This is a genomic window from Oribacterium sinus, assembly GCF_014202695.1.
GTDB lineage: Bacteria > Bacillota > Clostridia > Lachnospirales > Lachnospiraceae > Oribacterium > Oribacterium sinus.
Window position 1 is genome coordinate 57,672 of record NZ_JACHHH010000009.1, and the last position, 84,381, is coordinate 142,052.

68 protein-coding genes, 1 tRNA gene and 2 pseudogenes (1 of these 71 cut by a window edge) are annotated in these 84,381 nt (G+C 42.4%); 56 read left to right on the forward strand and 15 right to left on the reverse strand.

Annotated elements, in window-relative coordinates:
- From HNQ46_RS08855 to HNQ46_RS08875, 5 genes are all read left to right on the forward strand, one after another.
- A protein-coding gene (locus HNQ46_RS08855; RefSeq protein ID WP_183684373.1) for a hypothetical protein crosses the window boundary here: on the forward strand, positions 1 to 142 show its end. It extends 1,490 nt beyond the left edge of the window; only the last 142 of its 1,632 coding nucleotides appear in the window; the start codon falls outside the window, past its left edge; its stop codon occupies positions 140 to 142.
- 335 nt (positions 143 to 477) lie between these two features.
- Positions 478 to 3,216, forward strand: a complete 2,739-nt coding sequence (locus HNQ46_RS12180; protein WP_183684374.1) for an RICIN domain-containing protein — start codon at positions 478 to 480, stop codon at positions 3,214 to 3,216.
- Between the two features lie 123 nt (positions 3,217 to 3,339).
- The gene (locus HNQ46_RS08865) at positions 3,340 to 5,499 is read left to right on the forward strand and encodes a hypothetical protein (RefSeq protein WP_183684375.1); all 2,160 of its coding nucleotides are present in this window, start codon (positions 3,340 to 3,342) and stop codon (positions 5,497 to 5,499) included.
- A 30-nt stretch (positions 5,500 to 5,529) separates the two neighbouring features.
- A complete protein-coding gene (locus HNQ46_RS08870; RefSeq protein ID WP_183684376.1) occupies positions 5,530 to 6,585 on the forward strand; it encodes a YARHG domain-containing protein in 1,056 nt (351 codons plus the stop codon).
- 21 nt (positions 6,586 to 6,606) lie between these two features.
- A complete protein-coding gene (locus tag HNQ46_RS08875; protein WP_183684377.1) occupies positions 6,607 to 7,398 on the forward strand; it encodes a hypothetical protein in 792 nt (263 codons plus the stop codon).
- A 124-nt stretch (positions 7,399 to 7,522) separates the two neighbouring features.
- Here the strand turns inward: HNQ46_RS08875 and HNQ46_RS08880 are convergent, their stop codons facing one another.
- From HNQ46_RS08880 to HNQ46_RS08890, 3 genes are all read right to left on the reverse strand, one after another.
- Positions 7,523 to 8,362 (reverse strand): PD-(D/E)XK nuclease family transposase, encoded by an 840-nt coding sequence (locus HNQ46_RS08880; protein ID WP_183684378.1) that lies wholly within the window; start codon positions 8,360 to 8,362, stop codon positions 7,523 to 7,525.
- Positions 8,363 to 8,776: 414 nt separating this feature from the next.
- The gene (locus HNQ46_RS08885; protein ID WP_183684379.1) at positions 8,777 to 10,378 is read right to left on the reverse strand and encodes a xylulokinase; all 1,602 of its coding nucleotides are present in this window, start codon (positions 10,376 to 10,378) and stop codon (positions 8,777 to 8,779) included.
- 21 nt (positions 10,379 to 10,399) lie between these two features.
- Positions 10,400 to 10,882 carry an RpiB/LacA/LacB family sugar-phosphate isomerase gene (locus HNQ46_RS08890; RefSeq protein WP_314327732.1) on the reverse strand — a complete coding sequence of 161 codons (483 nt, stop codon included), beginning with the start codon at positions 10,880 to 10,882 and terminating at the stop codon, positions 10,400 to 10,402.
- Between the two features lie 301 nt (positions 10,883 to 11,183).
- Between HNQ46_RS08890 and HNQ46_RS08895 the strand changes: the two genes are divergently transcribed.
- The 7 genes from HNQ46_RS08895 to hxlB all read left to right on the forward strand — a co-directional run bounded on the left by HNQ46_RS08895 (position 11,184) and on the right by hxlB (position 18,610).
- The gene (locus HNQ46_RS08895) at positions 11,184 to 12,197 is read left to right on the forward strand and encodes a LacI family DNA-binding transcriptional regulator (RefSeq protein WP_183684380.1); all 1,014 of its coding nucleotides are present in this window, start codon (positions 11,184 to 11,186) and stop codon (positions 12,195 to 12,197) included.
- Positions 12,198 to 12,263: 66 nt separating this feature from the next.
- Positions 12,264 to 13,397 (forward strand): autoinducer 2 ABC transporter substrate-binding protein, encoded by a 1,134-nt coding sequence (locus tag HNQ46_RS08900; protein WP_183684381.1) that lies wholly within the window; start codon positions 12,264 to 12,266, stop codon positions 13,395 to 13,397.
- A 94-nt stretch (positions 13,398 to 13,491) separates the two neighbouring features.
- A complete protein-coding gene (locus HNQ46_RS08905; RefSeq protein ID WP_330604573.1) occupies positions 13,492 to 14,970 on the forward strand; it encodes a sugar ABC transporter ATP-binding protein in 1,479 nt (492 codons plus the stop codon).
- Positions 14,971 to 14,987: 17 nt separating this feature from the next.
- A complete protein-coding gene (locus HNQ46_RS08910) occupies positions 14,988 to 16,007 on the forward strand; it encodes an ABC transporter permease (RefSeq protein ID WP_183684383.1) in 1,020 nt (339 codons plus the stop codon).
- Positions 16,007 to 16,966: an ABC transporter permease gene (locus HNQ46_RS08915; RefSeq protein WP_183684384.1), complete on the forward strand. Its 960-nt coding sequence runs from the start codon at positions 16,007 to 16,009 to the stop codon at positions 16,964 to 16,966. The genes HNQ46_RS08910 and HNQ46_RS08915 overlap by 1 nt, the downstream gene beginning before the upstream one ends.
- 146 nt (positions 16,967 to 17,112) lie before the next feature.
- Positions 17,113 to 17,988, forward strand: coding sequence for a D-psicose 3-epimerase (locus HNQ46_RS08920; RefSeq protein WP_183684385.1), 876 nt, complete (start codon positions 17,113 to 17,115; stop codon positions 17,986 to 17,988).
- A 61-nt stretch (positions 17,989 to 18,049) separates the two neighbouring features.
- Positions 18,050 to 18,610, forward strand: coding sequence for a 6-phospho-3-hexuloisomerase (gene hxlB, locus HNQ46_RS08925; protein WP_183684386.1), 561 nt, complete (start codon positions 18,050 to 18,052; stop codon positions 18,608 to 18,610).
- A gap of 266 nt (positions 18,611 to 18,876) precedes the next feature.
- Here the strand turns inward: hxlB and hydA are convergent, their stop codons facing one another.
- Entirely contained in the window at positions 18,877 to 20,292 is a 1,416-nt protein-coding gene (gene hydA / locus HNQ46_RS08930) for a dihydropyrimidinase (protein WP_183684387.1), read from the reverse strand.
- Positions 20,293 to 20,584: 292 nt separating this feature from the next.
- Here hydA and HNQ46_RS08935 point away from each other — a divergent pair, with 292 nt between their 5' ends.
- From HNQ46_RS08935 to HNQ46_RS08950, 4 genes are all read left to right on the forward strand, one after another.
- Positions 20,585 to 21,199 carry a DUF3793 family protein gene (locus tag HNQ46_RS08935; RefSeq protein ID WP_007158066.1) on the forward strand — a complete coding sequence of 205 codons (615 nt, stop codon included), beginning with the start codon at positions 20,585 to 20,587 and terminating at the stop codon, positions 21,197 to 21,199.
- Positions 21,200 to 21,458: 259 nt separating this feature from the next.
- Entirely contained in the window at positions 21,459 to 21,881 is a 423-nt protein-coding gene (locus HNQ46_RS08940) for a flavodoxin (protein ID WP_007158065.1), read from the forward strand.
- Between the two features lie 455 nt (positions 21,882 to 22,336).
- On the forward strand, positions 22,337 to 23,443 hold the full coding sequence (locus HNQ46_RS08945) for an NAD(P)H-dependent flavin oxidoreductase (RefSeq protein ID WP_183684388.1): 1,107 nt from the start codon (positions 22,337 to 22,339) through the stop codon (positions 23,441 to 23,443).
- 119 nt (positions 23,444 to 23,562) lie between these two features.
- Complete coding sequence (locus HNQ46_RS08950; RefSeq protein WP_183684389.1) at positions 23,563 to 24,237, forward strand: hypothetical protein; 675 nt, start codon at positions 23,563 to 23,565, stop codon at positions 24,235 to 24,237.
- A gap of 675 nt (positions 24,238 to 24,912) precedes the next feature.
- Here the strand turns inward: HNQ46_RS08950 and HNQ46_RS08955 are convergent.
- Positions 24,913 to 25,302, reverse strand: coding sequence for a DUF488 domain-containing protein (locus HNQ46_RS08955; protein WP_183684390.1), 390 nt, complete (start codon positions 25,300 to 25,302; stop codon positions 24,913 to 24,915).
- 305 nt (positions 25,303 to 25,607) lie between these two features.
- Entirely contained in the window at positions 25,608 to 27,251 is a 1,644-nt protein-coding gene (gene hcp / locus HNQ46_RS08960) for a hydroxylamine reductase (RefSeq protein WP_040649579.1), read from the reverse strand.
- A 329-nt stretch (positions 27,252 to 27,580) separates the two neighbouring features.
- Here hcp and HNQ46_RS08965 point away from each other — a divergent pair, with 329 nt between their 5' ends.
- Together HNQ46_RS08965 and HNQ46_RS12300 are read left to right on the forward strand one after the other, a co-directional pair.
- Entirely contained in the window at positions 27,581 to 28,576 is a 996-nt protein-coding gene (locus HNQ46_RS08965; RefSeq protein ID WP_243155895.1) for a Crp/Fnr family transcriptional regulator, read from the forward strand.
- Positions 28,577 to 28,923: 347 nt separating this feature from the next.
- A pseudogene (locus tag HNQ46_RS12300) lies at positions 28,924 to 29,079 on the forward strand (recombinase family protein); the annotation flags it as partial.
- A gap of 177 nt (positions 29,080 to 29,256) precedes the next feature.
- Here HNQ46_RS12300 and HNQ46_RS08975 read toward each other — a convergent pair.
- From HNQ46_RS08975 to HNQ46_RS09000, 6 genes are all read right to left on the reverse strand, one after another.
- Positions 29,257 to 32,958 (reverse strand): ATP-dependent DNA helicase, encoded by a 3,702-nt coding sequence (locus HNQ46_RS08975; RefSeq protein ID WP_183684391.1) that lies wholly within the window; start codon positions 32,956 to 32,958, stop codon positions 29,257 to 29,259.
- A 19-nt stretch (positions 32,959 to 32,977) separates the two neighbouring features.
- On the reverse strand, positions 32,978 to 33,139 hold the full coding sequence (locus HNQ46_RS08980; protein ID WP_207720016.1) for a PIN domain-containing protein: 162 nt from the start codon (positions 33,137 to 33,139) through the stop codon (positions 32,978 to 32,980).
- Positions 33,136 to 33,435: a type II toxin-antitoxin system RelB/DinJ family antitoxin gene (locus HNQ46_RS08985; protein WP_183684392.1), complete on the reverse strand. Its 300-nt coding sequence runs from the start codon at positions 33,433 to 33,435 to the stop codon at positions 33,136 to 33,138. The genes HNQ46_RS08980 and HNQ46_RS08985 overlap by 4 nt, the downstream gene beginning before the upstream one ends.
- 121 nt (positions 33,436 to 33,556) lie before the next feature.
- Positions 33,557 to 34,126: a hemerythrin domain-containing protein gene (locus HNQ46_RS08990; RefSeq protein WP_183684393.1), complete on the reverse strand. Its 570-nt coding sequence runs from the start codon at positions 34,124 to 34,126 to the stop codon at positions 33,557 to 33,559.
- A gap of 160 nt (positions 34,127 to 34,286) precedes the next feature.
- The gene (locus HNQ46_RS08995; protein ID WP_183684394.1) at positions 34,287 to 34,892 is read right to left on the reverse strand and encodes a hypothetical protein; all 606 of its coding nucleotides are present in this window, start codon (positions 34,890 to 34,892) and stop codon (positions 34,287 to 34,289) included.
- The gene (locus HNQ46_RS09000; protein WP_183684395.1) at positions 34,892 to 35,101 is read right to left on the reverse strand and encodes a DUF1858 domain-containing protein; all 210 of its coding nucleotides are present in this window, start codon (positions 35,099 to 35,101) and stop codon (positions 34,892 to 34,894) included. The genes HNQ46_RS08995 and HNQ46_RS09000 overlap by 1 nt, the downstream gene beginning before the upstream one ends.
- A gap of 284 nt (positions 35,102 to 35,385) precedes the next feature.
- On the opposite strand from HNQ46_RS09000, the gene HNQ46_RS09005 reads away from it, so the two are divergent.
- The 6 genes from HNQ46_RS09005 to HNQ46_RS09030 all read left to right on the forward strand — a co-directional run bounded on the left by HNQ46_RS09005 (position 35,386) and on the right by HNQ46_RS09030 (position 44,540).
- Entirely contained in the window at positions 35,386 to 35,928 is a 543-nt protein-coding gene (locus HNQ46_RS09005) for a glutathione peroxidase (protein WP_183684396.1), read from the forward strand.
- Positions 35,929 to 36,141: 213 nt separating this feature from the next.
- A complete protein-coding gene (locus tag HNQ46_RS09010; RefSeq protein WP_183684397.1) occupies positions 36,142 to 37,473 on the forward strand; it encodes a M18 family aminopeptidase in 1,332 nt (443 codons plus the stop codon).
- A 117-nt stretch (positions 37,474 to 37,590) separates the two neighbouring features.
- Positions 37,591 to 39,009, forward strand: a complete 1,419-nt coding sequence (locus tag HNQ46_RS09015) for an APC family permease (protein ID WP_183684398.1) — start codon at positions 37,591 to 37,593, stop codon at positions 39,007 to 39,009.
- A 240-nt stretch (positions 39,010 to 39,249) separates the two neighbouring features.
- Positions 39,250 to 41,316: a polyphosphate kinase 1 gene (ppk1, locus tag HNQ46_RS09020; RefSeq protein ID WP_183684428.1), complete on the forward strand. Its 2,067-nt coding sequence runs from the start codon at positions 39,250 to 39,252 to the stop codon at positions 41,314 to 41,316.
- Between the two features lie 112 nt (positions 41,317 to 41,428).
- The gene (locus HNQ46_RS09025) at positions 41,429 to 43,726 is read left to right on the forward strand and encodes a spore photoproduct lyase family protein (protein WP_183684399.1); all 2,298 of its coding nucleotides are present in this window, start codon (positions 41,429 to 41,431) and stop codon (positions 43,724 to 43,726) included.
- A 79-nt stretch (positions 43,727 to 43,805) separates the two neighbouring features.
- On the forward strand, positions 43,806 to 44,540 hold the full coding sequence (locus tag HNQ46_RS09030; RefSeq protein WP_183684400.1) for an SDR family oxidoreductase: 735 nt from the start codon (positions 43,806 to 43,808) through the stop codon (positions 44,538 to 44,540).
- A 194-nt stretch (positions 44,541 to 44,734) separates the two neighbouring features.
- Here HNQ46_RS09030 and HNQ46_RS09035 read toward each other — a convergent pair whose 3' ends face one another.
- On the reverse strand, positions 44,735 to 46,192 hold the full coding sequence (locus HNQ46_RS09035; protein ID WP_040649575.1) for a sodium:solute symporter family protein: 1,458 nt from the start codon (positions 46,190 to 46,192) through the stop codon (positions 44,735 to 44,737).
- Positions 46,193 to 46,529: 337 nt separating this feature from the next.
- On the opposite strand from HNQ46_RS09035, the gene HNQ46_RS09040 reads away from it, so the two are divergent.
- From HNQ46_RS09040 to HNQ46_RS09100, 14 genes are all read left to right on the forward strand, one after another.
- Positions 46,530 to 49,106, forward strand: coding sequence for a hypothetical protein (locus tag HNQ46_RS09040; protein ID WP_183684401.1), 2,577 nt, complete (start codon positions 46,530 to 46,532; stop codon positions 49,104 to 49,106).
- A 186-nt stretch (positions 49,107 to 49,292) separates the two neighbouring features.
- Positions 49,293 to 51,137 (forward strand): hypothetical protein, encoded by a 1,845-nt coding sequence (locus tag HNQ46_RS09045; protein WP_183684402.1) that lies wholly within the window; start codon positions 49,293 to 49,295, stop codon positions 51,135 to 51,137.
- A gap of 211 nt (positions 51,138 to 51,348) precedes the next feature.
- Positions 51,349 to 53,175, forward strand: a complete 1,827-nt coding sequence (locus tag HNQ46_RS09050) for a hypothetical protein (protein ID WP_243155897.1) — start codon at positions 51,349 to 51,351, stop codon at positions 53,173 to 53,175.
- Between the two features lie 376 nt (positions 53,176 to 53,551).
- A complete protein-coding gene (locus HNQ46_RS12240) occupies positions 53,552 to 53,881 on the forward strand; it encodes a DUF1016 N-terminal domain-containing protein (RefSeq protein ID WP_330604576.1) in 330 nt (109 codons plus the stop codon).
- Between the two features lie 51 nt (positions 53,882 to 53,932).
- On the forward strand, positions 53,933 to 54,457 hold the full coding sequence (locus tag HNQ46_RS12245; protein WP_330604577.1) for a DUF1016 domain-containing protein: 525 nt from the start codon (positions 53,933 to 53,935) through the stop codon (positions 54,455 to 54,457).
- Between the two features lie 333 nt (positions 54,458 to 54,790).
- A complete protein-coding gene (locus HNQ46_RS09060) occupies positions 54,791 to 55,186 on the forward strand; it encodes a Fic family protein (RefSeq protein ID WP_243155898.1) in 396 nt (131 codons plus the stop codon).
- Positions 55,187 to 55,282: 96 nt separating this feature from the next.
- Positions 55,283 to 55,354 (forward strand) — tRNA-Arg (locus tag HNQ46_RS09065).
- Positions 55,355 to 55,781: 427 nt separating this feature from the next.
- Complete coding sequence (locus tag HNQ46_RS09070; protein WP_183684403.1) at positions 55,782 to 57,014, forward strand: ATP-binding protein; 1,233 nt, start codon at positions 55,782 to 55,784, stop codon at positions 57,012 to 57,014.
- 148 nt (positions 57,015 to 57,162) lie between these two features.
- A complete protein-coding gene (locus HNQ46_RS09075; RefSeq protein ID WP_183684404.1) occupies positions 57,163 to 57,777 on the forward strand; it encodes a DUF6088 family protein in 615 nt (204 codons plus the stop codon).
- 285 nt (positions 57,778 to 58,062) lie between these two features.
- Positions 58,063 to 58,467, forward strand: coding sequence for a YbgA family protein (locus tag HNQ46_RS09080; protein WP_183684405.1), 405 nt, complete (start codon positions 58,063 to 58,065; stop codon positions 58,465 to 58,467).
- Positions 58,451 to 58,819: a TIGR02328 family protein gene (locus HNQ46_RS09085; protein WP_183684406.1), complete on the forward strand. Its 369-nt coding sequence runs from the start codon at positions 58,451 to 58,453 to the stop codon at positions 58,817 to 58,819. The genes HNQ46_RS09080 and HNQ46_RS09085 overlap by 17 nt, the downstream gene beginning before the upstream one ends.
- Before the next feature lie 114 nt (positions 58,820 to 58,933).
- Complete coding sequence (gene bcp / locus HNQ46_RS09090) at positions 58,934 to 59,389, forward strand: thioredoxin-dependent thiol peroxidase (protein ID WP_183684407.1); 456 nt, start codon at positions 58,934 to 58,936, stop codon at positions 59,387 to 59,389.
- A gap of 475 nt (positions 59,390 to 59,864) precedes the next feature.
- Positions 59,865 to 60,728 (forward strand): FRG domain-containing protein, encoded by an 864-nt coding sequence (locus HNQ46_RS09095; RefSeq protein ID WP_183684408.1) that lies wholly within the window; start codon positions 59,865 to 59,867, stop codon positions 60,726 to 60,728.
- Positions 60,729 to 61,368: 640 nt separating this feature from the next.
- Positions 61,369 to 61,689: a helix-turn-helix domain-containing protein gene (locus HNQ46_RS09100; protein WP_183684409.1), complete on the forward strand. Its 321-nt coding sequence runs from the start codon at positions 61,369 to 61,371 to the stop codon at positions 61,687 to 61,689.
- Between the two features lie 77 nt (positions 61,690 to 61,766).
- On the opposite strand, the gene HNQ46_RS09105 is transcribed toward HNQ46_RS09100, so the two are convergent.
- Positions 61,767 to 62,468, reverse strand: a complete 702-nt coding sequence (locus tag HNQ46_RS09105; RefSeq protein WP_183684410.1) for a hypothetical protein — start codon at positions 62,466 to 62,468, stop codon at positions 61,767 to 61,769.
- A gap of 60 nt (positions 62,469 to 62,528) precedes the next feature.
- Positions 62,529 to 63,872, reverse strand: coding sequence for an RNA-binding domain-containing protein (locus HNQ46_RS09110; RefSeq protein ID WP_183684411.1), 1,344 nt, complete (start codon positions 63,870 to 63,872; stop codon positions 62,529 to 62,531).
- Between the two features lie 397 nt (positions 63,873 to 64,269).
- Between HNQ46_RS09110 and HNQ46_RS09115 the strand changes: the two genes are divergently transcribed.
- The 18 genes and pseudogenes from HNQ46_RS09115 to HNQ46_RS09200 form a co-directional block, all read left to right on the forward strand.
- A complete protein-coding gene (locus HNQ46_RS09115) occupies positions 64,270 to 64,713 on the forward strand; it encodes an Rrf2 family transcriptional regulator (RefSeq protein WP_183684412.1) in 444 nt (147 codons plus the stop codon).
- Between the two features lie 10 nt (positions 64,714 to 64,723).
- Positions 64,724 to 65,734, forward strand: a complete 1,011-nt coding sequence (locus HNQ46_RS09120; protein WP_183684413.1) for an NADP-dependent oxidoreductase — start codon at positions 64,724 to 64,726, stop codon at positions 65,732 to 65,734.
- Positions 65,735 to 65,952: 218 nt separating this feature from the next.
- Positions 65,953 to 67,350 (forward strand): ABC transporter substrate-binding protein, encoded by a 1,398-nt coding sequence (locus tag HNQ46_RS09125; protein WP_183684414.1) that lies wholly within the window; start codon positions 65,953 to 65,955, stop codon positions 67,348 to 67,350.
- A 42-nt stretch (positions 67,351 to 67,392) separates the two neighbouring features.
- Positions 67,393 to 68,277 (forward strand): carbohydrate ABC transporter permease, encoded by an 885-nt coding sequence (locus HNQ46_RS09130; protein ID WP_183684415.1) that lies wholly within the window; start codon positions 67,393 to 67,395, stop codon positions 68,275 to 68,277.
- Between the two features lie 191 nt (positions 68,278 to 68,468).
- Positions 68,469 to 69,338, forward strand: coding sequence for a carbohydrate ABC transporter permease (locus HNQ46_RS09135; protein WP_183684416.1), 870 nt, complete (start codon positions 68,469 to 68,471; stop codon positions 69,336 to 69,338).
- A 100-nt stretch (positions 69,339 to 69,438) separates the two neighbouring features.
- Entirely contained in the window at positions 69,439 to 69,648 is a 210-nt protein-coding gene (locus HNQ46_RS09140) for a hypothetical protein (RefSeq protein ID WP_183684430.1), read from the forward strand.
- 86 nt (positions 69,649 to 69,734) lie between these two features.
- Entirely contained in the window at positions 69,735 to 70,613 is an 879-nt protein-coding gene (locus HNQ46_RS09145) for a BRO family protein (protein WP_007157797.1), read from the forward strand.
- A 270-nt stretch (positions 70,614 to 70,883) separates the two neighbouring features.
- A complete protein-coding gene (locus HNQ46_RS09150) occupies positions 70,884 to 71,606 on the forward strand; it encodes a TIGR00266 family protein (protein WP_007157796.1) in 723 nt (240 codons plus the stop codon).
- 207 nt (positions 71,607 to 71,813) lie between these two features.
- Positions 71,814 to 73,175, forward strand: a complete 1,362-nt coding sequence (gene brnQ / locus HNQ46_RS09155; RefSeq protein WP_183684417.1) for a branched-chain amino acid transport system II carrier protein — start codon at positions 71,814 to 71,816, stop codon at positions 73,173 to 73,175.
- 212 nt (positions 73,176 to 73,387) lie between these two features.
- Positions 73,388 to 74,158 (forward strand): glucose-1-phosphate cytidylyltransferase, encoded by a 771-nt coding sequence (gene rfbF, locus HNQ46_RS09160; RefSeq protein WP_183684418.1) that lies wholly within the window; start codon positions 73,388 to 73,390, stop codon positions 74,156 to 74,158.
- 118 nt (positions 74,159 to 74,276) lie between these two features.
- The gene (rfbG, locus tag HNQ46_RS09165; protein ID WP_183684419.1) at positions 74,277 to 75,383 is read left to right on the forward strand and encodes a CDP-glucose 4,6-dehydratase; all 1,107 of its coding nucleotides are present in this window, start codon (positions 74,277 to 74,279) and stop codon (positions 75,381 to 75,383) included.
- Between the two features lie 117 nt (positions 75,384 to 75,500).
- A complete protein-coding gene (locus tag HNQ46_RS09170) occupies positions 75,501 to 76,334 on the forward strand; it encodes a LicD family protein (RefSeq protein WP_183684420.1) in 834 nt (277 codons plus the stop codon).
- A gap of 123 nt (positions 76,335 to 76,457) precedes the next feature.
- Positions 76,458 to 77,411, forward strand: coding sequence for a glycosyltransferase family 2 protein (locus HNQ46_RS09175; RefSeq protein ID WP_408637142.1), 954 nt, complete (start codon positions 76,458 to 76,460; stop codon positions 77,409 to 77,411).
- Between the two features lie 191 nt (positions 77,412 to 77,602).
- Complete coding sequence (locus HNQ46_RS09180) at positions 77,603 to 78,712, forward strand: galactose ABC transporter substrate-binding protein (RefSeq protein WP_040649321.1); 1,110 nt, start codon at positions 77,603 to 77,605, stop codon at positions 78,710 to 78,712.
- A gap of 182 nt (positions 78,713 to 78,894) precedes the next feature.
- On the forward strand, positions 78,895 to 80,403 hold the full coding sequence (locus tag HNQ46_RS09185; protein WP_183684422.1) for a sugar ABC transporter ATP-binding protein: 1,509 nt from the start codon (positions 78,895 to 78,897) through the stop codon (positions 80,401 to 80,403).
- 11 nt (positions 80,404 to 80,414) lie between these two features.
- Entirely contained in the window at positions 80,415 to 81,443 is a 1,029-nt protein-coding gene (locus HNQ46_RS09190) for a galactose/methyl galactoside ABC transporter permease MglC (RefSeq protein WP_183684423.1), read from the forward strand.
- Between the two features lie 326 nt (positions 81,444 to 81,769).
- Positions 81,770 to 83,524: an N-acetylmuramoyl-L-alanine amidase family protein gene (locus HNQ46_RS09195; protein ID WP_183684424.1), complete on the forward strand. Its 1,755-nt coding sequence runs from the start codon at positions 81,770 to 81,772 to the stop codon at positions 83,522 to 83,524.
- 75 nt (positions 83,525 to 83,599) lie between these two features.
- Positions 83,600 to 84,381, forward strand: a pseudogene (locus HNQ46_RS09200) (hypothetical protein); the annotation flags it as partial.

An 84,381-nucleotide genomic window follows, 5' to 3' on the forward strand; every position in this document is an offset into this window, starting at 1 on the left:
TGTTGTGCTGGTGGTATGGTTGCTTTCTTTCCTGAAAGATCGGGTTAGAAGCATTTTCCCCCTTATGCGAATGCATAGAGCCTACTTTCTTCTTTACGCTTTACTGATTTTTTTCTTTTTCTTACTGGCGGCACATCTCTAAAAGATACTTTAAAAATAGTTTTGAAAATGCCTATGGCGCAGATTTTGGAAAATGAATTTTCCGGAATTTGCGCCTATTTTTGTGCCTTTTTTCCACTTACACCAAACTTACACCCCCTGTAAGTGTAAGAAAAGGGAAGTGTATTCCTGCGAATTTTTTGCTAGAACCAAAGCAACACTAGTGAGTAGATTCTCCGAGGCATACCGATAGGCTGGCCTTGTGACCAAAGTTCATCCGTCAGGATGTAGTTTATCTGCGGATATGCTGATGGCTTGAACACTACTACGTGAATAGGGAAAACGTTTGTTTTCAAATGCAGGATAAGGAGGTTATGCATGAGAAGAAGACAGAAACAAATCCTTGCCTTTTTTGTTTCTTTGGCGATGGTAGGAAGTGCTACGATTCCGGCGTATGCGGAGCAGGAAAATATAGCATCTGAAGCCACTATGAAGGAAACAACCGAGACAAAGTCGGAGGAAGCAATTTCGGAAGACTCAGTCGGCTCTTTGGAAAAGAAAGAGGGAGAAGCAGAAGGCAAAGAAGTACAAGTACCGGAAGAAAAAAAGCAAGCATCAGAAGGGAAAGTACAAGAAGAAGCAAAAGAAAAGGAAGAAACAGAAAACAAAGAAAATTCGAGAAAAGAAGCAAAGAACGAATCAAAGGAAAAAGAGGTAGCAGAAGGATCTGTAGAGAAAGAAGAAAATACCTATTCCATCGTAGATTTAAGCAAGCTGAAAAGTGGCTTCAAGGAGACAGAGGAGGAAGGCATTGAAGAAGCTCCCGTTGCAGAGACCGCGTCTTTGTTCGGATATTCCGGGTTTAGGTCGGTAGGGTATGTGCCAAGAACGACAAATCCAGGAACAGGGGGCAGATTTTATGGTTATGATAATCCATTTCCAGCGAAAGGAATAAATTGCACTTGGTATGCTTGGGGAAGGGCATATGAGTTATTAGGATATAGTCCTAATTTAAGCCGGGGTGATGCAAGAACTTGGTGGCAATATAATATCAATACCAATGCTTTTCCACGTGGCTATGAGCCAAGAGTAGGAGCAATTGCTTGTTGGAGTTATGGAACCTTGGGTCATGTAGCTGTGGTTGAGAAAATTGAAAATGGAATAGTCTATACCTCCAGCTCAAGTATTGGATATGATCCAGAACATCCAATTCCTTGGAAAAAAGGTGCGTATCCCTTCCGCTATGATGTAATGGAAAACATTAAAGGTTTCCAAGGCTATATTTATGTTTATAGCCCACCCGCTCCACCCAAGCCGGATCGTTTACCCCTCCCGGCCGGAGGCAGTGACGATGATATTGAAGATGGAGAGTATCTTATTACCTCTACACTTGCTGAAGGGCGATGTCTAGCCTATGGCGGTAATGGACAAAGTGGTCAAAATGTTTTCATTAGAGATTACCGCACTTGGGGAGAGGCTCCATATTACTGGCGTTTGGAAAGACAGCCGGATGATAGCTTTATTATTCGGTCTAAGGCAGGAACAGTTTTAGATGTGAACGGAGGTCCCGGAGCAGCGGGTAATGGACCGAATATTCAGGTATGGAATCAAATAGGAACGAATGCAAATCAGCGGTTTTATATCGTAAAACAAGGCGGTGCCTATGAGTTTATTCCTCAGTGTTCCGGACTCAGAATGGATGTGGATAATGCCGGTACAGCTGATGGCACAAATGTAAGACAATATGAACCAAATGGATCTTATGCTCAGCGTTTTAAACTCTTTAAATATTATAAACCTAAGGTTAATGAAAAGAGTGCTCCGGAAGTGAAGAGTAAGAGCTATATACTTCGATCCAAGCTGGCACCGAATAAGGCTGTTGCAGTAGCTACAGGTAATGCTACTCAACTGGGTAGCAATGTACACCTTTGGGAGTATAATAAAGACAATATCTATTCAGCAATTATCTGGAACTTGGAAAAGCAGGGTGATGGTAGTTTTTTGGTAAAGAATCAGTACAATAATCAGTACTTGGACGTGGTGGCAGATAGTCTTTATGATCAAGTAAACATTTTAACCTGGGAGAAGCATGGTAAGCCCAGTGAACAATGGTACGTGGTGGCAAATGGAGACGGAACCTATCGATTTGTGAATAAGGGCTCCGGAAAAGTGGTGGACATTACCGGCGGTTTGACGGCGAATGGCACCAATGTTCAGCAGTATCTTTGGCACGGACATGATGCGCAAAGATTCTACTTGGACAGATACCCTGCGGCAGTGTATTATAATGTTATATTTAAGGGAATGATCGGAGAAACCCTATCTACGCAAAATGTAGAAAAAGGAGAAAATGCAAGCTATCCTTCAGCACCTCTTGTGCAGGGCTATGAATTTACCGGCTGGGATAAGGATGCAAGAAATGTACAGGGAAATATAACTATTACGGCACAGTATAGAAAGAAGGCACAGACCGGTGGCAATAGTGGCAGTTCTTCAAGCGGCTCCTCCGGTAGCTCTTCCGGTGGAGGTAGCAGTTCTTCCGGTGGTGGCGGAGGCAGCAGTTCCGGCAGTAGTAAGCCTTCAGGCGGAGGAAGTGGATTTTCCGGTGGCGGAAGCAGTTTCTCAGGCAGTTCCTCCGGTAGCGGTTCTTCCGGCGGCGGTGGAGGTGGCGGAAGCTCCTCCGGTGGCTTCGGAAAGCCCAGCGTTAGCGGTGGAAATGTAGGACAGGTTCTGGGTGTTGAGCGTTCTTTAGCAGGCGGACAATGGATGCAGGACGGAACCGGCTGGTGGTATAAAAAAGCAGACGGAAGCTATCCTAAGAACAACTGGGGAAATGAAGATTACAATGGTAAGACCTATTGGTATTACTTCCTGGATTCCGGCTATATGGCAACAGGATGGATAGAGCTAAATGGCAGCAAATACTATCTCTTCCCAACTTCCGACGGTTGGAAAGGAAGAATGGTAACAGGATGGCAGTGGATTGACGGCTATTGTTACTACTTGGAAGAAGGAGGAGCAAACCAGGGAAGACTTTATCGTAATGAACAAAAAGACGGTTATCAATTAGATAGTGAAGGTCGATGGACTGTAAATGGAAAGCCGGTAAAGAGATAAGATTTACCGGGGAACTGATACCGGCGGTGGCTTTTTTGCTACCGCTGGTATTGTGGTAAAAAGATAGGGTAAAACTTAAAGCTTCAAAGAAGTCGATTTACTCGGAATTAGAGGGGGAAAATGATGAACTCTTCCAATTTTTCACAGGAGCAACAGGAAAACGGCGGGGCTTCCGGAAGTGCAGGTCAAGCTGAAAACACCGGAAAAGCAGGAAACACCGGTAATACCGAAAATACCGGAAACGGCCGTTACAAACTCATGCAATACTTGCCATTTCTTGTGTTACTCGTGGCAATATTGCTTCTCTTCCTGCTGTTTTTACACAGGAAGTCCGGGGAGATAGGAGAAGAAGAGGCATTTTCTTCGGATTATAGTAGAGCCTATGGGTCCTATCTTGCCCACTTGGAAGAAAAGGGAGAGGCCATTTCTTCGTATGTTTGGCAATATGGCGGGCAGGATGTGGAGGATGCAGGGGAAGACGCAGAGCAGAAAGAGGGAAAAACGGTCCTGCTTTGGGATATTTTCGGTGACGATACCCCGGAGCTACTTTACATAGAGGGAAACAGCGGTAAGGAAGACGGCAGGGTAAGTCAGGCAGATTTACAGGTGTACAGCTTTACAGGGGGAAGGCTTGAGCCCCTTTGCACCATGGACAGTCTGGATGTCTTCGCCGGTGGCGGTGTGAATTATACCCTATTCCAAATTCAAGGAGAAAAGACCCTCTATCTCTATCGGGAAGAGTATGACGGGCAAATGTTGGAGCGCCTTTATCGTTTGAATAACGGCAGCCTTCCTCTAAGCTTTGAAGAAATCGCCAGCCACTCCTATGAACCCTTTGGCGGAGAAGATGCAGGAGAAGAAGCCGGGGAAAATGTTGAAGATTCAGCCGGAGAAACGGCTGGAGAAGGTAGTTCCGGACAATATATGCTACACGGAAAAGAAGTCAAGGAACAGGATTATTTGACCCTTTGGGAAGGATTGAAGAAGAAACAATCCCGTATACTACTTAGCAACGGAAAAAACAGCAAGTTTAAGGATTCTCAGGACACTGTAGATGTAATGCAAAAAACTGAAGATAAAGCTTCGAATACTTTGGATGAGTCTCAGAAGCCTGAAAATCAGCCTGAGAAATCTACTGATACCTCAGAAAATAATGAAAAAGAACAGAAGAACAGCATAAATCAAGCTGTGACCGCTTCTGTAAAAAATATAGCCTTATCCTATAATGAGGCCCTGTTCTTCCTGCAAGGACAGATTTTAAAGGAAGGGGATGATTCCGATATTCTCCTGGAAAGTCTTCCGGATTCTCTATTGCTTAGCATTTTAGAAAATCTGGAGCAGGGAAGTCCCTCCACCGGAGAAGTAAAAAATATGGAAATCCTTTCCGTGAAAAAGGAGGCAATGGCTTATCGCATTCTACTCAACTTTATCAGCGAAAGCTTTCCGGAAGAGCAATATCGCTACTGCCTTGTAGCGGAAGATGCAGGAGAGCAGGGATTGACTTTCGCTGTCCAAAATATGGCGGAAGCAAGTGCGGAAGAAAAGAGCAAGATAGAAAGTCTGGCCCAGGCACTGCAAGAGGAAACAGCCGGACAGGCGGGGGAAGGAACTGAAGCAAATGGAGGTGGACAGGCCATAGAGAGCGCTCCACAGACAGAAGCTGTACCCGCAGAAACGGAAGCCCCGGCAACACAGGCAGCAACAGAAGCAGTGAATAACGCAAGTGCCAATAAAGGGACATGGAAAGAGAAGTTCTATGAGTTTGTAAAGAACGAACGTTACCGTAATGATGTGGATATATTTGATTGGGCTAGTGCGATTATTGCTTTATATGACATTACCAATGACGGAGTTCCGGAATTACTGGTTGGTAACCAAAATGGATCCAGCTATAGCTATACTTGCTTCTACAGAGCGACGGAAAATGGTGTACGAAAAATAGAAGGGAATATGAGTGTTTATTCCGGTACAGCTTATGCCGGATATAGTAAGAATAGAAACTATCCCGGTTTATTTGGAGGATTGTGGTTCCGTGGAAATGCTGACGATTATGAAACAGGACTGAATCGTATGTATTATTACTACTATGATGGCTCAAAAATTGATTCAACAGAAATAGCTACTTATACGTATACTGACGATGATGTAAGGCATGATGAACCGGTTACCACGGATGCCGCTTTGTATGCGGCTTATTTGGATAAAGGATATATTGATTATATTCCTGCCCCGGATGCGTTAAAGATGGGCTGGGATAATTTCGTGAAAAAATATCCCTATTAAAGTGCTTTTCATGGAAAGAAGGAGTGTCCTATGACGGAACAATTCAATGAAAATAAAAATATGGAAAACGCTTCTCCTGAAGAAGAGCAGATTTTCCCCGGAGCTTCATCTCCAAAAGTTGAACCGAGTAATACCGAAACTAAACCGGGACAGTATATACCAGGGCTGGTAATTTTTGCTTTAGCAGTGATAGCAGGAGGTGGATTTCTACTGCTTCGTCCGAAAAATAATGGGATAGATTTAAACGCTTACCTAAAAATTCAATCCGTAGGAGCTGATGGGCAGGGAGCTTTAGAGGCTGAAATTGATTGGGATGCTCTCTTGGAAAAAGAGAAGGAGAAAATTCATTATTCTAAAGAAGCGGAGGAAGGCTTTCTTCCCCTTCTTTATCCGGATGCCGTTGACTATGCCAAGAATATTATTATGCTACCGGACTTTAGCAAAACTACGGATTTGAAAAATGGAGATACGGTCCAATATCATTGGGATTTTTCTGAAGAAAGTGTAAAGAATTTAGCTATTCCCCTTTCTCTTAAAGGCGGAAGCTATAAAGTATCCGGTTTAACAAAAGAGGATGAAAAGAAAGATTCTGATGCTACAGATCCAAATAAAGAAAAAGGTTCAGAGCAAGCTTCTTTGGCAGAAAATGAGAAGGAAAGCGCTATGGAGCAGTCAACTGTTTCTATGGAAATGCAGGCTGATGCAAACACTCAGGCCGATGCCAATGCTCAGCCCGGTGCCAACGTACAGTCCGGTGCAGAGGGAGGCAATGCAGCTGTGCAAAATCCTGCTACAGGAGAATACCTTTATGCAGAAAGTGCAAGTCGTTTGCTAAGTACTGCGGATGTCTCGAACTTCCAGGCGCAGTATCCAAACAGTATATTTCCCGGAGAGAGAAGTATTACCCAAATGATTATCAATGAAATGTATGCCCGCCACGGCTACATTTTCAAAGATCAGGCTCTAACGGATTATTTTGCGCAGAAGAGCTGGTACACCCCAAGAACTGCCGATATGGAAGAAATCTATCCGGTAATGAATGCTGTGGAACAGGCAAATGTTACGCTTCTTAGAACATACTCTTAAATAGAGAAAATGGAGGGGAATGTGAAAAAAAGATTTTTAAGTATAGTGTGGCTCAGTATTTTATTAGCCACTTTATTTTCCGGAATCAGCTTTGCCGGCACTTGGGTGAAAACCGGAAGCATATGGCGCTATCGGGTGGGAAAGCATTTTTATAGAAACCAATGGGCAGAAATTGACGGAGAATGGTACTACTTTAAACCCACCGGCTCCATGGCAAAACAGGAGTGGGTGGAGCAACAGGGAAGCTGGTACTATCTTTTGCCTAATGGTACCATGGCAAAAAATCAATGGATTGAGGACTACTATCTCTTGGGAGATGGATCCATGGCGAAAAATCAAGAGATTGATGGAAAGTATCTTGGAGAAGATGGAAAGAGAGACCAGGCTCAAGAGCAAGCCATGGCAGAGGCGGCAAGGCAGGCCAAGATTCAGGAGGCGAAGAATAAGGGGTATGTGCCTATTCAAGGAAAGATTGGTATTTGGACATATTATGACTGGAGAAAAGCTGGTCATGATGTTAATTTGCTTGCTAATTATTCCATGGATTCACTAAGACATTATTTTGGAATAATTGATTTTACGAAACCGGAAAGGCTATGGATGAATCGAGCAGATGGTGATCCAAGTGAATATGTTTATCTGAAAGGTCTTGATTTTTATCCGGATTCTTCTATGCGATCTTATCTAATGCCATATAATGGCAAGACAGTGTATTTAGTATTTGAAAATAACTTTTGGAGACAATCTGATGCATCTGCTCCGGCAGAAGAAAATTATCTTGTTACAGGAGAGCCTTTATATGTCATTGAGTAAACTCTAATATGTAGCTTTTTGACAGAAATAGTAGATTAATTTTATATATAAAAATGACCCCGAATGAACAGAATCATTTTCTAAACATTCGGGGGGCTTACTTATATACAGTATATGAATTGTTTTATAAATCAAATTCCAAAAGCAAGTTCTGCAAATATTCCTGGTCCACAGAAGCTTTTTTGATATCTTCAATTCTACCTTCTTCCGCCAGCAATCCCATTAGCTTCATCGCTTTTTTATTAGCTAAACTTCCTTTTTCCATTCCTTTTTCCATTCCTTCTCTAAGGGCTTTTTGCCGGTATTGCTCTAAAAGAACATTCATTTCTTGATCTCCTTTCTGATTAGCGTTGAAGCTTTTTAATACTTCTACTCTTTTGGATAAAATCGGGGAGTGCATCTTGCTTGTTTCTAAAGCATGAAAGTCTTCAGCCAATTTCCCTAAAGGGCTATTATCTATGTAAGAAGTATTGAAATAGATAATGTGAGATTCATCTGAAAATGGCTTTCCGGATTCTCTTATTATTCTTTCTACATGATAAATCTGCTGTTGACCGTGAAGTACATCTTTTGCTGTAATAAATATAACATAAGACTGAGGTAATTGTGTAAAATCATTTCCTCTTTTTAGAGAGTGCGTGTCTAATAAAGCGGCATGATAGCGGGCTCTTTTGGGTTGGGCTCCGGAGGTATTATTTTGAATTTCGATATTATAAATATTATTTGTCTCATCTTCGCATAGACAATCTAAAATTAGGGAATGTCCATGGAGATTAGGAAGATTTTTTTGAAGAATCTGTTTTTTGAGCTTTAATTTTGCATTATCCAGGATTGTTTGAAGGATATATTCCGTACATTTGCTATCCTGCAAAACGACCTTCATAAACAGATCATCCATTAATGTGAGAGAGGAAATGATTTTTTGCTTTTCGGTAGAGTCATAATTGACTTTAAATGTGGACATAAGAATCTCCTTGTAAGAATGAGAATTTTCAGAATGAAGAAATTAGATTTTCTAATAGTATAATTCGAATATTCCAAATCTCCTATACTCCACATTCGGATAATATCCGTAAACGGAGTAGAATTTTCTATTTGTAAGAGCTCGCATGCATTTGCAAGAAAGAGGCTCATAAGACATAATCAGGAGCATAAAAAAGAAAGACCGATAATCCGGCGAACACCGGTTTATCGGTCTCTAAATACATCTTGGAAGTCCTTTTCCAATTACGTTTACTGGACTCTTTTTTAACTTGAAATTCCATAGTTTTATTGATGCTTCTCATAATTTATATTTAAGAAGTGTTTTTATCGATGGAATTAAGTCTTTCCATATCAAAGCGGATAAATAAATATAAACGTATATTCTTAGCTTTACTTAACTCATATATTTTGCTAGAGCATCCTCAATAGGTAAGCCACGAATATATCTTTGATAAAATGTGTTAAAACCCGCTACCATTTCAGGATCTGGATCTACTGTAACAATGTCTTGTTGTTTAAATACATCTTGATCAACCCAGTTATCTAAAGATTTGTTTGTATTATGTTCTTTTATGGCATATGTATATGCAGCAAGAACCGCTATACCCCAGGCACCTCCAAATGATGCTGTTGGTGTTACAGAAATAGGGGTATTCATAGCTGCAGCTAGAATATCTTGTGCTACATGGGGGGTTTTAAAAATTCCACCGTGAGCCATAATGCGGTTAAAAGTTAGTTTTTCATTTATTTGTAGTATTTCCATTCCAAATTTCAAACCGGCAAATGCTGTAAATAAATGTGAACGCATAAGGTTCCCTAGAGTGAAATTACTATTAAAAGAACGTGTTAGCAATGGCCTTCCATCATCAACTCCAATAATTGGTTCGCCTGAATAGAAGTTATATGCTAATAGGCCGCCACAATCTGCGTCTCCTTTTATAGCTTTATGAAACAGTAAAGAATAGAGTTCTGTAGATGAAATTGTGTGGCCTATTGCTTCAGCAAATTCTTCAAAAATATGAACCCATGCATTGAGGTCGGCAGTACAGTGATTACAATGTATGTTGGCGGCAAGATGACCTGCTGGCGTTGCATTTATATCGATTTGAGGATATACCGCTGAAAGTGACTTTTCTAAAATTAACATTGCAAAGTCAGAGGTTCCAGCCGAAATGTTTCCGGTTTTAGGGCTTAGTGAATTCGTAGCAACCATCCCAGTCGATGTATCGCCTTCCGGAGGGCAGAATAGAATATTAGACTTGAGATCTCCCGTAGGGTCTAATATTAGAGCACCATTTGCGGTGAGCTTCCCTGCTTCTGAGCCGGCAAGAAGAACTTTGGGTAAAATATCTTGGAGGCGCCAAGTTACAGAATGTTCACTAATAAGCGTATTAAATGCTTGAATCATGTCGGCATCATAAGTCTTATGAGAAAAATTAATTGGAAACATTCCTGAGGCATCACCAATTCCCAAAACTTTTTCTCCGGTCAAAATCCAGTGGATATATCCGGACAATGTTGTCATGAAAGTAATATCTGGAATATGATTTTCTTTTCGCAGAATTGACTGATAAAGATGCGCAATGCTCCAACGCTGAGGAATATTGTAATGAAACAATCCTGTTAAAAATACGGAGGCTTCCTTGGTCATGGTATTCCGCCATGTTCTATACGGTGTAAGAAGATTTCCGTCTTTCCCAAAAATGAGATAGCCATGCATCATGCCACTTATTCCAATTGCTTTGAATCCGCGAATAATAACACCATACTTATTTTTAACTTTTTCTTTTAAGTTGGCATATGCTTTTTGAAGTCCAAAAACAGATTCCTCTAATTTATATGTCCAAATATCATTTTCATAATTACTTGCCCATGAAAAAGTGCCCTCCTCAATGGGGTGGTTGTTAAGATCATTAAGAACAGCCTTTATTGTTGTTGATCCTAATTCAATACCAAGAAATATATCCTCATTCTCTATTTGTCTCTTAATATCCATTTGCTAAGCGACCTCACTTATCTATTCAAAAACCGTTTTCTCGAATTCGACCAGTTGATCAAATTCATGCTCTACAATTTTTGCAACATTGGGGGATAAACCAGACATATGTTCTTGTTCTAGCCAAGCATCAGCCATGATTCGGCCCATTTCCTCCCCGACGATAAATCCACCTAGACAGAGTACGTTTGTATTGTTTACTTGGCGAGCTCGTCTAGCTTGGTAAACGCTCTCGCAAAGTGCTGCATAGATTCCTTTATGCTTGTTGCAAATAATACTAACCCCCATTCCGGTTCCACAGATTGCAATTCCTCTATCGAATTTTTGTGATTGTACTCCTTGGGCAACTTTTTTTGCTACATCTTGAAAAAAAATAGGAGCATCATAATCAACATCTGTTATGTCATATCCCTCTTCAATTAGGTGATCTCGAATTGCATTTTTTAATGAAAAGCCACCAGGATCTCCTCCTATAATTATGTGTTTTACGTTAGGATTTTTCACATTCAACCTCCTTAGATATAATAAATTATTTCAAGCGTTCAGAAGCAATAGACTAAAAAATATGAAACCAGTTACATATATATTATTTAATTCATATCAAGATTTTAGTCAATAAAAAGTTACACACTATGCTTATAAAATAAAAAATATACATTATATGAAGGACATTATGAACAATACATGCCAAAGAATATAGGCAAATAGTACAAAATAATCAATGACAAAAGGTTTTTGTTGACAAAAAAGTAAAAAAGCAATAATCTCTAGTTGATGTAACCGATTTCATAAAAAAGGAAATGAGATGGCAATTAAAAAATTTACGATTAATGATATAGCACAGGAGGCAAAGGTTTCGAAAACAACGGTTTCTCGTGTAATGAATTGCCCTGAGAAGGTAAATGATATTACTAGAAAAAAAATTGAAAAAATAATGAAAAAACGGAAGTATGTACCATCTCAGAACGCTAGAAATCTATCCATGCAATTAAGTACCACTATCGGAGTTATAATTCCTGAAATTGATAATCCATTCTGGGGGGCTGTATTGCGTTGTATTGCGAAGAAACTGGATGAACGAAAGATGACATTTATCTGTTTTAGCGCATATGATGATGCAAAAAAAGATACGCTAGCTTTGGAAAGATTTAAAGAAATTGGAGTTGCTGGTTTGCTATACACGCCTGCGATAGACTATTCTTCTCAAAGCGAGATTATATCTCTTTTGCAACAGCTTGATGTACCTATAGTTGTAATGGATCGAGATGTAGAAGCACTTAAGATGTTTGACGGAGTTTTCTTTCGAGATCGTGAGGCGATATTCCAAGCCGCAGAAATCTTGATGGAGGCCGGGTGCAAAACCATTGGGATGATGAATGCCGATGTTTGTACTACATTGGGGCGTACAAGAAGACAGGGGTATGTCGATGCTTTAGATAAGCATAACATCAAATGTATTGATCAATATTATTATAATACAGTGGATTATTTTACAGAAAGTGCATATCGAGTGGCAATGGAGATGCTGGATTCAGGTGAGATGCCAGATGGAATGATAACTGGCAATAATAGTATTAGTCTTGGATTATTGAAGGCATTGAAAAAACATGGAATGCACTGGAATAGGGAAATTCGGTGTATCAGTCTTGATAAGATTGAACCCATGGATATTATTTTGGATAATTTTGATTATATTGATAGACCACCGGAAGAAATAGGTAATTCAGCCATTAATCTTCTTATTGAAAAGATTGCATTTCCGAAATCCGAAACTCGGCATGTTTATCTTACGCCCAAGATATGTATTCAAAATCTATGATTGTTCTTGTTAACTAGTTTTTGCTAAGAATAGCAAAAATTCATTTATAACTTTAAGGAGGAAACTATGAAAAGAATGAGGTTGATGGCTATGGTTATAGCTGGAGCAACTATCATCAGTGCACTGGTGGGATGTGGAAGCAGTTCATCAAATACGACTACTTCTACTACGGCCAAGACGGAGGCATCTGCCGAGGAAAAAACGAGTGGGAAAACGGAAGTAGCTTCAGGGGATCTCTTTGACGTGGCTAAGTATAAGTCCAACAAGGATAAGTCAGAGTGGACTATTGCTGTTGTTACTAAGGACAATACTTCAGCGTGGTTTAAACGCATGGAAGTTGGTGTTAATCGATTTGGCAAGGATACCTCTATTAATGTGATTCAAAAAGGACCTGCAACAGCAGATGCTGCCTCTCAGGTTGAGGTTGTGGATCAGATGATTGATCAAGGTGTAGATGCAATCTGCGTTGTGCCCATTGATCCAGGGGCACTTGAGGCATCACTACAAAGAGCAATGGAAGCAGGAATTGTGGTTGTTTCTCATGAAGCATCTAATCTTGAAAATACCTTATTTGATATAGAAGCGTTCACTGCAAAGGACTTTGGCGCTGCAATTATGGATGAGCTAGCCAAGGCAATGGATAAAGAAGGAAAATATGCCGAGATGGTTGCATATACAACTTCTACTACACATATGGAATATGCTAATGCTCAATATGAACGTCAAAAGGAAGCATATCCAGATATGGAACTCATAGACGGAAAAGTTCCAACTTGTGAGTCAGAGGAGTCTATGGATACTTCTTATCAGCGTGCAAAAGAAGTTCTTAAGGCTAATCCGGATCTTAAAGGATTCACTGGTGTTGCATCAACAGACTGCCCGGGAATTGCTAAAGCTGTTGAGGAACTTGGTTTGGACGTTCATGTAGTCGGCGTTGGTACACCGAAAGAATTTGCACCATATATGAAGTCGGGCACTATTGACACTTTACTTTTATGGGATCCTGATCTTTCAGGCTATGTTATGTGTAAGCTGGCAGCAGATATTCTTGCAGGTGAAAACATTGGTGATGGAGAAGGCTATAATGCTGGTGTTGATGGATATAAATCAATGACTCTAAATAAGGATACTAACCGTACATTGATTGGGCAGGCGGAACTGGTTGTTACTCCTGATACAGTAGATAATTACGAGTTCTAAGGAATGTATTTAGTGTTGCATATCCCATCCTAATGACAGTTATGTGGTGGGATATGCATTTTTTAAATAATATATTCCTGCTGAAGGAGGTATGATGGAAAACATATTATCCGTTAAGGGAATCAAAAAATCATTTGGTGGTGTTCATGCGTTAAAAGGCGTGGATTTGACGATTAAAAAGGGCGAAACTCATTGTCTTGCCGGAGAAAATGGGTGTGGGAAGTCTACGATTATTAAAGTGATTTCCGGTTTCTATAAGCCTGATGCGGGTACAATTGAGGTGAATGGCATTGTACACCCACATATGACACCGTCTGATGCTATTAAAGCCGGTATACAGGTTATTTACCAGGATTTTTCCCTATTCCCGAATTTGTCAGTTATGGAGAATCTGGCATTTAACCAGGTTCTTGCAAATAATGAAAAATTTGTAAATAAAAAAAAATTTAGAACTATCGCAGAAGAAGCAATTCAAAAGATTAACTTCGATGTAGACTTAGATGCTAGAGTAGAACAACTGCCTGTAGCAGACAAACAGCTGATAGCAATATCAAGAGCTTTGGTTCATGATGCAAAATTTATTATTATGGACGAACCGACTACTGCGTTAACAAGTAAGGAGGTCAATCGTCTTTTTGATATTATTGCGGAACTTAAAAGCAAAGGAATTACCATCCTTTTTGTATCACACAAGTTGGACGAGGTGTTTGAGATATCCGATAGCATTACAGTTCTTAGAAGTGGTGAGAATGTGATTAGCTGTCCGGCCAGTGAGATGACAGAAGATAAATTCACTTATTATATGACCGGCCGGCATTTTGAGAATGAATCGTCTACTTTGCCTAAAGAGATAAGTAAAGAGGTTATTCTTGAAGCACAGAATCTTTCTGCAAAGGGATTTGAAGACGTCAGCTTTCAACTTCACAAGGGGGAAATTCTCGGTGTTACGGGGCAGTTGGGCTCCGGACGTACAGAGCTTTCATTATCCTTGTTTGGGTTAAATCGCCCTGTTTCAGGAAAAATCATTATGGAGGGACAAGAGGTTAACCTCAATAGTGTACAGGAAGCTCAAAAACTGAAAATTGCATTGGTTCCCGAGGATAGGTTAACAGAAGGACTTTTTATCCCTCAATCTATTACAGATAACATCACAGTAACTCGTTTGAATTCTTTGTCTAACATGGGAGTTTTAAATAAGGGAAGATTAATGAATGAGGCTAGCACTTGGGTGGAAAAGTTGGAAATTGCAACACAAAATCCGACAAATGCTGCCGGAACACTTTCAGGTGGAAACCAGCAGAAAGTAGTGTTGGCAAAATGGCTTTCTGATAATCCTAAAATTTTAATTTTAAATGGACCTACAGTTGGAGTAGATATTGGTGCAAAATACGATATTCACAAGCTATTGAAGCAATTAGCAATGCAAGGGATGTCTATTATTGTTGTTTCTGATGACACTGCTGAAGTGGTGTCGCTTTGTGACAGAGCAATTGTGATGCAAGGGGGAAAGATGACAGGTGCACTGGAGAAAGAAGACCTGAATACAGTTAATTTGAATAAGGCTACAGTGTAATAGAGGAGGTTGCAACAATGAAGAAGTTCAAAAAAATCACTCAAGACACTGAATTTTGGGTGTTTATAATCATCGTTATACTCTCGCTTATTATACAGGTGCGCTCAGGTCAATTCTTTACCAATAATAATATAGTGGATATTATACGATCAATGATTTATCCGGCATTGGGTGCTATTTGTGCGCTGCTTGCCTTTGTTAGTACAGGACCTGATGTTTCATTTCCGATGATTGGCGCTTGTAGTAGTTTCTTGGCAATTGCCATTACAAAGAGCACCGGATTTAACGGACCTTGGATTTTTGTATATTTAATTGCCATCATTTTTGGCGCTATCATGGGTGCTGTTAATGGATTCATTATAGTTAAATATAAGTTTCCTTCATTAATTGTGACTCTTGGTACATCTTCAATTATTAGCGGTCTATTATTTGGAGCATTTGAAGCGGAACGTACGGAATTACCGGCTAACCTACAAGCGTTTGGAAGTGCAGCACTCTTCAGTGTCAAGAATGTAAAAACGGGACTTGGATCTTCCATGCCATATACATTTATAATTTTAATTGTAGTGTATTTAGTGGCATATATAGTTCTAAATTATACTATGATAGGAAGAGGAGTCTATGCAATCGGCGGAGATGAGATTTCTGCAGATAGAGCCGGCTTTAATGTAAATGCAATTCGTTTTGGCGTTTTTGTAATTAATGGATGTGTAGCGGCAATTGCGGGATTAAGCTATGCCACAATGACATTACATTATCTTCCTGCGGAATATTCAGGCGGTGAAATGGTGGTGATTGCAGCCATCGTGCTTGGTGGTGCTAAATTGACTGGCGGTGTTGGAACATTACGTGGATGCCTTTTGGGAACTTTGCTTTTATCTATGGTTACAAATAGTTTAATTCTTGTTGGAATTAGTATAAATTGGCAGAAAGTATTTATCGGTGGAATTATTATTGTTGGAACAGTGATACCGATGGTACAGAAGCATTTCGCATCTAAAAATTCCGGAATTCATCAGAACGGAGGAAATGCATAATGACCAAAGTAAGAAAGCTTCACATTGATGATAAAGTGGAAAAATTGATTTTCATTTTTGTTGTTCTATTTGCTGTCATGGCGTTAACAAAGGGAAACCAAATTCTTAAGCCAACAGTATTTCAAACAATTGCGCGCCAGGTATCAGAAATTGGGCTCATGGCCCTAGGATGTAGTATTTGTATGATTTCCGGTGGTATTGATCTTTCCGGCGCATATATAGCAAACTTGGCAGGAATCTCAGCGGCATTGGTTATGCAAAAAACAAGTGGAAATATATTTGCAGGAATGCTTTGCGGTATTCTTATCGGAGCTATTTGTGGTGCATTTAATGGGGTTTTAGTTGCCCATCTTCGGATTCCTGCAATGCTTGCGACTCTTGGGTCTTATCAAATATTTCAAGGGATTGCCATTGTGATTTCAGACGGGAAAACGGTACAGGGTAATAAGATATTAGCAAAGTTTGCAATGGGAAAGGTATTGGGAATCCCTATACCATTTATCATATTTGCAGTAGTAGCTTTAGGCGCTATTTTCCTGATGGGAAAAACTTCTTTTGGGCGGCGAGTGTATTTTGTAGGTACCAATGAAAAGTGTTCCATTTTCTCGGGAATTCGTACAAAACAAGTTCTATTATTTACATACACAATTTCGGGCGTACTTTGTGGAATTGCCGGGAATCTGTCGCTGGCGAGAATTAATTCTGCAAAAGCTGATTTTGGGTCCAGTTATATAATGCAATGCATTTTGATATCGGTACTGGGAGGTATTAATCCGAATGGTGGATTTGGTGCTGTGCCGGGAGTTATAATTGCAGCATTTATTTTACAGATGTTATCTTCTTATCTTAATACCTTCCCGGATATAAGTAACTATTACCGTGACCTGATTTGGGGGCTTGCATTAATTCTTGTATTGATTGCAAATTATTATTCTGATAAGCGAAAGATGAGAAAATAAGAAAGAATAATTTTTTGATAAATAGTATGAGAAAGCTTTTGCATAAATAAAGATTATTTTGTATATACGGAACTTATTGATTATTCAACAAATTTATACGTTTAAGACCGTTTGTTGAATCATAAAAAAGAATAGAGAGAAACAAGATGAAATATGGTATTTACTATGCATATTGGGAAAAAGAATGGACTGGTGATTACTTTAAATATATTGACAAGGTCAAGGAACTGGGATTTGATATTCTTGAAATTTCCTGTGGTGCATTTAAAAAAGATTACACAACAGATGAGCAATTACTTAGAATAGGGGAATATGCTAAGGAAAAAGGGATTATTTTAACAGCTGGATATGGTCCTCAGAAAGATGAAAATCTAGCCTCGCCAGATGAAGCTGTACAAAAAAATGCAATTGAATTTTTTAAAGAAACTCTTCGGAAACTCCATTTGATGAATATCCATATTTTAGGTGGAGGGTTGTATTCTTATTGGCCGGTTGATTTTAATAGCGATATTAATAAAGAGCGTGATTTTGAAACTTCTGTAAAAAATATGAGACTTATTGCAAAATATGCAGAGGAGTATGACATTACGCTTGGAATGGAAGTGCTTAATCGGTTTGAAGGCTATCTTATCAATACTTGTGATGAGTGTTTAAGATATATTGACGCTGTCGGAAATAATCGAGTAGGTGTGATGTTAGATACATTTCATATGAATATTGAGGAAGATAACATTGGAGATGCCATCAGAAAAGCCGGAGATAAGTTGGTGCACTTTCATATGGGAGAACGAAATCGTAAGGTTCCCGGTAAAGGCACTATGCCATGGGCAGAAATCGGCCAGGCACTTCGGGATATTCATTATCAACATGCTGCAGTTATGGAACCATTTGTCTTACAGGGGGGGAAGGTTGGACAAGATATAAAAATTTGGCGCAATCTTTTACCAGATACCTCAGAAGCAAAATTGGATGCAGATGCTAAACATTCATGTGAATTTGTGCGTCATGTTTTTGAATTATAATAAAAATAGCCTACTGTGGAATGCTACTACAGTAGGTTTTTTAAAATGAAAGAGGTACACTATGACGAAGTCTATAGAATTACTGAAAATCATAAAGGAACTGCAAGAAAATGCAGATATAGTAAATGGGCAAGAAATAGAAATGGCAGCAAATCTTATTGCTAAATCGACAATGATTTTTGTTGCAGGTTGTGGACGAACAGGATTTGTAATGCGTGCTTTTGCCAATCGTTTGATGCATCTAGGAAAACAAGTGCATTTTGTTGGAGATGCGACCACACCGGCTATTCGATCCGGAAATTTATTGATTGTTGGAAGTGGGTCAGGAGAAACAGGAAGTCTAGTAAATATAACAGAGAAAGCGAAGAAGATTGGGGCAGAGGTTTTACTTATTACTATACATGTAGATTCATCGATAGGAAAGATTGCGGATTATAGAATTATATTGCCGGGTTCTACACCTAAAAGCCAATTAAAGAATACGAATAAAAGCATGCAAGTAATGGGGAGTTCGTTTGAACAAATGGCTTGGCTGGTTTGTGATACGTTGGTTATGAATTTAATGCATTTACTGCAAATGAATGAGGAAAAAATGTTTTTAAATCATGCTAATCTTGAATGATAACTGCGTTTTAATTGTTGGCTGAAAGATATATAAAAAGAGCTGTAAAAAATCAAAATAAAAAGTAATTTTCGGCAATATAGGTCTGAATTCGGGGCAGTCTGAGCCCGTCGGTACTTGCGAAAAACAAGAGAAACGTAGTTTTTCGCTTAGTATCCGCTACGTGGCGAGGCTAGCGAGAGCGTGCCCCGTTTCAGACCTATATTGCTTAGAAAATTTTTTTGATTTTTCACAACCCCTTATTTTAGAGTCTAGCGGGAACAAGTTTATACCACCGGCTGGAACTTCTTTCTCTTTAGGTATTTACCCTGATTCTCCAAAAGCACCTTACCGCCCTTAGCCACCAGTTTTCCTCTCAGGAAGACTTCTTCGATGCAGCCTTGAATCTCCAGTCCTTCCAATGGGGCATAGTCGGAGCGGGAAACCTGATCCTCTTTGCGAATGGTTTTCTTCTTGTTGGGATCCAGTAAAACGATGTCCGCGTCAGACCCTTCCTGCAAGATTCCCTTCTCCGGATACATGCCGTAGAGCTTTGCGGGATTCTCGGAAAGAAGAGCAGCCATACGCTCCTTGGAAATTCGTCCCTTTACCACGCCTTCGGAGAAAATGACTTCCCCTCTGGTTTCCACACCGGGCATTCCGCCGGGGATTTTCCGGAAATCCTCTTTGCCCAGATTCTTCTGCTCTAAGGTGAAGGAGCAGTGGTCGGTACAAATGGTCTGAATTTCTCCATCTGCTAAAGCTTTCCATAGTGCTTCTTGATCGGATTTTTTCCGAAGAGGGGGAGCGATTACATAGCGGGCAGAGGTCTCAAAATCTGACTTATACAGGTCCTCAGTCATGGTAAGGTACTGGGGGCAGGTTTCTGCAAATACCACTTGGCCCCGTTTTCTGGCCTCTCGAATCTCATTTAATCCTTTTTCACAGGTCAAATGCACGTCAATAATGGGTGTGTCTACCACATCGGCAATATAGAGCATACGGTTAATAGCTTCAGCTTCCGCATCATCCGGACGGGAAAGGTAATGGGAAGACACAGATTTTTTTGTACTTTCTTCAGCAATATACTTCTTCTGTAAAGCGGCAATCATACCGGTATTTTCGCAGTGTACACCGGTGATGCCTCCAACTTCCTTCAATCTCTTTAAAATAAAGAACATTTCCTCGTCATCTACCTGAATATCATAGGTCATGTAAACTTTGAAGGTGCTAAGTCCCTCATCCATCATATCCTGACATTGCTTGCTGGCCTCTTCATTCCAGTCACTGATGGACATGTGGAAGCCGTAGTCGCAGGAAGCGCCTAAATCAGCCTTTTTCTGCCAATTTTTAAAGCCCTCCATCAGGGTTTCTCCCTTGTACTGGGTGCCGAAGTCCACAATACTGGTGGTTCCGCCGGAGATGGCGGCCTTGGTACCTGAGGGGAAATCATCGCAGGTTACGGTGCCTGCAACATGCAGTTCAAAGTGGGTATGGCAGTCGATAAAGCCCGGGAAAATGAGTTTTCCGCCGGCATCAATCCGTTCTACAGTATTTTCGGAAGCCAAAGCGGCATCCTTCTCGGCCTGGAAATTAGGACTGTCCTTTCGGAAAATTTTTTTGATTTTTTCCCCTTCCACAAGAATGTCTCCAAGGAAACTTTCTCTGGGGCTTACGAGGGTTCCGTTTTCAATCAGGATCATAGTTCCTCCTTATATAAAAGAACGCAAGTCAACGACTCTATAACGACTCAAAGAATCGAATGGTTTAATAAATTCCTCAAAAAATTATAGCACAATGCAGAAAAATGCATAGGGGCATTGCAAAAAGATAGAAACATAATTCTATAAAATATATTGAAGTATTATGTCCAAGCGAAACTATGAAAATCCTACTTACCTTGAAAAATTTTATTTCCTACTGGACAAAGTTAGCATTAACTAATATAATCCACTTTATAGTTAGTTTATATTAACTAACCGAAGGGGAGAGAGAATGGAGAAGGATAATTTTTTTTGCAAAAGAAAAGAGGGGATAGAGGATTATATTGCAGAGCATATCTGCCTGAATGCCCCGGTGATTACAGGACTAAAGCCTTCTGCCATTATCACGGTAACAAAGGCGGAGAAACAGATTTTGGAAGAACTGTTTTCAGGAACCGAGATTTGTGTGATTAGTCTTCATAGCGGGAAAAAGGAAAGCATTCTCCTATACCAAAGGGAAAAGCTGGAGGAGCTTCTGAGCAGAAAGACTGTACAGAGCTTTTTACAGAGCTTGGCTGTGGGCTATGAGAGTTTCTCTTTAGAGGAGGTTTTTCGACATTTCACAGTGCGTTTCGCCCAATACAAGGAGAAACAGGCGGATTTTCCACATGAGGTAGGTGTTTTTCTCGGTTATCCTCTTCGGGATGTGAAGATTTATATGAAGAATCCTTTAGCGAAGGCGAAGCTCACCGGCTATTGGAAGGTCTTTACCGAGGTGGAGAGTGCACTAGCTTGCTTTCAGGCTTACGACATGTGCATTCAAAGCTTTACCCTGATGCTGAAATCCGGCTTAAGCTGTAGAGATTTGGTGATGGCTTATCACATTAAGAAGCGCCAGGTGGCTTAAGAGAGAAAAAGCTACTGCATAAGAGCAGAAATCCATTAGAGGATGAACCTATAAGCAAAGAAATCTAAAAGGTAAAGAAGGGTAAAAGTTATAGTGTTGCGTTTGCAACAAATATATCCTAGTTAAGTGCTAGGATATAGACAAGAGGAAAAAGATATTTCCTCTAAAAGAAAAAAAGACTTTCTTAATCAATTCACTTTACAAACCAAAATATTGAATAATTCAATATTTTAGGCATAAAATCAAGGAGGACAAAAAGATGATTCATGTAGTATTTTTCAGCCAGACAGGAAACACAGAGGAGATGGCAAAGGCAGTTACTGAGGGAATCCAGGCAGCAGGCGGAGAGGCTAAGATGGTTAGCGTATCCGATATTTCCGCAGCAGACTTGGCAGGAGATGCGGTTTACGCATTAGGATGCCCTGCTATGGGAGATGAAGTACTGGATGAAGGCGAGATGGAGCCCTTCGTAGAGGATTTACTCGGTTCCGTTTCCGGCAAGAAGATCGGACTTTTCGGATCCTATGACTGGGGCGATGGACAGTGGATGCGTGATTGGGAAGCAAGAATGACCGGTGCAGGTGCCGTAATGGTAGCGCCTCCCGTTATCTGCAACAACACTCCCGATGAGGAAGGACTGGCAAACTGCAAGGCTCTTGGAGAAGCTTTGGCAAAGGCTTAATAGCGATTTAAACCCCTGAAGAAAAGCAAGAGGGTGTAAAAAATCAAAAAAGAAATTTTCTAATCAATATAGGTCTGCAACGGGGCACGCTCTCGATAGCTTCGCCACGTAGCGGATACTAAGCGATAAACAACGTTTCTTTTGTTTTTCGCAAGTACCGACGGGCTCAGACTACCCCGAATTCAGACCTATATTGCCGAAAATATATTTCTTTATATTGATTTTTTACCCCCTCTTTTTTGCTGTCTATTTTAATCGATAATGGAGGAAAACCCGAGAAATCCGCGTCTAAACAGCTGTATCTTAAGAAAAATACAAGAAAGAACTTCGAATGTAGTTTCGTAAACTACTTGACGGGGTTTGTCAGATGATTTAAGCTATTAAAGAAATATAATTAAAAATATTGATACATGAAGAAGAGTATTCCTTCTCCATCAGCAGAAAGGACGCGGAAAATGGATCAGTTAAAAAATAGAGGTTTAGAAATTCCTTTGATTCAGGGGGGAATGGGGGTAGGAGTTTCCCTTTCCGGCTTAGCGGGGGCAGTGGCAAAAACAGGAGCTATGGGCTGCATCAGTACAGCAGACTGCGGCTATCGAGAAGAGGACTTTCGCCGTTTTCCTGAGGAAGCCAATCTTCGCGCTTTGCGAAAGGAAATCCAAAGAGCGAAGCTGCTTAGCGAAGGAAAAGGAATGATCGCCATCAACGCTATGGTTGCTACAAGACAATGGGAGGATGCCATAAAAGTCGCTGTGGAAAAGGGAATTGATGCAGTGATTTCCGGGGCTGGACTGCCCTTAAGTCTACCGGAGATTGTACCGGAAGGAACGGCTTTGATTGCACCTATTGTTTCCAGCGGAAGAGCTGCCAAGGTTTTGCTTAAGACCTGGAGTCAAAAATACCAAAGAACTGCAGATTTTGTGGTGCTGGAAGGACCTTTGGCGGGGGGGCATTTGGGCTTTAAGGCGGCAGAGGTGGAAGAGGCTACAGCTAAGCCCTTGGAGGAATTGATTCCGGAGGTGCTTTCTGTATTGCAGGTTTTCGAAGAAGAGTACGGACGGAAAATTCCTCTCTTTGCGGCAGGAGGCATTTGGAGTAGAGAAGACATTGTGCGGATGCAGGAGGCGGGAGCTTACGGTGTACAGATGGCCACCCGCTTTATCGGTACCAAGGAATGTGATGCCAGCACTGCCTATAAAGAGTACCTCATTTCCAAGAAGGAAAATGACCTGGAAATCATCCATAGTCCGGTGGGCATGCCGGGAAGGGCGGTGAAGAGCCCCATGCTGGAGAAGCTCGGTCTTAGCGGACGGATTGCCCCCAAGCATTGCTCCCGTTGCATACACGGTTGTGACCCGGGAACGGTGAAGTATTGTATTACCCATGCCCTCATTTCCGCAGTGGAGGGAAATGTGGAGGAAGGTCTCTTTTTCTCCGGGGCAAATGTGGAAAAGCTTCGGGAAATTGTTTCTGTGAAGGAAGTCGTTGACGAGCTGTTCCCTCGAGAGGATGACGACCGGCTTCTTCATTTGTTCCAAAGGGAGGAAGTATACAGCTTTTAAACTCTTTCATTTAATTAAAAGGAAAAAACGAGCTTTTAGCGGAAAAGGATAGAAAAGGATAATTTTTCTGCCGGCCTTTGTCGAATAGAATACTAAGAAATCTATGCAAAGGAGGCAAAATGGAGATTAAAGCATTCCCCGGAGGAAGAGGAATTTCAAAGCTACATACCGGGAACAAGTCAGTTTCGAAGAACGAAAAAACCGAAGTCAAAGCCAAGGAAGGCTCTTCGGTACGGAAAGACAGTATTCAGCTCAGTGCGGAGTATGAAGCATTTTCTCAAAAAGCAAAGGGGCAGGAAGAAGACAACGACCTTGCTGACGTCCTTTCCGATCTTTTGAAGGATATGGAAAAGGATGTAAAGGATATCAATAAGCAGAAGGACTTTCAGCAGGAATGGGCATCCCGGCTGGAAGAGCTTGAGAATGCGAAAAAATCCGGAGAGGAGGCATCCAAGGCCTTTAAGGATGAGACTGATGCGTTCCGCATTGCTCTATTGTACGGCTCCGGAAAGGCCGTAAGTCCGAAAGATCTGGAATTTTTAAAGGAAAAAAATCCTAAAGCCTATGTCATGGCCATAGCCATGAGAAGCCTGCAAAAAACCGTTGAAGAGGACAAAAAGAAGAAATCCATTCGAGGAGAAGAAAAGGAAGAGCAGGGAGACAATGGTATGGATGCCATGAAAGATGCTATCCAAGAGTCCTTCGAGAAAAAGAAAGGCCTCGAAGCAGAAGGAATGGATATGGCAAAGATGAATATGGAAGAAATGAATACGGGAGAGATGGAAACAGAATAAAAAGCAGAAATTACTGAGCCTCGGCGAAGCAAAGGACTATGGAAATTGTAAAGTAGAAGCGAATTGCAATATAGGTCTGTAAGAGGGGCAATCTGAGCCCGCCGGTACTTGCAAAGCTACGAAGCGAAGGATTGTAGAAAACGAAAAGCACAAGCGAATGATGCAGTGTAGTCTATAAGAGGGCAATCTGAGCCCACCGAAACTTGCTAAAAGCCGGCGAAGTGAATGACTGTAAAAATCAATAATTGAAGCGAAAGATGCAGTATAGACATGAAAGAGGGCAATCTGAGCCCGTCGGTACTTACTGAAAGCCGGCGAAGTGAATGACTGTTAAAACCAATAATTGAAGCGACAGATGCAGTATAGGCATGAAAGAGGGCAATCTGAGCCCGTCAGTACTTACTGAAAGCAAGCTAAAGCGAAGCTTGAAGTTAGTACTGCTACGAAGGCGAAGTTAGCGAGAGCGTGCCCGATTTCATGCCTATACTGCATTGGAGCTTATTCTTAAATAGTTACAGTCCTTCGCTACGTGGCGAGGTTAGCGGGAGCGTGCCCGATTTCATGTCTATACTGCATCTGAGCGTATACCTTTAATTTTTCCAGTTCCTTCCCTCCGCAGAGGCGAGCTTAGCGAGAGCGTGCCCCGATTACAGACTCATCCTGCATCAGAGCGCATTAAGCGGAATGCTCCTTTGCTTCTTCCGAAAGCTTCTCCTTCAGCCAGCCCTCCATAACGACAGCCTGGTTAAAACGCTCTTCTTTAGTAGCATAGAGAAGGGTAACATTTTCATGAGCAAGATGCTCTCTAACCAAAGCAATAAATTGCTCCTTCTCAGGATTCTTCTCCAGCTCTTCCCAATACTTTTTCTCAAATAAGGGGAAATTCTCCTCTTTATGATTGAAAGTTTTGCGAAGAAAAGTAGAAGGGCTCATCTCCTTCGCCCAGTTATCCAAAGCGGCACGTTCCTTTGTGATGCCTCGTGGCCAAAGTCTATCCGTCAGGATACGAAATCCATCCTTATCTGTTTTTTCTTCATAAATTCGTTTACATTGAATAGAATACATTGTATAGCTCTCTTTCTACTGCGTGTTGAAGATTTTCTCTTTTGCAAGAGATTTTTCCGGTGCTTCCCAGAAGATAAGATTTTGGGCAAATGATGTTTTGACTGGAACTTGTTCAGCTTCCGAAAATAAAACGATTTCTTATATCGGATTAACCGCCCCATAGGGGCGGCTTTCCTTGATTCTTAATGAGTATCATTTGCAAAGCAAATGTTACTTTGTTTATTCTTAATACCTATCGCGAGTGGTGTATACGCTAGCTTCTATATTCTTAAAGGCTATCGCCGGCAAGGCATACGACATCTCGTTTATGCTGTTTCCGGGAAGAAAATCTTCATGTCATCTTCTACGGTTCCGATTCCGGCAATACCGAAGTTCTCTACAAGAACCTTTGCTACATTGGGAGAAAGGAAGGCGGGAAGAGTTGGTCCAAGGTGAATGTTCTTTACTCCTAAGTAGAGAAGGGCAAGAAGAACGATAACAGCCTTCTGCTCGTACCAAGCAATGTTGTAAGCCAATGGTAACTTGTTTACGTCGTCTAAGCCGAATACTTCCTTAAGCTTCAGAGCGATTAAGGCTAAGGAGTAGGAGTCGTTACACTGTCCGGCATCCAAAACTCTTGGAATTCCACCAATATCGCCAAGATCCAGCTTGTTGTACTTATACTTTGCACATCCTGCGGTTAAGATTACAGCATCCTTTGGAAGTGCCTTGGCAAACTCTGTGTAGTAATCTCTCTTCTTCTGTCTTCCGTCACAACCTGCCATAACCACGAACTTCTTGATAGCGCCGGACTTTACAGCCTCTACTACCTTATCCGCAAGGGCAAATACCTGCTCATGAGCAAATCCGCCTACGATGGTTCCGGTCTCGATTTCTGTTGGAGCGGGGCAGGACTTAGCCTGTTCAATGATGGCAGAGAAGTCCTTGATTTCGCCGTACTTTCCTCCGATGTGCTTGCATCCGGGATAACCTGCAGCACCGGTAGTCCAAAGTCTGTCCTTATAGCTGTCCTTTGGAGGAACGATACAGTTTGTGGTCATGAGGATTGGTCCGTTAAATGGCTCGAACTCTTCCTTCTGCTTCCACCAAGCATTTCCGTAGTTTCCTGCGAAGTGCTTATACTTCTTAAAGAATGGATAGTAGTGGGCAGGAAGCATCTCAGAGTGGGTGTAAACATCTACGCCGGTGCCTTCTGTCTGGTCAAGGAGCATTTCCAGATCCTTAAGGTCATGTCCGGAAACCAGAATTCCGGGATTGTTACGAACACCGATATTTACGGTAGTGATTTCAGGATTTCCGTAAGCGGAAGTATTTGCTCCGTCAAGAAGAGCCATACCCTCTACGCCGGCCTTACCGGTCTCCAAGGTAAGGGCTACCAAATCGTCTACGGAAAGGCTGTCGTCTAAAGTAGCGGCAAGAGCCTTCTGGATGAAAGCATCTACATTGGCATCATCCTTTAAAAGAGCGTTTGCATGCTTGGAATAAGCGGCAAGACCCTTTAATCCGTAAGTGATTAACTCTCTTAAAGAGCGGATATCTTCATTTTCAGTAGCTAAAACACCGATGCTCTGTGCAAAAACAGGATAATCCTTTTCTGCCACTTCTACAGTTGCTGCCTTAGGAAGCTTGGAGCTATCGGAAAGAGTAGCTCTTACAGCATCTCTCATAGCGAAGGTTTCCTTGATATTTTCCACGATAGCATCATTATCAAAGTTTGCATTGGTAATAGTGATGAAAAGGTTCATAGTTACTCTGTGGTTTAATTCCTGAGAAACTTCCTTTCCCTCAGCTCTTAACTGCTGAGCCACAGCGGATAATCCCTTGGTGGCATAAACCAAAAGATCCTGCATAGCAGCTACTTCCGGCTTCTTTCCGCAAACACCGGATACAGTACAGCCGGAACAGTTTGCGGTTTCCTGACACTGATAACAAAACATCTTATTTTCCATTTTTTTCCTCCTGAAGAAAAATTCTAGACTCATTACTTTGCTATCATACCTAGGAAATGAGAAAAAAGTGTTGCAGAGGCAACAAAACGCTGATAAACTCTGTATATATAAAATACAATATTTAAAAATTTAAGTATTTTTTATATAAGCTATAGGGGAAAATGCATAGAGGATGAATGGAAAATCGGAGTCCAATAGAGAAGAATCACGAATAAGGGAACATGAAATGGAATAGGGCTTTGTTTTATTTTCGCTAGTGCAAACTATCTGAAAGAGAGTATTATAGATAAAATTTAAGAAAATAAATGAAAAAACAGGAGAGAAGAAAAATGGGTCAGGAAATAAAGGAAAAAAAGAATAGTACTGAGGAGAGCTGTCAATATGGAGAAGGCTATCATGAGCATTCTTGCGCTTGCTCGGGAGGCACTGAGGAAAGCACTTGCGGATATGGGTTCGACTCCCATGGGCATTCTTGCGGCTGCTCCGAGGAAGATCATGGAGAGGGCTGTACCTGCCCGGATTGCGAGGAAAAAAGAACGCATCAAGGGATAGGAGATAAGGACTTTTCCGTGCTTAGTGGGAAGGAAAGAGAAGCATTGCAAAGGGGAGAAGTCTCCTTTACCTCCGTGCACAGCAGGGAACAGGAAAAGAAGAAACATTTAAAGGGGGATGAACTCCTTCGCTACAGAGATTTGGAAATTTTCAATGGGGTGGAGACGGAGAACCTGAATGCCCTTCTGTACTGCATGAAAAGCTATGTTCGCTCCTATAAGAAAGGGGAGATTGTTCATTTGGAGGAAAAGAATGAGCAACATGTAGGAGTAGTCTTACAAGGCAGTATCCATATGTTGAAGACAGATGTGTGGGGAAATGAAACCCTTCTTACCTATATGAATGAGGGAGAAATCTTTGGAGAGACCTTCGGCAATAATACCGCCGCGGGAGAGTATGTCAGCTTTGTAGCGGCCAGTAAGGCTGAGGTGCTGTTCATTTCCTTCCAAAAGGCTATTCATGTCTGTAAAAACCGTTGTGCCTTCCACTTCCGCCTGATTGAAAATCTGTTTGATTTGATTGGGAAGAAAAATATTCAGTTGATGGAAAAGATTGAGGTGACTTCTCGAAGTAGCCTTAGAGAGAAGATATTGGCCTACCTTTCCTTACAGGCGCAGAAACAAAAATCCAAGTATATTGAGTTGGGACTAAGCCGTACGGATATGGCACAGTTCTTATGTACCAACCGATCTGCCATGACCAGAGAGCTTTCCCAATTGAAGGATGAAGGAATTATCGATTTTGACCGGAATACCTTTATTTTGAAACAGTAGAAGCAAGACAATTTACTGAAGTGCTTTAGAAGCTAATATTTTTATAATCGGATCTATTCGAAAAATAGAGTTATAGAGCTATAGGACAAAGAAAAAAGGCAAAACAAAAGGAACTGTAGAAGGAGAAAAGTCTCTTTCACAGTTCCTTATTTCTGTATCGCCAAGAGCAGTTCACATGCTGTCGATATATAAAAATACCCTATACACTTACGCATTCAGTCTATCACAGATAGGGCAGAATAGGTAGTGAAATTTTTCTAAATACGGATAAGACAATTCTCATATTGGTAGGGGGAGTAATACTTTTAATACCAAAACAGATTACATAAGGAAAGGAGGATAAGAGAATGTTAAGGACTTCAAAGATTACAGCACTCTATGAGGGTTTATCAAGAGATGATGACCTTAATGGTGAGTCAAATTCAATAACCAAGCAAAAGCAATACTTGGAAGATTACGTCCGAAGAAATGGTTTTACGAATATCCGTCATTTTACTGACGAATATAACCTAAGATTGATACAATTTGATACAGAAACGGCGGCAAAACTGCATAAAATAACGGCTCTCGGTGCCAAAAGGCAGTCCGAAAGCCATCATTTTTTTTATGGGGTTTAATGCTCATCTGCCTGGGTGCAACTATGCATCCAAGCAGAGCAAATGCTTAAAAGGTATCTCTGCTTATCGCAGGTATTTATCAATCAGTGCTTTAATTGCAGCAGAGTCGATGCCACCATTGAGAGAATCTTCCGACACGATTAGATTCTCGCCTTCCACGATGTTGTGTTTTTCGTAGAGTGCTTTCTTCTCCTGCCAGTGCTTATTATACGATGCATCGCCCAGCATTCCACAATGTTCCCAATAGAAGCAGGTTCCGCTTTCTGCATCATCAATTGTGAAATCCGGAATGCGGATGCCGTCCTCACCAAGGTCGAGTTCTTTTTCGTACTCGTATTCAATGCCTGCCTCATATAGCATATTGGCAATGATAACCTCCGACTTGGAGCGGACAAGGTCGCCCTTCAGTGTTCTGTGGATAAGAGCCTGCTCATAGTACGCTTTCTTGTATTCCACAATATCCGGTGCTTCAAACAGGCAGGTAAAGCGCTTTGCAACCTCAGAACACGCAACAGAGGAGTAGTCCCTCAAACGGTATGCTCCATCATTGTAGAGAATAATCAGTTTGTCCTTTTGACGGGTAATTGCCGTGTAGAGCAGCTCCTTGGAAAGCAGTCCGCCCGGCTCGCCTAAGACAAGGATTGCCTTGACGAATTCGCTGCCCTGCGCTTTGTGTACAGTAAGAGCGTAGGCGAGTTCCAAATCGGAGGTGCCTTCATCAGATACAACGGAGTGCCAGTTATAATTCATCTCCGGCTGAGAAGAGAACACAATCTGATGTGTGTTGTACTTTACAGTTGAATTCTTCGACTTCTCCCAGATACGCTCGACAATACCAACTTCACCGTTTGCCACATAGCCGTCTATTTTTGTGCGGTTCTTTATATCGTAACCTTTGATTTTCTGGTTTCGGATATTGATAATCTTGTCGCCGTAAACAATGCCGTCTGTGCCGAGCATATGTCTTGTGCCACGAATGGAGCAATGCTGCAATTTTTGTGTTTGCTGTGAACGGTACTTTTCATGCAGATAACGGTTAATGGTAGCAGTGCCGATTGCCGCATCATTTCTATAGGCGGACAGAATCTGCCAGCTTTCGATTTTTTTGATGTATTCATCTGCACCCGCAAAATTCATCCATCCGCTGTTGATATGTCCGCCTATGGACAGGTTAAAGCCTTCAATATCATCAACGCTGTTCATCTCGGTTTCTTCATATACCGTCTCGAAAATACGCTGTTCCAATTCTTCTGGGGTACTCCACGACTTAAAGGATACGTGCTTGTCCAGAGAACCGCTTTGCAGCCGGATGAAAATACTATCATCCAGTTGCTCGGAATCACCCGTGTACCACTTGGATAGTTCTGTATCACCTCGCGGATTTCCGTCATCAGAAAGCTGACGCATGGTGACGGTAAGCTGACCAAACCCGGGTACGACCTTTGGGAACTGATTGATGCCCTGATTCAGCTTGCGAACCAAATCGACAAACGGTCTACCTGCACCAATCGGCGGCAGCTGATTTGGGTCTCCTACGAAGATTATACGCTGTGCTCTTTTACGAAGAGCCTGGAGTAATGCTCCAAACATTTCCTCGGTCAACATAGAGCTTTCATCAATGATAACGGTAAATGGCACATTCTTTGCCTCAACATCAGAGAGGCGGCATTCCATAGTGTATCCATTGAATCGGCTGCTTTCGCTTAAGAATTGTGCGACCGTTTTTGCTGTACTGTCCACGCCTTGCTGTTTCATGGCCTGGCTCATGCGTACACGCGCCTTACCTGTAGGCGCAAGCAGAAGAACTCCGCCGTCTCGAATCTGTGGTGACTTGCAGAGTAAGGCAAGGAGCGTTGTCTTGCCGGTTCCCGCACCACCGATTAAAACCGACAGCCTTGATTCGGCAAGTTCCTTTAGAATGGCTGCCTTTTCTGTTCTGGCGTGTTCCTCGAATGCGGTTTCTACCTGCCCTTTGAACGCTCCGTCTATAATAGCACGCCAGTCTTCCTTGATTTCATGACGTTTGCCATTCAGCCGCTTGTTTACCGAATCTCGGATGATTTCATCAAATTCAAAGATGCGTTTCAGCTGATATGCCTTATCACCATTCTTGCATTTTACCAATTCCACTTCATCAAGAAGAAAGTCGTGGATGCTGTTGATGATGTCTCCCGTAACCCGGCAGGCAGGATAAATTGGGAGAGCGTTTATTTCGCTGATCAGATTTGCCACCGGGTAAACCGTATGGCCCCACAAAGCCTGCAACTCCAGCTGGCTCACAAGATATGCCCGAATACGTCGCTTATCATTTTCAGAGTCCAGAGCGGTTGGGGCTGGTACAGGACTGACGGTATTGATTTCATCCGGTGGAAATACCGCCATATCTACCTTTTTAACCGGGATATAGCATTCAGCCGTGCATCTGCGAGTCTGCTCATATAGGATGTACGGATTTTGGATAATCTCCGCATCCGTACAGCGGATACCAAATTTGACTCTTTTTTCTGTGTTGAAAATGTTGTATGCCTGCTCTTGATTCAAAGACATACGAGCCATTAGCCAAAAGAGAGTGCGGCGTTCTTTTGGCAGTGCTTTATAGGTTTCCGGCTCAGTTCTACCAAGGCTTCTTAGAACAGCAGGCGTGAAATAGTCCTTCGGTGCAGCAAGCGCCGCATTCAGTACGGACTCATATTGCGCCGGTTTCTGGATATGCTTTTTCAGTTCCTTCGCCATGATTTCTCCACAGCGGAAACCTACAGCAGACAGCATGGAGCCAAGTCCAGGGAATGGACCACGGTCACGCCATACCTCTGATAGCCTTGCCTTTGTCCATGCAATGCACTGGCTCCAGTTGCCCGGAATGCACTCCTTAATAATCTCAAGTGCCTTTATGGTTTGCAGGAGGACGCTGATTACAGCATCGTAGGAAAGTCGCTCCGTTGCGTAGGAGAATTCCTCAAAGTAGTCATCCTCTGCAAAAACGGCAATGCTGCGCATATCAAATTCCGGGTGTTTCTCTGCGTATTCCATCATTTCGCGGTACGGTAGAAGAAAACCGTTGCTCCGGTCATCACGAATCGAGTGACCGAGCATTGTTTCCCACAGAATAGAGCGTAATTCTCCTGCGTCGGTATGATTGTGTTCCGGCGGTTCGGTGATTGATGTGATATAACCGATTCCCATGACCACACGCTTGGCATCATCGATAAACGGAACCTGCTTGGCATAAGGAATCACAAGGGATTCCTTTAGCTTCACATCCTCATAAAACACGCGGAAGATTTCACGCTGGTTGGTCGCATCCTGCACCCAGTTGGTTGAAAAGCCCAAATTAGGCTCCCGTTCCTCACGATAATCAATGCCATGTTTTTGAGCCAAATCAAAGATGGTACGCTCACAGTCGTTTTCGTTTTTCTTCAGCATGGTCCACGAGAACGGTCTTGCAGGGAGAGAGTACGGCGGATAAATCAGGTCGGTTTCGAGAAAATGACCGTGAGACCCGCTGTTCCCTTTTTTATATGGATGAATCGTAGTCTTTTTATATGTGTCAGCGGACATGAAACAGCCGCCCTCTGACAGGCATGGAATATCTGCTTCATGACCGAGTATGGGACAACCGCGAAGGGAGTCCTCAAGTTCATCATTACGGCTGTCTGCGATATTGCTCAATCGCAGACAGGCATTGTTATAACATGGCTTATTGCATACCAGACCGGAATACCCGTTGTCTTTCCAGGGCACTCTTACGGATAAATGTTGGGCCATAACTGCGGCCTCCTTTCTGTTATCTCATAACTTTTTCCATCAGACTCTTATAGCTGCCTACCACATCCTCTCTTTCACCACTAATAACTTTGCTGAGTACTTGAACCGTTGCAGCGTCATCCTTTTTTGACAGTAAGGCTGAAACCAGTACATTTGTATCCACCACAACATAGCAAATCATGCCTTCGCCTCCCTCCTGGCGAGTTCGATTTCTTTATTAATATCATCCGTACTCATATCAGAAACACCATTTGCTTTAGCCTCAGCCCGTAAAGCGGCAAATGCTTGCATTGCACCTTCTCTGCTAATGGTAGTTTCGGGAGAAGAGATTTCAAAGGGGATTTTACGTTGTCTTACCACTGCCCTTGCAAATACATTAATAGCGGTAGAGGAATTCATACCGAATTCTTGACATAAACCATCAAATTGTTTTTTTAAGGATTCATCCATACGAACGCTAAAAGTAGCTTGTGCCATATGCCTATACCTCCTTTTAGATAAGATTTTCTTTAGTATAGTTCGTTTAACAATAAAACACAATAAAAAAGAACACAAAAGGTTCTAATTACGATCTCTTGTGTTCTTCATGGTTCTGACTCTATATAGATGTCGGATACTTCTTCTCCAGCTTCTCCAAAATATCCAAGTAGTGCTTCTGCACACCTTTGGCAGTTTGCTCATCCTCAAAGGCCTGACTCTTCTCGTTAATTTCCTTGAAGTCTTCTTCGCTTAAGCCTCTTTCGGCAAAGGGATATACCACACTGTTTTCCTTCTCGATATGGAGTTGTAACAAGTGGGCATAAGCCATAGCATAAGATAGGATATCCAGCTTTAACTCCAAACGGGGATTCTTCTTATACTCGTTCAGAGCAGTTTCTAAAGACAGCACATCCGCTCTTCCTAAGTCATGCTCCACCAGCATACCATTGGTTACCAGCTTGTCCCCAACAGGTCCCAACTTCTTGACCATCACAGGGAAAAGAAATTTCTCTTCCTTACCGTGGTGATGCTTATCCGCATATTCCCGAACAAACTGGATAATTTCCCGGAAATCCTCATCGGGAACTTCCCCTCCCTGCATCAGCTGCAGACAAATGTTACGGATAACGCCTAAAGCTCTATTGATGTTGGCATGGTCTTCTTCCATAAGAATTACACTTTGATTCATAAACTTCCTCTTTTCGTATTTTCTGAAATTTTTGCAATAGCAATAGGAGAAGGGTTTCTTCAAAGTGCTGACCCCTCAATAAAAGATTCCTATAAAAATATAGTATCGCCGGTGCTATGGCATTACGCCAGCCTTTAATCTGAACCGGCAGTATTTCCCTTTATCTGTAAATGCTGTAATGGTTCTCATCAGAAGAATCCATATGGAGCTTGGTATCCTTTAACATACCTTCCATAATTTTTCTCCTCAACTGATAGTAAACCTTAGGATCTCCGGAAACGGCCTCCCAGAAGGGGGCATGAATATCCTCTTCCTGCTGCCAGGAGGTTCTATCCACATCCTGCTCTGTTAAGACATTTACTCTGTCACAGGGCATACCGTTTAAAAGAGAATCGTCAATCTTTCTGTAAGCGTCGCTGGCATCGGAGTCAGCCTCCAAAGCGTGCTTCTGCCCAAACTGAAAGGCGATATCCTCTAAGGAAGAAAGGCGGGAACTGTCCTCTGCCAGAACAGTTGTAACCAAAAGAGCATAGCGAGCTTCCGCATCCTGCACTCTTTCCTGCAACCATCCGTGAATGTTCATTACGTCAATCAATTCATTTAAAGGACGCAACTCCTTATTTACCGTCTTTTCTGCCAAGCTTCCATCGGCAAAAGCCTTCCATTGCTCTTTTTCGCCGTAAGCTACAATATCCTTAATCAGCTCTTCCTGTAGCTGAATCTTATTATATAACCAATAATGAATCGGCCCTAAAAATGCACTCATTACGCCTCTACCTCTCCTAACTTACTGTTCAATGCCAAAACAAGAGCATCCGGGTTTAATCCGTGAACCATGCAAGCATCCTCCAGGGACTCCATCTGGGAGCTGGGGCAACCAAGACAATGCATTCCTGCCTCCAGTAAAGTATCAATTAACATAGGATACTCATTTACAATCTGTCCTACCAACATATCACTAGTAATCTGTGCCATTATTTTATCCTCCTGTAAACTCTGACTTACAATTTTTGAATCTGAGCAAAGTATAGCAAAGAGAAAAAATAAAGTTTGTTGCGATTGCAACATTTGGAGAAAAAGTATAGGCATAGAGGATTTTTAGACTTTCTTGAATTTTTAGATTCTTTTCCTTGACAGGAAAGTTTGCCCTCACTACAATAAAGATTGTAAAAAATTGAATTGCCAAAAATCTTTCAAAAAGCCAAAGACGGAAGGGAATTCAAATAGAACGTTAGTATAGTATTAGGAAGGAGTTTTTTATGGGATTTTATGATTACAAGGTAGCGGACACCAAGGGCGGAGAGAAGGACTTAAAGGATTTCGAAGGAAAGGTTGTATTGGTAGTCAACACTGCAACAGGCTGCGGATTTACTCCTCAGTACAAAGAGCTGGAGGAGATGTACGAGGCATTCCACGACAAGGGACTGGAGATTCTGGATATTCCTTGCAATCAGTTTGCCGGACAGACTCCCGGAACGGATGAGGAAATTCATGAGTTCTGTACTTTAAACTACAATACCCAGTTCCCTCAGATGAAGAAGGTGGATGTAAATGGAGAAACCCAGATTCCTCTTTACCGTTTCTTAAAGGAGCAGCAGGGCTTTAAGGGCTTCGGAGAAGGAAAGATGGCGGATCTTCTTCGGGATATGCTTCCCAAGATTGATCCGGACTATGAGAAGAATCCGGAGATTAAGTGGAACTTTACCAAGTTCCTGGTGGACAGAAAGGGAAATGTACTTGCCCGCTTTGAGCCCACCGCAGATATGGCAGAGGTAAGAAAGGCTGTAGAAGCTGCACTATAATATCTCCTTTGTCAAATTGCTTGGAAGCTATTTCTCAGAACAGATAGTTTTGAATAAATAGAAACAGCATTAAACAAATAGTTTTGCATAAATAGCATAAAAGAAAAGCCCGGACAGTATTTCATTGTCCGGGCTTTTACGGTATAATGCCATTCGGGTGTCACGATGTATTTCAGTGACCACCGGTTCTTGCAAGATTAGAAAGGAGTCTATATGCCGATAGACAAAGAAGAACAAAGCATAAACCGTAAATTAATGGACTTTTTGGACCAAAGTCCCAATGCCTTTTTTGCTGTGGAAAATATGAAGCAGGCTTTGGAAAAGGGCGGTTTTAAAGCTCTCTATGAGGGAGAGGCCTGGAAACTGAAGGCAGGAGAAAAGTACTATGTGACAAGGAATGGATCTGCTTTAATTGCCTTTGTCCTTCCCAAGGGGGACTTCAAAGGCTTCCAGATGATGGCCAGCCACAGTGACTCTCCGGTTTTCAAAATCAAGGCCAATGCGGAAATCGGGATTGACAAGGAGTATCTGAAGCTGAATGTGGAGAAGTATGGCGGAATGATTTGCTCCCCCTGGCTGGACAGACCGCTGTCTTTGGCGGGAAGAGTCATTTGCAAGACAAAGGGCGGAGTAGAGACTAAGCTCTTAAATGTGGACAGAGACTTAATGATTATTCCGAACCTTGCTATTCACATGAATCGTGAAGTCAACGACGGCTATGCCTTCAATGCACAAAAGGATATGCTGCCTTTATTTTCCTCCTTCCAGGAGAAGGGAGCCTTTCTGGAATTTATCGGAAAGGAACTGGGAGTTAAGCCGGAGGATATCCTGGATACGGACCTCTTCCTTTACAACAGGGAAAAGGCCAGCATCTTAGGGGCAAAGGAAGAGTACCTTTGTAGCGGAAGACTGGATGATTTGCAGTGCGGATTTTCCTCCTTACAGGGAATCCTTGCAGCAAAGCCAAAGCATAGCGTGGCGGTTCATTGTGTCTATGACAATGAAGAGGTAGGCAGCGGTACCAAGCAGGGCGCAGCTTCCACCTTCCTAAAGGATGTGTTAATGCGAATTATTCGTGCCTTCGGAAAGACCGAAGACGAGTATTTGCAGGCTTTGCAGAACAGCTTCCTGCTTTCTGCAGACAATGCCCATGCGGTACATCCCAACCAGCCGGATAAGGCGGATCCCACAAACCGTCCTTATATCAATAAGGGAATTGTCATTAAGTACAGTGCCAACCAGAAGTACACCACGGATGGAATTTCCGGCGCCATTTTCAAGCAGTTCTGCGAAAAGGCAAAGGTTCCTTTCCAGATTTTCACCAACAGGTCCGATATGTTGGGAGGCTCTACCCTTGGAAACATTTCCAACAGTCAGGTAGCCCTGAATACGGTGGACATCGGTTTGGCCCAGCTGGCTATGCACTCCCCCTACGAAACTGCAGGGGTGAAGGACACCGGATACATGGTGGAAGTAGCTAAGCTGTTTTTCTCCTCCTCCGTTTTGGGACGGGGTGACGGAAATTACGAAATTCTCTTTTCGTAAAAAGATTTTTCTTTGGAACTGAAAATGGAGAACAGGACCGGAGGAAAAAATCGCTCAACCTGTGTTACGGAAGCTTCGTGACACGATTTCAGCAATTAGAATTGAAGAGGAAAAAGTATGGATCAGAAAAAAATTAGTTGGAAAATGCTGGCGTTTATGGCCTTTTCCACAGTATGGGGATTTGGAAACGTAACCAACGGCTTCGTATGGTTCAACGGAATTCAGGTTATTTTCAGCTGGATTTTCATGTTTGCCCTTTATTTTGTCCCCTATGCGTTAATGGTAGGAGAGCTGGGCTCTGCCTTCAAGCATGCGGGAGGCGGTGTAAGCTCCTGGATTAGAGAAACCTTAGGCACAAAGCTTGCTTACTATGCAGGTTGGACCTATTGGGCTTGTCACATCACCTATATTGCCAGTAAGCCAAGCGGCGGACTGAAGGCATTGTCCTGGGTAATCTTCCGTAGCGCAGAGCTTTATGATAAGCTCCCCACGCTCATGATTCAGTTGATTACCTTTGCTTTGCTCATTATCTTCTGCTATGTAGCCAGCAAGGGCTTAAACCCCTTGAAGAAGATGGCTACCTTGGCGGGCTCCAGTATGTTTATTATGTCCCTGCTCTACATTGTCATGATGTTTGCGGCCCCGGCTATCAATCCTAAGGGAGACTATGTTTCTTTGGATTTCAGCTTAAAGAACCTTATCCCAAATTTCCGTTTGGAGTATTTTACCTCTCTTTCCATCCTGGTATTTGCGGTAGGCGGATGTGAGAAGATTTCTCCTTATGTAAATAAGGTAGAGAACCCCAGTAAGGGCTTCCCCAAGGGAATGATTGCTCTGGCTATCATGGTTGTGGTATGTGCTATGCTGGGAACCATCGCTATGGGTATGATGTTTGACCCTGCATTAATCAATGAGAGCAAGGAAGCGTTTGACTCCTATGCGGCAAACGGATCCTACTGGGCATTCCAGAAGCTTGGCCAGTACTATCATGTAGGTGACACTTTACTGGTAATTTATGCGCTTTGTAACGTAATCGGACAGTTTGCGGTTTTGATTATCAGTATTGATGCTCCTCTTCGTATGCTTTTGGACAATGAAGAGACTCGTCCTTTCTTCCCCAAGAAGCTCTTAAAGCAGAACAAGGAAGGAAGCTATGTAAACGGTATTGTCATGGTAGCTGTACTTTCCGGCTCCATCATCCTGGCACAGTCCTTTGTTCCGGGAGCGGCAGCGGTATTGAAGCAGCTGACTAAGTTAAACTCCGTATGTATGCCTCTTCGTTACCTTTGGGTATTCGTGGCTTACATTGCTTTAAGAAAGGCCGGAGACAAGTTCCCAAGAGAGTATTACTTTGTAAAGAATAATACAGTGGCTCTGGGCTTCGGTGTATGGTGCTTTGCCCTTACCGCAATCTGCTGTTTGATGGGAATGCACTCCGATGATCCTTTCACCATGGCTTTAAATATCATCACCCCGGTGGTGCTTTCTGTTTTAGGAATTATCATGCCGATTTTGGCAAAGAACGAAAAGGCTTAAGCTATGTCTTGGACAGAGCGGAAAAATCGCCATTTCAGAAGCTTTCATTTTCGTAGAAAACAAAATTTCTTCCCTCTTCCCTCTGTACAGAGGGGGAGGGAAGATTTATTATCTTTAAGGAATAGGAAAGAAACGAAGCAGACCTTACTGCATAACGAAAGAGACAGCCACATGGACAGGCAGGATCCGGATAAGGGGAAATTCTTTCCTGCCGATATAGAGAGAAAAGAGGGATGGAAAATGAAGGAAGGAAGAGAAGCGTATCAAAACCGGGAACTATCTTGGCTTTTATTTAATGAGCGCGTTTTAGATGAGGCAGGAAATCCGCGAGTGCCCCTCCTGGATCGTCTGCCCTTTATTTCCATTTACCAGACCAATCTGGATGAGTTTTTTATGGTACGTGTGGGTACCTTGATGCAGCAAATGCGCTCTAAGAAAACTACCCGGGACAATAAAACGGATCTTACTAGTGAAGAACAGGTGGATTTGATTTTAGAAGAGGTTCAACGCCTGGAGCAAAAGCGGAAAGAAATTTATGAGCAGGTCATGGGAGAGCTGGAGCCGGTGGGCATCCACATCATTAACTTCCAAAGACTGTCCAAGGCGGAGCAAAGTCAGCTGGAAATTTACTTTGATCAGGCCATTCGTCCCTACCTTTCTCCCATGATTGTGGGAAAGACACAGCCCTTCCCCTTCTTACAGAACCGGGAGCTTTATGCGGTGGTACGTCTGGAAAGCAAGAACGGAAAAAAGAAGCTGGGAATTGTGCCCTGCTGGAACCCGGTTTTCAAACGACTCATCGAGATTCCCGGAAGAAAGGGATACCACATGCTGTCCGAGGAGTTGATTCTACACTTTGTGTCCAAGCTTTATCCCGGTTATCAGATTAAGGAAAAGTCCATCCTTCGGATTACCCGAAATGCGGATATTGATGCTACGGATGTCTACGATGAGGATCTGGATTATCGAGGCATGATGGAGCAGCTTTTAAAGAAGCGAAACCGTTTAAATCCGGTGCGACTGGAATTTACCAGAGAGCTGCATAAGTCCGTGAAGAAAAAGATAGCGGAGCATCTTGGCATTTCCCATAAGCACATCCTGCACTGCGGAACACCCTTGGATTTGTCCTTCCTCTTTACCTTACAGAACAGCTTTCGAGAGAAGACGGAGCTCTTCTACCCGAAGTACAGCCCCAGAAGCTCTGCCTACATTCAAAAAGGCGAGTCCGTCCTTTCTCAGGTAGAACGTCGGGATTTGATGCTGTCCTACCCCTACGAAAGCATGAAGGGATTTTTAGGCTTGTTGCAGGACGCAGCCAGAGATCCTTCCGTGGTTTCCATTAAAATTACCCTGTACCGGGTAGCCAGTCATAGCCAGATCGTGGATATCCTTTGTGAAGCCGCGGAAAATGGAAAGGAAGTCCTGGTTTTGGTGGAGCTTCGGGCAAGATTTGACGAAGCCAACAACATCGAAATGTCCCATCGCTTGGAGGATGCAGGCTGTCAGGTAATCTACGGTCTGCCCAATTATAAGGTACATTCCAAGCTTTGCTTAATCGCGAAACAGACGGAACAGGGAATCCACTACATTACCCAGATCGGAACCGGTAATTACAATGAAAAAACCGCTACTTTGTATACGGATCTTTGTCTAATGACCGCAAATCAAAGCATCGGAAAGGATGCGGCAGAGGTTTTCCGTACCCTTCTTTTGGGAGAAACTGTGGAATCTACGGAGGCTCTTTGGGTGGCTCCCCACGGTCTACAAAATCGTATCCTGGAAAAAATCCAGGGAGAAAAGAAAAAATGCGAAGAGGGCAGAGGCGGCTATATCGGTTTCAAGTTAAATGCCCTTACGGATAAGGATATTATTGATGCCTTGATTGACGCGTCCAAAAGCGGTGTAGTGATTCAGCTTCTGGTACGAGGCATTTGCTGTCTCATCCCCGGAATTCCGGGAAAGACGGAGAACATCTCCGTTCGAAGCATCGTTGGCCGGTATCTGGAGCACTCCCGGATTTATCGCTTTGGACAGGGAGAGGAAGAGGAGCTTTACATTGCCAGTGCGGACTGCATGACCAGAAACACCCTTCGAAGGGTGGAGGTGGCTGTGCCCATCTGGGATCCTGAGAATAAGAATCGGGTTCGGAAAATCTTTGACTTAGGCTTCCAAGATACGGAAAAAGGAAAATGGCTTCTTTCCGACGGTCTATATCATGATCCGGATCCTATGCCGGAGGAACGATTGGATTCTCAGGATTATTTCTATAGGGAAGCCTATCGAAGAGCGGAACAGGAGAAAAGCTAAGGAAAAAAGCCAAGAAAAAAGCCAAGGAATAAAGCCAAGGAATAAAGCCAAGGAATAAAGCCAAGGAATAAAGCCTAGGAACAAGCTTAAGAAATAAAACAAAGGAATAAACATGGTCTATATCTTTGCGGCCCACAAGGGAGAAGTAGAACATTTTATCAAGAAACTAAGTCTGGGGAAACGAAAAACTTCGTTTCCCTTTTTGCAGTATGAAGGAGAAGAAATCCTCCTGACCATCACCGGACAGGGACAGATTAATGCTTCTATATCTGTTGCGGCTACTTTGCAAGAGGAAAAAGCCAAAAAGGGAGATATCCTGCTTTCTTTAGGGAGTGCGGCAGTGATATTAGGAAAGAATCGGACAGCATCAGAAGAGCTGATGGGCCGTTGGTTTTGGATTCAAAAGCTGGAACAGCAAAGCACAGGCCGCTGCTTTTATCCGGATTTACTGTATAAGCTGGATTTTCCGGAAGCCGGGCTTTTAACGGGGGATAAGATTTTAGAACTTGGCTCTATGGGGGATAGAGATACCGTCTCCGAAAGACGCGGCGATTCCAAAGAACAAATTATCTCCGAAATACACGGAGATTCCAGAGAACAAAGCGTCTCCGAAAGACACAGCGATTCCGAAGGCGTTAGCGGATTGAATAACACCTTGCTTTACGATATGGAAAGTGCCGCGGTATTTCAGGCGGCGAATTTCTACCTGGCTCCGGAAGATTTCTTTTTTCTTCGCTGTGTGACGGATTTTGGGGTAAGCCCCGATGAAGAAAAAATGCCTTTCTCTCCCTTATCCCGGCAGGATAGAATGCAAGCTCTTTTGCAAAAGGAAGAGAATAAAGTTCTTCGTTTCATCGGATTTTTACAGGAAAAATCCAAAGAGAGAAGAAAGGAAGAAGAAGGGGAGCTTGCTTTTCGACAGCAGCTTCAAAGTCTTTCCGAAAGCTTGCATTGTTCCTTTGTGATGGAAAAACAGCTGGAAAGACTGCTTCGTTATGCCTTTCTGCAAGGGATTTCCGCGGAAGAAGTCCGGGAATATTTAGAGCAGAATTTTGGAAGACGGAATGCAGGGAACGATGCCCTTCAGGATGCCGAAAATGGGGCTAAAGAAGAGGTTCTCAAAGGTGTTGGGAATGATATAGATAAGCAAGGTAGGCTTACGTTAATTGATAAAAGAGCAGGGAAAAAAGCCCTTTCCTCTTTGAAGGAATGGATTTTATCCGAAAGAATTTTGCAGGTAAAATGTCATGGCTCGGGCAATCTGTTGCAAATTCATGACAACGATTCCGAAGTTATATCGCCAATCCCTTGTGAGCGTTCCGGAATCACATTGCCGGAAGGAAAATGCGAAAAAAGCTATCCCTATCAAGAGCATTTTCGGCATATTTATGTGGAGGAGGCCCTGCTGCAGAGCCCGGAAACCAAGGGGATTTTACAAAAATTTCCCAAGGCAAAAGTCATTCCGATTAAGCACTACAAGGATGTGTTTAATCGAAAGAAACAGGGACGGCTTGCCCAGTCCCATAGCCGAAAGTTGATCTTGGCAAAGAAAGAGGGACAAAGGCTGTATGATGGCGCGGTGGTATGCCAGGATTTTTCGGAAAGCCATTTTTGCTATACCTCCCTCCTGATGAATTGCCCCTTTCACTGTGCCTACTGTTATTTGCAGGGGATGTACCCCAGCAGCAATCTGGTGATGTTTTTGAATCTGGAGGATTATTTTGCCGATTGCAGGAAGTGGATAGCGGAGAAGGGAAGCCTGTATCTCTGCATTTCCTATGATACGGATTTGCTGGCGATGGAGGGAATTTATCCCTATGTGGAGGAATTTGCCCGCTTTTTAAATCAGGAAAATGCTCTTCGTATCGAGGTGCGAACCAAGGCAGGGGGAGAAGGGCTTTGGCGAAAAATGCAAAGATTGCCCTTATCTTTGGAGGGCCGAAAACGAATGATTTTCGCCTTTACCCTGTCCCCGGAGGAAATTATAGAAGAGGCGGAGGAGGGTACTGCCAGGCTTTCCTCCCGAATCATTGCCATTCAAAAGGCTTTGGAAGAAGGTTATCTGGTGCGGCTTTGCTTTGATCCTATGATTTATCATCCCCGTTGGAAGGAGCTCTATGGTGCTTTGCTCCAAGAAGTTTTTGAAAAAATCCCCATGGAGCAGATTCATGATTGCAGTTTGGGAAGCTTTCGGATTTCGGAAAGCTATTTAAAGGCTATGGGTAAGGCTTTGCCCCATTCTCCCCATACCCAATTTCCCTATGAAAATACCGGGGGTTACTACCATTATCCCAAGGAGCTGATGGAAGAAATGGAAGGCTTTTTGTATAGCCGTTTACTGGCAAGGATCCCAAAGGAAAAAATCTTCCGTTGGGATAACCGGGAAGCAGATGGTGTAAATGAAAAATAGAGGCAGGCAGGAACTAAGACCTGAAACAGAACTAAGGGCAAGCTTATAAAAAGACACGGGGCATGAGAAGAAAAGGGGTGTGAAATTGGAAAATTTGTGTAAGGAGCAACAGCAAGAGAAGCTGGCGTTGGTCACCGGAGCCTCAGGCGGCATTGGCTTTGCTATTGCGGAAAGCCTGCAAAAAGCAGGCTATACCGTCTATGGTATTGGCCGAGACTTTTCCGGTCTTGCCCCTTCTTTTCAAGCGATTTCTTTGGATTTACGGAAGAAAGAAGAAAGGGACAGATTTTTAAAAAGCCTTCGGGAAAAGGGAAAGCTTGCTATATTGGTGCATTCGGCGGGGGTAGCCTACTATGGCTTGCAGGAAAATGTGAAAGAAGCAGAAATTCGAGAGATGACAGAGTTGAATCTGGAAGTCCCCATGATATTGACGCAATATTTTTTGCGTGAGTTAAAGGAAAATCGGGGGCACATCATATTCATCTCCTCCGTAACCGCTTTGGAGCGAAATACCTATGGGGCGGTGTACGGGGCAGGAAAGGCAGGACTACTGTCCTTCGCCAGAAGTCTATTTTCCGAATATAGAAAAAGCGGTCTAAAGGTACATAGTGTTTTACCGGACATGACGGATACCAAGCTCTACCGAAATGCGGATTTTACCGTGGGAGACGAAGGAAGCTACCTTCTGCCGGAGGATGTGGCTTCGGCAGTGGAAATGCTACTCTCCCAAAGAGAGGGCGTGGTGTTGGAAGAAGTCCTAATCCGGCCACAACGCTTTCAGGTGAAAAAAAGAGAGGGAAAGAACAAGGTTTAGCTTAACTTTCTGGCAGATAGCTGTATAAAAGGGGCAATCTGAGCCCGTGGGTACTTGCGAAAAACAAAGGAACTGAAGTTTTTCGCTTAGTACCCCTACGAGGCGAGGTTAGCGAGAGCGCGCCCGATTTTGGACCTGTTCTATGGATAACGGTCTATATCTCTTCTTTTTACGATTAGAAACTTGTGTCCGGATTAGTCGTCTGCTTCCTCCGCCAGCTCTGTTCCTTCCTTTGCGGGAGGCATGAGAATGGAGAAAACCATAAAGCCGAAGAAGGCGGCTACCAGTCCGGGAATAATGGCCTGACTAAAGTGGATACCGAAGAGCATTCCCTTGGACACATGTTCCAGATAGACTACGGTAATGGTTCCAAGTACCAAAGATGCAATGGTTCCTGCCGTGGAGGCTTTCTTCCAGAAGTGTCCCAGTACATAGGGGAAGAAGGAACCGGCAGCTCGAAGGGTAAAGCAGAACATCAGGATGGAAACAATGCTCTGGGTGTTGAAAAGAGCAATAAACATGGAAGCGATACCTACCAAAACCATGGTAATCTTGGTCACATTCATAACTTCCTTGCTACTGGCATTTGGCTTAAGGAAGATTTTGAAAATGTCATTGGCAAAGATGGATCCGGCTCCCAAAAGGTCGGAGTCGGAGCTGGACATGGTGGCGGAGATAACACCGGAGAAGAGCAGGCCGCAAATGATAGCAGGCATGGTGCGAATCGCCAGAATCGGTAAGGCATACCGTGCGCCAACGGAAGCAAATTCATCGGCAGAGAATTTTCCCATGTTGATCAGTGCAAGTACAATCAATCCCAAAACAGTAGGGATAAAGGCATAAATAAAGTTTAACAGTGCGGCAAGCCAAGCTCCCTGCTTTGCCGCCTTTTCATCTCTTGCGGCATAGAAACGGGAAACCGCTTCCTGTCCTACAGAGAAGGTTCCTACGTACATAATGACGAGAGAAAGAATACCGAAGAAATCATAGCCGGCGAAAAGATTCAAGCTCTCCTTAGGAACATTTTGAATTACGGCTTCCACACCGCCGGCATGGGAGAGGGCGAAAGGTACAGCCGCCATCATACCGATAATAATCAGAAAGACCTGGACAAAGTCGGTAAGGGTTACGCTCCAAAGACCGCCCATAATGGAATAAACCGTTACAACCACCGCAACAATGATTACGGAAAGCTTATAGCTCAGTCCCAGCATAGTGGAAAGAATAACGGAGGATGCAATAAACTGTCCTGCGGTAAGCCCTATTAAAGGAAGCAGCATGATAATGGCAGTAACCAATCCGGAGGATTTTCCGTAACGTCTCCGGAAGTACTCCGGTACGGTTTTTACCGTGGCGGCTCGGAACTTGGGAGCCATGAAAGAGAGAATGACAAAGGCAATTCCCATGGTGATAATATACCAAGCGGCACTTAAGCCATAGCCGGACATTCCGTTTTGCACAACGCCTAGAGAGCTGCCCCCTCCGATTTCCGTTGCGGCAAGAGTTCCTGCCATCAGCAGCGGTCCCAACCTACGCCCTGCTACCATAAAGTCCGTGTTACTTGTGATTTTTGTGGAGGAATACCAGCCGATAAACAGCATGGCCAGAAGATAAATCACCACCACAAGACAAACAATCCAATTTGCACCCATAAAATCTCCTTTCTGTTTTTCCAACATGTAGATTGTTATGATTGTAACATAGTTCTATAAATTTGTATTTATTTTTTGAAAAAATAGAGGGTGGTTTTATGCACTTTCTCCTGTTTCTTATGGAAATTTTTTTCGATTAATCCTTCATCTTGAAAAAACCTCCTAAATAGCCTAAAATACAGAAATATGAATAGCAAGATATTTAGCAATATGCTCAGGTATAGAGGATAAGGCATTCATCAAAATGATAAGGGATTTAGCATCGAAGACAGAAAGACGCTAACGACAAGTAAAAAATTTGCTAAAGTATAACAAAAAGGGTAGAAGGGATATAGGAATGGCAGAGGGAAGAAGAGGAAGCATTGTAAAAACAATCGCCGGTGGAGGAATCGGTCTTCTTTCCCTTTATTTTTTTCTGCTGTTTTTTCGTGATTCGGGAAACCTGGAGCGTTTTTTAGAAGAGAAAACCCAAGTCGCTTTCCGGGAAATGCTTTGGCTTTTTGCCTATCTCTTCCTTTGTCTTATGGGCTTTTTTCTCAAAAGGAAAATGCAGAATGCCCCGGGGAAAGGGGTTTTTTTGAGAAGGGAAGCTTCCGGAGAAGCAATCAATAGAGCTTTTCTTAGCTATCTCTTTCTTCTCTTTATTTTACCAACGCTGGTCTTTGCCTATCTTCACCGTATGCTTTTGCCAATGCTTGTTTCCGGCTTATGGTTTTTTGTGCTTGCCCTTTTGTTTCGCTTTATTACCACGGGAAGACCTTTGCAAATATTTAAAGACTTTAAACGGTTTTTGGCCTTTTTAGAAAAGGACTTTCAGGAGGGGGCACTGTATCCCTTGGTCTTTGCCCTTCCCTTTTTTATCCTGCAAATGAACCGCAGCAATGTGGCATTGGATTATGACTCCCTTCGTTACGGACTTAGAAGCGCGTATGTCCTGTTTCCGGAGGGCTTTTTCTCTGCCCACGGGCAAATCAACAGCGTTTACAGCTATCCCAAGGGACTGGAGCTTTTAACCTATCCCTTAAATTATCTTCCGGGCTATGGCTTTCTTTTGTCCTTCAGCCTATGGACCTATCTGGCCTTGGCCTTGGTTTTTGGGCTACTGCTCTTTCATTTTCAGAAAAACAGAAAGAAGCTTTACCTTGGCATACTCTGTTTCTTTCTTTTATCGTCTGTGGGGAATATGTCCCTTACCATGAAAACGGATTTATTTACCCTTTTGCTTCAATTATCTGCTTTGTATTTCTTCCTAAAAAGAAAGAGATTGCAAAGCTGCTTCCTGCTCTTTTTCAGCTACAGCTTTAAACCTACGGCGGTGGTCTTCTCTACGCTACTGGGAATCGTTTTTCTCCTCACCATGCTTTTGGAGTTTTTAGGAAAGAGTAATACAAAAACAAATACGAAAGAAAATCTCAACATCAATGCGAATACCGGCATAAATAGCAATACAAATCATAATACAATTCAGGCGAAGGGAGAGAAATGGACTTCGGAGCTTCCCTTTGTCCTTTTTTCTCTAGTTTATACAGGACTGATTACCCTACGGACTTTCTTGATTACCGGGCTTCCCTTTTCCACCACCTTTACCGGCATTTTCAAGGCCATCGGCTTTCATGTAAACTGGCCCTTTAATCTGGATGCCCATGTGGATTACAGCGGGGAGCTTTCGTTTTCGGAATCTGCCTTCTCCTTTTTCCGTAGACTCTTTTCTTTTCTTTTTTATCCTGTGGGAGAGGATATGGAGCATGTGGCGATTGCCTGGAGCGGTGTGCTTTTTCCGCTGATTTTACTATTCGCTTTATGGCAGTGCTTTTCCATAGGAAGAAAATGCTTACCGGGAAAAAATAGCTTACCGGGAGGAAATAGCTTACTTGGAAGAAATAGTTCGTCGGGAAGAGAAGCCTTTCTTTGTAGGGGGAGCGATGACGCTTCTCCTTGGGATTACCTTCCCCTTAGCTTGTCCTTCCTTGTGATTATGGCATTTTCTTTATTAAGTTTTGTAATGCTTTGGCAGATTGACGGGAATTACTATATTTTATGGGAAAGTCTGGCCTTGCTGCTATGCTTTAGCGGTGGAAATCTTCAGGAGAATAATCTTCAAGAGGAAAATGCTCAGAAGAATCTTCAAGAGGAGCGTCCTCAGGAAGAGAATGCTCAGAAGAATCTTCAAGAGGAGCGTCTTCAGGAAGAGAATGCTCAAAAAGGTCTTATGAAGACAAATACAGCCGGTTCCAAGGGCTTTATCCTTCTTTTAAAAGCCTTTTTCTTCTTTCCTTTCTACCTTGCGGCATTTCTTAGCACCATCACCACCAGCTGGGCGGGGGCGGTGGGCTTTACTCCCATTGACTTAGCCAACAAGGGCTATTATGACCATGCTTTGGTGGAACTGGAAAATCAGGGCGAAAAAGGAAGTCTCCCGGCATTTTTGGAAATGACAAAAAATCCAAGGCACCATGTTTTGGCCTTTGCGGAGATGCCGGAATGCTATCGAATCCCCTGCAATGTGCAAAGCATTACGGACGTGGAGGGCTCCGGAGGAAGTCCGGGACTTTATGATTCCCCCCTCTATTTTGCCTGGTTCTTAAAATGGTCCAATACCGACTATGTGTATTTGGAGCAAAGCTTCCTGCATGATGAGAGAGAAGAGCGGGCCAGGGAGATGCTTCTGCAAATGGCGGAGGAAGGCATTTTCCAAAGTCCTATGCTGGTGGAGAAAAATAAAATTCTGCCGCTTGATGGCGTAAAGGCATTTTCAGAATCCAATGGCGAAGGGGCGGAACAGCTTTTACTTTTACAGATTCGGAAAGAGCGTTTAGAATATCCTTGGGAAGAAAGGCCCTATCCGGAATTAAGTCCGGAAGAGCAGATGGAAAAAGACAGGATCATACAGTTGCTGTCGGAGTATTTGCAATAGGGTTTCCGAAGGCATGAAAGCAGTAGTTGACAGTAGGATGAAAGTGGCAGCCTCGCTATATCTTTAGGGAATAAATCACTACGTTTGGAATATCGCGAAAACGTGACCGCGTTTCGCTATATCTATAGGGAATAAATAGCAGGTGGAGTGCATTACGAAATCCGCCAATAGAAAGGTAAGGAGTAAATGAAACAAGAAGGAAATAAAGCTTTTATAAAAGGAATACCGCTGGGAGGCTATTTGCTGGCCTTTCTCTTCCTATTGGGCTCTGCCTATTGGATTAACCGGCAGATTCACATCAAGGCCCTTTACATGGATGACCTGTATTTGTTTTCCTTTTTCCGGGAGCAAAACTTCTTTGAATTCAGCTTTCCAATTGGGCAGGCGGTACGTTTCCGCCCGGTGTATTGGGCGATTTCCTATATCGAAATGGCTTTAGTTGGGGCAGATCCCAACCGTTACTTGCATTTCAACATTTTCCTAAACAGCCTGCTGGCCTTTTTTCTCTTTTTCTTTTCTTTGAAAATGACGAAGAAGCGCATCCTTTCCTTGTCCTTAGGGGTTCTTTTTCTCTCTGCCCACTTTGCCTATTACCAGATTGGGCAGGCCATCGGCATTTTGGAAACCCTGGCTTTGGGCTTTGCCCTTTTCACTTTGTATTTTCTTTACCGACAAATCGACTGCCAGGAGAGGGTTTTTGGGAAAATGCTTTTCTTTTCTCATCTGTTTTTCTTCCTCTTGATTTTCACCCATGAGCGATATGTGGCTCTACTGCCGTTATTTTATATTCCCCTCATTTTCAGAGGAAAACAGGCGGAGGTAAATACTGCTGTCGGGGTGCAGAATATAGGGCTAAAAGAAGCGGAAGAATCGGAAAATGCGAAAGCTTTAGATGGTGCGAAAGCTGCAGATTATGCAAAAGCTTCGGAGTCCGCTTTGTCAGGGATTGCTGCCGTGGGAAAGCAGTATATTGTAGTGGAGCAGGGCGAAAGTGAAAGTACAAGTGTAAATACCGGCGCAAGTACAAGTGCATATATAAGTGCGAGTACAGGTGCATATACAAATGTAAGTGAAAGTGTAAATGCAAGTGCAAGTGCAAATGTAAGCGCAAGTGCAAGGAAACAGAATCATCCGGAGAGCAAAGCCCTGAAAAGACCGAAGATTCTTCCCTTCTTCCTGCCTTTTGTGCAAGCCTTTTTGTTCTTTATCATTCGAAGCTTGGCTATCGGTTCTTTCGTGCCGAAGGGAACGGGAGGAACGGAGGTACAGGACGGCTTTTCTCTGACGAAAGCTCTGTCCCATGCCTTTTCTCAGGTATTCTATATTTTTGGCATTCAGGCGGGGCCGGATTACCTAGCTGGAATTTCCTGGGAAGAAGTAGGCAGAAAGCATCGCTATGTCATTTACGCTTCCATTGCAGTTTTAGCCTTTAGCATTCTTTTGGCTTTGCTTTTTGCCATTCTCAAGGGAAAGCTGAAAAAAGAGTTTTTTGGAAAAAATATTTTGTTCTTATGCTTTATTGCCCTTTGCATCGGTTGTTCTTCCATCACGATTCGCGTGGAAATGCGGTGGGTTTATGTTAGCTTTGCGGCTTCTCTTTTGTATTTTGCCTATCTTTTGGGAAATACCGGTATGCCGATTCCCACATTTTTTGCCCTGCTCTTCGTTTGCCTGCGCTTCCCTGCGGAAATGAAATATCGTGAGTCTTTCCCCAGAATTTACTTTTGGGAGGATCAGGACCGGATGAACTCCTTGGCTGAGCAGACCATAGGGAAGTATGGTCGAGATTATGTTTTGGGAAAACAAGTTTATATTCTGGAAAATAACTTCAAGATGAGTAAGTTCTACGGAGATACCTTCTTTCAGGTCTTTGATCCGGAAATGTCCGGACAGGGTACGAAGATTCATTTCATCAAGGACTTTAGGGAACTTCCGTCGGAAGCGAATTCCTACAACAGCCTTGTTTTAAAGGAAGTTCCGGAGGAAAGAGCCTATAGGGACATTACCCAGGAGGTATTTCCCAACCTCTGATATTAAAAGATTCTCCGGATCGGAGAAAAGAGTAATCTGATTTTTGAAATGTAGAAGTGAAAATAGATTTGCTTCTATGCTTCGAAAGCAGAAAAATTAGAGCAGTTTGGCCAATAGCATAAATTTGTTCTAAAACTGTATTTATGAAAAATGGGGTTGCGCCAAAGGACTATATAAAAGCTAATACATAGCGGAGAAAGGGAGGGAAAGCATGGCAGAGCATGAGGGACAAAACAGAAATATACCGGTGGCCGGGTCAGAAGTTTCTACGGCACCGACTGCAGGCGTAAAAGCTTTCGGAGAGCAAGCTTTTGATGTGAAAAGTTCCGGCGAAGAAGCTTCCGGAGAGCGGGTTCCCTTAGGGCAAGGTTTTGGGGCATCGGCTTCGGGCAAGCATCTGTTTTCCAAGGGGAAAGAAGGGAAGCTCCCCATTGCTTCATTGCTCCTTTCTTTCCTTATGGCCCTTGTCATTCTCTTTTATGTTCTTCTAAGTACTACGGATGTTTTGTATTCCGACTATATCCGGCTGGTAAATTCTTACTTGGGAAAGCCCTTTCAGCTTGGAGATTTACTGCAAAAGGATATTTTAACCAGAATTCCCTTGACCTATTTTTTTAGGGAAATAAACCGTTATTCTTTTGGCTATACCCTGATTTTTGACCGGGTACTTGGGGTACTGGGACTATTCTTAGCCAGCAAACCCTTACTGCTTTTTATGAGAAAAAAGCAGCTGCCCTTTTTGCAGCAGCTTCTGTTTTTGATTCTTTTTTACAGCTTAAATAAGTGGGAAATGCTTTTAAATGGCTCAGGTTATATTCATTTTCTGGCCTTTTCAGCATTTTATGACTATTTCTATGCTTTGGATCAGGCCTTCAGCAAGAAAAGCTCCTTGCTTCTTCTATCGATTTATCCGCCATTTATTTTACTGGTGGCAGGCCCCTACTGCTTGGCGGTATTCCTTTCCTGCTTTGCTCTGTTCTTCTTCCTGGCTTTGGGGAAGAAGCTTTGGGATATCAAGGGGACGATTCTTCTCCTGATTTCCAACGGACTTTGCCTTTTTCTATATCTTCTCAGCAATCACTATGCGGTGTATGAATATGCCGGGGCGGAAAGCATTTCCCTAAAAGAGGTACTACAAAATCATCTGCTTTTTGTGGTGAAATTTATCTTTTACGGCTTTTCCTCCATGCTTATTTCCGGGGAAAATCTGGAGAAGCTTCTTAGAGACGGAGCGATACAGGGAAAAGGGATCGTTTTGATTGGCGCATTTGTGCTTTTCTTTTATATTTTTATGACCCTCTTGTATCTTTGGAGGTTTTTTGCATCTTCTAAAATTCCGGGAAACAGGAGTTTTGCTAGAAAAAGCAAGGAAGACTTTTCTTCAGAGCAGGGGCAAGAAGAGGCGAAAAATCGGATAGGAAAAAATGCTATGGCAGCAGAAAATAGTGGAGAGATTTTCTACTTTGGCTTGTTGCCCGGATTATTGCTTCTTCACGGCTTAGCCAGTCATGCCCTGGTTTTCCTTACCCGCTATATGTTTTTAAAGGAAAGCTATGCTTTTCAAAGCCGTTATGCCCTGCAATATCAAAGTGCTTTGCTGGGAGCATTTTTGCTCTTGTTCTTATGGAAGAATGAGAAGAGATTTAGTTCGGGACAGGAATTAAGAACAGAACAGAAATCTCAAACAAAACAGGCATCAAGAATAGAACAGAAAATAGGCGTAGACCGGAAAATGGAAATCGGAGAGCAGATAAGGATTGATCGGAGACAAAAAACAGCGCAGGGCAGATTTGCTTTTTGCCTCCTGATTAGCGGAATCTTCCTTTTGGGAACCCTTTGGACAGACAGCAGTGAATGGGGAAAATCCATGTATAGACGGGAACATTATGAGCGTATGTGGATGTATTCCCATGACCTTTCTGCTTATTCCGATAAGGAACTGGAAGATGTTTTTGAGTATCGTCATGGGGGAGAACGAATTCGGAAGGCCTTTGCCATCTGGGAGCAGGTGAAAAAGGACTGGAGAGATAGATCTTGAGCAAAGTAATAATTTGCTTCAACATCAAACAAATAGAAAATAGAGGACATTGGAAAATGGCTGTTAGAAATTTATATACCGTCAAGTATCGTAAACATGCTGGTGTCAATTCTGAAGCTTTATTCAAACTGCCGTGTATATGAAAGCAAAGTGCAGAGTTTAATACAATTCAGCGATTGCCTCTCTGCCTGAAAATCAAGATAAATGGAATTTGCAGACGGGGACTGCAAAATTGGAGGATAAGATGGAGTTACAGGAAAGTACTCAAATCCAACTCATAACGGATATCAAGGATAAGATTAAAGCCGCGCAATACAGGGCTTTGCTGAATGTGAATGAGCAGTTAATCAGGTTGTATTGAGATATCGGAAATGATTTGAACAAGAATACAGCATATGGAAACAAGTTTATTGATACATTGGCACAGGAGATTAAACTGGCTTTTCCAGAGGCAAAGGGCTATTCAGCGAGAAACCTCCGGTATATGAAGCGTTTTGCTAGAGAGATAACGGATCAGAACTTTTTGCAGACGGTGTCTGCAAAATTGCCGTGGTCTCATAATCTTGTGCTGATTGAAAAATTGAAAACTATGGAGTCCCGATACTGGTATGGAGTGAAGGCGATTGAGAATGGATGGTCAGTTGCAGTATTAGAACATCAGATTGCTACGGGATTGATTGACCGTGAGCAAGGAGGAAAACTTTAAAATTTTGAGAAACTTCTTCCGGAGGTACAAAGCGAACTAGCGATACAGACCATGAAAGACCCATACATTTTTGATTTCGTTGAGTTTGACGAAAAGATGAAGGAACGCCAGATAGAGGATGAGCTTGTAAAGAACATTACAAATTTTCTTCTGGAAATGGGCAAGGGCTTTGCTTATATGGGGCATCAGTATCCATTGACACTCGGCAAAGATGAGTTTGCACTTGATATCCTGTTCTACAATACAGTCCTACATTGCTATGTGGTTGTAGATCTCAAAACAAAGAAATTTATTCCAGAATATGCGGGGAAGATGAATTTCTACCTATCTCTTGTTGATGAGAAGCTGAAAACAGAGATTGATAATCCTTCAATAGGCCTTATACTGTGCCGGGACAAGAACAGGACTGTAGCTGAATTTGCATTAAAAGATATGGTAAAGCCTATAGGTGTGTCGGAATATCGCTTTACACAGGAACTGCCGGATGAGATTCGAGAAGCCTTTCCAGAGGCGGAAAAATGGGCGGAGCATATAGTAATTGAGACGGCAGATGTAACGGGAAGAAATGAAAACTGAACTCAAGCAGACCGGCAAAGCTCAGCGAGAAGCTGAAAAGTTCCCGACCATCGGAATCAAATCCGAAAATCGGGAGCTTGCTTTATGTGCAGAATTATACTCGGATTTCCGTACCGTCCTTAATGGTGAAGCGGATATTGTCCTGTATTAGCCCTGCGACGATGTTCAGCTCATCAACTCGTCATTGAGAGGGATAAGATCACAACAGAAAATGCTAACCTTGCGCACGGGCACGGAAACCTGCATCTGAAAACATTCAGGCCATTTGCAAAGAATCCGCCGATAGCAAAGGTTTTCCGAGAGATTGGACTTGCTGATGAGCTTGGAAGTGGTATGAGAAACAGCTATAAATACACGAAGATGTATTCCGGCGGAGAGCCTATATTTACAGAAGCTGATGTCTTTACAACTATTATTCCTCTATCTGAAGCTGCAACAGCTATGGTCGGGCCGTCTATAGATCTTGCTTCCAGGGAACAAGATAAGGAGCAAGTAAAGGAACAAGATAAGGAGCAAGTCACGATACAAGATCTTATTCAATTTTGCTCTGTTCCTCGCAGTCGGAAAGAAATGCAAGAATTTATGGGGCTGGTTGGTAGAAGAAACTTTTCGGAAAAATATATCAAGCCTTTACTTAGCGCAGGAAAAATAGAAATGACGGTACCCGATAAGCCAAACAGTAGGAACCAAAAATATCAAAAAGTGAATAGTGAAGGAATAATTTCCTAAGGATGGGCATATGGAAACAGTCCGGTTAGCAGTAACTTAGTTCCTACCCTGCATTGACAGAAAACTGCAGGATAGGTAAAATAAGAGAGTTCCATTGTTCCCTTAGTTAAATGGATATAACAAGCGCCTCCTAAGCACTAGTTGTGAGTTCGATTCTCGCAGGGAACATTCGTTATTGCAGCAATGATTAGAGAGATTCGTTGCTGCAATTTTTGTTTTTAAAACGGAATGTGTAGGCGTGTAATGGCGTACAAGCATGTAAAAAAGAATGCGAAGAGCTATGCTGCCAATATAAAAGTAGACATTCAAAAGTAGACATTGATGAAACAAAAGTAGATATTGATATTTCAGAGTCCATTGCTAATAAGTTAAAGGATACATCAACGAAAACAATAGATCATGTGCTTGCTTTATATAATACATTTGCTACTGTTTAATATTTTGGAAGAAGTGATGTTGTATCAATTATAAAGCTGAAAGATTCCGGTGCATCGAAGTTCTTATCAAAGCTATTGGAACTGGCGGTCATTGAGCCGACTTCTTGCATATACCATTAGCAGACAGTATAATAAGTACACCGAAGCGGTTTCAAGAAATGAAAAATCTTCAACTTTTGAAAGCGGGTGACGATATGAAAACAATTACAAGAGCAAAGTATCTAGACAGAATCATTGAACTGAATGGTACTCCTGACATCAAGATCATCACGGGCATTCGTCGATCCGGTAAGTCTAATCTGATGCAGGCGTATATTGAATATCTGAAAAGCCATTTTGAAAACATCAATATTATCTTCATTGACTTCATGGATTTGGCGTATGAGGAAATTAAGGAATACCATGCCTTACACGCCTATGTGGAAGAACATTATCAGGAAGGTAAAACGAACTATCTGTTTGTAGACGAGGTGCAGATGTGCCCCAAGTTTGAGTTGGCAATTAATAGCCTGTACTCTAAGGGAAAATACGACATCTATGTAACAGGCTCCAATGCTTTCCTGTTGAGTGCGGATCTGGCAACTCTGTTTACCGGACGCTATATTGAAATTCATGTGTTTCCTTTCAGCTTCCGGGAATATTGCCAATATTATGATGATGTTAGTGATAAAGATAAGCTCTTTGATGATTACGCTATCAGGGGCGGTTTAGCAGGTTCTTACGCTTACAGAACCGAAAAAGACAGAACAAACTATATCAAAGAGGTCTACGAAACGATTGTTACAAGGGATTTGGTGCAGAAATATGCGCTCCCGGACACTTTGGTTTTACAGCGTCTGAGCGAGTTCCTTATGGATAATATCAGCAACCTGACTTCCCCTAATAAGATTAGTCAGCTGCTGACAGCAAATGAGACTCCGACCAATCATGTAACCGTCGGCAAGTACATTAAGTATTTGTGCAGTGCTTTTGTATTTTATGATATTAAAAGATACGACATCCGAGGCAAGAAATACCTTGAAAGTTCTGAAAAGTTCTATTTGTGTGACAGCGGTATTCGATATGCAATACTGGGAAGCAGAAATATGGATTACGGCAGAGTATATGAAAACATCGTTTGCATCGAACTTCTTCGCCGTGGATACGATGTCTATGTCGGCAAGCTCTATCAAAAGGAGGTCGACTTTGTTGCTCAGAGAGGCAGCGAGAAGATTTATATTCAGGTCAGCGACAACATTTCCGGGCAGGAAACATTTGAGAGAGAATGCGCTCCTCTGCTTCAGATCCGAGATGCTTATCCGAAAATGATTATTGCCAGAACCAAACATCCAAAATATAGTTATGAAGGAATCGAAATTCATGATATAGCCGATTGGTTGCGACAAGAATAAACAAGGCGAAATATCTCCGTCATTCTCTTTTGAAATGATGGAGATATTTTTATTTTCTGAGCGAATTAACAATTCTAAAACAATTCCTTTACTAAAAGAATTGAATTTCGTTAAAAAAAGTGCATAATATTTTTAACGAGGTAATTTTATGGAAAGACCAAATATATTAGGAAAAACACGTGATACCATAACGAAATTTAAACCAGGCTCGGTATTTTCAGCGAGTGACTTTTCTGATATTTCAGATAGTGCAAAAATAGGAGTCACGTTATCGAGACTGGAGAAAGAAGGCTTAATAAAAAAAATATTACATGGCATTTATGTATATCCAGAATACAATTCTTTTCTTGGGGAATGTATCGAACCGGATCCTAACGATGTTGCACACGCTATAGCAAGAAAATTTGGTTGGACGATTGTTCCTTATGGCGACACTGCTCTTAACATATTGGGGTTGTCTACGCAAGTACTCTCTGTTTGGATTTATGTATGTGATGGTGCTTATAAAAAATATACCTATAAAAAGATAATGTTGGAATTCAAAAAGACAACGAATAAGGAAATTTCAAAATTATCTTATAAAACGGCACTAGTAATCCAAGCAATAAAGGCTATTGGCAAGGATGGAATTACTGAGAGTGTAATAAAGCAGATTAGAGAGAAATTTTCTACGGAAGAGAAAATATCAATGCTTGAAGAAGCAAAATTTGCCACGTCGTGGGTGTACGTAGTAATAAAACAAATATGTGAGGATATGCAATGAGACAGATTGCAAAATTGAATTATAAAGATAGAGAGGCTTTATTTACCTTATCTTAGTTTGACAAAGACAAACAGTGAAGTGGCTTAAACACTTGATAAAGTTTATCTATTTTTGACACAACTGAATAATTGCTGACTGATATGGGACGAACTCCCAAGCACTAGTTGTGAGTTCGATTCCCGCAGGGATCATTCGTTCTTGCAGCAATGATTAGAGAGATTCGTTGCTGCAATTTTTTTAAATATGGACTAGGGATGCTTACAATATTTTGAAAGAAGGCGTAACGTGCAGCACAAGAATATAAAAAAAGAATGCGAAGAGCTATGGGCAAAAAATAAATATTATGTGCTGAGCAAATCCCATAAGGCATATCTGGATATCCGAGAGTATTTGAAAGAAAAGGAAGTGGATATTGCATATCTACAGCGAAAAATACAAAGCATAAAGGATATAGAAGAGAGTAAAAAAGATTTTCATAATGCTATTCTTCATGTATGGGGATATTTTAAAAAAGAAGCAAGTGAAACGGAAAAACAAGGATTATTTGAGATATTAGAAGAATATATGAAAGGGGAAAATAGTCAGGAAGCTGTGATTCAATATCTTAACGCTTTACTAAGGAAATATCCCAATCAATATTTAGAGGAATCTACTTTCTTAGCAGGAGAAAATTATGAGACTATGGCATGAACAACTGATTCCCATATTGCCGAAAAATCAGCTTCTTGGACAACATAGAGAATGCTGTGCCCTTAGAGGAAATGGGTGGAATAAGAAGCATAAAACAGTAGATTATGCATTTTCCTATTCTCCGTATCACCTATTTATCTTTCATTCTTTAGTTATGGATGAAATGGAAAAAAGAGGGTATAAGGTTTCTGAAGGGTGGAGAGATAAGAATTATAGAGGAAAGACAGCAGAAAAATACAATAATCTTGAAGAAAAAATGATAGAAAGTCCTATCTACAAAGAGCATAATGGGGAATATTTGATGGAGTGTATAGAAAACCTGCGAAATAAGGGTATAAAAATAGAACTATAAATGTTTTAATGGTTTATATTACTAAAGCTTATTGCTCTCAAAAGGAGAGATAAGCTAATGATTCTTGAAGCATCTTTTTATTCAGACACAAACCACTGTTAAAGGAGGATTACTATGTTAGAAATTGGAACAAAGGCACCGGATTTTACATTGCCGGATCAGAACGGAAATATGCACTCTCTGTCAGAGTACAGAGGAAAGAAAGTTATTTTATATTTTTACCCAAAGGACAATACCGCTGGTTGCACGAAGCAGGCTTGCGGCTTTGCAGAACGATATCCCCAGTTTACGGAAAAAGGTGCCGTGGTTTTGGGCATTAGTAAGGATAGCGTAGCATCTCATAAGAAGTTTGAAGAGAAATACGGCCTGCCCTTTACTATTCTTTCCGATCCGGAGCTTGTGGCAATTCAAGCCTATGATGTTTGGCAGGAGAAAAAGAACTACGGTAAGACCTATATGGGTGTGGTTCGTACTACTTATTTGATTGATGAAAATGGAAAGATTGTAAAGGCATTTGACAAGGTAAAGGCGGCGGATAACCCGGAGCAGATGCTGGGAGAATTGGGATAATAGTTTTATGTTTAAGTCATTATAAAGATGCATCGCAGCCTCGACATCATCCTTTCACTACCATGGATGGTAAATAATTTAATGTAAGATACATTACTCTATATATGTTTAATCAACAATAAAAGTAGAAGTTGTAGACATGTTGAAAAGGGACTTAAACTATTTCAAGATTCGAGCTATCTACGAACTAGCTATGTTGTTACAGAATAATCTGTAATCCACATTTCTAGACGATAGAGATCACGGTGGACATTAGTGAGTTAATCTCCCCCATATTAGTGTGGATAAAGTTATGGAAGTAGTATTCTGGAATTATTTCAAGATCTTCCATAAACAAAAGAACAAGTTTAAGGTAGCCTTTGCTTTAGGTTACTTCTAGATAAACTTCATTACATATCAGTTAATTATTTTATTGAAACAGGATTAGCTTTTTTAATCATTGAGGTTATTTGATAAACAGTGAGGAGAAAAATTAATGAAAACGTATAAAGTAAAAAAATGGAGAGAATTCTTAAATGTAATAAGAGAAACGAGGCAACGATTTGGGGAAAACTGTTGGTTTAGAGGTCATTCAAATGTTGATTATATGTTATTACCAGGGGCATATAGAGTACTATATGTAGTAGAAGATCAATTTGGACGACCGTTAGATCCAGTAATTGTGAAAAACTATAATAATAGGGGAGATAAAGTATATCTTCCCCATTGGATGTATCTTACTCATTTCATAGATGAATTAAAAAAAGAACATATTAAATATCCTTCCAAAATAGTTGATCAATTGTGTATGGCTCAGCATTATGGTTTAAAAACCTCATTATTAGATTGGTCTACAGACTTGTCCATAGGCTTGTTTTTTGCTTGTGATAAGCGTATTAAGGGAACTGAAGCAGCAATCTATATTTTAAATCCACGACAATATAATGATGATATGAATGCTAAAGATAAAATTTTTAGTAGTAAAGAACTTGAAAAAGATATTGGCAGTTTCCTATTTCCAATTGCTTTTACAGGACCAAGAAAAGATAAGAGGATGTGTAGGCAATCTGGTAATTTTACAATGCATAATGCTATGATTTGGCCTTTGGACTACAATGATTATAATGATTCGATTATAAAAATCGAAATAGATGGATTATTAATGGATGAAATTGAAAAGACATTAACTGATTTTGGAATTACTCATGATTCTATATATGTACAAAGGGATATTAAGGATAATATATCCAAGATAGTAGAAGCAATAAATTGCAATGATTTGAACATGTTTATAAAAAAAAGGAAAAAGCTATTTGCTAAGACTCCTCTTCAAGAAAGAGGCATATGCCATAGCGTTTGAGTTATTTAGTAATAATGTTATTGTTGCAAAAAGAGGAACATCATTGTTGGAATTTATAAATATTTCTAGAAAACTGATATGTAACCACATTCTGTCAAGTGTAAATTATAGAAGATTGCATAAAATTATATTTAATGATTCTGAAGAGATATAGAAGAGAGCTCTGGAGTATCAGCTCCTGGCTTTGACTATTCCTGATATACGTGGATTGGTTACCCACCGTAACAACGGGATGATGATGTCAAGGCTACAAAGCACCGCTTTAGCGGCGCAATGTTGCACCCATAGCATTAGGCAATATAATCGTCATTATGTCCTAGATAAAGCAGGCAAGTTCTCTCGCTATTGCTGTTTTGACTACTTTGTGTTTCTTATATATACCAAGAACCATATTGTAATACCTGCGTCTTAGAAGCTCGTTTGCTTTATCTGCATAAGTTATGACTTCCGGTGTGTTTCTGGACTGTCGTGATTTCAATTCTTTCGATTTGAATCCAATCAGTATCCTCGCATAGCATTAAGATGCTTCTGTAAGCAGAATATGTAAAGCCATTTGAAAACATTACCAATTTATGTATACTCATATAAACAAAAACTAATTTAAGGTTTATATTAGTATACATTAAATGGGGTGCATTAGATGAAGAGAGCAGCATATAACATACTTCCGGGTACAGAAGAAATATTAAAAACCATGGGTGAGCAGATTAAGCTTGCCAGACTCAGACGAAGCCTATCTTCGGAGCTGACCGCAGAACGTGCCGGAATCAGCCGAGCATCTTTGTGGAAGGTTGAAAAAGGCGACCCATCCGTAGCAATGGGAATCTATGCGGCAGTTTTGCATGCTCTAAACAATCTTGATAAAGATCTTCTACTACTTGCAAAGGATGATGCGCTTGGTAGGCAAATTCAAGATTTGAATCTGATAACAAGAAAGCGTGCACCAAGGAGGAATAAATAGTGGTGTACAGCCCGGGTAGAATTTGGTTAACTATGGAAATGGATTGTCCCTTCGCTTTCTTTAAGAAATCTTCATGCCTACCAGTTGCAAGTTTCCACATGTTTTTTGCTATGTTTTTTGACTATGATTTCTGAAATTTCCGTATTATCGGCATTTGTCTTAATAAGAATCCAATCATCAAAATACTTGTAGATATAGGGATATCTCTCAAATAGTGTGTAGGTTGAGGCTAGTCCGTCTTCGCTGATTTCCCCCAGGATTGTTTCTGCATCATAGCCTTTATTTTTCAGAAAGTCTGCAAATGCAGAATCATATTTTTGATAATCTTGTAATATAAAGCTGTCCACCTTAGCCTCGACTTCGTCTCGAAAATCAAATTCATAATCATCTTCATCAAGCCTGTTTTTTATTAGTTCTAAGGGCATTTTGATTCTGAAAGGACCGGGGATAACATAGTACCACCTATGGTCTATATCATAAAAATAGCCATAATCGACAAAATCCAATTCACTGAATATTTCCCTTTCCGTATTGCCTTCGGAAAAGGGCTCTCCGGTAGGGGAATGGGTATCAAACCATCCATATCCGCCATTTTCACTACCTATCTGTCCAATTAAAGCGGTTTCTCCCAGTGAGAAAAGATATTCTACGTCCTTTGGGGATTTGTACCACCATAGCAGTCTGTTCCCGACATTTTTAAAATATCCTCCGTTTCCGCTCCATCCATATTGCACGTGTCCATTTTTAAGTCTTCTAGCAATAATACTGGTATCTCCCATTGCTTCTTCCTCCTTTCAAACGTATTGGTAAAATTACTGAATGTATCGCAAAATATTACATTACTGTACTGCTCTGTAGCGTGTGGTAAGACTACCCCCCAGTTTTATAATCTGCCCCCGATCCACCATGGTTTTTAGAATGCGGCCTGCAGTAGACTGGCTGACTTCCAATAGTTCTTGCACTTCCTTTCTGGTGATATCTTTTTGCCTGGAAAGGACTTGCAGGATTTGCTCTTCAGCGGAGGGCAGGGTAGAAGAGGATGCGACAGAATAAGGAGTTACAGAATAGATGACACTATCCTCTTTTACGATTTGTCCTGCATTGGTATTGGGAAGGACGATTTTAAAGGCATTGTTGCTACAGATGATGGAGGGCTGTTTCCATTTTCCAAAGTAGCTATCCATGATTTTTTTAATGCCGGTTCCATAGGCTTCTATTAATTGCAAACGATAGAAAATATTGGCAAGATGGGGATTTCGGCAAACGGAAATCCCTAACTTGATATCCGCAAGTTCCAATCCTGTGGGTAGACCGCCAAGAGTGACAAACTCCATATGATCCGGATAAATACTGATCAGGGTAGCGGCATGGAAGGCGTAGTCCCTATGTACCAAAGAATTGAGCAGTACCTCCCGGACAGCCACTTCCGGATAATCCCGATTGTCAATCCGTAGCAATTTATCAAAGCTTGCATGCACTTGGTTGTGAAGGTCGATATAGTCGTATACATCATGAAGCTGTTGCATAAGGGAACCGGAAAACTCTCTTCGGTCTTTAAAGATATTTTGTGTATTTCCCTCGAAAACGGCTACCTTAATAGAATAGGGGCATTGATCGGATAGTAGCAATCCAAGATTTGTGTAGAGCTTATCAACAGATTGTAAGTGAAGGCTTTGCATTTGTGCCTGTGCGAAAGGAATCTTACGAGTTTTAAATTCTTGCTTTAGCGCATCGAAACTTAAGGCTTGATTTATGGAACGCATCTCTTCAAAACTGTCACCGTCCGATTCTTTAATCATTTGTCGGATGGCTGTATCACTGGCGGGGACAGAAGAATACCCTTGTCTTACATAGACTCCTTCAGGACGAAGGCCTTTTTTGGATAAATAGTATGGGCGATTGATTCCCCTTTGGATATGAATGGCAATGATGGATTTTCCCTCGTATTCCAGCGCTTCATAATGAATAAACATGGTGATGTCCGGTTTAATACTGTCCCGTACCATGTTGGAAATTTGTAGAGTAGAGGCGTCTATGTCCTCTAATCCCAAGATTTCACCGTGATCAGAAACACCCACATAGACGGTGCCTCCATTACAGTTGGCAAAAGCAAGAATTTCTTTCTTGATATCCTCCTGCACGATTGATTTTAGCTCAACTTTTTCCGTTTCTTGAAAAGTCATTTTCTCACCTTCCGAATTTCTTTAGAGTTTCTAATATTCTTGTCCAGTTGCTCCATTTTTATTGACTTCCAAACATTTCAAGAATGCCAATTCTTTCTAACCATTCTAATCATTCTAATCATTCTTGTCAATGAAATGAGGAGAACTGCTTAAAGCGGTGTAGGACGGTATGTGAGTATTTCAAAGTAAGAAAAAAACAGTTGACAAAGGAAAAAAACAGCTATAAAGTAAATGTATCAGATACAAATACATTTAAAATAGGGTATAGAGGAGTAGGAAATGAACATCACAACGAATACAATTAAGAACAGAGCCAGCGTAAGAACTTATCAGAGGGAAGAGCTTTCCAAAGCGGAAAATGTAGAGTATATCGCAACATACCAATTGGAGGACTAAGATGGATACAAAATTTTCTTCAGCAATTCATTCCCTGATTATGATTTCCGAGTCGGAAACGCCGGTGAATTCCGAGCAGATCGCGAACAGTGTGGGAACCAATGCCAGTTATATTAGGAAGTTAACCACTAGGCTCAGTAAGGCAGGAATCATTGAAGGGCGTAAGGGAATAAGCGGATTTCGTCTGCTAAAGCCGGCAAGGGAGATTTCCTTACTGGAGATTTATAAAAGCATTATGGAAGTGGAGCAAGTCCATATCTTTGATATTCACCAAAATCCCAATGATGAATGTATTGTGGGGCGGAATATCAAGCCCACCTTGGAGGGGATGTTCAGCAGGATGGAAAAAGAGATGGAAGAAAAACTGGCAGGTATGAGTCTGGAAGATTGTATGAATGCCATGAGAAAAGAGTTAAAAGAGAATGAGTTAAAAGAGAAAGAGTAGGGGAAAGCAAATGAAAGCAGCGGTTTTAACAAATTATGATAAGAATGGAAGAAAACTGGAGATACAAGAGGTGGAAAAGCCAAGCCCAAGGGAAAAGGAAGTCTTGGTTAAGGTTTTTACCGCAGCAGTAAATCCCCTGGACAATATGATTATTCGGGGAGAGGTCAAGCTGATTGTGCCTTATAGCTTGCCTTTGATTATGGGAAATGAATTTGCGGGACAGGTGGAAGCCGTAGGTTCTGCCGTGAAACGCTTCAAGGCAGGGGACCGGGTATACGGTAGAATGCCCCTTTCCAAAATCGGTGCCTTTGCGGAGTATGCAGCGGTAGAGGAAGGGGCTTTGGCTCCTATTCCGGATTACCTTTCCTATGATGAGGCGGCAACGGTGCCTTTAACCGCCTTAACCGCTATGCAGGCCTTTGAAATCATGCAGCCTAAGGCCGGAGAATCCGTCTTTATATCCGGCGGAACAGGAAGTCTTGGTGCTATGGCCATTCCCATTGCGAAAAGTCTTGGTCTTACCGTCTATACCAACGGTAGTGCCGATAATGCGGAACGGGTTGAGAAGCTGGGTGTTGACCGCTTTATTGACTACAAAAAGGAAAACTATGCGGATGTCTTAAAGGATGTGGATTATGTATTGGATACTCTTGGAGATCGTGAGCTTCCCAATGAATTTAAAGTTTTAAAGAAGGGAGGAAGCCTTGTGTCCTTAAGAGGACTGCCCAATGGAAGATTTGCGAAAAGAGCAGGTCTGTCCTTCCTAAAACAGCTCCTTTTCGGATTTGCCGGAAGGAAGTATGACAAGATGGCGGAGGCAAAGGGACAGAGCTATGATTTCCTTTTTGTCCATGAGGATGGAGCACAACTGGAAAAGATTGGAAAGCTCTTTTCTCCGGAAAGACCCTTGGAAACCTCGGTGGATACGGCATTTTCCTTAGAAGAAGTCAATGAAGCCTTAGACAAAGTAAAGCAGGGAAAGTCCAAGGGAAAGACGATTCTGAAGATTTTGGAGGGATAAGTGGGATCCAAAGCTGATAAAAGTGAAGGGGTTTTTAGAATAAAATAAAAAGCAATGCTTTAGGCACAGAGAGGATTTTCTGTGCTTTTTTTGTGCCTATTTCTTGTGTGAATTCTTGACAGCTTATTTTGCTTGGGTATAATGCTAGGTAAAACCAAAAGTTTTGGAGGCGATTGTATGCAAAGTCGCCAAAAACATATCGAATTTGGAGGAAAAGTATGAAAAAAAGAAAACTCTTATCCCTTGCTTTGGCTTTAGTCTTGGGACTTTCTCTGCCGGGCTGTGCCAACAATACGCCTAAGGCGGAAAGTGAGAAGGGCAGTGCAGCTGCAGGAGAAACAGAAGCGGAGAAGGAAGGCGCGGAAAAGAAAGAAACTTCTGAGGGGCTTAAGGAGATGAAGCTCCCCACCTTCTTGGCTGGAGAAAATGTGGGAGCAAAGTTCTTTCTTCCTCAGGTAGAGCGCTTTAATAAGAAGTATGAAGGAAAGTATAAAATCACTGTGGAAGAGGTGGTACAGGATTCTTATGCGGAGAAGATTAAGCAGCTGGCTACCCAGAAGAAGCTTCCTGCTTTGGTGCATAGCCCCGGCTCCGGCGGCATTGATGCCCAGTGGTTTAAGCAGGTAATTTTGGATAATGACCTTGCTTACGATCTGACCGATTTTGCTAAGGAAACACCGGAACTTTCCGAACTTTGGCTTCCGGAGTCCAAGGAATACTGCACTTATAACGGGAAACTGGTGGTTTCCCCCATGCTGGTGATTCGTCCTATCGGAATGTTCTACAACGAAGATCTGTATAAGCCGGAGAAAGCTCTTGGAGAGCTTAGCTATGAGGAATTTGTTTCTTCTTTAGGAGACAAGAAAATTGCCTTTATGACTTCTGAAAATGCTTGGACTTCCGCTTTGATGCTCTCTGCCCTTGTGGGAAATGAAGAAGGTGGAGCAAAGCTTTTGCAGGATAGCGTAAAGGATAAGCTTTGGGATTATACGGAAGAGCCATTTGTAAAGGGCGTGGAGAAGCTACAGACTCTTTTACAGAAAAATGCTTCTGCCAATACTTTAGGGGCAGCTTATGCGGATGCCGCCAATGCTTTCATGAGCAATAAGGCGGCCGTAATTCCTAACGGTTCCTGGATGGTTTCCGAATTCAACGAGGAATCCAAGGACAAGTGGAGTAATGATTTTAAAGGCTCCTCCGTGCATGCCGGCATTTATCCCGGAAATATTGCATTAGCCAATCCTGCAGGATACGGAGATTTCTGGATTCCCGCTACTGCAAGCGATGACGAAAAGGAAGTGGCTAAGGCATTCCTTGCCTTCCGCGGCAGTCAGGAAGAGCTGGAAGCCTATCTTTTGGCAGAGGGCGGAACCGCACCAAGACTGAAGTACAGTGAGGATTTCCTGAATAAGCTCAAGGAAAACCCATTGTTATACGAGTACAACCAGAGTGTAAATGATGATACAAAGTATGTGCCTATCTTAGGGGATGTATTCCCGGCTTCTATCGGAGATCAGGAATTCGGAAAGCTTCTGCCAAAGCTGATTGATGGAAGCTTGAGCCCGGAGGAGTTCTGTAAGGAGCTTACAAAGAAGGCGGAAGAGGCAAAGCAGTAATACAAAACATTAAATAGGCAGAGTAAAGGGGAGTTAAACAGGATGAAAGCATCAAGCTTGGAAAGACGGAATTATAAGTGGATTGTCCTATTTTTGCTCCCCTCCTTTTTGGTTTTTCTCTTCTTTTATTTACAGCCGATTCTCAGCATTTTCCTGACTTCCTTTATGAAGTATGACGGCTTTAACAGCCCCCGATTTGTGGGATTGCAGAATTACATACAGCTTTTTGGGCAGGAATCCTTTCAGCTTTCCATGAAGAATCTTTTTTTGTGGTCTCTCATTGCCACAACTCTTCATGTGGGCTTCGGAACGATTCTTGCTTTTATTTTGTTCCAAAAACCTAGGGGCTGGAAATTCACCAGAGCGGTTTTCATGGTGCCCAATGTGATTTCCGCAGCAGCCTGGGCTCTGATTTATCGTTTCATTTTCAATGATGAAATGGGCTTTATGAACGGGCTGATTCGCCTCTTTAACAAGGACTTTCATCACCAATGGTTCTTTGAATCTCCCTATGCCTTTTGGGCGGTAACCTTAACATGGCTTTTTTATGCGGTGATTGTGACCCTTCTTGTAATGAATGACCTGTATTCCATTCCGGAGGAGGTTTTTTCCGCAGCAAAGGTGGACGGCGCCAATACTCTTCAGATTCTATGGCATATCGAGCTTCCCATGTGTCGTATTTCCATCGGAACCTCCATCATTGCCTCCATTACGGCCAGAATTGCCATGTATGAGCAAATCGCCCTAACCACTTCCGGAGGGCCGGGAAACGACACTATGAACCTCCCTCTCATTTTGATGAAGAACATTTTGGACTTAAAATATGGCCTGGCCAATGCCAGCGGTGTGATGATGTTCCTGGCAGGAATTTTGGTACTGCTTTTGGTGCATAAGGCCTTTCGTTTAAATGAAGGGATTTATGATTAAAAGAGAGCTTTGTGAATAAAAGCATAAAGCAAAGCGACAAAAGGAATTTATAGGCAAAAGAAATTTGTAGGTATAAGCAATAGAGGCGCTAGGTAGCCAAATGAGACTTATGACTGCGATAAGGGATTTGTATAGAAATGAGACTTACGGCAGTGAGAAGCATTTGCATCTAAACGAAGGGATTTATCGAAATGAAAGCAATTTTGCAAAATAGGGAACATGGCGTTGCAGGAAATAAGAAGGGATTCTTATCCTCCCTTCTCATTGGAATACTTTTGTGCTTTACCATTTTGATTTCTCTCTTCCCGATTGTGTGGGTGATTTTATCCTCTTTCAAAACCAATGCGGCGATTTTGTCGGATCCCTTTTCCTTACCTACAAGTTTTTCTCTGGAGCCCTATAGCTATATTTTTTCCAAATATGATTTTATAGGGTATTTTTTGAATTCCACCTTGGTTTCCCTTTCAGCAACACTACTGGCTTTATTGATTTATGCCATGGGTGCCTATGTCTTTGCCAAGTATAACTTTCCGGGAAAAAATCTTCTTTTTATCCTGTATTCCATCACCTTACTGGTACCGGCACAGTCCAAGGCCCAGCCGATATTTTCTCTATTGATCCATCTAAATCTCTATGATTCTTTGCCGGGACTTAGCCTTGTGTATATTTCCATGGGACTGGCCATGAGCATCTTTGTATTAAGGCCTGCCTTCCTTGCCATTCCCAAGTCTTTGGATGAGGCGGCGATTTTGGAGGGAGCGGATTTCTTCACCGTCTTTTGGAAAATCAACCTTCCCTTGGCAAAGGGCGGCTTAACCACAGCAGGAATCCTATTGTTCTTGGGAAACTGGAATGAGTATTTCTATGCGTCTTTGTTGATTAGTTCGGACAAGGCAAGAACTTTGCCATTGGCCTTACAGTTTTTCACAGAGTCCTTCTCCTATAATTACCCCAGACTTTTTGCGGCTTTGACCGTGGTGGTCTTACCGGGCATTCTGCTCTATGCGGTAATGGAGGAGCAGGTGCAGACGGCAATGGCAAGCTCAGGGATAAAAGGCTAGATAGTATAGAGCTTTATTGCGAAAAATATTATATTGAATTCTCTTAGTATCAAATACGGTTTTCAATGACGTTTTGCTCATGTTTTTTATGTAGCATTTTATGATGGAACTGGATTATCAGATGCTTTTTGACAAAAGGAGATATGCTAATATATCTAAGGTCAAAAAAGATACCATCGAAGTAAAGGGAGTTGCTATTCAAATTTATACTGAAGACTTTAAAAATGACTATGTAAGTCTTACAGATATTGCTAAATATAAGAATAGAGAAGAACCTAATGTGGTAGTTGCGAATTGGATGAGAAATTAAACAGGTTTTATAAAATCATACATAGGAATATAATAAGGACATAAGATATTGCAGGAAATAAATTGTAAATATAAAGGGTTAAGTCAATGGATGAAATAAAGCTATATGAAAATAAACAAATACGCTCCGTTTGGGATGAGGAAAAAGAAGAATGGTATTTTAGTGTGGTGGATGTCGTAGGAGTGCTTACAGAGCAAGAAAGTGCAAGAGGCTCAAGCACTTATTGGGCGGTGTTAAAAAAGAGACTGAAAGAAGAGGGAAATGAACTGCTTACAATTTGTAAGCAGTTGAAAATGAAAGCGGCAGACGGCAAGATGCGTTTAACGGATGTAGCGGATATGCAAGGCATTTTCCGTATTATCCAGTCAATTCCATCACCTAAAGCAGAACCGTTTAAGTTATGGCTCGCAGAGGTTGGAAAAGAGCGAATTGATGAAATTATTGATCCGGAACTTACAATAGACAGAGCCTTGGAGGCCTACTTAAAGAAGGGGTATAAAAGGGAGTGGATAAATCAAAGACTGCAAGCTATTCAAGTCAGAAAAGAACTTACAGATGCATGGGATGATGCAGGAATTCAAAAGGGAATAGAGTATGCAATCCTTACAGATGAGATTACTAAGGCTTGGTCGGGGATGACAACAAGAAGATATAAAAATCTTAAAGGACTTAAAAAAGAAAACTTAAGAGACAATATGACAACTCTTGAAATCGTTTTGAATATGCTTGCAGAGGCGACCACAACAGAGCTTACGAAAGCGACTAATCCCAAAGGCTTGGAAGAAAATAAGAAGGTGGCAAAAAAAGGTGGTGGTGTTGCAGGAAATGCAAGAAAGGAAATTGAGAAAGAAACGGGAAAACCTGTTATTACATCGAAAAATGCTATGGATTTATCAAGACTTATTGAAGATGTGGTGAAAGAGCCTATAAACAAGACAGAGGCTAACAAAGAAAAAAATAAATAAAAACATTCATTTGGAGATAGCAAAAAGTGGCTATCTCTTTTTAATATCATAAAAGTGTGGTTGTTTGGGAACAATCCGCTTAAATAGATACACTTATTTTAATGCTTAAAACATATTAGAATGTTATAGATACGGTGACAAACTTACCCTATTTTATAGAGCAAAGGATAAAAATCCTTGAATTCGCCCTAAAAATAAGCGATAATTTTCCTGTCAGGTTCAAAAATGGAAAAAACGACAAGAAACCCTATTTCACAGATTGGAGGATTTATGCAGCATCGTATATTAGGAGATAATGATTGTCCCATTTTAGAAATTTCCTTAAACCCGGGAGAAAGGGTGAAGATTGAGAGAGGCTCCATGGCCTATATGGCCGGTGTGGAGTTACAGGGAAAGATGAATTCCGGCGCTAACGGCGGAGGCTTGGGCGGCTTGTTAAGTGCTGTAGGCAGAAGCCTTGCCAGCGGAGAAAGTATGTTTATTACCGAGGCTATTGGTGTAGCCAATGGGGGTAGAATCGGTGTGGCACCTTCCATTCCCGGAAAGATTGTTCGTTTAGAGATTGGAGAGAGGCAGTATCGCCTGAATACCGGTGCCTTTTTGGCAGGAGATTCTACGGTGAACTATGCCATGAAAATGCAGGACTTGGGAAAGGCGTTCTTCGGCGGTACCGGCGGCCTTTTCGTCATGGAAAGCCAGGGACAAGGAGATCTGTTTGTCAATGCCTTCGGCGATCTTTTGGAGCTGGAGGTACATCCGGACAGCCCCTTAACCATTGACAATGACCATGTGGTGGCATGGGATAGAGGTCTGGACTACCACATTTCCATAGCCTCCGGAACCTTCGGCTTTACCACAGGGGAAGGCTTGGTCAACCGGTTTATTGGCGAAGGAAAGGTGTATATTCAGACCAGAAACTTAAGCAGTCTGGCCTCTGCCCTGCCCATCGCCAGAAACAATAAGAACAACGGCAAGGGTGGCTTTGGCCTATAGAGCTTTCTATGTCCTATAAGCAGTTTCGCTTCCACCGTAAACAAAAATGCTTTAAAATGAAAAAGGAGTGTCATAAGCCGAGCTTGTGACGCTCCTTTGCATTAGTGAATTCCTAAACTTTATCTGAAAAGAATATAGTTTTGTGGAAGAGAAGGGGAAAGTAGGATATACTGCAAAACAGTTTTTGTGAAAGCGAGTTTTTATCCTATGAAGAAAAATGTAAGCGGGCGCGAGCTCCTTTTTATTGCCTCCCTTCTCTTCGGTATGTTATTCGGAGCAGGTAATTTGATTTTCCCGGTATCCCTGGGACAAAAGGCGGGAAATACCGTGGCCTTGGCTACTTTGGGCTTTTGTATTACCGGAGTGGGTCTTCCCCTTTTGGCGATTATAGCCATGGCCCGCACGGAATCTGCCAGTATGGCGGAATTGGCTTCTAAAGGTGGAAAAAACTTTTCCACCTTTTTTTCCTGTCTTCTTTATCTTTGTATCGGACCCCTGTTTGCCATTCCCAGAACCGCCTCAGTTTCCTTTCAAGTGGGGCTTTATCCCTTTATCGGAGAAGCCCATCAGAGACCGGGACTGCTGATTTTCACCCTACTCTTCTTTTTGGCGGCGCTGTATTTTTCCCTGCGACCGGGAAATATCCTGACCTATGTGGGGAAAATTCTGAATCCGCTATTTCTCTTCTTTTTGGGGATTCTTTTGCTTACGGCCTTTCTGCATCCTATGGGGAACATTCAAAGCCTCCCTCCCACAGAAGAATATGCGAAAAACAGCTTTGTCACCGGCCTTTTAGAGGGCTATAACACCCTGGATGTGGTGGGGGCTCTGGCCTTTGGAAACATTTTGATTGAGACCATTAAAAATCGGGGAGCAAAGGACGGAAAGGAGGTCTCTCGCTTAAGTATTATTTCCGGAAGCATTACTACGGTAATGATGGCAATCGTCTATTTTGCTTTGGCCTTTACCGGAGCGGGCAGCAGAAGTCTTTTTTCTTTGCAGGCTAATGGAGGAGACATCCTGCATTCCGTTTCCACCCATTACTTTCCACGATTTGGCGGCATTCTGTTGGGAATTATCATTTGCCTTTCCTGTTTAAAAACGGCAGTGGGGCTGATTACCTCCACCAGTCTGGCTTTTGCTGAAATGTTCCCTAAAGGGCTTCCCTATAAAAAGCTTGTACTTTTGTTTACCTTCTTCTCCTTTGCCATTTCCAATCTTGGTTTAAGCAGAATTATCCAATATACCGTTCCGGCGCTTTATTTTATTTATCCAATGAGTATAGTGTTGATATTGCTTTGTCTGATTGGAGAGCATTTTCAGTTTGAAAAAAAGATTTTCCAAACCGCCCTTTATGTTACCGCACCCTTTGCCCTTTTGGATGCCTACAAGGCGTTGCCGAAGGAGCTACTTGCAGGGATTCCTTTTCATGAGAAGATGATGAAGCTTCTTTCCCACATCCCTCTTTTTTCTATTGGAATGGGCTGGGTTTTACCGGCAGTTTTGGCCTTTCTCCTTTCTTTCCTTTTTTGGAAAATGCGGGAAAGGAAAAGGCAGCATATCGCCTAAAATTTTGGCAGAACAAACAGCAATATATCGTAGGAAACATTTGCAGAAGTAAAATACGTCCCGGCATATAGAATAAGGGAAAAAATAGCGGAAGAAATAGCAGAAGAAATAGCAGAAAAAATAGCGGAAGGAATCCTTAAAGATATCTTTCCGCTGTTATTTTCTAAGGACTCTGTGCTATACTCTAAAGAAAAAAAGAAAGGACGGAAGACATGAAGGTTGTTCTTCTTGCAGGAGGCTTAGGTACCAGAATTTCGGAGGAATCCCATTTAAAGCCGAAGCCCATGATTGAAATCGGAGAAATGCCCATTTTATGGCATATCATGAAATATTATTCTTCCTACGGCTTTAAGGAATTTATCATTTTGGCAGGCTATAAGCAGTACCTGATTAAGGAATACTTTGCCAACTATTTCCTGCACAATGCGGACATTACCTTTGACATGGGAAAGAATACCATGGAGGTTCACAACAGCGAGGCGGAGGACTGGAAGGTAACCGTGGTGGATACCGGCCTTCACACCATGACCGGCGGAAGACTGAAGAGGGTGGAAAAGTACTTAAAGCATGAGCCCTTTATGCTGACCTATGGAGACGGAGTTTCCGATGTGAATCTGGAGGCTCTTTTGGACTTCCATAAAAAGCATGGCAAGCCGGCAACCATCAGCATGGTAAACCTTGCTCAGCAAAAGGGAGTTTTGGATGTGGATGCCGAAGGGCAGATTCGTTCTTTCCGGGAGAAGGAAGAAAAGGACGGCGCGGTGATTAACGGCGGCTTTATGGTGCTGGAGCCGGAAATATTTGACTATCTTCAGGACGACAATACCATCTTGGAGCAAAGTCCCATGCAGAATCTTGCGGCGGAAGGCAAACTGATGGGCTATTACCATGACGGCTTCTGGCAGTGCATGGATACCCAGAGAGAGAAGAAGCTTTTGGAAGAGCTGTGGGCAAGCGGCAAGGCGCCCTGGAAGCGTTGGTAGCAAGGAAGTTTTTGCTAAGTTGATAAAAACGCCGGAAGTCATTTTGCAGTGGCTATTGCGTTTGATACCGTTACGAAAAATTCGCAGAGAAATCTTGGCTTTAAGGAAGTAGGGGGAAATGCATTTTCAAGAATTAAAAGCCTTTTATCAGGGGAAGAAAGTATTTTTAACAGGCCACACCGGTTTTAAAGGGTCGTGGCTTAGTTTGATTTTGCAAATGATGGGGGCGGAATGTACCGGCTATGCCCTAAAGGAAGAGCCGGGAGCCTTATTTTCCCTCTTAAACTTAGAAAAAGGGATGCACTCCGTCGAAGGGGATGTGAGGGACTATGACCATTTAAGAAAGGCAATGCAGGAGGCGGAGCCGGAATTGGTTTTCCACTTGGCGGCACAGCCCCTGGTGCGGGAATCCTACATTTTCCCCAGAGAAACCTACGAGACCAATGTGATGGGAACGGTGAATCTTTTGGAGGCGGTACGGCATTGTCCCTCTGTCCGCTCTGTGCTGAATGTTACTACGGACAAGGTTTACGAGAATCCGGATCAGGAAGGACACGCCTTTACAGAGGAAGAGAAGCTGGATGGGCATGACCCCTATTCCAACTCCAAGTCCTGCTCGGAGCTGGTCACCCATAGCTATCAGAAATCCTTCTTTTCCGAGGATTCCGCCTATGGAAAAGGAAAAAAATTTCTTCCACGCATTTCCACTGCAAGAGCCGGAAATGTGATTGGGGGAGGGGATTTTGCCAAGGATAGAATTATCCCGGACTGTGTGCGAAAGAGCATAAAGGGAGAGGCAATCGGCATTCGAAATCCCTACTCTGTTCGTCCCTATGAGCATGTTTTGGAGCCTTTGTTTGTCTATCTGGAAATTGTGGCAAGACAGGCAAAGGAAGAGGGAAAGCAATTTGCCGGCTATTACAATGTGGGGCCGGAGCTTTCCGATGCCATTACCACAGGAGCCTTGGCAGAGCTTTTCGTGGAGTTCTGGGGAGAGAATGCAAGCTGGGAGAATCAGGCGGAGCCCAATGCTCCCCATGAAGCGGGATTTTTACAGTTAAGCACGGAGAAGTTAAAGCAGGTCTTTGGCTGGCAGCCTCGTTATACCGTAAAGGAAGCGGTGGAGAAAACCGTAGATTGGTATAAGGCATGGCATAAAGGAGAGGACCTACGGAAGTTTTCCGAAGCACAGGTTTTGGCCTTTGCCTCGGAAGACCGGGAGTGAAGCTTTAGATTAAGTCGTTAGATTGGGGCATTAAACGGAATTTTTAGAGGAAGAACTAAGCTTGTAGCAAGAAGAGTAAAGCTACATTTTGGATAAGAGCCGTAGAAAGGGTAGGGTATGGATTTAGCGGAGAAGCAGAGACGGGGCTTTGCCATTTTGAAGGAGATTCACCGTATTTGTGAAAAACATAAGATCAGCTACCGCCTGGATTCCGGAACCCTGCTGGGGGCCATTCGCCATGAAGGCTTTATCCCCTGGGATGATGATGTGGACCTTTGCTTTTTACGGGAGGAATGGGAAAAGTTTGAAAGGGCAGCGAAGGAAGAGCTTTCGGAAAACTTTGCTTTACTCATGCCAAATACCTACAGAAACGGTCGTTCCTTTTATGACTTTGTGCCCCGTGTTGTGGATCTTTATAGCAAAAGACGGGAAGTCGAGGGGGAAGAGGATGCCTTTTACGAAGGAAAGCTGAATCATCTCTGGGTGGACTGCTTTATTTTGGATGATTGCCCGAGAAATGCCCTTTTGGATAAGCTGTATCGTTTTCGACAGCAGATGATTTTCGGTCTGGCCATGGGGCATCGGAGGAAGTTGGATTTTCAGAAGTATTCTCCCATGGCAAAGCTCTTTGTGGCGGTTCTTGCCACTTTGGGAAAATGCCTTTCCCTGCCCTTTCTGTTCTCCTTACAGGACAAATGGGCACAGGGGGCACGAAGAGAGAAGACAGAGAGAAGAGGAGAGGATTTCCTTTATTTTTCCAATTATCAGCCGGACTTCCAGTATTGTAAAGTGCAGTACAGCTGGGAGGAGCCGGTGCAGTATAAGCCCTTTGCCGGAAAAGAATTTCCTGTGCCGAAAGACTATGACAGTGTATTAAAAATGCTATATGGGGATTATATGACACCGCCGAAAAAAGAGGAGCAGGTACCTAGCCACGAGGAAATGATTTAAGTCGGTGATGGGTAGAAGATCTTGCTAAAGTCGTTGAACAGAGATGGCTAAAAAGTTAGGACGGATAAAAAGCTCAAGAAAAATCATTTCAATGAAGGATTGTTTTAGAGAGAAGGGATGAACTTGGAAAAGATTTGTAGTGTGATTGTTTCTGTATATAACGAGGAAGACAGCTTGGAGCAGTTTTACCAGCATTGCAGTCAGTCTTGCGAAAAATTACAGGAGCTGGGCTATGGCTATGAAATTGTCTTTGTCAATGACGGCTCTCAGGATAAAAGTGCCATTCTTTTAGAAGATTTTGCAGAGAGAGACAAGGAACACGTGCGGGTATTGTCTTTTTCCCGGAATTTTGGCCATGAGGCGGCTATGACCGCAGGTCTGGACCATGCCAAGGGAGATTTCCTGGTCTTTATGGATGCGGATTTACAGCATCCCCCCGAACTGATTTCGGAAATGCTGAAAAAGTCGGAGGAGGGCTATCAGGTGGTGTCCATGGTACGTACCAAGAATCCTTCCGCAGGCCTTGTGAAAAATGTTACCTCCGCCCTGTTTTACTGGATTTTAAACCACGTTTCTCCGGTGCATTTTGAGGAAAATGCTTCCGATTTCTTCGGCATTTCCAAAAAGGTGCAGGAGGTTTTAAAGAAGCATTACCGGGAAAAGGTCCGTTACCTTCGGGGGTTTGTCCAGTCCGTAGGCTTTCCCAAAACCAGCATTCGCTATGAGGCGGCGGCAAGACAGGCAGGGCAAAGTCATTACTCTCTAAGTAAGCTGTGGCGGTTTTCCAAAAACACCCTCTTTACCTTTTCCAATCTGCCCTTACAGCTTGGGATTTTTGCGGCCATTTGCAGTGGAGGACTGGGAACCCTGCTTTTGATTTACACCCTTTTAACCAGAAAGGGCGCCCCCTCCGGCTATGCCACCATCGTGGTGGTGCTTTGCTTTATGTTCGCGGTGCTCTTTTTCGTCATCGGAATTATCGGGGAATATATCGCTATTCTCTTTGAAGAACTGAAGGATAGACCTCTATACATTTTATCGGACAGTAAAAATATCGAAGAGGATTCTGAAGACTAGCGAAAGCGTGCCTCGATTTCAGACCTATACTGCTGAAAAACCGTTTTATTTGTAGAAAAACACCAAACTTCCGAATTCTAAAAAATTCTAAGAATGAAAGAAGAAAACTCTATTTTTTTTTAAAAAAAGAAAAGCTATAATCCTCCTTGTTAATAAACGTAATCGAAAGTTATTTCGAACAGGAGGAAAAAATGAAAAGAATTTTAAGCACTTTGACAGTATCCGCATTGGCCGTATCTATGTTAGCTGCATGTGGCAGCAGCAATGCCGGAAAGACCACTACCGCAGCTGCTGAGCAGAAGGAAAGTGCAAAAGAGACAGAGAAGGCGATGGAAGGAACCAAGGCTGCTGTAGAAGAAATGAGCGGAGACTTCAGCGACAAGAAGGTTGGCGTATGTATCTATCAGTTCTCTGATAACTTCATGACCCTCTTCCGTACAGAGCTGGAGAACTATCTTGTATCCAAGGGATTCAAGAAAGAGAACATCAAGATCATGGATGGTGCCAACGACCAGGCTACACAGACCAACCAGATCGAGAACTTCATCACCGACAAGGTAGACGTTTTGATTGTTAACCCTGTTAACTCTTCCTCTGCTGCTACCATCACCGATAAGGTACAGGCTGCCGGAATCCCATTGGTTTACATCAACAGAGAGCCGGATCAGGACGAAGAGAAGAGATGGGAAGAGAAGAACTGGGATGTAACCTATGTAGGTTGTGATGCTCGTCAGTCCGGAACCTTCCAGGGAGAGATTATCGCTTCCGTTGGAATGGACAAGCTGGATATGAACGGCAACGGAAAAGTTGACTACATCATGATCAAGGGTGATCCTGAGAACATCGATGCACAGTACAGAACAGAGTTCTCCGTTAAGGCATTACAGGATGCCGGAATGGAAGTAAATAAGTTAGACGAGCAGGTTGGTAACTGGGATCAGGCTCTTGCACAGTCTTTGGTTGCTAACGCATTGGCAAAGAACGGTAAGGATATCGAGGTTGTTTTCTGTAACAACGACTCCATGGCTCTTGGTGCTTTACAGGCTATTCAGGCAGCGGGAAGAACCGTTGGAAAGGATATCTACTTAGTAGGTGTTGACGCTCTTGAGGAGGCTTGCCAGAATGTATTGGCAGGAACACAGACCGGAACCGTATTTAATGACTTCCTTACACAGTCCCACGCAGCAGGAGATGCAGCAATCAACTACCTCGGCGGTAAGGGAAATGACCACTACATCGGTTGTGACTATGTAAAGGTTACTAAGGACAATGCACAGGACGTATTAAATCTCTTAAAGTAATAAGATTTGCAGGAAAACTTTTTCAAAGCATGGATTATCAGGAAAATGGAGATTTGCTAAAGAAATAGGAGCAGAAAACATTTTCCCAATACAGAACGAATTTGGGGAGTGCAGATGCATTGTGTATTTGCCTCCCCGATTGTTTTTCATTCCGAGAGTAGTGTGAAGAAATGGAGGAGGAAATGGCAGAGTATAAGTTAGAAATGAAAAATATCTCCAAATCATTTCCGGGTGTAAAGGCCCTAGACCAGGTGCAGCTGTCCGTTCGTCCCGGAACGGTGCATGCCTTAATGGGAGAAAATGGAGCCGGAAAATCCACCCTGATGAAGTGCCTGTTCGGCATTTACAAGATGGATCAGGGAGAGATTTATCTGGATGGAAATAAAGTGGAAATCAACAATCCTGATGATGCTATGCTGCACGGTGTAGCCATGGTACACCAGGAATTACAGCCGGTACTGGCTCGTTCCGTATCGGAAAATATGTATCTGGGACGTTTCCCGGTGAAAAAAATCGGACCGATTCAGATGATTGACCATAAGAAGATGAATCAGGATACGGAGAAGTGGTTGGCCGAGCTTGGTTTGTCTTACAATGTGAAGGCACCTCTGTCCTCTCTTTCTATCGGACAGATGCAAATGGTGGAGATTGCCAAGGCGGTTTCCCACGACGCCAAGGTCATTATCTTCGACGAGCCTACCTCTTCTCTTTCCGATAAGGAAGTAGAATTCCTCTTTAAGGTTATGGGGGACTTAAAGAAGAAGGGCGTAGCCATGATTTACATTTCCCATAAGATGGATGAAATCAAGCGGATTTCTGACGACATCACCATCATGCGTGACGGAACCTATGTAGGAACCTGGCCCGCAGAGGATATGACTACAGAGCAGATTATTGCCAAGATGGTGGGTAGAGAGTTAAGCAATATTTATCCGGAGCATCATCACAGCATTGGAGAAACCATTATGGAGGTGGAGGATTTGACCTCCATTCATGAAAAATCCTTCCGGGGAATTTCTTTCTCCATCAAAAAGGGCGAGATTCTGGGCTTCGGCGGACTGGTCGGCGCCCAAAGAACGGAGCTGATGGAAGGAATCTTCGGTATCCGTCATTTGGCTAAAGGAACCATCAAGGTTCACGGTAAAGAGGTGAAGATTAAAAGACCCAGAGATGCCATGGATGCAGGTATCGGTATGATTACCGAGGACCGCCGGGGAAACGGTATTTTCGGCTGTCTCTCCATCAAGGACAATGTGGGTGTTTCGATTTATAAGAAGTATTTAAAGGCAGGAATTATGCTGGACCATCCTTCCATTAATAAGGTGGTGGATGACAATATCAAGCGTCTATCCATCAAGACCCCCAGCATGAAAGAACATATCGGAAATCTTTCCGGAGGAAACCAGCAGAAGGTAATCATTTCCCGCTGGCTGGCAAAAGACCCGGATATTCTGATTATGGATGAGCCCACAAGAGGTATTGATATCGGGGCAAAGCATGAGATTTATGAAATCATGGAAGAGTTGGCAAAACAGGGCAAGGCAATCATTATGATTTCTTCAGAAATGCCGGAGCTTCTGGGTATGGCGGACCGTATCTGCGTAATGTGTAACGGAAAGCTTACCGGAGAGCTGAATCAGCAAGAAGAAATGACCCAGGAAAATGTAATGAACTTTGCTACAATGTTTTAGGGGGAGAGAAAATGGAAAAGACTCAAAAACAAAAATTAACGGATTTTCTGATTAATAACGGCGTTATTATCGTTATGTTCATCCTGGTTATCTACACAGGATTGACCACAAAGAACTTTTTGACAGCGGACAACGGAATGAACCTTTTGGCCAATATGTCCTACCGCTTAGTGATTGCCTTAGGAATTGCAGGCTGTGTTATTACCGCAGGTTGTGACCTTTCTGCAGGACGAATGATTGGATTCGGTGCCTGTTTAGCGGGAACCCTTATGCAGAAGGCAAACTATTCCGGACGCTTCTTCCAGTCCGAGCCCTGGGCTTCCATGGGAAATGGAATTTTACTTAAGATTAGTCCCATGAACCCCTTCGTGGTATTGTTCCTGGTAATGCTGATTTGTGCCCTCTTCGGTACCATCACCGGTTGGTTTATCGCTTACCTTTCCGTACCTCCCTTCATTGCTACCCTGGCAATGATGGAAATCATCTACGGTTTAGGCCTTCTCTATACCAACGCAACTCCTTTGGGAGGTTACATTGAGTCCTACACCATCTTCTCTACCGGAAAATTCTTAGGCTTAAGCTATTTGATTTGGATTGCCCTTTTGATGGCTGCAATCACCTGGTTTATCTTCAACATGACCAGACACGGAAAATATATGTATGCTATCGGTGGAAACCCACAGGCGGCAGAGGTTGCCGGTGTTCCTGTAAACCTTACCTTGGTATTGATTTATGCAAAGGCGGCAGCATTCTACGGCATGGCAGGCTATATGCTGGGGGCAAAGGCCGGAGGAGCATCCGTAAATACCGGACTTGGTTATGAGATGGAGGCTATCGCGGCCTGTGCCTTGGGCGGTGTATCCGTAACCGGTGGACGAGGAAAGGTGTCCAGTGCCTTTATCGGTGTGGCGGTTTTGGAGCTTTTAAAGACCGCATTACAATACCTTGGTGTAAGCCCCAATGCACAGTACATCGCCATCGGTATCGTAATCTTCATTGCCGCATCCTTGGATATTCGTAAGTATCTGACGAAGAAATAAAAGGTGAAATAAAAATAAGATGCCACAATGCCGATCTTATTTTTGTTTCTACTTGTTAAACTGTGAAAAGTAAAGAATAATAGGAAAGCGCTCAGACCGTTAAGGGTTTGGGTGCTTTTTGTTCTTATTGAGTATTGCAGGTGAAGGGGAGATAGCTTGTTTCATTCATACTTAAAATGGAATTGCAAATAATTGTGGAGATAATTCGGAGCAATTCATTAAAAGCACACCATAAAGATATAAGATTAATTATTAATATAGCAATGGCTACGGAATGGTGATAAAATAGCTCATAACAGTATATTACAGGCTTGCAGGAGGTGCAGATGAAAAGAAGCAGAATGGTATTCGCGGCATGTATGGGACTTGCGCTCTCTTTTATGGCAGGGAGAATGAGCGCTTATGCGGGAGAAGAAGGAACGGAACTTCGAGCCAGCTCTTCAAATATTTCTTCCTTGCAGGGGACACAATTTTTTTCTGCCGGAGCTAATAACTATGGATATTTTGGCGAGACTCCGCCTGCAGGAAAGATTGTCATTGATGAGATTCAACTTCGTGAACAAATAAATGATTTGATGCCTGATTTGATGCCTAATACACCGAGAGATGGGATGCGGGTACAAGAGCTTGATCTCAGAGGAAAGAACTTGAAGCTGAAGATTCATCAGAAGGGGGATGCCCCGAATCAGTTCATCAATGTAGACGATATCTACATTTCCTCTCCTATCTATTATAACAAGATGACCGGGGAAAGTGATTATGAGCGGTACACGGAAAGAACATTTACTCCCGGAGACTATTTTTACGGGATTGAACTGACTACAACAAACAAGAATTACTGGTTCGAGAATGATTTACGGAATAGTTTTTCTCTGGAAACCGTTTATGGGCAAGCAACAATTAGAGTCCATCATACCTATTCTTTCTATTTTGCGGGAGAAGAAGAGAGTGCAAACAAACTCGTTCTTTATTTTTCTGAAGGGTCTATGAGTAAAGTAGAAGAGGATTATCCGTTTAAAGAAATCAGGATGTTTCTTCCGGAGAAAGATTTACAGTATGGAAAATTAGGAGACGAGGTACCCTATACCACATGGAGTAAAATGGGAGATGGCCTGATTGATGGAAATGGAGAGGAAACAGAGACGGAAGTCTCCATTCCGCATAAGGGCGAAAATAAAGTAAGATGCGAATATGCGTTAGAGGATGTTTCGAGGGGCGGATACTATGGAAGCGGATCGAAGATCACAAGGCCGGGAACTTATCGCCGTGTGCTTCGCAACTTTACACTGAAGATGAATTCTATCAGCCATTATCGTCTCACCTTCGGCGGTATAGATGGAAGTCTTGTAACCAAGTTCTACATCAATGATAAAGAATGGAAGATAGATCCGAGAACAAGCTCTCTGGATTCAATCGATCCGGTGACGGGAAGCCTGAAAGTGACCTTGTATGACCCGGACTACATCACTTTAAGGGGCGCAGGGGGAAATACCGGTGGCTCCTCTTATAGCGGCGGTTCCGGTAGCTCCTCCAGCGGTAGCAGTGGTGGCAGTTCTTCGGGAGGCGGTTCATATAGCGGCGGTGGTTCTTCAGGTGGAGTGGCATTCAGCGGTGGCGGATCCGGCGGAAGTAGCGGAGGCTCCGGGGGTGGTTCTTCTGCAATCTTTAGCGGAAATCCTGCCGGACAGGTTTTGGGAGTGGACCGTTCCCTTTCCAATGGGGAATGGGTGAAAGATGAAAAAGGCTGGTGGTACAAGAGAAAAGACGGAAGCTATCCAAAGAATACTTGGGGTTATGAAGAATATAATGGAAAGTCCTACTGGTATTATTTTTTAGATAGCGGGTATATGGCGACAGGATGGGTAGACTTGAACGGCAGTAAGTACTATCTCTTCCCGGGCTCCGACGGTTGGATGGGAAGAATGCTCACCGGTTGGCAGTGGATTGACGGAAACTGCTACTACTTAGACCCGCAAGAACAGAACGAAGGAGCTCTATATAGAAACACCACTACCCCCGATGGGTTTACAGTAGACTCGGAAGGAAGATGGGTAGTGAATGGAGCGGTGCAAAAACAATAAAATTTCCATAAATTGATAGAAATATAGTATAATTTTATATCGTGAAATGGCAATAAATAAGAAAGGACGATGGAGATGAGAAGAAAAAACATGCTGGCTTTAGGACTGAGTGCAGTACTTTGCACAGGGCTCTTTGCCCCTGCAAGCTATGCGGATAGTATAGATACGAAGGATTCTTACGTACCGGAGTTAGAAACAAGCTCTGAAAAAAATAGCTTTGAAACAGCAAGTGCTGTAGAAGGATTAGACGATTTTCCGGAAGAGACTGCTGTGGAAGGGAAAACTGCGTCCATAGAGGAAGAAGTGTCGACTACTGGTACAGAAGACCCCGAGGAGCTTGCTGAGCGAAAGGGTGAGTCCACAGAGGACTCTACAGAAGGTATAAGGGAAACAGAATCTACGATAGTGACCTCCGGATATTCAGGGTTTAGAAGTGCTGCAGTGACAAAACCACTTGATAATAAGATTGTAACTTTGCTTGTTTCATTTGAAGATTGGGATTTTCCCGCAAGAGATCACATGAGAGTGCTTCGGGATAAAAAGGTAAATGTAACAGGTATTGCCTTAAGAGGAGGAGAAGTTGGAGTCATCAACAATCCTAGCCAGGATCTTTATAAAATTCTCCCGGAGAGGGAAGTTGAAAAGAAAGTAAATGATCAGTGGGTTCCTTACAATCTCAACTACTTTACCCCTGGAGAGTATCACTACGTATATACACTGGCTGAAGGAAAAAAGAGTCCATACTATCTTTTGCCAATAGCTGAACAGGATGGAGATGGTATATTTGCTTATACAAGTGTTTCTATGCATGAAAAGTATTTTCATCAGAAAGGGGAACATGCATACTATCAGGATAA

Excerpts from the sequence above, each read along its gene's own strand:
- hcp (WP_040649579.1), bottom strand. The coding sequence starts at position 27,251 with ATGGAAAATAAGATGTTTTGTTATCAGTGTCAGGAAACCGCAAACTGT.
- HNQ46_RS09110 (WP_183684411.1), bottom strand. The coding sequence starts at position 63,872 with ATGACTTTTCAAGAAACGGAAAAAGTTGAGCTAAAATCAATCGTGCAG.
- HNQ46_RS08910 (WP_183684383.1), top strand. The coding sequence starts at position 14,988 with ATGAAGAAGTTCAAAAAAATCACTCAAGACACTGAATTTTGGGTGTTT.
- HNQ46_RS09085 (WP_183684406.1), top strand. The coding sequence starts at position 58,451 with ATGAGACTATGGCATGAACAACTGATTCCCATATTGCCGAAAAATCAG.
- HNQ46_RS08905 (WP_330604573.1), top strand. The coding sequence starts at position 13,492 with ATGGAAAACATATTATCCGTTAAGGGAATCAAAAAATCATTTGGTGGT.
- HNQ46_RS08950 (WP_183684389.1), top strand. The coding sequence starts at position 23,563 with ATGGAGATTAAAGCATTCCCCGGAGGAAGAGGAATTTCAAAGCTACAT.
- HNQ46_RS09130 (WP_183684415.1), top strand. The coding sequence starts at position 67,393 with ATGAAAGCATCAAGCTTGGAAAGACGGAATTATAAGTGGATTGTCCTA.
- HNQ46_RS08995 (WP_183684394.1), bottom strand. The coding sequence starts at position 34,892 with ATGAGTGCATTTTTAGGGCCGATTCATTATTGGTTATATAATAAGATT.
- HNQ46_RS09100 (WP_183684409.1), top strand. The coding sequence starts at position 61,369 with ATGAAGAGAGCAGCATATAACATACTTCCGGGTACAGAAGAAATATTA.
- HNQ46_RS08915 (WP_183684384.1), top strand. The coding sequence starts at position 16,007 with ATGACCAAAGTAAGAAAGCTTCACATTGATGATAAAGTGGAAAAATTG.
- HNQ46_RS09075 (WP_183684404.1), top strand. The coding sequence starts at position 57,163 with ATGGAAAGACCAAATATATTAGGAAAAACACGTGATACCATAACGAAA.
- HNQ46_RS08870 (WP_183684376.1), top strand. The coding sequence starts at position 5,530 with ATGACGGAACAATTCAATGAAAATAAAAATATGGAAAACGCTTCTCCT.
- hxlB (WP_183684386.1), top strand. The coding sequence starts at position 18,050 with ATGACGAAGTCTATAGAATTACTGAAAATCATAAAGGAACTGCAAGAA.
- HNQ46_RS12245 (WP_330604577.1), top strand. The coding sequence starts at position 53,933 with ATGAAAGACCCATACATTTTTGATTTCGTTGAGTTTGACGAAAAGATG.
- HNQ46_RS08990 (WP_183684393.1), bottom strand. The coding sequence starts at position 34,126 with ATGAATCAAAGTGTAATTCTTATGGAAGAAGACCATGCCAACATCAAT.
- HNQ46_RS09070 (WP_183684403.1), top strand. The coding sequence starts at position 55,782 with ATGAAAAATCTTCAACTTTTGAAAGCGGGTGACGATATGAAAACAATT.
- HNQ46_RS08945 (WP_183684388.1), top strand. The coding sequence starts at position 22,337 with ATGGATCAGTTAAAAAATAGAGGTTTAGAAATTCCTTTGATTCAGGGG.
- HNQ46_RS08880 (WP_183684378.1), bottom strand. The coding sequence starts at position 8,362 with ATGTCCACATTTAAAGTCAATTATGACTCTACCGAAAAGCAAAAAATC.
- HNQ46_RS09150 (WP_007157796.1), top strand. The coding sequence starts at position 70,884 with ATGCAGCATCGTATATTAGGAGATAATGATTGTCCCATTTTAGAAATT.
- HNQ46_RS09105 (WP_183684410.1), bottom strand. The coding sequence starts at position 62,468 with ATGGGAGATACCAGTATTATTGCTAGAAGACTTAAAAATGGACACGTG.
- HNQ46_RS08900 (WP_183684381.1), top strand. The coding sequence starts at position 12,264 with ATGAAAAGAATGAGGTTGATGGCTATGGTTATAGCTGGAGCAACTATC.
- HNQ46_RS09010 (WP_183684397.1), top strand. The coding sequence starts at position 36,142 with ATGCCGATAGACAAAGAAGAACAAAGCATAAACCGTAAATTAATGGAC.
- hydA (WP_183684387.1), bottom strand. The coding sequence starts at position 20,292 with ATGATCCTGATTGAAAACGGAACCCTCGTAAGCCCCAGAGAAAGTTTC.
- HNQ46_RS08955 (WP_183684390.1), bottom strand. The coding sequence starts at position 25,302 with ATGTATTCTATTCAATGTAAACGAATTTATGAAGAAAAAACAGATAAG.
- HNQ46_RS08975 (WP_183684391.1), bottom strand. The coding sequence starts at position 32,958 with ATGGCCCAACATTTATCCGTAAGAGTGCCCTGGAAAGACAACGGGTAT.
- HNQ46_RS08980 (WP_207720016.1), bottom strand. The coding sequence starts at position 33,139 with ATGATTTGCTATGTTGTGGTGGATACAAATGTACTGGTTTCAGCCTTA.
- HNQ46_RS08965 (WP_243155895.1), top strand. The coding sequence starts at position 27,581 with ATGGGTCAGGAAATAAAGGAAAAAAAGAATAGTACTGAGGAGAGCTGT.
- HNQ46_RS08935 (WP_007158066.1), top strand. The coding sequence starts at position 20,585 with ATGGAGAAGGATAATTTTTTTTGCAAAAGAAAAGAGGGGATAGAGGAT.
- HNQ46_RS09035 (WP_040649575.1), bottom strand. The coding sequence starts at position 46,192 with ATGGGTGCAAATTGGATTGTTTGTCTTGTGGTGGTGATTTATCTTCTG.
- HNQ46_RS09120 (WP_183684413.1), top strand. The coding sequence starts at position 64,724 with ATGAAAGCAGCGGTTTTAACAAATTATGATAAGAATGGAAGAAAACTG.
- rfbG (WP_183684419.1), top strand. The coding sequence starts at position 74,277 with ATGCATTTTCAAGAATTAAAAGCCTTTTATCAGGGGAAGAAAGTATTT.
- HNQ46_RS09045 (WP_183684402.1), top strand. The coding sequence starts at position 49,293 with ATGAAACAAGAAGGAAATAAAGCTTTTATAAAAGGAATACCGCTGGGA.
- HNQ46_RS08920 (WP_183684385.1), top strand. The coding sequence starts at position 17,113 with ATGAAATATGGTATTTACTATGCATATTGGGAAAAAGAATGGACTGGT.
- HNQ46_RS09015 (WP_183684398.1), top strand. The coding sequence starts at position 37,591 with ATGGATCAGAAAAAAATTAGTTGGAAAATGCTGGCGTTTATGGCCTTT.
- HNQ46_RS09125 (WP_183684414.1), top strand. The coding sequence starts at position 65,953 with ATGAAAAAAAGAAAACTCTTATCCCTTGCTTTGGCTTTAGTCTTGGGA.
- HNQ46_RS08865 (WP_183684375.1), top strand. The coding sequence starts at position 3,340 with ATGAACTCTTCCAATTTTTCACAGGAGCAACAGGAAAACGGCGGGGCT.
- HNQ46_RS09190 (WP_183684423.1), top strand. The coding sequence starts at position 80,415 with ATGGAAAAGACTCAAAAACAAAAATTAACGGATTTTCTGATTAATAAC.
- HNQ46_RS09025 (WP_183684399.1), top strand. The coding sequence starts at position 41,429 with ATGGTCTATATCTTTGCGGCCCACAAGGGAGAAGTAGAACATTTTATC.
- HNQ46_RS09115 (WP_183684412.1), top strand. The coding sequence starts at position 64,270 with ATGGATACAAAATTTTCTTCAGCAATTCATTCCCTGATTATGATTTCC.
- HNQ46_RS08885 (WP_183684379.1), bottom strand. The coding sequence starts at position 10,378 with ATGGATATTAAGAGACAAATAGAGAATGAGGATATATTTCTTGGTATT.
- HNQ46_RS09140 (WP_183684430.1), top strand. The coding sequence starts at position 69,439 with ATGATGGAACTGGATTATCAGATGCTTTTTGACAAAAGGAGATATGCT.
- HNQ46_RS09005 (WP_183684396.1), top strand. The coding sequence starts at position 35,386 with ATGGGATTTTATGATTACAAGGTAGCGGACACCAAGGGCGGAGAGAAG.
- bcp (WP_183684407.1), top strand. The coding sequence starts at position 58,934 with ATGTTAGAAATTGGAACAAAGGCACCGGATTTTACATTGCCGGATCAG.
- HNQ46_RS08985 (WP_183684392.1), bottom strand. The coding sequence starts at position 33,435 with ATGGCACAAGCTACTTTTAGCGTTCGTATGGATGAATCCTTAAAAAAA.
- HNQ46_RS09000 (WP_183684395.1), bottom strand. The coding sequence starts at position 35,101 with ATGGCACAGATTACTAGTGATATGTTGGTAGGACAGATTGTAAATGAG.
- HNQ46_RS08895 (WP_183684380.1), top strand. The coding sequence starts at position 11,184 with ATGGCAATTAAAAAATTTACGATTAATGATATAGCACAGGAGGCAAAG.
- HNQ46_RS09095 (WP_183684408.1), top strand. The coding sequence starts at position 59,865 with ATGAAAACGTATAAAGTAAAAAAATGGAGAGAATTCTTAAATGTAATA.
- HNQ46_RS12180 (WP_183684374.1), top strand. The coding sequence starts at position 478 with ATGAGAAGAAGACAGAAACAAATCCTTGCCTTTTTTGTTTCTTTGGCG.
- HNQ46_RS09185 (WP_183684422.1), top strand. The coding sequence starts at position 78,895 with ATGGCAGAGTATAAGTTAGAAATGAAAAATATCTCCAAATCATTTCCG.
- HNQ46_RS09060 (WP_243155898.1), top strand. The coding sequence starts at position 54,791 with ATGAGAAACAGCTATAAATACACGAAGATGTATTCCGGCGGAGAGCCT.
- HNQ46_RS08940 (WP_007158065.1), top strand. The coding sequence starts at position 21,459 with ATGATTCATGTAGTATTTTTCAGCCAGACAGGAAACACAGAGGAGATG.
- brnQ (WP_183684417.1), top strand. The coding sequence starts at position 71,814 with ATGAAGAAAAATGTAAGCGGGCGCGAGCTCCTTTTTATTGCCTCCCTT.
- rfbF (WP_183684418.1), top strand. The coding sequence starts at position 73,388 with ATGAAGGTTGTTCTTCTTGCAGGAGGCTTAGGTACCAGAATTTCGGAG.
- HNQ46_RS09135 (WP_183684416.1), top strand. The coding sequence starts at position 68,469 with ATGAAAGCAATTTTGCAAAATAGGGAACATGGCGTTGCAGGAAATAAG.
- HNQ46_RS09050 (WP_243155897.1), top strand. The coding sequence starts at position 51,349 with ATGGCAGAGCATGAGGGACAAAACAGAAATATACCGGTGGCCGGGTCA.
- HNQ46_RS09145 (WP_007157797.1), top strand. The coding sequence starts at position 69,735 with ATGGATGAAATAAAGCTATATGAAAATAAACAAATACGCTCCGTTTGG.
- ppk1 (WP_183684428.1), top strand. The coding sequence starts at position 39,250 with ATGAAGGAAGGAAGAGAAGCGTATCAAAACCGGGAACTATCTTGGCTT.
- HNQ46_RS09040 (WP_183684401.1), top strand. The coding sequence starts at position 46,530 with ATGGCAGAGGGAAGAAGAGGAAGCATTGTAAAAACAATCGCCGGTGGA.
- HNQ46_RS09170 (WP_183684420.1), top strand. The coding sequence starts at position 75,501 with ATGGATTTAGCGGAGAAGCAGAGACGGGGCTTTGCCATTTTGAAGGAG.
- HNQ46_RS09180 (WP_040649321.1), top strand. The coding sequence starts at position 77,603 with ATGAAAAGAATTTTAAGCACTTTGACAGTATCCGCATTGGCCGTATCT.
- HNQ46_RS09195 (WP_183684424.1), top strand. The coding sequence starts at position 81,770 with ATGAAAAGAAGCAGAATGGTATTCGCGGCATGTATGGGACTTGCGCTC.